A 115,343-nucleotide genomic window follows, 5' to 3' on the forward strand; every position below is an offset into this window, starting at 1 on the left:
GAAGGAAATCAAGAGGAAGTATCCACAGGCAAATATTACTGCCTTGGACTATGACCCCGGGGCTAGTGAAGTAAATCAGTTCAACCGTATCAAGTTGATGCTGGCAGTGGCATTCGCCAACCTGCAAGACTCAGCCAGCCCTACTAAACCATCCGGCATATCCTCTTACCCTTGTCTCAGTGACCACTTCCCCAGTTGACACCATACCCTTATAATAATTTGTCTCTGAGGTTTCAGTTCTGAGTCAGAACTGCAATCTCAGAGACTAATGAATTACAAAAATGAACCCACCAGAGGAACCTTGGTTCCTGGTGGGCATCAAATAAATATATATGAAAAGGAGTTAGGGGGGAATAAAACATACACCAATTATTTATGCAACATTCGTGCCATTATGCAAAGATGAACCGAATGTGTTATAGGAAGCTCACAAATATATTGTAAATGGATCTTGTTGACTGGTTTTTTAATATCTTTGTTACTTTCCATTGCGGTTATTTGACAAATTTCGACTATTGTCAGTTGATATTTGTAGCTGAGGAAGAACACGCTCGTATCATTGTAGATACAATAATGCAAAAAAATGACCCACTAGGGGATGGGTCCTAACTAATATATATAAGGAGTTGGGGGGAATTACATTCACTACCGTCTCTATAGTGCAATTTATATGCCACAATACGATGAAAAGTACAAAAAAATTACCCACCGAAGAAGCGGCGGGCTACAAATATATTGAAGAGGAGTTTAGAAAGGCTAATTAATATTGTAAGATCATGTTAAATGATCTGTCCTAATTTGTCCCCAATCAAAAAAATATATACGGCTGAGTGACGCTTAAAGTAAAGACAACGCCATCCAATATTAAACTAATGCAACATCTGTGCCAATTAAATAATAGCATCAATGGTCCAAAATTGGCAACCCAATTTCGCCGAAACGTTTCTATTTGTTCTAAATTCCGACAAAAGTGTCCATTTGTGTTTCAGCATTTGTACACATACAACTGGCCTTTTCTATCAACCGAACTATACCCCAGGAAGAGACTCTACTCAGGTATATGTCCTCCCTTTGGGATAATCTCATTCTGATTCTGAGCCGCATAGCTGTGGCAGTGAGGCAGTACGTTCATTGGACTCTGCTTCAGGATCTGGCTGGTGGTCAGTCTCCCTCCGCAAGTTCTTCATTTCAAAAAATATCATGGTAGCGGACAGTGTAATTGCCAGGCCATCTGCAATCGGCGCCGACCGCCATACTCCTTCTGCACCCCAAAAGCGAGGCAAAACTAACAGCAACGGGATGAAAAACAGGATCTGCCTGGAGAGGCTTAAAACTGCAGCCTGGCGGGCTTTGCCCACTGCCTGAAAATAGGTGGTGCTGACTATTTGAAAACCCACCAGGGGGATCAAAGCCATGTATATAAGCATGGCATGGGTGGTAAAGGCAATCAATTCGGTGTCACCTTCGCAAAACATACCCACCAGTTGCTCAGGCCAGATATGCAGCGCCAGGTAGCCTATCAGTACTATGCCGGTGCCTGCCAGAACCGCCAACCTCCAGGTTTCACTGACCCTCTTATACAGCCGGGCCCCATAATTATATCCGATCAAGGGCTGGGCACCCTGGGCCACTCCAAGTACCGGCATGAACAATAATGTAGCTATACTCATTACTATGCCAATGGCAGACAGGGCCATATCACCGCCATATGTTTTCAGTGTATTGTTGAGAATTATCTGCTGTACGCTGGCCGCCATCTGCATAGCAAACTGCCCAAAGCCTATAGCCATGATCCCCGAAAGAACCACCCACCTGGGCCGCAGGTTAATTAACCGAATTTTAACCAGACTGCGACCGGTGACAAAATAAGCGATGACCCATAGAGCGGATATCAATTGGGCTAATATAGTGGCAAAGGCAGAGCCTTTCATGCCCCAACCAAAAATAAAGATAAATACGTAATTGAGAATAATATTGAACAGCGCACCTATTAATTGGGTGTACATAGCTACTTGAGGATTGCCTTCGGCACGGATAAAATTATTGGCCCCCATACTTATGGAACCAAACACTGCCCCCAGCATGATTATCTGGGTGAAGTCCATAGCATAAGGCAAAACATCGGGACTGGCTCCACAAAAGACCAGGATCGGTTCGGAAAAAACAAAAAACAGCCCTGCCACCGCTGCTGGCATCAATACCAGCATGGTCATGGCATTACCGGCGATCCGCTCGGCTTCTTCTTTTTTCTGCTCGCCCAGGCGAATGGAGATCAAAGCTGTTGCCCCTACCCCCACCAAGATAGATACCGCCATCAATACCACCATTAACGGAAAGGCGACAGTAACACCCGCAATGCCCAAAGACCCAATTCCCCTACCAATAAAAATGCGATCGATGACATTGTATAGAGAGTTGACCAGCATGCCGATGATGGCCGGCAGCGAGAAGCTCCATAACAGTCGGCCTATGCTTTTCTCCCGCAGTTCCAACGAACGATCCATAATTGCTCCTTCCCTATTTCAATGCTTATAATCTCTTCGTAAAATCCACCACATAACGGAGATTTTCTAAAAATCGATCCATTTCCTGGGGGGGCACATCTTTAAAAAGGTCTCCCAGCAATGCGGCGTAGACTTCCATGGTCTTTTCCATGTGCGCCATGCCCGATTTGCTCAATGACAATATCACCCTGCGGCGATCATCTGGATCAGCCCTGCGCACTATCATATCCATGGCTTCCAACTGGTCTATCATAGTGGTAAGGCTGCCCTTTTCGATATCCAGCCTGCGGCCGATTTCGGTTGCGGTCAATCCATCATAGCGGAATAACAGATTAATGATCTTAAACTGGTTTTTGCTCATCTGCTGACAGCAGGTTTGATTTTTGCGCATTTGGACAAACAGCTTTTCGTGGCAGAAGCCTAAAAAGCCCATCATCAAAGTATGGATCTCCCTGGTGCCCTCGTGATACATGGCTTACTCCTTGAAAAATTGTTAGATATCTTACTGTTAGAAAACTACTATATTTTATTACAAGCCAGCCTACCGGTCAACTTTTATTTAATCACTCTATGCTCAACCCGATTTGAGGACAGTTGCCGTGATATATAGGTACGGCGAAAAAAGAGCCTGATAGGCTCTTTTGTGGTTTAAATATCGCATATGCTGAAGATATGGATCCTAATGCTGTATCAACAACAGGCCGAGCAAACACAGCACTACACCGAATATGTTCTGCAGGGTGAGTTGCTCTTTATAAAAAATAATGCCAATTAACACCAGCAGTGCCGCTACCATCACGTTAGCTACTCCGGCAGCCAGACTGATTTTCCATCCTGCCCGGTAGGCCAGCAGAAAGCCGGCCTCAAGCCCTATTATAGAGAAGCCCAGGGCTATACTGGCCCAATGGATCTGTTTATAAAACGCTATTCCGGAGCCATTTCCCTGGAAGAAGGGCAGAGCTACCAGGCAGGCGATAGCAGCAGTCAGATAAGTTACTACCAGGGTAACCAGGGGACTAATATTGGATGGTATTGCTTTTTGAAAGATATGATACAGAACGTTTGATACAACAGCCAGACCTATTCCCAGGTAATTCATAGTCAACCTCTCATAGCCCGCGCAATTTTGTCTACGGATAGTACAGGCATTATTGCGATTATAAGAGACCCGCGAATTTTCGTCAAATATTGCATTACGATTAATGTTGGTAATACGCCATCGCCTGTATAAGTTGTCTTACTTCAGGGGCCTGGCGTATTTTCCTGACAAACCAGCAGCCATTAATTATAATGACACTAGGGTTGTTCGGACAAGTAATATTGGATAATAGGGATTATTGTTTAAGGCAGGAAAATTAGCTCTGATATGAAAAGTAATGCTATCGTGCTATCCAAGATTAATAAATTCTACGGTGAACAGCAGGTCCTCAAGGACATCGACCTGGAGGTACCTCATGGCCAGATATTTGGCCTGCTGGGGCCTTCCGGCTGCGGCAAGACCACTATGGTAAAAATTATTGCGGGCATTCTGGAGTCCACCTCCGGCCAGACCTATGTACTTGAGCAACGTATGCCCGACTTGAACGCAATGAACCAGATCGGATACATGTCACAGTCGGATGCTTTATATGAAAATCTTACCGCTGCTGAAAACCTTCATTTCTTCGGTTCCATCTATGGGATGAACAAAGCGGAGGTAAATAGTCGGGCGGTGGAAGTGATGGAACTGGTCAGCCTGGGTGATGATCTGCAGAAACCGGTTAACGCTTATTCGGGCGGCATGAAACGGCGGCTTTCCCTGGCTATCGCCTTACTGCACAACCCTCCCCTTCTGGTTCTGGATGAGCCTACCGTGGGTATTGATCCGCTGCTGCGCCAGAGCATTTGGAAGGAACTGAATAACCTGGCCGACCGAGGTGTGAGTATACTCCTGACTACACATGTGATGGACGAAGCCGAAAAGTGCCATCAGCTTGCCATGATGCGGGAGGGCAGGCTTATTGCCACCGGAACCTCACAGGAACTGCAGAGCCGCATCGGTGCCAGCAGCATCGAGTCAGCCTTTATTTATTATGGAGGTCATCAGCATGAGGGTTAGAGCCCTGGTTTGGCGAATATTACACCAACTGCGCCATGACCGCCGTACCCTGGCGTTGATGCTGGGCGCCCCCATCCTGGTCCTCACCCTGTTATATTTCATTTTGGCCGAATCGCAACCGATAGTTAAGGTAGCAATCATAAATGCTCCGGCAGAATACGTTGAGCGACTGGATGATTATAATATCATGGCCTTCCGCTACCCACCCCGTGAGGCCAGGCAATCCTTGGAGCAGGGGGAGGTGGTGGCCGTAATAAATATGGTCAGCAATGTCGCTCAGGTGGAAATTGACGCCAGTAATCCCTCCAAAGCCAATATGGTTTTATCAGCCATAGAACAGGCCAAAATGGTAAAGCCCGATGTTCGACAGGATCTGCAAACCGAAGTGTCCTATGTTTACGGCTTTGAAGACCTGCCCATGTTCGATACCTACGGGGCGGTTTTAATAGGGTTCATGGTATTTTTCTTTGTCTTCCTGGTAGCAGGGATATCATTTCTGCAGGAACGGACTTCAGGAACCCTGGAGAGGCTCTTGTCCACCCCCATCAAACGCTGGGAGATCGTGGCCGGATATGTGATCGGCTTTGGCCTGGTGACAGTCCTGCAATCGTTTATTATCTCCTGGTACTGTGTATACGTCTTGAAGATAGTCATGGTCGGGTCTTTTGCCCTGGTGCTGTTGATCACCCTGCTATCTGCCATGGTAGCCCTGACCTTGGGCATACTTGCTTCCACAGCCGCATCCAGCGAATTTCAGATGATGCAGTTCATCCCCATAGTTATAATTCCTCAGGTGTTTTTTAGCGGCTTATTCGATCTATCGCCAGCCCTGCAGGTGGTAGAGATGTTCATGCCTCTGCACTACATCGCTGACGCATTGCGGCAGGTGATGATAAAAGGACAGGGACTGGCTGCCATTAGTTTCGATCTGGCAGTTATGCTTGGCTGTTCAGTTGTTTTTATGGTACTCAACACCGCTTTATTAAAGAAATATCGGCAAATTTAATAGAAATGAGGGGAATGTGGTGCGACAGAAAACTACACTTATAGCCCTTTTCCTGGCCGTCTTATTGCTCAGCGGATGCTCGGGATCAGACTTGAAGCTGCACGGTATAGTGGAAACCGAGGTTTACTCCCAATACTGCGAGGTGTCAGGTAAGATCTTAGATTTTCCGGCAACATTGGGCCAAAAAGTCAAGCGGGGTGATATTGTAGCGATTATCGATGACAGCAATGAAAGATACCTTTTGGAACAACTGCAGTCCGGCTTGAACAAAAAGAAGGCAGCCCTGGCCGATTTGCAGAGTGCGATCGATCCTGCTGAAATTAAACAGGCTCAAAACAATGTCACCCTGGCTGAACAGGCTTATGAAGGTGCTCGTCTCAGCCTGCAGCTAGCCCAGCAGAAATACAGTGATATTCAAGCTTTATTCGAAGCCGGGGGCATTTCCCAAACATCCTGCGATGATGCCAAATATCAGCTCGATCTGGCCACCATTGCTTTCGCGTCGTCCGGATTGCAGGTCGACAACGCGCGCCAGAGGCTGATCATCCTGCAAAAAGGCCCTGACCGGGAGAAGATCACGGCAGCCCAGGCTGATATCGAGCTGACCGAGAGCCAGATACGTCAGTCACAGGCCAATCTTTCCAAATATAAAATAGTTGCCCTGAGTGACGGAATTGTGATCACAAAGAATTACCTAACCGGTGATATGGTAAACGTGGGTGCCAATCTAGCCGAAATAGCATCTCAGCAGGATAAATACCTGGTGGCTTATGTTCCAGTTGATTCGGCCAACCTTATCGATTATGGTCAGGAATTATCGATATTCAAAGGAAAAAATGAGTATAAAGGCACAGTCAGTTTCATTGACCTGGAGGCCAAATACACCCCCAAAGACATGCAGACCAGCGCTAATAAGAATAAGGACAGCATCAAGATCAAGATCAAGCTAGCCGCCGATAATCCCCTCAAGCCCGGGGAGATGGCAGAACTGGTGATCAGCCGCTGAAGATGTCCAAGAGGCTCCTCGATGCTTGTTTTCACTACCTCAGGACATTGCTGCGATAAGGATTATCCTCACTGATCACCACAGCCAGCAAAGTCCAGGCAGGGATATAAGCGGCCCACACCACATTCTGCATCCAGGGCTGGTATAAGGCAGTATACTGCAGATTAAAATGGACGTAGGCCACGGCCAGGTCGGATACGAGCATCAGAATAGCTGAGATTGCCAACAGCAAGGCGATCTTAATACGGTAATACCTTCTGAAAATGGTGCATATCGAAGTCCATGCCATATAGTTCAGAATCACCCCAAAGCATAATACTCCTACCAGTTTCCAGACGGGGATTTCTGAAAGCGGCAAAGTAGCCAGCACCGCCAGAGAGATACTTACCAACAATATAGCACTTATTACCTCCCCCACTCCGATGCGGTAATTCTTTCGATTGGCTCCTATTAAACACAAATATGCCGCGGCAAAACCCGCTGAACCTGCCACGGTATAATCAAATCCGGTAATAGTGGGCAACAAAACCAAAAATAAATCCGCAATGGCGACGCATAACAGAGCCAGACTCATCAGTTGCTGTTCATTTCCGATTTTATTCACCCATTGTGCTGCCAGATACAGCGTAACAACGGTGATATATTTTACATATTGCACCAGGTCGTATCCGGTGAAAAAATTATCCAGGATAAGGATAAATACGGTCAAAGGCAAATATACTGACAACAAAACCCGCTGTGCGTTGTTCACTTCAAGCTGTCCTCCATTATTTGCAAGCCTCGAACTTCCGTATATTTATACGCTCAGATGGCAAGATTAAGTCTACCAAACCCATTTATATAGCCCATGGCCGTTCAATAAAAGGTCCTTATATTGCCTGATTCTCAGTTTACTACCATTTTTGGTTGAGCATTTGGGCAATCCGTGTTACCATACCCATATAGGGTATATTCATAATGCTTTGAACTTGAAAGGAGGCATCATTTAACATGGAAGTTATAAAGGCAACTCCATCCGCCATTGAGGACTTAAAAGGGATCCTGTCAGCCCAGAAGATCGCAACCAATAACCTGCGTATCATTGCCAACGTTGGGTGAGGGGGCATGGCTTTTAATCTGGTTCTGGATGAACCAGCTGAGGGTGACAAAGTCCAGGAACACCATGGTATCAAATTTACGGTGGAAAACCATATCTATGAAAATTACGGACCTTTCGTGCTGACTTCAGTTAAACACGTGAACAGGTTTTTCTGCAGCTGAGGGGAGAAAAACAGCCTGAGGGAGGCGGGTGTGATTCCTGCACCTCCTGTTAACACAGACTCAAAGATCATAAATGATGTAAAGCCTGCCAGGATTGACCTGGCAGGCTTTTTACTTGTCTTGCAACATGCGAGATGGAAGTAAAGAATAGAATTGTATAATGTGGATAATTGCTGTGTTGATGTCAAATCACATCTGACATACCACTATATACCATACCCCTCCCACCTATAACCTCTATTACAGTATACTTCGCCCATTGCACCATCCTTTCACCTCCATCCAAAACAATATACCCATATTTACCAAAAGGTAGCGGCAGAAAAAAGTCGAATTATCTAGGCGCAGGGTGAAAGAACATTTCCTGGATTATTATCAAAACCGCCTCAGCTATGGCAGTCTTTCCAGGACTAAATGTTTTCACCCAAAGCAACTCATTTTTGGGAAACTTGCACTGATTGGAAAGGAGAACTAGAACAATGAAAAAAAGGATCGCGTTGCTGTTGTTGACAATCTTTATGGTTTCCACCCTGACCTTCCCAGCTCTGGCCGAATATTCGAGTTATAGCAGCCTTAAAGCTCGAAATACCTATGGCAGAGACTACAGGATCGTAACCCGGGACCGCGCTTCGTCTAAAGCGGTCATCGCCATCCATGGCGGGGGTATAGAGTTTCATACCGATGATATTGCCTCTGCCATAGCATCCCGGGGAGGCTACGATTACTATGGTTTTATCGGCTTGAGAAAAGGCTTCGGATTGCATATCACCTCCACCAAATTCAGGGAAGCCCGGGCTGTAAATTTGGTTAGAAAATCGACCCGCACCGTTGCCATCCATGGCTGCGGGGGTACCAGCCGGGCTGTCACCTATGTGGGCGGTCGCGACAAATATCTGGGCAACAAAATCAAAGCTGAATTACGGAAGGCAGGGTTTAATGCCGTCACTGCTCCCGCCCGCCTGGCAGGAAGTTCCAAGGCCAACATCGTCAACCGCAACAGGATAGGCAAGGGTGTACAACTGGAACTCAGCTCTCCCATGAGATCTAAACTTGCCAAGAACCGCACTCTGTTCAACCGCTATGTGAACGCCGTCAACCGGGCTATGTAGGTAAAACGACACCAGGGTGCATTTTCCCGTGTCAATTAAATCGCCGCATATAACGTGGGCACAAGGATTTCTCCGAAAAATCCTTGTGCCCTTTTATTTTCCCGGAGATCAATGATCACTCCGCTTTTCTCCGTTCTCCTCCTTGATATATCCGGTGGTCGGATGGCTTTTTGGCAGGGGTCTATGCATGAGTTGTACCATTTCCGGGAATGAATAGTAGACTGAAGCCGATCCCCTTATATACAATTGTAGGAAAGAGTTCATGAAGGAGCAAAGCATGTATGAACAGATCAACGCCATCGTCGCAAACTGAACAATTGTCACCTTTTATTGTCATGGAGGTCTTGGAGAAAGCCCAGGCCATGATGTCTCAGGGTGAGGACATTATCCATCTGGAGGTGGGCGAACCCGATTTCTCTACGCCTGAGCCCGTCAAGGAAGCACTGCTGCAGGCCATCAAGGACAATGACACCCATTACACTCACAGTATGGGAAAACTGACCTTGAGGGAGGCCATCTGCGAGCATTATTGGAATAAATACCGAGTCGAGATCACCCCTGAACAGGTACTGGTCACTTCCGGAACCTCGCCGGGAATGTTGATCATGTTTTCAGTCCTTTTAGAGAGGGGGGAGGAAATAATACTGCCTGACCCCTATTATGCCTGCTACCCCAACTTCATCAATTATGTGGGTGGTAAAACGGTTTTCCTGCCAGTTTCTGAAGAAGACGGATTCAAATACCGGCCCGATGTCATCAAACAGCACTTGAGCCCGCTTACTCGGGCGGTATTGCTCAACTCCCCAGGCAATCCTACTGGCGTGGTGTTTAGTGCTGCAGACCTAGAATCTCTGGCCCAACTTGATACTATTATTATTGCTGACGAGATTTATAATGGGCTTATATATGAAGGTGAACAACATACTATCCTCGAATACACCGACCAGGCCTTTGTGGTCAATGGTTTTTCCAAGCTCTATGCTATGACCGGATGGCGTCTGGGCTATGTGATTGCGCCTCGCCAGTATATACGAGCCATGCAGATAATGCAGCAGAATTTTTTCATCTGCGCCTCCTCATTTGCCCAGGAGGGAGGCATCGCTGCCCTGCGCCAATGCGAACCCGATGTGCAGAGAATGCTGGAGATATATAATAAGCGCCGCCTCTATCTGTTAAGCCGCCTAAAAGATATGGGAATAGCTACCCGGCATGATCCTCAGGGAGCCTTCTACGCACTTGCCAACGTCAAGCAATATACTGCTGACTCCTACCGGTTCGCTTTTGACATCCTCGAGCAAGCCAAAGTGGCGGTCACTCCCGGCATAGACTTCGGGCCCAATTGTGAGGGCTATATCCGCTTTTCCTATGCCAACTCCCTGGAGAACATTAAAGAAGGGCTGGATCGGCTGGAAGCGTTTCTAATAAGCCTGAAATAGAACGTAATAGCAGCGCTAGTATCGAAAAGGGCCGCAGGCACAAATCTCCTGCGGCCCAACTGCAATCAGCAAATGCCTTCGCTTAAGCTTTTTTCTTAGCCATCATGGTAGTCTGGTATTCAATAACCTGCTGACCACGCTGATTATAAGTCTTGTTCTTATAAATGAAAAGATTCATTTCCGGGTTCTTGGTAGGGCGGAAATCAACCACTTCGGCGTTTGCAGTCAGGGTGTCTCCGAAGAGGACCGGAGTAGTAATTTTAACATTGTCGATTCCAATATAAGCATAGATTTCATATCCGACATCTTCCAGCAAGTAGGCTATGGTATCGGCATGATGCACCAATCCATCAGCCACTGTAAAAATAATCGGACCGGCCAGAGAGCGTTCTTTAAACCAGGTATTTTTTGCGTATTCCGAATTGCTATGTACCGCCATATTGAACCAGGTCAGTTGATGAAGAATGGAAAAATCTCCTACATCAAGGGTACGGCTAACCTTACAAGGAATTTTGGTACCGGGTGCCAGTGTGCCATTACTCATTTAACTTCCCCTCCTTAATTTATACTGCCTATTTTATCCCCCGCAGGGAATTGCAGAACAAGCATGGACTCCGCCTTAATTCACGTACACCCCTCAATCAACGCTTGATTGCGCTTGTATACTGATTAAGGCCATCTGCTCATAACCTGTGCGGAAAGTCTCTAAACCCTTATTTGAGGCCTCGGCCGCATGCAGTGACCTCATCCCCATGAGTTCATTAAAGCCTGCCCGCCATACTAGGTACTCTCCTCATCTCCATCTTAGTTACCAGCTCGGCGCTTAACCACCACCTCCCCGGATCAGACTCTGCCAAGGGCTCTCCAGTTTAAAGCATTGGCCTGTCTCACCGCCTCAGATCAATAAGCCTGGGACAGGAAAAAGAGGACTGTCAAAGCCTTCGATTGGAAGGTTCTGACCCGTGCCGCTCAAATGCTTAAAATACTGTCTAAATGGTTTTATCTATATTAAGCGGAAATCGTTAGAAACGGGTAGTCATCCCACAAGTCTTACATTTCTATACTATACATTAATAGCTATTATTGGTGTGCAGGTCATGGTACATCTCTCTAAATTCCATCGCACTGCCGCTGTCCACCTAAAATATTGGCAGGAATAAGCTGATTATTATGCTATAAAGAGTGTGTCTGGTGGGTTACAAATAGCTTAACATACCCCTGGGCTTTAGTAAATTTTAATAAAATCCAAAAACACAGCTTATTTCTCTACCATCGTCACTGGCCTGAATCCGATCCACAGACTCCATGCCGTCTTTTTCCATTTTTCTTTCAATCCCGATATTCGGAGCGCTACCCAGCTCTGCGGGGCTTCGTGATCCTCCCGAAGTAGTATACCCGGTTAATAAAAGTTTCCTTTCACTCGGCACTTGTGCATTCATTTCGAGGTTGGCATTACTTGTCTAAGTATCCGAGTCCAAAGTGCTTCTTAGAGGTTGATAGCAGAGGAATATGTGCAAGGTTAAGCAAAATACGTAGTATTATATAAAGGCAAAACTTACAGGCAGGTGAAGCAGCATGATTTCCATATTCTTATTGGCAGTTGTGGTTGTGGTCGTATTCCTGGCCCTGGCATTTATATCGGCCGCAGCGGTAAAAAATGAACCTCACGAAGGAGGAGAAACGATGGTCAGAAAAGTCTATGTATACCTGGTACTGTTCGCAACCTTAATGATGATAATCGGTGGGAGCGTTGCCGCCTTTATGGCCGCGACCGACCTGATAGCCCCTGCCCCCTATCACCAGACTTACGCAGAGTTCAGACAGTTTGGCGGCAATGACAAAACCCTTAACCCCAGCTCACAGGATTTAACTGAGGATGAATGGATGGCCAGGTATCAGAACTTAGTAGACGCAGAAAAGCAACGGCAGGCTGACCGGGCAAAGAATAATCTGATCAAAAGCCTGGGCTGGGTTATTATTCCTCTGCCGGTCTTCATATTCTTCCAGCGCCGTTTCCTGGGTCAACCTGAACAACACTGACCAGACCGGTCTCAAGATGATCAGCGCCCTTCCGGTAGACTCTCTTTTTGAGCATTATTTTAAAAAAATCACCACTACCGCTTCTACCGAACAAAAAAGACCCTTATCGGGTCTTAATTAGGGTGCTGATTATTTTGTTTACTGTCCAATATAAAACCGGGCATAATCAAAAAGGCTGAGGGCTTCGCAGTCCTAAAATCATCCTGCGCCTAGCGGCTTGGAGTCCCCGTAAACTCCAGGTTTCTTACAGTTATCACCCTCTTTTTCAGGACAGTCGTTGTCCTGGGTATGTTTGAGCACTTTTTCAATCTTTTTAAGTTCATCTTTACCTGACATATTTTCCCTCCTTTGTGCATTTAGCTTGGATTTACTTTTAGTATTATTGTAATTCTGGTTTTCTATTCTACGTTCGCAACCTTGCACCACATCTCAAAAGCAGCCTATAAGTTTAGGTGATTTCCCCAACCTCAAGCCAGGGCGTATTTTTTGTTATAATCCTGTTAAGGAGGTGATTATATGCCAAAACTGCCAATTTTGGTCGTGTTGTTAGTGCTGTGTTTGGCAGCTGGCTGCAGCTCGGTCGATCCCCAACCCGGCAACAATAACACACCTATTGAAAAAACAGCTGGAAGCCCTTCAAGCAGCTCCGGAAGTGTGAAGCTGGTTGAAGCCTATCCAAACCTCACTTTCAATCAGCCTCTCGATTACCACCCCGCCAATGATGATAAGGGCAGAGTATTTGTTGTCGAAAAGACCGGCACAATACTGGTATTCCATAATGATCCTCAGGTTCAGACCACGCATGTATTTATGGACCTGACCAACCGAGTAGACAGCAGATCCCCGGAAAAAGGCTTGTTGGGTTTTGCTCTGCACCCAGATTATCAACACAATGGCTTTTTCTACGTAAACTATACCGATCAGAATAGCACCGTCATAGCACGCTACCAGGCAGATCCTGGCGACCCTAACCGGGCTTTGCCGTCCAGCGAAAAGATTATTCTCACCTTTCCCCAACCGTATGCCAACCACAATGGAGGGCAACTGGCCTTTGGTCCCGACGGTTATCTCTATATCGGCAGCGGAGATGGCGGAGCGGCAGGCGACCCCCAAAATAATGCTCAAAACCTGGGCAACTTATTGGGTAAAATTTTGCGTATCGACGTTGACCGTTCTGCTGACGGTATGGCCTATGCCATACCGCCGGACAATCCCTTCTTTGCGAATAAACAGGGTTTTAGAGAAGAAATCTATGCTTATGGGTTAAGAAACCCCTGGAGATTCAGCTTCGATCAGGTTCGTGGCTGGCTTTGGGCTGCGGATGTTGGCCAAAACAAGGTAGAAGAGATTGATATTATCCATAAAGGTGCCAATTATGGGTGGAATAGAATGGAAGGCAGTCTTTTCTATCCATCCACAGCTTCATTTGATACTACCGGATTTACCATGCCGGTATGGGAATACCAGCATCCCCAGGGCAATTCCATTACCGGCGGATACGTCTATTACGGCAAATCAGCTCCCAGCTTGAATGGATGGTATGTATTCGGTGATTTTGTCACCGGGATGGTCTGGGCGGTAAGGCTTGATGAAAATATGAAGGCAGAAAGTCGCACCTTGCTTGATACTGATTATAATATTTCATCATTTGGACTTGATCAAAATAACGAACTGTATGTACTTGATTATAATGGCAAAATATATAGACTAGTGGAGTAAAGCCCGGCAAATGTCGGTGCGGTAATGATGATATGTCTTACTGGCTTTTAAAAACCGAACCTGAAGATTACTCATGGGATGACCTTATAAAGGAAAAAGAGACGGTTTGGGAAGGTGTCAAGGCTCCTAAGGCTTTGTCCAATATTCAAAAGATGGAGCCCGGCGACCTGGCCTTCATATATCACACCGGTAAAGAAAGGGCCATAGTGGGGATAGCGGAGATAATCAGTTACCCCTACAGGGATGCTCAGGAATCGGGATTGGTCTTTAAGGTGGTCCCGGTAAAACCGCTGTCCCAAAGGGTGACTCTATCAGAGATAAAGGCCAGCCAGCAGTTTAACGACTGGGACCTGGTTAAGTTGCAGCGCCTGTCTGTGGTGCCGGTAACCCCTGAACAGTGGCATAGTATAATCAATTGGAGGTAGACACTCTGGTTAATCATAATAGCCCAGCGGACAGTGCGTAGAGCATTAACAGAATAACAGGCAGTGACAACCCGTTCGGGGTAATCACTGCCTGATGGTTGATTTGATACTCTAAGATCACTGCATATGCCTGGAAAATTGTTTAATGGTCATCCATATTTCTTCTGGGGTCATGCCTTCGGCACTGACTACCGGTGCGTCGATCCTGATGTCGGTCATACCCAGAAAGTTTCTGTCCATACCCGATAGAATCACCGCATCGACCTTCTGGTTTTGAGCGGCATCGATATCTATGATCCGGCATCCCTGCTCGCTCAGGTAATTTTTCACCGGTGCCAGTCCATCGTCAACTGCAACGACTTTGTTCAACCTGTCACCTCCCAGCCAAATAGTATCTATATTATGTGGTTACAAGACCGCCTTTATGCCTGGTCAGCTGGACTGCTGCCACCGGTTTTGTTGCCGCCGATATCCAAGTTGACATCATAGTTTTAGCATTTTTTTTGCTTTGGCACTTAAGGTCTGCTTGCAGCGGGGATATTCTTCCCATGGATCTATGCCTGATTTCAGCCGCTGGCTGAGGTTGGCAATGGTCCAATGCGCCCCTCCGCTTAACATGGGGAGTTCCTCCCAGGAGCAAGGCAATGATACTCCCAGGCCTGGCCGCGCCCTAGCTGAGAAGGCAGCCACTGTCGTTGCACCGCGGCTGTTGCGAATATAATCCACGAATATTTTGCCTATACGGTTGCGCGGACCGCTCAGGGAAGCGAAGCGATCAGGCAGAACCGCGGCTAGATGTTGCGATACGGCTCTGGCAAAATCCCTGACTGCCTCCCAGTCGTGGCGTGGAGATAACGGCACCACAATGTGCAGCCCTTTGCCGCCGCTAGTCTTTAAAAAACTGCGTAAACCCAATTCTTCCAGCAAGGTGCGGGTAAGTTCAGCAGCTTCTTGCATGGTAGGCCAACCGACTCCCTCTCCGGGATCCAGATCCAAAATCATTCGGTCTGGCTGGTCGATCTTACTGGTAGTGGCGTTCCAGGTATGAAATTCGATGACATTCATCTGTACGGCTCCGAACAGGGCTTTCACCGAGTCTACCTCAATCATGGCCTTATGCCCGGGATCCAGCTCCAGATCCAGGCGCTTCAGTTCGGGGATGTGCATGGTATCGGCATGCTTCTGGAAGAATAACTGCCCTTCCACCCCTGACGGTGCACGCAAGAAGGATACCGGACGATTCTTTAGGTGAGGCAGTATCCATTTTGATACCATTTGATAATACTCCACCAGATCCTGTTTCTTCAGGCCAGTACTGGGGTCTACCACTCGTTCCGGATTAGTAATTTTGTGATCAGCGGTGCTGGAAGAGATTGGTTTAGGTTCAACAGAAGCTCTGCCTGCTTTGCTCCTGGAGCGCGGCAAGGGCCCGGCTGCTTCACGAGTGATCGATTTTGCCGCTATGTCCTGGCGCAATCCGCGGTATACGGCCTGCCGCAGCCTGCCGTCGGGAGTCCATTCAGCGAAAGAAACCTCTGCCACCAGTTCCGGCCTGACCCAATGTCCTTTAACATCTTTCGGTTTCTCATGCAACGCGGTCTGGTCAGTTGCCAGACTGGATAGTTTATCTTTTAGCATACGCATAGTCTTATGGTCGAACCCCGTTCCTGCCTTTCCAGCATAGCGCAGCTTCCCCTCCTCATCATGAACCCCTAGAATCAGCGAGCCAATAGCCCGACCGGGATCCTTGGAGTCGGTATATCCTACCACCACAAACTCCTGGCGGTGATCGCATTTTAGCTTGACCCAGTTCGCTGACCGGGCGGAAACATAAGTGGAATCACGACGTTTGCCAATTATCCCCTCCAAGCCCATCTTACAGGCGCTTTTAAATATCTCGCTGCCGCTGCCTTCAAATGCATCGCTGAATTTTATCAACGGACTAGTGGATAGAGCCAGGACTTTTTTTAACAGCTCACGCCGCTCAGACAGGGCTGATTGGCGGAGGTCAAAGCCGTTATAAAAAGGCAGGTCGAACACAAAATAGCGGATGTCACCGACCCGGGAGGAATCGAAGGCATTTTGCAGAGCGGCAAAGTCAGGGGTGCCGTCTGCCCTAAGCATGACGATCTCACCATCCAGCCACCCCGGTTCGATCTTGAGCCCTCTGAGAGCTGCTGCCAGGCCTGACAACTTTTCAGTCCAATTGTTGCCATTGCGTGTATATAAAGCCACCCTGCCTTCATCAAAGTGGGCCAGAATACGATAGCCATCGAACTTTATCTCATAACTCCAATTATTATCTGATGGGATTTCCTCCACCAGAGTTGCCAATTGCGGCGCAAGAACTGACGGGACTGGGCCGGTTTTAGCCCCGGCGGGTATTAATGGAGCTTCGCTTTGAGTCAGCACACTCCCAGGCAGCCTGTCAACCACATCTTCCCCGGAATTCGGCTCGGCGAAATTGTCCTTTTCCTTTATGAGCAGCCAGCTTTCTTGTTTTACTTCCGTTTTTTCTTTAATGCGCACCAGAGCCCAAGCCCCGTTAAGCTTCTCACCACTCAGGCGGAATTTCAAATTTCCGGCAGCCAAGCTCTTAAACGGATCCCCCACTGGCTCCCATACACCCCTGTCCCAGATTATCATACTCCCGGCACCATACTGTCCGAACGGAATGATGCCTTCAAACTGGGTATAATCCACAGGATGATCCTCAGTCCTCACCGCCAGGCGCTTTTGTGCGGGATCCAGGCTGGGACCTTTGGGAACCGCCCAACTTATTAAAACCCCATTAAGCTCCAGGCGAAAGTCATAGTGGTGACTGCGGGCATCATGTTTTTGGATCACAAAGGACAGCCTGGAATTTTCCCTATCAGCATCACCTTCAGGCTCCGGAGTATTTGCAAAGTTTCTTTTCCGCTTATACGGTGAAAGCGGGTCGACGGATTTTTTCATGAGGTTCCCTCTTTTGCTGCTATTAACTGGTGATCAGGTTTATCTCCAGGCTCGGAAAACCGCGGTTGCTATCCGACCTTATCTTCCTTTGGGTGTTTCTCCCAAATTGCCAGCATCAAATATCACCGCCAAGGTGATTGTATTCATATGCTGTCCGATTTCAAGGGAAACAACGCGATAAAATCCAGTTAACTTATTTTTCACCTGAACGGTAACCCTTGTCATGCACGGCTAATATAATATGATACGGAAATGTCGCTTTCAGGCAGTTTATGGAAGGAGACCAGGTCGAGGATTTGTTGCAGGCGGGTGTGGTTGTGACCGGTTTTCGGAAGATTGGAGCATCAAGATACCTTAACGAGATGGAGGGATTGAAAATGTAGCGAAGGGAGGTGTTAGCATGACTGAATTACAACAGCATTTTCTGTTTTATGTGTTTGTTTATTACCTGATCAAAGGCGGAATCTATATTGCTCTCTATATAGGAACCATTATCGCCGAGCAGGTAGCCCGACAACGGCAGGAAGTCATAAGAAAATACTATCAGAAAAAAAGAGCCGACGAGCGGCAAAAATGGAAAGTGGCATATAGTTTATTTGATGACACCCAAGCTTTGCCAGCACACCAACCGTTAACCTTAGCTCAGCTGGTGAATAACCCCAAGTCTTTCACAGCGTATTCCTTTGTCGACAGCGATGGGCAAAGACCCATAATTTGAACTTCGCATAGTTGTTTTATTGACGGCTGATGGCAAATACTTTTGAGTCGCTATAGTCAAGCCGCTTTATCATTCCCCTCAACGAAGCCTGGCGGAACTGTGCACTGTCGAATGGAAGGAGGGGAAATCCTATGGAATTGTTTGCTTTGAGCGCTGGTCTGGCAGTATCCATCGCTGGCATCGGCGGCGGTATTGGTATGGGTTTGCTGGGTGGCAAATCCTTCGAATCAATAGCCCGGATGCCTAAAATCCGCGAAGAAGTTAGAAAGCTATTATTCGTCTCCTTGGCATTTATCGAAACACTGACCATTTACGGTCTGTTGATAGCGCTGATGCTGGTGGAAAAAATGAATTAATATAAATGGTAGTCTAGTATTTACTTTTCCCTATCAGGCGGGGTCAAGCAACTGGAGACCCGCGCGCCTGACAGGATTCTGCCGAGAGGTCGAGGGAATGGGGACCATCTAACCTCTGGGAGAACAATAGCATAAGGTTTTGACCATAGTAATTGCAGCTATAAATCGTCAGCGATTCCATTGTCCTAATTTGAGTGTTACAGATTTAACAAGCTCAATTGGTCTCTGATATTCTATTCAGGCTGATATAATTTTGTGCACCGATAACTGATATCATAAGTATTTTGTTATAACCCACTCAGGTATTATTAGGTTTTTTACCTCTTTTCGGAGCTGTCGCTCTGGTAACATCACCTCACCCGGCATTGTTATGTTTTTAACAAGCGTACTCGGTCTTCTAATTCCTATAATATGATGTATCAAGCCTTAATGTGCATTCATAGAGGGTTATAAATTTAATACTGACTGTTAAACAGATATGCTCGGAGCTGATTACGCTTAACCCCATCTAATAATCACGATAAATAAGTACCGGGCAGTGCGCATTATGCAGCACTCTGTGGCTTACGCTCCCCAGCACCATCTCTTTAGCCACTGAAAGTCCCCGGCTGCCCATCAGGATGCAATCATACTGATGCGCCTTAGCATACTCCAAAATCTGCACACCCGGGTCGCCGCAGACTACAACTGTATCAACTGCAACGCCCCCCCTTTCCAGACTGGCCTGGGCATTTTCGACCACCATATTGGCTAGCGGTTCTAGCTTGTTGGCATCAGCCACCATGAAATCCATGACCCGCAAAGGCAACGATTGCGCCTGGTCAACACTTATCAAGGTGACAGATGCAGCCATTCCACATTTGGCCAGGTTTTTAGCCAGTTCAATGGCCCCCTGCGAACTCTTGGATCCATCTACTGCTACTAATAATTTGTTAAACAACTGGCTTCATTCCTTTCGATGTTTTATACCCTGTTCACTCTCATACTATGTGGTCTAATGATGAAGCATATCCCGGACTGACATGGTTGCTACTATGTATCTCTGCCTTTAAATTACTATACTTTTGCCCGCCTGAATAGGCCATTTGCTCAATGCCATCGGGCATGGCCACTGCTACGAATGTTATCGGTTTCTGGAGCAGGCAGCACCAGCGGCTTTTACTTCCTGATGTTGAAGAATCGGCCTCCACTGCCGGAGCGGCTTCACTTTGGTAGTCTGCTTTGATGGGGTCTATTTAGTGCAAACGGCTTGGCAATCCCACCTGATATTGATAACACCGCCAAATTATAGCCGTCCCTTCCCTTAAGGTACCATCTGCTAATTCCTCTCATATGATAGCTTAGATAAACGCTAATGGAGGAACTTACTGTGCTCAGTCCATCGATGATCAAAATGGTACGCCGCCATCCCCACAAAATGGACAAAGAACTCCGCAACGCTATGGTCGGTCTCTATCACCCCTTCCGTCGGGTCCCCTGTTTCCTGCATTCCAGTCTGGAAAAGTTATTTAGAAAAACCAAAAAATATGCGGTGATTATTGAATTTCACCATGATCAAGGGGAATTTAAGAGCCAGGTAAAAAATGCGGACACCTTAATTGCTAAACAATTTCGATCCCAGATCAAAAAGCACTTCCCCAGTGTCTACAGTTGTTCTGCAGTACTAACCCCCGCCGCTCTGGAGAAATTGCTGGATAGCACCCCATCTATTAAGAAAATCTATATGGACCGGGAAATTCACACCCTTCTTAACGTTGCCCGTGGGGCGGTCAGAGCAACCGCATCCGCAGTCACTGAATTGACTGGCAAGGGCATCACCATAGCGGTTATCGACACCGGGATCTATGAACACCAAGACTTGGCCGGAAGGATCAAGGCCTTTAAAGATGTGACCAGCAGCAAAACGGCGCCTTATGATGACAATGGCCATGGCACTCATTGTGCCGGAGATGCTGCCGGTAACGGGGCCGCATCCAATGGCAAGTATAAGGGATTAGCCCCGGAAGCCGAGCTGGTTGGAGTGAAAGTGCTCACCAAAACGGGTTCTGGCTCACTTTCTGGAGTTATGGAAGGTGTGCAATGGTGTATCGACAATAAGGATAGATACAATATCAATATTATTACCATGTCGCTAGGCAGCAGTGCAGTCACATCAGCCAGTGACGATCCTATGGTAAAAATCGTGGAAAAGGCTTGGGATCTGGGCATGGTGGTGGTAGTTGCCGCCGGAAATGAAGGACCAGATGAGAAAAGCATTTCCAGTCCCGGTATAAGCCCAAAAGTGATAACCGTTGGGGCTATGGATGACAAAGACACGGTGAGTCGAGTTGATGACCAAATAGCCGCTTTTTCCAGCCGGGGACCTACTGTTGACGGGCTGGTGAAGCCGGATGTGTTGAGCCCGGGGGTGAATATCATCTCCCTGCGCTCACCCAACTCCTTTCTCGACAAACAGAACAAGACCGCCCGAGTCGATAATGACTATTTCAACCTGTCCGGCACTTCCATGGCAACTCCCATCTGCGCTGGCATCGTAGCCCTTATTCTGCAGTCCCACCCCCAACTCAGCCCCGATGAGGTTAAAAAGCACTTGCTGGAGACGGCAGAGAACTGGAATCTGTCGCAGTATGATCAGGGAAAAGGCTACTGCGATGCCGAAAAAGCGGTGAGAAAGCCGTAGCTGGGCCGATAATGATGATTGGCAAATTGCTTATTTCCCTCCGCGGTTTCAACACCAAAACCGATCAGCGCATTTAAGAAACCTTGAAAGCAGATGCCAAAGGGGCCTTGACAGGCCCCTTTATTATTAACAAAACCATTCTCAGGAAGCTCCCTCTTAAACATTACCGTTGTTGATTGGCTCCTACAAACACCATTTAACTTTCATTGTTGCTTGTGACTGCCTGCCTGCTTTATTCTATTGTCAACCCCCTCCGCCTCCAGCAATTACAGCAAGGCCCCGGTGTAATATTTCCAGCATGTCGATGCAGACTTATGTTGAAAGCGGCAATAGCCTAAGATTTAACAACAAATTTACCATGTTCTTATGATTAGACTAGCGAAATTCCTATTACCCATCCCGAAAAAAGTAGAAATTTTGTTTGATGGACCATTTTGGTGCAGGATTTATGGCAACATTGTTGAATAATGTAAATTGATAAGTGAATATACTCCGATCCTTTGAGCCTAAAGTGCCAACCAAGGTTCTCAGGACGATAGGGTAGGTCTGGAAACGGGTCTGCCTCCCGTTGGAAAGGAGTGGGCTGAATCGAAACCGCGATCACAGGGTGCTGTTTTTGTCATTGCACTATTATGATCAGGTTTTGGGATGCTATTAGGTAGACACTAAACCCGGCAGCTCCTGCTGCCGGGTTTTTCCGTGCAGCAGGAGCGCAGTATGAGATTAGTGCACTTGAAATACATGCGTAGACCGAGGAGAAAGAAGGGGGCTGAAACTATGCAGAGGTGGTTGTTAAGCGTAGCCATAGCTTTGCTTGGCGTGTTAATCCTGGGAGTGGGGATGGCATCAGCAGCAGAGGCAGGTGGGAGTGGAAGTGGGGCATCATCCGCATTTGCACTGGTTTCCTCATCGATTCCTGACGGCGCCCATGATGTGCTGCCTGATAGTCAGATACAGCTGAAGTTTTCTAAGAATGTCACCAACATAACTGTTAAAGAAAACAATCAGTCTTGTTTTTCAATGGTTGATAACCTGGGAAACAATATAGCTTTGAATGTCATTATGGCAGATGACCAGTTGGAGAGAGATAAGAGAAACGACATCGTTATTGCACCGGTCAACCCTCTAAGTGAATCCAGGCTGTACACTCTGACCATCAGTGAAAACCTGACCTGCAAGAACGGCCAAACCTTGGAGAAGCCGCAAACTATTACTTTTTCAACCATAGGATATGAATCAAATCAGGCTACAACTCTGCCCGGAACGAGTCAAACCGAGAGCAGTATCGCAAATAAATATCTTTGGCCAGTGACAGGGTTGGTAGTGGTATTGGTTCTGGGTTGGTTCTTACTGAAGAGAAAGCGCTAAGACACGGCATAATCGATGAAAAGCAACAAAATTAGCAAAAAACTATTATTTAGCGCCTGCATATGTATACCTGTGGTGCTGGTCTTTGTCTCCTTATTCATAGGACGATATCCCCTTTCGCTGACCGAGGTGGTGACAATTCTTCAGTCAGGGATAAATTCAACCACCCCGGGGGTTTCTTCCATAAAACATGCTGTAGTATGGGATATGCGTATGCCCAGGGCTCTTATGGCACTGACAGTGGGTGGCGCTTTGGCGGTCAGCGGCGGGGCGCTGCAGGGTGTATTCAGAAACCCCTTAGTGGATTCTGGACTCCTGGGTGTCAGTTCCGGGGCTGGTTTTGGTGCCTGTCTGGCTATCATATTGTTTGACAACATTTTATTTACTTATATTTTGGCCTTTGCTTTCGGCATATTAGCTGTTGTTTTAAGTTATGTCACTGGAAAGATATATAAGACTGCTCCCACCGTTACTCTAGTTCTGGGTGGGGTAATAATTTCGGCAATATTTGCAGCCCTGATATCTTTCACCAAATATGTGGCTGACCCTTATGAACAGCTTCCCGCCATTACCTTCTGGCTGATGGGAAGTCTCTCCCGGGCAAATTACCATGATCTGGCTATAGCCTTAGTTCCAATACTAATAGGTGTAACCGGTATTATGCTGATAAGGTGGCGAATCAATCTGTTATCTATAGGAGAACGGGAGGCAAAAACATTGGGAGTCAATACTGCTCTATGCAGAAATATCATCATTGCCTGCACCTCTTTGGCTACCGCAGGGGCAGTATGCATGAGCGGTATTATTGGCTGGATAGGATTGGTCATTCCTCATATCGGCAGAATGATAGTGGGAAATGACAATCGCATTCTGCTGCCGCTGTGCATAGCCCTGGGCGGGAGCTTCTTATTGATTGTAGACAATATCTGCCGCTCCCTGACTGAAGGCGAGATCCCCCTGGGGGTGCTGACCGCTCTTGTAGGCGGGCCTTTTTACATTTACCTGCTAAAAAAGACCAAGGGGGGTGGAGGATGGTAGCTGCTGTGCTTGAGGTCCAAGACCTGTATTTTGCCTATGATAACAACAGGAAGATATTAGATGGTATCAGTTTTTCCATAGGCCCGGGTGAAATAATGTGTATCTTTGGACCTAACGGCTGTGGAAAAACCACCATGCTTGACTGCATTCTGGGCCTTAACCGAGTGGAAAAAGGACAAATCTTCATTGAAGGCAGAAGCATATCGGATATGAAGATCGAGGAAGTAGCTAAATCCGTGGCCTATGTACCTCAAAAACATGAGCACACTTTCGGCTACACGGTCTTGGAAATGGTATTAATGGGCAGGACTGTTCATACCAATATGTTCGATTCCCCAGGAGAAGATGACATTGTTGTTGCCCTGGACTGCCTCAAGAAAGTCGGTATGTACGGATTTAAAGATAGAGTTTTCAATAACCTCAGCGGCGGAGAGGTACAACTGGTTAAACTGGCTCGAGCGTTGGCTCAGCAGACCAATTTGATTGTCTTCGACGAACCTACCGCCCACCTTGATTTTCGACATGAACTGAATGTGATCAAGTATATGACCAAGCTTATCAAAGATAGCAATAACACGATGTCCATGGTCATGGCAACTCATTTTCCCAACCATGCCTTTTACCTGGAAAGCCAGGGGGTAAAGACCACCGTGGCGATGATGGAAAATGGCCGTTTCGGTGCCATAGGCAGGCCCGGCGAGGTGTTAAATGAAGATAATATGAGCAGGATCTTCAAAATTAGAACCAAGGTCTTTAAGAATCTCGAAAAGGATACTGTGCTTAATTATATGATCCCTTTAGATTTTAGTGACGGAGGACAATGGAATGAATGCTAATAAAATCATTGCCATGCTATTGATCTTGGTTAACCTGGTGTTAGTCTCTGGATGCTCGAGTAGCAAGCCAGTTATGACCACCTCCCCCCAGCATACTTACATAAAAGTCATCGATTGTGTGGGCCGAGAGGTTGAGGTACCCCAAAACCCTGACCGGATAGCCTGTCTTTTTGCGGTATCCGCGCATATGATAGCTATGCTGGGAGACAGCAATAAAATCGTGGCTGTCTCTGAAGGCAACAAAAGGGACTATATGTTTTTAAACATTTATCCGGAGATTGAACAAGCCCGAACTCCCAAGGGCAATGGAAATTTCAACATTGAAGAATTGTTCAAAGACCCTGTCCCGGAAGTAGTCTTCTGTTATACTGATATAGTTCAAGACGCCAAGATGATGGAGAAAATTGAAAAGTTTGGTATCCCGGTCGTGGCTATTAGCTTTAAAACCATGCAAGAGCAGCAATACGCCATTTCGCTTTTGGGGCAGATAATGGGCCGGGAGGAGAAGGCACAGGCTTATAACGATTACTATAATCACATAATCGAACTGGTCTCGCAAAGAGTCCAGGATATACCCGATAGTAGCAAGAAGACCGTTTACCATGCCATCAACGAACTGCTGCGCACCGATACCAAGGATTCTTTGCCCGCCAATTGGCTGCCCTTGACCGGTGTCAAGAACGTTGGGGTAAGCAGCGGTGACGCTGCCCAGAAGAACTTCATATCATTAGAACAGCTATCTTTTTTAGACCCAGAATACATCATCATCAATGGAGTTGATGTAAAAAACTATATTGAGGCTTCGGAAAAACTGCACCATCTAACCGCATATCAAAAAGGGAACATTATTCTGATGCCGTTAGGTGTTTCAAGATGGGGGCATCCGTACTCAATAGAGACACCCTTGGCCATACTGTGGACTGCTAAAACCATATATCCTGACCGGTTTACGGATATAGATATGCTAGAGGAGACAAAGTCCTTTTACAAGCAGTTCTTTAATTACGATTTGAGTGAGGATGAAGTGCAAAGAATCATGGAAGGAAAAGATTTCAAGAAAATTGTAGGAGGAGTAGATGCCAGGAGACACTAAAGCAAAGCTGGCATCTACAGGTGTTAACCCCAAGCACCGCAATGTAGGAACAATAAGGTGCTATCAGGCAAAGGAGATAAAGAAATGACTATTTATATTGCCATAGATGATACTGACAGTGTTGATATTGGGGCCACCGGCCAATCAGCCAATGCCCTGCGTAAAATTATTAAGGATAAGGGCTGGGGGGAGTGCCAGCCAGTAACCCGGCATCAATTGCTATTACACCCAGACATACCATACACCTCTCATAACAGTTCGATGTGCTTTGTTTTGGAGCACAGTCCGGTTGATGTACAAGATCTCATCCGATGTGCAGCGGAATTTTTGGAGAATACCAGCGCACCGGGTTCTGATCCGGGACTTTGTGTAGCTGTGAGTACACAGATTAAGGATGTTGAGCGCTTAATTGCTTTCGGCATTAAGGCCAAAAAAGAAATTGTATCCAAGCAAGAAGCCTATCAGACAGCAGAATATTGTGGTATTCATCTGTCCGAGCATGGGGGCACCGGACTGGGGATAATAGGTGCACTGGCCGGAGTCGCTCTCCGGATGACCGGAAACGATGGCAGATTTCAAGGGAAAATGCAGCTTAAAGAGAGCGGAGAACCCATGGCAATAGGGGAGGTAATTGAGAATACCGAAATTGATGAAGTACAGTCCATAGAGGGGCAGACTTTGAGGCCTGACGATATCATTATTATCGGTGACAAGATAAAAACAGTTTTGCTGGATGGCAAACGCAAGCTGTTGGTGTATCGAAAAAACAATGCTTGGCATACCTGCACCAATAAACACCTGCAGGCGTATTAAAGGCAAGTTTTGGCAGAGCGGAGGTATATGGAAACTTGGAAATATTTGTAGGGATTGATGACTCCCGGCAACTCGACGGCTACAAGGCTGGAGAAACCGCCTCCTTGTTGACCAGGGCTATAGAGGATAAGGGCTGGGGCAAAAGCAAGATACCCAGTCGTCACCGGCTTTATCCCAACCCTGTCATCGGTTATAAAAAGCACAATACCGCCCGTAGCTTTTCAGCTGACATCGATGAGCAATACTTGAATCCTTTTATAACTTATGCCTGCACTATGATAAAATCCAATGTGGCTTCGGGCTGTAATGCCGGACTGGCTGTAGTGGTTCCTGAAAGGATGGTCAACCGCGATGACTTGATCAGCTATGCCTATCGGGTCAAAGAGGAACAGGTCAGCAAGGAAGAGTGTATGCAGTTGGCACAATGCCCGGGTATATATTTATTTGAACTGAGCGGCGACGGGAGGGGCGTAATCGGAGCACTGGCAGCTGCAGGGCTGCGCTTGACCGGCAATGATGGGCAATTTAGAGGCAAACTGAAGCTGGGTCATGAAGAATATTATGTAGCCACAGTTAAGGAGATAATAGATAAAACCTATGTCCAACAGGTCAAGAGCATGGATTTGGTGAGGCTGGAAGACGACGAAACGGTGCGCATGGGAGAAAAGGTAAAGGTGGTTTTGCTCGATAACCTCTATACCCTGATGGTTTTTCCCACTGACCTGGAAAACCCTAAATGGCAGACCAGTACCACCCACATGCTGCGCATGTTTTAAGGGCAATCTTAACATAATGCTACGACTTTTTATGCCTGAACTGGAGATGATTCACTGATGTGGCTGGCAAAAAACAAGGATGAACGTGAGTTTACGGGCGGAAAGACGGACTGGGAGGCGGCTGCCCGCATTGCCGAGCAGTGCTCTGGATTCGAACCGGATGACGAAGACGAACAGACAGCCGATGAGGCGGTGTCCTGTTATAATTGCCGTTATCGGAGATGGACCGTGAAGTCTTTTTCTTGTTTGTTGCCGACGTAGTTATAGGCTCGATGCTTCAGTTAGAGGTACGGCTCTCCCAGCGAATTGCGTCTTGTGATGATTAGAAGCGATTTTTCCGCAGCTTATAGTTGTTAACCCCGACTTCATTTCTCAGCTACCATAATAAGCCGCCAAGATTTTTGCCGGTTATCGGGGGGCCATATCAAACCCTGCATCAGTCTTTGCTGGCACATCTTCAGCATGGCAGCGGAATAATCGCTGCCAAAGACCTTAAAACCCATCTTAATTGGCAGCACCAGGTGCGGCCCGCGCAATACGACCACCTGCTATCCCTAGCTTAGGAGTGAGGCCAGGGGAGGCTGCTTCCGCCTTGGTTATCTGGTTATTACTTGCATTAAAGAAGGTGCGGTTCCAAACTTCAAAACCGCACCTCGAAGAGCGAAATTCTGTCTTGCAGTTTAATAATTAGCGCAAGGCCGCGCCAGCGATGATCATGCGCTGGGCTTCGGAAGTGCCTTCACCGATTTCGGTCAGCTTGACATCGCGGTAGAGGCGCTCCACCTTGGCCCCGGTCATGAAACCATACCCACCCTGGATCTGCACCGCTTTGGAAGTGTGTCGGCCGGCGCATTCTGAACAGAACAGCTTGGCCTTAGAAGCTGCCAGACTAAAGGATTTGCCTTCGTCCTTCAACCAGGCCGCGTACATATATAGGAATCTCGAGGCATCGACATCGGTGGACATATTGGCGATGAACCACTGAATGGCCTGCTGTTTAGCGATAGGCTTGTTGAACTGCACCCGTAGCTTGGAGTATCTCACTGATTCATCCAGACAAGCTTGGGTCATACCAGTGGCCATGGCAGCTATGCCTATACGGCCTACATCCAGCGCGCTCATGGCGATTTTAAAACCTTCGCCCTCTTTGCCCAGGACGCAGGAGGCTGGTACGGCACAATCCTTGAAGCCGACTTCAGAGGTCTGCGAACCTCTGACACCCATCTTGTCAAAATGTTTGCTCACGGTTAGCCCCGGGGTACCCTTAGGAATCAAAAAGGCGGTCATCCCCTTGGCACCGGCAGCACGGTCGGTATAGGCGAAGGCCACGAAAACATCGGCGATTAAGGCATTAGTGATAAAAGTCTTGGTGCCGTTTAGTATGTATTCATCGCCATTTTTTACTGCTGTGGTGGTGGCAGCACTCACATCAGTGCCTGCACCCGGTTCAGTCAGAGCAAAGGCACCAATAACCTTGCCTGCTGCCAGACCGGGCATATACTGCTGCTTCTGTTCTTCGCTGCCAAAAGTGAGGATGGGGTGTCCTACCAGACCATAGCTGTATGAATGGAGGAATCCGGTGCTTCCGCAGGAGCGGGCCAATTCTTCAGTAACCATCATGGTGGTCACAAATTTCTCCCCGCCGCCGCCGTACTCGGTGGGATAAGAAATACCCATCATGCCCAGCTCTCCCAGCTTCTCAAATATCTCTACAGGCTGACGGCAGTTGGCATCAATCTCTGCGGCTGCGGGTTCAACGTACTGCAAGGCGAACTCGCGAATGTTAGATTTGATAAGTTCCTGTTCTTCGGTGAGCTTGAAATCCATAATAACACCTCTTTCATCTTAAATCATACCAATACTTGCCATGACAAAAAGATGCTGAGACCGGCGAAATAAAGATATCTACCTTTCAGTTTATCAGCACTCTTGTCCTATTTCCATATACAAATTCAGCGTCGATGTCCCTGTCAGTAGGGCTGACAGGGTAAATATCCCATTTTTATGGGGACTTGTGAAGATGTCCTCCCCGCCCGCTGGGGGTCATATCTGATAAAAATCGGGACCATTTTAGCTAATGGTATAATTTACCTGCAAAAGGCTATTACTTCGCTTATAAATAATTGGTATAATTGAGTAAGGAAGTGTAGTTTCGATGGCGCAGCAATATCGGCCTTCGAAACTGCTTTTTTATTACTCTATAGGGATTTTGAGAGGTCTGACCTTCGTAAAGGAGGATGCTTAATGTTTAAAGTCAATGATTATGTGGTTTACGGCATGACCGGAGTATGCCAGATTTCCGCTATCGGCAAAGACGAGTATGATAAGGATAATGACACCCAATACTACGTTTTGACTCCGGTTTTCAGCAGCAATATGACAATCCGGGTTCCGGTGAACAGTAAAAAGCTGCATATGCGGCCGGTGATGACCAAAAAGGAAGTGCTGGCCTTGATAGCGTCTATGCCCGAACAGGAGACCCTGTGGACAGATGACGACCGGCAGAGAGCCGCCAGTTTTCAGACAGCACTCCGGTCCGGAAAAAGCGAAGAGTGGATAAAACTCATCAAGACGCTGCACACCGAAAAAGAATACCGCTCATCAATTGGCAAGAAACTCACCAAGACAGATGAGGATCTGATGAATAATGCGGAACGGCAGCTAAACCAAGAATTTGCCATAGCCTTGGGCATTGACCCAGAAGAGGTGCTGGACTTCATCCTGGAACATGTACCGAAAAAAGTAGAGGCTTAAGACAACATAAGGGCAATCCTGATACAACTTATGGCTGCATTTGTAAAAGCCCGCAGTAACGTCAATCATGTCATTTGAGGTTATCGCTGACCCCTATGCTTCTATAGACAAGATCCTCCAATTGTTATTTTTATGCCATCTGAAGGATTTCCGCTGTGATTATTACAGCTATTTAAGAGGCCGGAAGGCCTCTTAAATAATGCCTAACGATTGACTAGACCAGGAGCAGACCATCTAAATTAAGAACTTCGATCTTTCGGTGCGGTTTTTGCCTGATATATCCCGCTTCTTCAAACTCCGTTAATTTGCGGCTGATTGTTTCGGGAGTTGTCCCCAGGAAAGAAGCCAAGTCCCTTTTACGCATCGGCAATACAAACTCCAGCGGTGATTCTTCGCCGTCGAGACACTCAGCTATGAAAAGGGCCAGTCTGGTTTCGACCTTCTGAGTAGAAACCCTGGTGGTTTGTGTCTCCGCTTTTTCCAGCCGACGTGAAAATTCCGCTAGGAACTTCAAAGAGATGGAAGGGAATTTCAAAAGAAATTTCTGTAAATTCGTGCGCGTAATCAGGCATACTTCGGTGTTCTCCACCGCTTCTGCATAAGCTTCATGAACAGACTCACTGAATAAGGCCAGTTCCCCCGTAAAATCCCCGGGACCCAAAAAACGCACTAATTGTTCCTTACCTGTTTCAGATAAACGATAAATCCTTATTTTCCCTCTCCTGACAATATAGAGCGAGTCTGATTGATCTCCAGCCCGATAGATGATCTCGCCCTTTCTGTATGACTCTGACTGAATCGCAGCTGCTATTTCAGCCATTTGCCAATCTTCGAGATGATTAAATATCGGCACCAAATATACACATGACCGGTGTTCTTCAAAATCACACTCATGTTGGCTCATTTCAAATCTCCTGTCCCGCTTTATCCCAATCCGCTTGCTGCACGGTTTTTACTATTGAACCCGATCAATCTCATCGCATTCAGTATCACGATCAAAATACTGGCTTCATGGATAAACATCCCCGATGCCAAATGAACATAGTCCGATAATACCCCAACCAAAAGGACAATGACAATGGCGACTGCAAAAAAGGTGTTCTGCTTCATGTTGCGGACCGTTGCCTTGGCAAGAGCGTAGGCATGAGAGAACTGCATTAGCTTATCCGCCATAAGAACCACATCCGCTGTTTCCATGGACACATCTGTACCGCCTTCACCCATTGCCAGGCCTATATCCGCTGTTGCAATAGCCGGTGCATCATTGATCCCATCACCTGCCATTGCCACTACATGTCCGGCAGCTTTCAACTTTTTCACAAACTCCACTTTATTTTCTGGTAGTAATTCTGCTTGAAATTCATCTAACCCGAGCACATTGGCAACTAATTCAGCCGTGTGCCTATTGTCCCCGGTCAGCATAACCATTTTCTTGATACCATTCTGTCTCAATTCCGTCAAAGCTCTATGAGCATCTTCACGAATCTCATCAGCTATAGAGAAGACCCCGGCAACATGGCCATCTACCGCCGCAAATATTGCTGTGTTGCCTGCTTTTTCACGCTTGAGGGCATAATTTGAGACCTCATCGCTAACTTGGATATTTTCAGCATCCATTAGCTTACGATTACCAATCGCTAGAACATAACCGTCAACTTGAGCCCTAATTCCATTGCCTTTAATAACTTCACCGTTCAATATTTCTCCTTCCAGGCTTAAATTTTTCTTATTGGCTTCCTTGACAATCGTTTGCCCCAGATGATGCTCCGAAATGGTTTCGGCTCTTGCCACCAATTTAAGCAATTCCTCGCTCCCCAGATTATTGAAGGTCTTGATATCTGTTACCTCTGGCTTTCCTTTCGTTAAGGTACCGGTTTTATCAAACACAATCGTATTAACCTTAGATAAACGATCCATCACTTCTCCACCTTTGAGAAGGACACCGTTTTTAGCACCATTTCCGATTCCGGCCACAGTAGATACCGGTGCCCCGATGACTAGGGCACCAGGACAAGCAACAACCAGGAAGGTAATTGACAAATGAAGATTACGGGTAAGAGCAAACACAATTATGGATAAGACAACTACAGCCGGTGTATAGTAATTAGCAAACTTATCCAAGAATTTCTGAGTCTTTGATTTAGATTCTTGGGCTTCTTCGACAAGCTCGATTATTTTGGCAAAAGTAGTGTCATCCCCAACCTTTTCAGCGATAATTTCTATATAGCCGTTATCCACAATTGTGCCGCTATAAACCTTATCATCCGGTCCTTTTGAGGCCGGCACAGATTCACCTGTAATAGCCGCTTCATTTAATGTCGCTTTACCAGAAACGATACTGCCATCTACAGGCACCTTGCCGCCAGAGCGGATAATGATCCGATCACCTTTCACAACTTCATCCACAGGTATGGTAAAATTTCCCCCTTCACGGATGACATCTGCTTCCTGTGGTGCCATATCCACAAGTGCTTTTAATGATGAACGGGTTTTTTCCAGCGTATGCGCTTCCAAGTAAGCGCCAAACAAAAACAAGAAGGTAACAATTGAAGATTCGGTATATTCTTGAATATACAGCGCGCCAAGGACGGCGATGGTCACCAATAATTCTATACTAAAGGCGTTCATGCGCAACGCTTGGAAAGCCCTAATGGCGATAGGTATAATGGCGATTATGGTCGCCGTGAGCAGAGCCGGGTCCTTATAGCTTTCATATCCTACCAAAGGAAAAAGAAAACCAGAGACGATTAGTATCCCGGAAATGGCCATAAGCTGATTTTTTAATTTATTAATATACTTAACCATCTTCATATCTCCTCGTTTAGCTTTTTAAGCTTTACAGTGTGACCCCAGCTTAGAATCAGACCCTCTATATGCTCCGCATTTATCTTGGTCTCATCGAATTCCGCCCGAATCCTGCCCAGCCTCGGAAAAACCTGCACGGCCATGACACCACCCGCTTGTGATAATTTAGCTTCAATCTGTTTAACACAACCGGGACAGTTCAGCGGTGTTATCTGAAACAAGGCTTTGCTCACCTATACTCCTCCCTCTCGTTTCCTCTTGCTGCACTAATCATATTTCAAATCAGAGCATAAGCCATTGATCATAATCAAGATTTCATTATAAAAACTTGACTCGCTGATGTCCCTTCAAGCGCACCAACGAGCCTTGGTTTTTCTATGCCTGTCACTCTTAAAACCCTATACTTATGATAGTATAAAACAAGCCAGGGTCTCATTTTGGACCATGGCGAATAGATAAATCAAGAGCCTTTTGAGGCTATTACTGAATAACCTAAGTTTTCAATGGTAAGTTTCAATTTGTCGGCACTGGTTTGGGTATCATCAAATTCCGTTTTCACCTTACTTGAGTTGAATAATACTTTTACCGTATCGACCCCTTTGGCCTTGGTCAATGTGGATTCGATTTTTTTAACACAGGTCGGACAGGTCAATGGCTCTAATTGAAATTCTGCTTTGGCCATACTGGGTTTTCACTCCTTCCATTTGATTTTCCTCAGATCCAGCGGTGTTCACTAATTGGTCAAAATATTCTATACTTATGACGATCTTCAGTTATTCTTCGCATTCATTACTGTACTGATTCTCATGGCGATATTAGTAACGTTTGAATAGAACACTATTTTCTTTAGCGATATGAAGGAACACATCATCGGCTAACTCATGAAGCTTCTGATAAACCGTCTTAACTGTAGCACACGCATACTCTGGCGGCGTGAAATGGTCGGTTTCCTTGATCATACGCTTAATAATCCTTCCAGCACCATCGTGCTCACCTTCTAATTCGTTAATAAGTGATCGTATGGCTGCTAGATCTTCAGGTGTTTTATCTCCCTTTAGCATTGCCGGGAAAAGTTCCTGCTCCTCTTTTGCAAAATGTTCCTCCAGTTCCAGCTTCAGTTCACTGAAGCTCCGATGCACCTTGAGCATTAAGTCCTTGCCATGCTCATAATGGACCAGCAAAATCAAATTGACGAGCTTATCAAGCTCCTTCCATAAGGCACGTTCTGACAGATGATGAGTATCCAGGATGAGGTCAATCAGTTCCTCATCAGACAATTCAGACACAGGCAGTTCCCGATTTGGTCTCGCTAAATAATCACTGTATGCGTTCTGTACCTCAGTGATGAAATCTGGGGTAAGGCCTGCTTCTATTATAGCTGACTCAAGGGAGCGATCCCCTTGGCAGCAGTAGTCAATTTGCAGTTCATTTAAGCGTGAAGTAATGGCGGGAAAAAAAGTTACAAGTTCGCCCAACTCGGTTTGGCCGTTAATTGTAATGGTTTGCCTCATTATACTCCCTCCTCCGCATCTGTTTTTCGTCTATCGATACTCCTATTCTAATTCATATCACAGAAAAAACCTTGACTATTATCAATTTTCCCAATTAAGGCCTCTCCAGTATTATTAGAGCCTTATTACCTACCCTTAATTACTATGAACCGGTACTAATGTATGATAGCTTGGGAGTAAATCCAGCTTTCTTAAATCATAGTCCAGGGGTATTCGAGTGCTGTATCGGCATTTACGCGTTCTCCGCCGAAACCCGTGATAAAAGAGCGCAGAAAGAAACCGAAATGAGAGGCCTAATCAATTTCGGTAAATAAAGCCCTTGACGCATTCATTAATTTAGGCAGTAAAATGTCTAAAGGTCAGCTATATTGGGCCTGTTTTAAGTTTTATCCGGACTGCGGCTTAGCCATACCTACTGCGAACCTATCAAGTTCTGTGCTCTTATCCAGTAACCGGCAGCCTCGGTGCGGTTAGAGACATTCAGTTTCTTGAATATGCTGCTGACATAGTTGCGCACCGTCTTTTCAGATATGCCCATAACTTCAGCGATCTCACAGTTGGATTTACCCTGACTCAGTATTTCTATTATGGCTTTCTCTTTGCAGCTTAAATTACTTCCTTCGGCGGCAAGTTCACTATCATTGCCGGAAATATTGTTAAAAACACCTTCGGTTACGGTAACATCCAGAACGCAATCGCCTTCATGAACCCGAATAATGTTTTTTATCAGATCAAGGCTGTCGATGTTTTTTAGCAAATAGCCATCCGCACCTGCCCGGATGGTTTCTATGACCATCTGGTTTTGCCTGAACGCCGTTAGAATAACGACTTTGATATTGGGAAAGCGCCGTTTAATAGCCAGACATCCATTAACGCCGTCACCGTCCGGCAGCCTGAAATCAAGCAGTATCACGTCGGGATCCGTGTCTTGCAAAATATCGATTGCTTCCTGAAGGCTGCTGGCCTCTCCGCAAACTGAAATTCGGGAATCTGACTCCAAGATCAGTCTTAACCCGTCTCTGACTATATTGTGGTCATCTATTAAAAACACCTTGATGCTCTGGCTCATGATACTGTTTCCTCCCAGGGTATTCTCAGTTCTATGCGAGTGCCTTTGAGCAGGGATTCAATTTGGAAAAACCCATTCGCCCTTTGAGCTCTTTCTTTCATAGAACGGATGCCGAAATGCTGTTTCAAGTTCAGGTCTTGATGGGAAATGCCTTTCCCATTATCAATGATGGTGACATAAATAAAATCCGGGCTTCCTTCAAGCAATATTTCAGCATGATTCGCTTTAGAATGCTTGATTATATTGGTTACCGCTTCCTGGACAATATAATAGATTTGGGTAGTCTTCTCCGGTAATATATTGCCGCTTAGATAAGGTGAGATCTTCCACTGCAGGGTTATTGTTATTTTCTGACTGTTGTTATATTTGTTAACCAGTTCCTCCAGGCTGTCTTTTAATTTGGTCAATTCGATCTCATCCAAAGCATTGACGGAAATAAACGCTCTGGTCTTGTTAATAGCTGTGGTGAGGTTTGACTTCACCTCTGCCAATACGTTCATTTGCAGAGCCTGATCGGGGCATTTGGATACATACTCAAGTTTTAGGCCAGTGGCATACAATTCCTGAATAATGCTGTCATGTATCTCCAAACCCAATCTACCTCTCTCTTCCGCCGCTATCCTCATTTTTTCCAATTGGTACAGCCTTTCCTCCTGCTCCCAGCTAAAGGTGTCGATTACCTTGATAAGCAGAAGTACAATGATAAATCCAACTATGGCCTTAAAGGCAAGGGTCATATAGGAGAAATATTCTGGCACAAACAGGGTTTTTGAACTGAGCAAACCTTCTACAAAACCATACGCCAGTAAGACCAGGGCCAAATTCTGATACCTTCTCGATATTTCCACAGATTTGGCCTTAATCAAGCGGGCATTGAAATAAAGGGCTGCAGAACCTACAACACATGCGGGGATAGCCAGGAGGTATCGTACAGCAACCGTATTATACAGCTTGTTGGTCATATGAAACTGAGTTCCATAGATAGTTATGAACAAATCGAAAAATAACAGATACAGCAAAAAACCAACCAGAGGCACCCGCAGTAAAATATTTTTGTATTTGTTTCGGACCGGCAGCAACTCCAAGCCAAAATGCAACAAAAAAGCGAAGGATAAGGCCTTTAATATGAGATTAGCGTAATACACCTCAGTATGCAGGTAGGGATGGCACAACTCCAGTTTGATTATCATGGTGACCCATTCACTGATACCGTGAGCTATTCCGAAAAAACCCAGATATTTCAATGACTTGATCAGGGGAACATTCATTATTTTGGCATCTCTTTGTATCAGGGCAAAGATACCCATAATTATCATGGAGAATCCATACACAAGATATAGCATGAATTGAGTTATGGTCATATGATAAATCCATTCCCTTTTTCGATCATATAGAGCATAGTCATCAGTGCAGAGAGGCTGAGAACAGCCATCCCCTCAAGCCTGGTCATTCTGAAACTATAATCGAATATATCCTCGGCGTTTACTTTTTCCACCAACGCTTCAATGCTGTCCAGCTTCTGAAATGACTCAACTAGTGAGGCTACAATAAGCTGTGATATTCCATTGAACTTGGCCTTGATTTTTTGCTGCTTTCCCCCCACCACCGCCCGGGCGTGGTCCAGAAAGCGAGTTTTCATATCCTCCCCGCTGCCTTTCAAGTCCATTACAATGCACATAACAACCTTGAGGTAATCCTGAACCGGAACTTTCAATAGCTTCAAAGGCCATAATAGCTTATCCAGCAAACCCAGAAAAGTCGGCATGGGGGTGGTATAAATATAGAGCATGCTCACATACCAAATGATCAACAACCTAAATAATCTCAGAATTAACTCAGTAGTGTGCTGCTTGCTAACAAAGGCCGGATCATTCGTCAGATAATAAAGCAATAGATTTATTGAAATACCGAAAAGATACGGGATCAATACAATAATGCAATAGGATGCGGCACTGAGCAATAAAGCGCGATATTGGACCCTCAACGCCATGGATATAAACAGCAAATAAACCACAAACAGCCCATAACTGATCTGCTTCTCGACATAAAACGGCAGCGCGGCCACTACTATGGCCAGGAGGAATTTGATAGATCCATCCATTTCAGCGCAGTTACCTAATGCTCTGTTCATAGCTGATCCTTTAGTCCTTTAATATCCTGACAATAGTTCTGCTGGGCATGCAAATAGCCTGTTCACCAGGTTGAGTCAAGGTGCCGGTTTTGACACAAATCTTATCAGGGCAGTCAGCCTCTTTAAATCTTATTGACCCCTTTTCAGCCACAATAGTCACCTCAATGCCGTCATCGAGAGTAATATACTGCGGGGCTTGCACCGTACTGAGGTCCAATTCCGCCACTTTGCTGCCATTGCGGGTAACAACGGCTATAGATCGGTCATCAGGCTCGCCCTGGGCTGTTCCCGAGTTAAAGTAGAAACCGAGTGATGCCAGCACAAGTAATAGTCCCAAGGTAAATACAATAAGGTCGCCCATTTTCAATCTCTTGATTTTGTCCATGTCTAATACCCCGCCTAAATCGGTTATGGCTGATAAACGTATCCGCTGCTCTCCCCGTGAAAATCGAAACTATCCTTTAACCCTTCAGTTACATAGACTTTTTTGTCAACAGTGATAAAAACCGCCTCAACTCCTCCGAATTGCCTGATTAAGTCCCTCCCCTTCTCCAATCCTAAAATATATACAGCGGTGTCTAATGCATCCGCATCTAAAGAGGAATCAGTTATCAGGGTCACGCTCATCAGATCAGATTTGGCCGGATATCCCGTAAACGGGTCCAAAATATGATGATAACGGCGTCCGCTAGCGATGAAATAGCGTTGGTCGTCTCCGGCAGTCACAACTGCCTTGCTGATTACGTTGACGACTCCAATGTCCCTCCCCTTGTCCATCCCCTCAGGACGGGGATCGCGGATCCCCACTTTCCAGGGAGTACCGTCGGGCTTGCCTCCCAGAGTAACCACATTACCACCCAAATTGATAAAGGCTGATTGAATGCCATGCCGTTTGTATATTTCAATCACGGCATCACCGGCAAAACCTTTGGCAATGCCTCCGAGGTCAACCATTTGACCTTGGTTTTTAATCCTGGCGACATTATCATTGATCTCTATGTCCCGGTAATCGATAAGGGGCAGCAATTTATCCAATTCATCAGGTGAGGGAATATGTTCCCGGTCGCTTCCTATTCCCCATGCTTTTACCAGGGGGCCAACGGTGATGTCAAAGGCTCCGCCACTCATGGCGGACACCTGATTGGCTTTGTTTATGATTCGCGTTGTGATCGGGTCAACCTGTATGGCCTTAATTCCGGCATTATTATTAAGCCTGTAAACATCTCCTCGAGAATCATTAAATGTCAGCAATTGGTCCAACCTTTCGATCTCATGGGCAGCTTCACCGGCTGCGGCCTGACCGTTTGCCCCATATACCTTTTGAGAGATTACTGTTCCCATAGCAAAGGAATCGTGCTCAAACGCTTCTGCAGCACCCTGCCTGTCCGAGCCGTAGGCTGTAAATATCAAAACCACGGTGACCATAAACACCATCAATGGTGTTAGCAATGTCAAGGGTTTACGCAACATCACTCCTTCTCCCCCCTGCAAACGGATAGCTGCGCACTTCTTTACATCAGGCAGCTCCATTATTCTGTTATACATTTAATCTGGACTATTATAGTCATATATCTGATGCCATTTTAATCTCCAGCAGCCCGGTATTACAACCGGAAGTAAATGCCGGTATTGGTAAGAGTCAGCTGAATATTACACCATCCTTATTTAATGAACCAGCCTCGGGACAAATGTACCTGAGTTCGGGACATAATTCAGGATTTAAAATATTTCTCAGTAGTGTAAAACTCAATGTATCATATCAAATTTGATGAGGGGGATATTTAATGTCAAAGCTTAAGGTCGTTTCTATGGTGGTTGCCTTAGTGTTGGTTGCAGTTTTAATTACCGGGTTCATCACCCAGCCCAAGGATTTTACCGTTTACAATGGACAAGCACAAACATCGATTTTCCGTGTCGGCCCCGGTAAAGATGCTAACGGCGGACAAATTTACTCAATTAGCACGGTAATGGCTGACGCCACCTTTGACAAAGAAGGCAGAATCATCAGTGTACACTATGACGTATTGGAAGTTCTGTCTCCTAACGACGCCGAACATGAAGGGGTCCCGGTTTTCTCAGGCTGGCCCGGACAGGCTGGATATTTAACTGCTCCTGGCAGTACCAATGAATTAGCCGCTGAAGAAGTCAGTCAGTGGCGGACCAAACTGGAACGTGGCGACGAGGCTTACGGTATGAATATATCTGAACAGTATGCAGTATATGAAGAATTATTTAAGGGCAAAACCGTGGCTGAGGTTGAACAATGGTTCGCCAGAAATACCTCTGATAAGAATGGTCGTCCCTTAAAAGCCGAATCAACCGATCCTGGTGACCAAGCTAAATATGCTCAGCTCACCGATGCTGAAAAAGAGGCTCTGGCCGATGTAACCTCAGGTGCCAGTGTAAGTCTGAAAGACTCCCATGGCGATTTTATAGGTGCACTGAAAAAGGCTTATGACAACCGTATAGAGGTTAAAGTCCCGGCTAAATAAGCAAGTCTCAACACGCATCCACAACTAAAGATTTGAAGAGGGTATCCCCCACAAATGATTGCATTACGGGATACCCTCATTTTCGAGAAGGTTGTTGAGGTTCTTTTAGAAAGCAGGCCCAGTATGAACAAGAATAGAAGATATGCGGTCATCATTATACTGGTTACCAATGCCATATTGATATCTCTGCTGGAAGCTATCATTCCGGTGCCAATACCGGTCCCGGGAGTCAAACTGGGGTTGGCCAATATCATCACCCTTTTGGGGCTGGTATTTCTTCCGGCCGCAGATGTACTGTTGATTGTTGCAATACGTTGTTTCGTGGTGGCGCTTCTCACCAGAGGGGTAATGATGCTGGCCTTCAGTGTGAGCGGGGGAATTCTTAGTGCGTTGATAATGATCCTGCTTTATAAAAGATTCTCGCCATATTTCAGCATCAAAGGGATCAGCATAGCGGGTGCATTGATCCATAACACCACTCAAATCATGGTAGCCTCGTTGTTACTGGGCCAGTTGCTGGTCTTCTACTACCTCCCCATACTGCTGCTGTCAGCGCTCGTGACCGGTTATATCACCGGCAGAATCGGAGAGATTGCCATAGGTGAACTGATCAAAAAAGAAGTTTTCGATACTCTATCTATTCCTGAGGAGAGGAGATTGAAATGGATAAATCAAACCAATTAAACAAAATCAGCCGCCGCAGCTTATTAAAGATGGGCGCTTTGGCTGCCGGAGCGCTGGCTGTGGGTGTTTTACCCGGGCAAATTGCCGGGGCGGATCCCGATTCACCCAAATACCCCGAGCAATTAGGCTTTATGTATGACCAAACCAAATGCATCGGCTGCCGCAAGTGCGCCATTGCCTGTAAGAGTGCCAACAAATGGGAAGAAGGCGCCAAATGGCGTCGTGTCATGAGCGGTGCCCGGCCAGATGTTTATCTGTCCATGTCCTGCAACCATTGCGAGAACCCGGTATGCGTTGCGGTATGTCCGGTCAAAGCATATAAAAAGCGCGATAAAGACGGGATCGTTATACATGACAAGGAGGTATGTGTAGGGTGTAAATATTGCCTCTATGCCTGCCCCTACCATGCTCCTCAGTATAGTGAAGCGACCGGCAGGATTACCAAATGCCATTTCTGCTATGAACGCCAGGCTAAAGGCCAAAAACCAGCCTGTATAGAGGCTTGCCCCACTCAGGCGTTGACTTTCGGTAAACTGGTCGATCTACAGAAGACTCCGGGGGGTGTTGCGCAGATTCAATGGCTGCCGGCTCCTGAGCTGACCAAGCCCTCCCTGGTCATCATTCCGAAACAGTAAGGAGGTACTGAGCAAATGGATATATACTGGCATTGGTTAGTGGTTATATACCTATTTTTGGGGGGCCTGGGGGCAGGTGCTTACCTGACTTCGTTTGCCGCCGAGATGGGCTGGCTTGGGGAGAATTCCAGCCTTAGACGGGTCGGATACTATATTGGCGGACCTATAGTAGGAATCGGCACCTTATTATTGGTTTTCGATCTGGGGCAGGGGTTTTATAAGCCCTGGCTGTTGTGGAGACTGGTAACCAATCTTAATTCGGTCATGACCTGGGGAACCATAATTCTGGCGGTATTTATCGCAGTAGGCATGTTGAAAGGCTTCTTAACCTTTATCAACAGGCCTGTTCCCAGTGTGGTAACGTGGTCTGGAGTGGTACTGGCTATAGCCACCGCCGGTTATACCGGGTTTCTGATTTCAGTGATCGGCGCTATTCCCTTCTGGGATTCAGCTATAATACCAGTGATATTTTTTATCTCGGCGTTATCTACTGGTCTATCGATTACAGTGCTTTTGAGTTCCATTATTGAAAAAGCATCATCAGAAAATAAAGGCCGGGAGGATTTGACCCATATCATCCTGATTGCTGCAGAATTGGTCGCGGTGGTAGCTTTTGTTGGAATCATGGCTTCAGGAGTCAATGGCTTAGTAGCCCAGAAATCTGCAATCTTGCTTATTAACGGAAAATATGCGCTTTATTTCTGGGGCATATTTATCGGGTTGGGGTTAATATTCCCATTGGCAGTATATGCCGTTCAATATCTGCGCCATAGAGCCACAGAAGCAACCGTGGCAGTTGGCGGAAATGCTGATGGCCAAATGGAAGGACCCAGGCAAAAACAGTCGCTGTTGACCATGATCACCGATTTCTCAGTTCTAATGGGTGGCTTTGCCCTGCGTGCGCTTGTCATTTTCGCGGCTTTGCCAATATGGGATGGTATTAAGATTGGTTAACTGAACAACCACGCACATTCAATAAGGGTCGTACAGTATGAGGTTAGAAGCACATCTTTAACCTGTACAAAATGCTACAGGGTCCGGCTTGGATAGGTAAGCTCCACGCCGAACCCTCATTTTTTTTGTGAGACGCTGTTTACAACATTGTACTGCTGGATTTGTGGTCAGACACTAAAAAGGATTTGTACTGAGACTGTCGTATATAGGGTAATACTAGGGAAAAACGGCGCCTTATTGAGTGTTGAGGACTAACCGTCTGCGTTGACCACCGGCACCTGTTTTGGACTATTATTGGCGGAGGTGAACTACTATGGGTTATCGGGACAAACCGTATAAAAATATCATTCTCACCATAAAAGACCAAATTGCCATTATTCAATTTAACCGCCCCCAGGCTCTGAATGCCTTAAACCGCGAATTGAGTGACGAACGCAACGAAATACTTGTTGGTATAGCGGATGATCCCGATGTTAAAGCAGTAATACTGACCGGCGGAGAAAAGGCGTTTTGCGCCGGCGGAGATTTAGCTGCCTTTTCGAAATTTGGAGTCAATGAGGCCAGGGAACATGCCGAAAGAATCATGCGGGGGGAAAGACTGCTGTCCAACCTGCCCCAACCGACTATTGCCGCCGTGGCCGGACCGGCCCTGGGCGGAGGAATGGAAATGGTGCTGATGTGTGATTTGCGAATAGCAGCCGAGAATGCCAAATTCGGCCAGCCAGAGATAAATGTGGGCATCATGCCAGGTGCAGGTGCTACTCAGCGTCTGGTTCAACACACCTCCATATGCAAAGCCAAAGAATTGATATTATTAGGAGAGATCATCGATGCCCCTACGGCTTTGGATCTGGGGATAATTAACAAAATAGTCCCGCTGCCTGAGCTTATGGATGCCGCCCAAAAATGGGCCAAAAAGCTTGCTGCCAAGCCCCCGCTGGCCATGCGCATGGCCAAAACGGCCATCAATGCGGCCTGGAATTGCGATATCGAAACCGGCATGCGGCTGGAGGCAGACGCCTGGGCCATGCTGTATGGAACCCAGGATCAAAAAGAAGGTATGAACGCGTTTCTGGAAAAACGTAAGCCAGAGTTTAATGGTAGGTAAGTCACTTTCCTTTTGCCCATTTATATACTTCCACCAAGATTCTGAGCAACTATGTGCTACCCGAGAGTGGAACAAAAAAGACCCTGAGGGGTCTTTTTTTGTAGCTATATTATTACTAGGAGGCTCTCCATCCGGGGTTTATTACTGTAGGCATCAGACAGCAGGCTTTGCCTGCGTTTGGAGTCTGTGTGTGAACTAGGTTTCAAAAGCCAGAACCGTCCCCGTGTTTAACGGGGTTGACTATTGTCCTTTGCTGCTTCTTGCGGAGATTATCCAGGGGGATGGGAAGGGTTCCATCATCCTCTTGCTGTTTACCCGCGTTACCTCCACGCGAATGGCTTCGGTCCGCTCTAGACCGTTTTCCTTGAACAATGTCGGCAGCGAGGTCAAGACCTCGAAATCCAGGGTATAGATGACAAAATTCATAGCCGGGTTGACAGCCAGCAGACTTTTAATCTCGTCGCCGATCCTGGGTGACCCTACTATAAAGGCGATGTCCGGCACGGGCAGTTCATCCAAAATGTTATTATCCAAAGACTCCACGATGATAACATTATTGAGTCCGAATTTATCCACGTTACACTGCATGGTAGTCCGATCCTTGCGATCATATTCCACTGCAATCACACTGCCCTCGGCGGCCAAGATGGCGGCCTCCACCGCGATGCTCTCCCCGGAGATGATGCATATGTTATCCTGATCCCCCAGGTTGAGCTTGTTCATTATGATAGCCCGCACTTCCCGGCATACATAATGGACTGAGCCCGGAGAAAAACGGCTGTTTTCCATTCCGATGTGAGTATTGGTGGCGGCATGGGGATTTAAAATCAACATAGCCGCAGAATAATTGATGCCGCGATGGATCATGTCTGAGACTCTGTCGTGTTTGATCGGCCCGATTGGTTCGGACCCCTCATTGTACCATACTTCGCAGTCTCCCAGTTCGGCATTCCACATATCGTAGAATATTTCCGGGTGCCCGGCATCTACAAACACCAGGACGGCCCGATTGAACATAATGGTCGGAATCAGGTTTTTGTTCTTCCCGGTCATATCCAGCATCTTTAGTTTTGCCAGGTTGATATCAACGTTTTCCGAGAAATAATGCAGCCAGGACAAGATCATCTCATTGCTAAACATGGTCTCCTCCACAGGCAAAACCTCCTTGTTATCAGGTGCCCTACCTACCTACCGTAATTATACTAGGATTTCCTAATAGATTTAAGCACCACTACGCTCCAAGAGGCGCTCCCATCTCTGATCCACATAGGCTTGAGCAGCTTCAATCATCCACTCATTGCCTTGTTCAAACATATGGCGGAACCGGCCCTGAGGGCGCAGGAAGTCCTCCACCGGCAACTTTCGCTTCGGCATATAGCTCAGATGCCACACCCCTTCCTCAACTTCAAAAAGGGGCCACACGCAGGTATCTACCGCCAACTTTATGATTTCGGCCAGTTTAGCCATGGGGTAATCCCATCCCCTGGGGCAAGGTGATAATACGTTCATGAAGCAAGGCCCTTCGGTATAGATCGCCTTATAGGCCTTGGTGTGCAAATCCTTAAAATTGCCCAAAGGGGCAGTTTGAGCCACATAGGGGATATTGTGCGCCACCATAATATCGGTTAAATCCTTTTTTTCCTGTTTTTTGCCCTGATTCTTTGCTCCTACCGGCGAGGTAGTGGTGCGGGCAAAGCGGGGCGTTGAAGACGAACGCTGAATGCCGGTATTCATGTAGGCTTCGTTGTCGTAACACACATACACCATGTCGTGGCCCCGTTCCATAGCCCCAGAAAGTGATTGAAACCCTATATCATACGTTCCGCCGTCACCGCCGAAAGTTATGAATTTCACGGTCCCCTCCACCTTGCCACGTCGTTTCAAAGCATTGTAGGCCGCTTCCACTCCTGAACAGGTAGCTGCAGAGTTTTCAAAAGCAGAATGAATAAAACTGTCCATATAAGCGGTGTAAGGGTACATAAAGGTGGAAACCTCCAGACAGCCGGTGGCATTGGTCACTACAGCCCGGTCCTCTTTGTTGAGGGCCCGCAGCACCCCGGCCACAACCACTCCGGCCCCGCATCCGGCACAGAGCCGGTGCCCTCCCGTTAGACGGGGCGGTTTTTCTACTTCCTGTTTCAGATTGTATACCCTTTTCATACCATGTCCTCCTTGGAGCGCTGTCCCATATGGGTATATACTGGACCGGTTTCGCCGGTGGCAACGATATCCGCCAGCCGCTTGAACACTTTTTCAATATCCTCTACCTTGGCATCGCGCCCGCCCAAACCATAGACGATGTTTATCACATAGGGGCGGTCTTTTAAGTCATACAAGGCACTGCGGGTCTCGGCAAATAAAGGCCCTCCGTTAGCTGAAAAACCCTCCGACTTGTCCATAACGGCTACAGCTTTAGGCCCCGCCAGGACCTGAGCCAGTTCTTCACACGGGAAGGGTCGGAAAACTCTGATTTTGACCAGCCCGGCTTTTACACCCTGTTCGCGCAGCTTGTCGACAGCCGCTTTGGCAGTTCCGGCAGTTGATCCCATCAAAACCAGGGCCAGTTCAGCATCATCCATCTGATATTCTTCAAATAGACCGTAACTGCGGCCGGAGATCTTTTCAAACTCGGCGGCTACTTCCAATATGCGCGCCTTGGCCGCTTTCATAGCCTCAGCCTCTTGAACCTTGTGTTCCATGTAATAGGCGCTGATATCGTACGGACCTACCGCCAGGGGATTTTCTTTTTTGAGCAGGTAGTTTTCGGGATCATAAGTCCCCACGAAGGTGCGTACCGTTTCGGTTTCCAGAAGCTCTATGTTCTCTACCGCATGACTGGTTATAAAGCCGTCCATACAGGTCATCACCGGAAGACGCACGGCAGGGGTCTCGCCGATGGGCATGGCCATTATAAAATTATCATAGGCCTCCTGGTTATTTTCGGCATAAATCTGAATCCAGCCGCTGTCCCTTGCTCCCATGGAATCAGAGTAGTCGTGGTTGATATTGATCGGGCCGGACAAAGCCCGGTTCACACAGGCTAAAGTGATGGGCAGACGGCATGATGCCGCCACATACAAAAGCTCATACATCAAAGCCAGGCCGCAGGACGAAGTGGCGCAGACAGCCCTGGCCCCGGCGGCCTGGGCCGCGATGCAGACCGACATAGAACTGTGCTCCGATTCGACGGCCACATACTCGGTATTGACCTCGCCGTTGGCTACATAAGCGGCAAAGTATTCAGGTATCTCAGTGGACGGCGTGATGGGGAAAGCTCCCATAACATCGGGATTGATCTGTTTCATGGCATAAGCCACAGCCTCATTGCCGGATAAGCGGTCGCTCAACTGGGTACACCTCCGCTCACCATTGTGATCGCCCCCGGGAAAGGACAGACTTCCGCGCAGATTCCGCAGCCCTTGCAGTGCATATAATCGAAATCGAGACGCTTGCCACCCTTGACCGGAATAGCGCTGTCAGGGCAGAACGGTACACAAAGCATACAATGTTTACAAGCTTCCACAACAAATACCGGTGTATCGGTGCGCCAGGTACCGGTATTGAATTCCCTGGCCGTCCCCGGTTCGTAAATCTCCCCGCCAGGGGTCAAATCCTGCCAGGGGGTTTGTTCATTTATATACTTGGCCCGAATCACCCTATCTGCACCTCCTCCATGGATTTCTTCAATGTCGCCATGTTGCCGTCTATTATCCCGGGTTTGGCGGCAAATTTATGTTGGAAGGATTCTTTCATATTGGCTAAAAAACGTTCCATTTCCAGAATTCCGCTCACTTTGACGGTAGCAGCCAGCATTGGGGTGTTGGGGAAATTGGCGCCCAGGTATTCTTCTGAAATGCGGCGCGCATCAATGGTGCATACTTTACCATCCCAGCCCCTGAGCCTACGGCGCATCTCCTCAGGCGAACTGGGGGTGTTGATTATCACGGCGCCGTTGCTTTTCAGACCCCCGGTAACATCGACGTTGTCCAAAAGGGTCTCATCTACCACCACCACATAGTCCGGGTAGTAGATATTGGAATGTATGGAGCAGCGTTGTTCACTTATGCGGTTATATGCAGTAATCGGAGCCCCCATGCGCTCCGGACCATATTCCGGAAAGCCCTGTACGAATTTTCCCTCCTGCGCCGCCACATCCGCCAAGAGCAGGCAGGCCATTTTGGCTCCCTGTCCGCCCCGGCCGTGCCAGCGTATTTCCACCATATTATTACTTACCATAGCTGTTCCCTCCTGTTGCTAAGATAGCTTGAGACGAAACCGAACCGGTTACATCATTTCCTTATAGGAAAGCGCGCTGTCAGTCCCTTCATGGACGGTTTAAAGCTTTGCCCAAGCAATTGACAAGTGTTCGCCAGTGCAGATACGCTTTGGCGACACCGGCTTACATGCCATTTTGAATCTATCAATTGAACCAACTTTCAAAACTAAAAAGGCTTTCGTCCCGTAAAGGGACGAAAGCCTGAAAAGACATTCGCTATACCACCCATTAGTACGACATACCATCATATGCGTTCCCGCTTACGGGGGAAAACCGTCGGAGCCTACTGGATTTCTCGTTCGGTCCGCAGCTCAGGAGTGATCTTCGGGTTCAGACTACTGGTACCGGGCTTGCACCGTCCCCGGCTCGCTTCGACGTTCAACTGCAACCTACTCTCTCCGTCAATGCCTTTGAAGATTTGAATTACAATTAATATACTAAGGCGAGCCCGGTTTTGTCAATTGGTGTTCAGGAATTGCAAGTAAATGTCAGCAAAGCCGACCTCCACTTTGCTTGTTTTCATTGGCGTTTTCCTTAACAATGTATGTAGACCAAGTCGGGCTGTAATCAATATTAGCCTGATCGCCCCAAAGTGACCAACCAGGCCTTTTACCTCTTGCAAACAGTTCCAGGTAGGGGCCTGGACTACACGCCTCGATGATTGAGAATACTGCTTCAGGTTTACGCGAATGTTCCCTTTTACGTGACCGAATTAAATTGACTTGACTTCTGCCGGGCGCATAAGTCCTGGCGTTTTTACCCTTAATACCGAAGAGCAATATCTCGGTAACATTACGGAAGTAGAACCCTACGCCGCGACCGTCAGGTCCGCCATCTTTGCGAACTTTTTCCCAGATTAAATTGGTTTTGTAGTTGAATCCCCATGCACGCATAACCGTAAGACCATCAGGCAAAAGGGCGTTTGGCACCCACAAGTATAGATGACATATTGGAGCGGCAAGTTGACTAACCGGTAACTCGATAATGCTTTGAAGCGGCATAGTTCTATACCTGTTCAGTCTTTTATGCTCTGGTGCCACTTTACCGGTACGGTTTTGGAATTGCCAAGGTGGATCAACTAAGATGGTACCAAATCCTGTGATATCAAGGTCCTTGAACAGGACGGGAGTTTGCTGTAACACCATTTCCTCCCTCCATCCATTGAAAAATACATACTTGAGATAATTCCTGATTAAACGATAACATCGAACACATGTTCTGTCAATATTTAACTTTTGTATGCTGAAGGGTGGAGAGAACTGAAATAGTGAATTCGGAATAGGTAATTCACCTAAACCGTGGTGCACTGCGATAGCTATATATTGGCATATGTAGACCAGGTGGGATGATAGTCAATATTGGCTTGGTTGCCCCATACTGCCCAGCCATCTCGTTTACCACGTGCGAATAGCTCTAAGTATGGGCCATTACTGCAGGCTTCTATTAAATCATAGAATTCATCAGGTTTTCTAGAATGCTCCCGTTTTTGAGTCCTAATCAGATTAACCTGTGTTCTCCCCGGTTGAAGCGTTCTGGCATTTTTTCCTCTGATTCCGAACAATAATAGCTCGGTCACATTCCGAAAATAAAAGCCTACCCCTCTACCATCAGGCTGCCCGTCTTTGCGGACCTTCTCCCACACCAAATTGGTTTTGTAACAGAACCCCCACGCTTTCATAACTTCTAAGCCCTCCGCCAGAAGGGCATTGGGAACCCATAAGTATAAATGACTTACCTCATCGGCAACAGACTCTACCGGAAGTTCCATTATGGACCTTAAAGACATGGTTTCATACCTGTTTAGCCTTTTATGTTCCGGTGCCATCTTGCCGGTTCTATTCTTGAACTGCCAGGGGGGGTCTGCTAGAATGGTTCTGAATTTATCTCCATTACAGAACTCCAATAAAGCGAAGGCCTCTGGTGAGATTTGCTCGTTATTTTTCATACCCCGTCACTCTCCTGCTCTGACCAGTCTATTACCAACTTCTTCTTAATGCCCAACGCTAATACCGGGCATCCTCCATTACGTCTTGATTCAAGTCGAGGCACTAATTTCCCCATCCATGTTGTACTAGCGCCATATTTGTGCATTACCCCCAGGCTGCGAAATATATCATTGAGTTCTTCACAGCGAGTCACCAGAACACCAGCGCTAATTATTCCACAATCATGGAATGCCCGAAACGCATATAAATCCCGGTCAAACGTCTGGTCCTTGCTATTCCACTCTAAGTCAAATGCCACTCTGTTTTTTACATAGTCGATTTTATGACCATCTATGAAATTGCTGATTCGTTTTTCTGTTACTTTACTTTGGCGCTTGCCAGAAGCACTCAGCTTGACTACCAAATCACCCTGAATTCGGGTTTCCAGCCAATTCAGTGGGCGCAGCAACTCAGAGAACTTCTTGGGTATTTTTGATTCATTGCCACCCGGGGCTGTAATTTCAGCAGTAGTTATTGAAAACTCAGTTAAAACGCCCATGAGTTCAATAAAATCGTTGCGGCATCCTTGTGATAATACCTCCGCAGCATGGTTATAATTGTATACCTCGTAAAGGTTACGCACTGGCTGTGGTATCAAATCTAACCAATTCACACAAGAGCCTCCTTTGATAGCTATGCCTTACCACATTATATCAAGTATATAAACCAGGGTGGGAAGATAATCAGGAAATGCTCTCTTTGCGAACAGCTATTTAACCCTACCATTTACCCCTACACATCACCTGTCTGCAGTGAAACATCAGCGTCACCTGCCTCGGTAATAAGTACGACACCACCAAGGATTGATATTAGCCTCAATAACGCCAATGGAAAATTATTTACGCTTCATAGATATGACGCAATTTGTGATTTAAAAACTCCATCAGGGGTATCTTGCTTGATGAAGGTGCCCCATTCATGCTACTTATATATTGCACCTCCCATGCCTACCGCCTGCCCGCTTGCCAGGCTGCAGGATAACCTTACCAATAAGTACTCACTTATGCCTGCGTTGATTTATTTGCCCATATTTACCAAAAGGTAGTAAATAATTTTAGGCGAATGTTATACATGGGGCTCAAGCCTTAATGGTCTAGTGTTTCACATGAAACTGCGACCGAAAATTACTGTAGTCTTGTTGTACTGAATAAAGAAAGGAGATTCTATGCTGACACTACGCTGCAAGAAATTGGCTCTTTGGTCTTTGCTGGCTTTATTCATTTTCACTCTAATACCTTTGCCAGCGCAAGCCAGTGATTACGGAAACACAGACTTGTTACTAGGCAGTCAGGGTACTGCCGTCATCGAATTGCAACGCGATCTTAACACCTTGGGCTTCTACACGCATAGTATAGATGGATCGTTTGGACCAAGGACTGAAGATGCGGTGATTAAATTCCAAAAGTCGAAGGGCCTTAAGACGGATGGTATTGTTGGTCGTATCACCAAGGCTGCTCTCAATGATGCCATGAAAACAGTCGGATCAGGTGATTACGGCACACGAGATCTTATACTGGGTAGCCAGGGCCATGCTGTTGCCCAATTACAGAAGGATCTAAGCAAATTAGGCTTCTACACCAATGCTGTAGATGGGGAATTTGGACCTAAAACTCAAGATGCTGTAAGGAGTTTTCAAAACTCCCAGGGGCTAAAAACCGATGGGGTGGTCGGCTCGATAACCAAAAAAGCCTTGAATGAAGCCTTAAAGTGGATTGTGGTGCCTAAGTTGGCATCCTCGGCCAAGCTGCCCTCTGCAGCAAGTATAAGCCATTACAATAGCCATGAAAAACCGGTGGTTGACGCCTTCCGGGCCAAATATAACGGCAGCCCCGCACAGGCTCTGGTAGGCCGGGCTATATGGTACATGGAATACGGCTACATGAAGTATGGCCATACCAAATATGCTAGCAGCGGTTACATCGACTGCTCAAATTTTGTTTCGCTGGTATATAAAGATTTCGGCTATACCATCACTTCGGCAGCCAAAAACTATGGCTCGGTGGGGACTAAAGTGGCGGGTGTTTATGCACAAAAAATACCCGGAAAGTCGACATACACTCTGGTTGGCACCGAAAAACTGAAGCCCGGTGACATCTTCACCTTCTGGAATTCTGATGCTCCAGCCAGGACACACATCGGTCACGTAGCCATTTATATGGGCGAAATCAACGGCAAACCGTGCATTATAAATACCTGTTCAGGGAACCCCACCGCGATTGGAATCGTCAACAATTTTTCCTACTGGTATGGGGAAAGCCTTATCGAGGTGCGCCGGGTTTTACCGTCCAGCGCGTACGTAGCAGGCAATAAATTCACTGACCAAGGACCGGTAATTCCATCTGTATATCAGATCAAGCCTGATAAACCGATTATATTGCCTAAGGGTCTTGGCACCGGCTTCTAAAGAGTCCGCTTAGACCTCAGAGAAAACCCCGCTTAAACGCAAGATACAGCGGGGTTTTTTATGTGCACTTCAGTTATGACATAGGACATAGGAAGCGGTTCTGTCCACCTTACGCTGACATCATACCATCCTCATGTTTGCCTAAGCTTTACAGACCTTTACCGCAGCTATCCTTTTTTCTTCCACTTCTTCAACTCTAAAAACCAGTTCGTTAAACTCTATGGTAGGATGCTCCCTCTTACCGGGTATTCGGCCTAATTGCCCGATTAAAAAGCCGCTTAAGGTGTCGTATTCATCGGTGGGGAGTTTTACTTTAAGATAATCCTCAACCTCATGCAGGCTGGTGGTCCCTTTGATAATAATAGTGTTATCATCAAGTCTCTTGAAAGCTTCATCATCTTCATCATATTCGTCCGAAATATTGCCTACTATCTCTTCGATCAAATCTTCTATGGTAACAATTCCTGCCGTTCCCCCGTATTCGTCAATCACGACCGCAAAATGAATATTCTGTTTCTGCATTTCTTTAAACAACTCATCATTTCTCTTGGACTCAGGGACAATATACGGCTTGCGGATCAAGCCTTTCAAATCAAAACTATTTCGGTCGCCTTCATCAGAGAGTAAATAAACCAGGTCCTTGGCGTATAAAATTCCAATGATGTTATCGATGGTATCTTCATAAACCGGTATACGCGAATATTGCTCTGTTTTTAAAAACTCCGTGACACGGCTCAGACTTGCCGTGACAGGCAAAGCTCCAATATCAGTCCGATGAGTCATAATGTTGGCTACCGTCTTATTGTTGAATTCAAAAACATTGTTTATCATCAGTTTTTCAAATTCATCAATGGCCCCCCTCTCTTCACCCACATCTACAAGCAAACGAATCTCTTCTTCGGTGACCATCTCATCCTCTTCATGCGGATCAATACCCAGTAATTTTACAAAATAGTTGGTGGACAGGGTGAGCAACTTAACAAATGGTGCAGTTATTACGGATAGAACATTTAGAGGGCCAACCGCTAACATCGAGATTTGCTCAGCTTTTTTCATTGCCAGCCTTTTAGGCACTAATTCACCTAAAACCAGGGTAAAATAGGCGAGGATTATGGTAATCAGTATTACGGAAATGGTCTTTAGCCAGGTCTCAGGAAGTGTTATCCCGGCAAGCTTTATTAAATTCACAAGTTTATCAGCAAAGGTATCTGATGCAAAAGCACTCGCCAAGAATCCTGCCAGGGTGATGCCTATTTGAATGGTGGCCAAAAAGCGGCTTGGTTCATCTAAAAGAGTTTTTATCGATTGGGCTTTTTTGTGGCCTTCCTCAGCCATTACCCTTATTTTGTTATCATTCAGGGAAATAAAAGCGATTTCAGAAGCGGCAAAAAAAGCATTCAGAATTATAAGAATTACTAAAAATAAAATTGCCGAAAACATCTTTTTCCTCCATATGTGGGACATTGACAACAAAAAGGCATAAAGCCCCGATATCTCAGGTAATCATAGCCTTTTTAATAACCGGGGCTTAACTGCTTGCCTATTATTAAGAAATTAAAGCTGGCCAGGGCCGAATATTTCGCAACCTATACCACTTATTATTCACCTTATTGCCTTAATCAATAATATTATCATAATACATCTAAAAAAATGCCGAAATGCGTTTAAGTAGGCAAACTCAGCCTGCCGCCACACCTGGAAAAGAGATGTTTGATATCCAACCATTATGGCAGAGATAATCCTCCTTCACCATGCCTTACTGGCGGCCAGATCGGTCGAGCTGGCTGATAGTGTTTCTGCTATTTTCCAACCAATGCCGGCAGCAGCCAACTCAAAGGGGAGTTAATATGCTTGGAGATAACGGTAATAAATCAATGTATCCTATACTATCCTGAAGAGCCCACGGGCGACCATGACATACCATACTGCTATTAACAATACAGATACTATCGAGAAAATGAGGCCTATCGTTGGCAAATAGAAGGCAAGCCCCGTAATGCCTACCAGAATGCCCATCCAACCAGTTACTTTACCGAATACAACGCTCCGCAACATGACCGCACCGATTATTATCTTGGCAACGTATCCAAGGATATAGCCCACATGGAAAGCAGTGCCGTAGTAGGAAGCGAGCGCTGCCTCTCCTGCCGCCAGGAACATGGCTCTTTGTGCTTCTGTCACTGCGGCTGTATAACCCTGGCTGAGAAAAAGCATTTCAAAGGCTGTGTTCGATGTTAGGTGAAGCACTGTCCCGATCAAGGCTATAGCGGTAGCAATCACCATAGCAGAATGACCTGACTGTCTTAGGGCAAAGTAAAGGGCGAGATAAAGCGGAATACCCAGCACAAGGCTGATAACGATTAAGAGATCCAGGCCGAGGAGCCCCAGCAGCCAGCTGGCCTGAAATCGGGTGAACCACTCTATGGCGGCGCCAGGTGCCCAACCGGGCGGCGTCCAGACCATGTGGGCAATGATAGCCATTATGATCAAGGCGACTGTGATCAAAGCGGCCGTTCCGCCAACTTTATTGAGACACCTCCATTGGTCAGTTGCGGTACCTAACTCGGACTCAGGCTTGTATTGATTCGTTTCTGAAGGATGATTCATGATAACTCCTTTCGAATCGTGCGTTCTTTTCCCGCTTCCCCAACGACAGAAACTATATCAGCCTTTGACTGCGTAGCGATATTCACCAGATACTGGCTGATTCCTTAATATTGGCACGGCTCTCAAGCCAAATCGCACCCTCCTTGCAAGTGGTGCGACAAATACCACAACCGTAACATTGACGCGGATCAATGTCTACCTTTTTATCAAGTGCACTGTCAACTATTGCTCCGAATGGGCAAATACGCATGCCGGCGCGGCAGCCGCTGCATAGGGCAGAATCCACCCTGCCGACATACTCCGCCCTGAACAAGGCCGATGTATTGTGCTGTCTCGTGGCGCGCATGGCTTGCTTGTCTTGTACTCTGTCCATCGGTCGTGTAATGCGCTATGGTTTATCTATATATCTTTCCCGCCACTGTTTCTCAATTTTACCATGCTCATCCTATATTTGCTCTGATAAGGAGTTTGTTCCGTTCAAAATGTCTTGCATCAGCAATCCAATTGCCTTATCAGGCTGTTCAAACAACGGACTATGTGCTGAATTTTCAAAAGTATAGAATCCTTTTAACGGGGCTTGAATCTGTACGTAATATTCTTTTTGCAAAGAATATAAACAAGTATAGTCATGCGCTCCCGCAAAGAAATAGGTAGGTATATCAAGCGACGGCACATGCTCAAAAGCGTTGAAATGCTTGATTTCTTTAACAACGGCGGTGCTGCTGGCAAACGCTTTACCACGCCAAATATTGATCCGTTCCATCGGCGTATACACAGTACAACCTAAGGTTGGCAAGAAAATGCCTGTGATTACTGACCGCATATCGCGTGCAGTACCAACACCCAGATCATGCATGGCGGTATCTCGAAATGAGGAGGTAAAGTATCTTTCATATGCTTGATCCGACGTGAAAATTGGATAGTCTTCAAATTTTTTGACCATCTTTTCGTTTCCTGCGGCACGGTACTGATCGCGCATATAGCTGTATGCCATTTTTTCTGACTGGACTTGATTTACAATTTGTGCGAGAGAAATATACGCATGATAAAGTTCAGGGTTTTGTGCAGCCGTCTGAATACCGATGTAAGTTCCAAAAGAATGAGCCATTAGATAAATTTTATCCTGTCCAAAACGCTCACGCAGGTAGTCTGTAACTCCGATAACATCGGAAATGTATTGCTCTGTGGTCATAGTATCAGCTGATGTATTTGAATTGTAGGATATGGAAGTGCCCCTGTACTCCAAAAAACAAACAACAAACTCGTTTGCAAGGCCGGTAGGATATTTTTGTTCCAGAAAAAATCCCGGTATGCCTGGCCCTCCGCTTAGAAACAGGATGACCGGTTTGTTTTCATCCTTCGCCATAATAAACATGCCAAGTGGATCCCCGTTGATGTCTATGAAAATCTTCTCAGAAATACTGCCAGACAAAACATTGCCACTGTCATCAAGAAACGGTTTTGTTTTTCCAAAACTTGGAGGCAGAGTTAAACATGATACCATCACAATACAGAATATAACTGATGCAATAATCCACAACCTTCTGTTCCTCTTTTTCAATGATTTATTTTTCATTGGCGAAGCCTTTTGCCCCCGACATCAGAACACCTTCCCCTAGCGGATTTAAGTGTTGAGCTAATACAATTATATCTTTCGTTCCGATGCTTTCACACTGTCAGGTAATAGATATCAAATGCGGCTAGAACCTTCCCAATTACGGCCGGATTTGAAATCCGTGAATAATGCCAAAACCATTGTAAATCCTAAACAATAGATTTGTTAAAGGAGGTAGGTTTTTCATGAATCAACTTTCGACCAGGGAACTCCTGTATCTGGAAGATACCAGCAAGATGTTCGAATCAATCCAAAAGACATGCCAGCATGCCATGGGCGAATGCACTGATCCCCAGGTTAAAAGCCTCATCCAGGGCATGACAGGGCAGCATCAGCAGTGGATAATGAGTTCAGCTTCACTGGTTTCCGGCAGCAGAACAATGCAGTAAGGAGGAAGTTACTATGTCAAAAGATATGGAATGGATGGGTATTCTCCTATATGAACACAAGCTGGCTGCCAGTATGCTGACCAGCGGAGTTCTCGAAAGTGCAGACCCCAAGGTAAGGCAGCACTTCAGCAGCCTTCTCAATCAGACTTTGGACCATCAGAAACAGATATTTGATTTAATGAATCAAAAAGGCTGGTACAAGGTGGAGCCAGCTCCTCAGGAAGAACTCAGCCGCATCAAACAAAGTTTCTCAACCATGCAGCAGCAGCAACAGCAGATGTAGAGAGAATATCATCGGGCTAGACCCAAAGGCCGACACCTCAATGTAGCAAAAAACCCGCCAGAAATGGCGGGTTTAGACTTTCGCGTTATACGGCATCCCCATGTAAGCGTCACCGTTTCGTAGTTCATCAAGCATTTGCGCGAGTCTCTTTTGCCTGGTTTGCTCGCGTTTGCCTCGCGTAATCCATCCGATATAGTCGTTTTGCTGATATGGCGGGCGGGCCCGGTAACGCTCCCACATACTGCTGTGGTCCAGCGCTTCGACCACAAAATCGGGAATATCATATACTTGGCGAGTCATTCTGGAATTATCCAAATCGTTCTTCATTTGTGCTTCTCCTCTACCTGCTGCACTCGCCAGCGGGTGATGTCGGCGATCAACTCATAGTCAATCGGTTTACCGAGCGGGAGTTGTATCGTTCCTTTGGAGGTCTTATAATCCTTCAAGCGCTCAGAGAATACACCCACCGCCTCGCCACCGGGGTAAATGCCGATATGCTTTTTGGCCGCTGCGAAGTGGATTAGGTTCTCGCCCTGCCAGAAGGTAGGCATCTGCCAGGAGATCTTCTCTTTGGCATTTGGCGCAGCAGCTCGAATGGTTTCACGAATTTGCCGCAACAGTGGCTGAACGTCCTCATCTTGAGCAGAGATGTAATCATCAATAGTAACCATCTTACCGCAATAATGGGCTTGATCGGTGTTTTTGAAACTGCGTCCGCATTTCGGGCATTTCCACATTTTGGTTCTCCTTCTTGGTTTAGTATCTCCCAGTTTTTATTGTAAATCTGTTCTCAACCTTTTAAAACTAATCAGGCGTAAACGATTGAACTATGGACTTACGCCACAAGTAAGTCCCGCCTTTTTTCGCACTTGGCGTCTACATACCCTCATGGCAATGAAGAGGCTTTTATCATTATTCCCGGGCACCACACCAAGGCAACCCATAATTGCCTACCAGCTGTTGGTACAGCAATCTGCGTATGGTTTCAACAATAGATGTCAATGGCCGTTTTTCGGCAAAGACGCGAACAGCCAGCGGCATCGACTCGGTTGTACAAACGCCTAGCCAGACTTGGATTCTTACGGTTTAAAATGCACCTAAAGGATTTCTACATATCCTTCTGTCCCGTTCACCCGAATCCGCTGTCTGTCTTTAATCAGCCTGGTGGCATTTTCCACTCCGACAACGGCCGGCAGGCCGTATTCTCTGGCAATTACCGCACCGTGGGTCATCATCCCGCCTACTTCCGTCACCAGGCCCTTTATGGATATAAAAACCGGTGTCCAACTCGGGTCGGTAAAAGTGGTGACCAAAATATCACCTTCCTCTATGTCGGCATTTTCCATTCTTAAGATGACCCGAGCCCGGCCTTCAATAGCGCCGGATGAAACCGGTATACCCGCCAAAGCCCCAGACGGAATTTTCGTGTTGTCGTATTCCCCTTGTACAACCTCCCCCTCGGAGGTCATAACCCGAGGTGGCGTTAGCTTCTCATAAAACTGGTGTTCCTCTTTTCGCCGGCTTATGATGCTGTAATCCAGCTGGTTGGTCCTAACCACCTCGCGGAGTTCTTTAAAAGACAGATAGTAGATATCCCCCTTCTCCCGGATAACTCCCTTCTGCACCAGCTTGTCGGCTTCTTTCAAGAGGGCTTGTTTGATAACCCAGAAACGTCCGATCATTAAATACTTGGGGTATTCCCGGTAGCCCGTGAAATTGCGCAGAAGGCTGATCATCCGCTTTGTCTTTTTGGCCTTTTGTTTGCCACCGGGCAGCTGTTTTAAACGGTTTATCAAATCCTCTTCCTTCTGCCTGGCTTCCAAGAGCCCCTGCTCGAATATGGTTTTATGGGCACCTGGCTCAAAGTTCCTGATATTGCTGAGAATCATGGGGACGAGCATAGTGGGCTGTTCGCTCCAGCGAGGCCTGGTGACATCGATCTCACCGGGACAGCGCATACCGTATTTCTCCAGATAATCTCGTATGGATTGGCTGACCGCAGTGCCGCCTTCCAATTTAGCCAGATCCTCAAAAAAAGTCTCGTTATGGGCCTGTTTAAAATACTCCATTACCGCCGGATACTGCCTGACCACGTCGGCTACATCCAACAGGGCCAGCCCCATTTCAGAGGTGACGTTGTGGGCTACCGACTGGGAAAGTGAATCTGCTGCACTCTTTTCGCCCAGCCACTTTTCCATGTACTTATTGATCCAACTCACCGCATATACTCCTACATAAATCGCTGCCATGCCCTGCGCATCATACATGTCTGCTTTTAGTTGCTTATAAGCCTCTATAATAAAGTCAAACAGTTCCTCCCCGGACGACAGGTTGACAATCCTCTGCCGCAGGTTTCTAGTAGACTCCTCATTACGGGATATCAGAGATTCAACGATGGCTGCGTCGTTGCTGCGGTATATCTTGATAAACTGAACCGGCAAGGCCCAGGAGAAATACCCTGATCCCATTCTGAGGGCCCTTTCGCCGCGTGCTAAGGAGTTCATAAAGTCTTTGCGCTTCATTATGGTCTTGACGGCGTTAAGCGTGAGAGGGTCCATTTGGTTAGCCGCCATAAGTACCATTTTTCTTCCCAGGGGAGAAGCCATATCATGAGCCAGGTCGATGAATAACCTTCCTCCGGCTTGAATTAGGGGAAAATCATCAAACCCTACCTGGAAAAATGATATCCCCAAGGGTTTCATTGCATCGGTCATCATTTGCTGATGGCTGAAACACACATACACATGGTTTTTTCCATCCTGCACATCTGGTATAGGGTACAAGGTGGTAATAGGCCGGCTCTGCAAGATAAAAAAGCTACCATGAAGGTATGGGGACACACCTCCCGCGGAGGAATGTCCATTAAGGTGTGGGGACACACCTCCCGCGGAGGAATGTCCGCTAAGGTATGGGGACACACCTCCCGCGGAGGAATGTCCGCTAAGGAATGGGGACACACCTCCCGCGGAGGAATGTCCGCTAAGGAATGGGGACACACCTCCCGCGGAGGAATGTCCCCGTATAAGGCACCACTCGATGTCCTGGGGATAGCCGAAATGAGCCTCAATCTTTCGGCCCAGGCCTTCCAGCTGTAAAATCTGTTCGTAGCTCAGGGTCTGCATTTTCTGCCGGTCGGCCTCAATCTTCCACTCCTCCGTTCCTCCGCCATTTGAGGCAGAAACAGCCAGCTTCTTGGTCGAAATCTTCTTATCAATGATTCTGCCCTCACGGACCTTATAGATGTCCGGGTTTACCAGACCGGAGACCAGGGCCTCACCGAGCCCGAAACTGGCATCGATGGATAATACTTTCCGGTTAGAGGTGATGGGGTCGGCAGTGAACATGATCCCCGCTGCCTCTGGAAAAACCATCTTCTGGATGACCACGGACAGGTGGACCTTGCGGTGATCGAAGCCGTTTTGGATGCGGTAGACTACAGCCCGGTCAGTAAACAGCGATGCCCAGCACTTGCTGATGTGTTTTAGTATGGAACCTTTTCCAATAACGTTTAGATAGGTATCCTGCTGACCGGCAAAGGAAGCCGTCGGCAAATCCTCCGCAGTTGCGCTGGATCGTACCGCATAGGCATTATTTTCGCCGAGTTGGGCCAGATGATGAGAAACCTCCTTATCAATCCCTGGCGGAATCTCGGTGCTCTCGATGACCTGACGGATTATTGCGCTGATTTCGCCAATCCCTTCCCGGTTATCTGCTTTTAGCAGGGACAACTGATCCATCAGCGCGTTATACTCCTGGTTATTGCCAATAAGTTCCTTATACGCCAGGGTGGTAACGCAAAAGCCCTCTGGGACTTGAACTCCCTCAATTCTTGATAGCTCCCCCAGGTTGGCGCCTTTCCCCCCTACCAGGGCCAGCTTGGTCCTGTCGATGTCCTGAAAGCCGAGTACATATGAATTCATACATATTCTCCTTCCATTTTGCCGGTATCAAGATCATATATATTCTTCTTTGTAGAAGTTATTTTTAAGCAAATCCAAACACTCGTTCATTTCTTTGGATAAGGCATTATAATCGATTTCGCCCTCACCTGATAATTTAGTGCTATATCCCTCACCAATCCAGGTAAGCATCTTAACCAGCTTTATATCAATATTGTCCTTGAACTTGGAGGTATCCATGCCATCAAAGGCAATTTTATTTCTAAAATCCTCGAGTCGAGAAAAGCGTATACCAAAAGATCAGTCGAATACAGATGAGCTGAGGTATTGAACAGTCAATCTGAGATGAAAAGAGGGTATTTGGACAAATTTAATTATATGGTGAAGGTAGCAAAGGAGCGGTGCTTCCATCCAATTGCCGGTATATCGTTTCCGTGCCAAAGGAGACTAACAATGCCATAAATACTAGATTGTTCGCTGCGATTCATAAAAACCTCTGCAGCGATTGATATATAATAGGAGTGGAACATAATCAAAAAAGTTACAAAAATCGGATAATTTAAGACATTTATGTATTAGTGATATAAACGACCTATTAAGTAAAAAGAGGTGGATAATATTTGAAAGGAATAATTCTTGCCGGAGGCAATGGTACGCGCCTGTACCCAATAACACAATGCATATCCAAGCAATTATTACCGATATATGATAAACCGATGATATATTATCCGCTTTCGGTGCTTATGCTGGCAGGTATAAGGGATATTCTAATTATTTCGAAACCTGATGAGATCCCCCGATTTAAGCAGTTATTAGGTGATGGAAACAGAATAGGAATATCATTTACATATGCTGAACAACATTCCCCCGAGGGGCTAGCCCAGGCATTCATTATCGGAGAACAGTTTATTGGGAATGAACCGGTAGCTATGATTCTAGGCGATAACATATTCTATGGGCAAGCATTCACTCCTATGTTAAGGCGTGCTGTTAAACGAGAAAAGGGTGCAACAGTTTTCGCATATAGGGTAAAGGACCCTCATCATTTTGGCGTGATAGAATTCGATGAAAAGAAGCGAGCGATATCCCTGGAGGAAAAACCCGCCGAACCCAAATCAGATTATGCCGTTACCGGCTTATATTTTTATGATAATAATGTAGTGCAAATCGCCAAAGAGCTGAAGCCTTCAGCCCGGGGCGAGCTTGAAATAACCGATGTAAACCGTGTATATCTGCAAAATGATCTGCTCAATGTGGAAGTTCTGGGCAGAGGATTTGCCTGGTTGGATACCGGTACTTTTGATTCATTGATTCAGGCAAGCCTATTTGTAGAAACCATACAAAATCGCCAAGGATTTAAAATAGCCTGTCTCGAAGAAATAGCCTATTATATGGGTTATATAAATAAGGGTGAGCTATTATTACTTGGAGAATCGATGAAGAAAAATGATTATGGCCAATACCTTATAACCATAGCAAATAGTGGAATACGCCCTTTCTGGGGCGAAAAGATGCGCGAAAGTAGGCAATGGTAAAATAATGCACCAAAGACTTATTTACATACTTGTAACCGGAGGAGCCGGTTTTATCGGCTCAAACTTCATACCGTATTTTTTAGGGAAATATCCCAACTATTATATCATTAACCTGGATAAATTAACCTACGCTGCTAATCTTGATAATCCAGAGAAGGCAGATAACCGTTATCAACTGGTAAAAGGTGATATCTGCAACCGGGAGTTGCTGGAATACCTTTTTATGCAATATGACATCCGGGGCGTGATTCACTTTGCTGCCGAGTCACATGTAGACAATTCTATTACTGATCCTGGTGTATTTATTAAAACCAATGTAGAAGGCACCTTTACCGTACTGGATGTAGCTCGCAATTATTGGATGGAATCTCCTGGTAAATATAAAGCCGACTATGAAGGATCACGTTTTCATCATATTTCAACCGATGAAGTCTATGGGAGTCTGGGAGAAATCGGTTTGTTTACAGAGCAAACTGCTTACGCACCGAATAGCCCTTATAGTGCCAGTAAAGCCGCATCAGATTTAATTGTACGAAGCTATTTTCAAACCTATGGGCTTAATACAGTGATAAGTAATAGTTCCAATAATTACGGCCCCCGCCAGCATAACGAAAAACTTATCCCCACTATAATTCGCAAAGCCCTTGCGGGAGAGATTATTCCTGTATACGGAAACGGCATGAACATTCGCGATTGGCTCTATGTTTTGGACCACTGTAAAGCCATCGACAGAGTATATCATCTAGGGCGTGCCGGTGAATCGTACAATATCGGTTGCAGAAATGAACATAGTAACTTGCATGTTGTGCAAACCATCTGCGGTCTGCTCGATCAGGTTAAATCCGATAGATTGAAGACCATCGGCATCAAAAGCTTTGCAGAGCTGATCAGATTTGTCACTGATCGCCCCGGACACGACCATCGATATGCGATAGATGCTTGTAAAATAGAGACCGAACTGGATTGGAAGGCTGAGGAAAGCTTTACCAGCGGCCTCAAAAAGACAATTGACTGGTATCTGAACAGGGAGACCGAGGCAATTAACTAATCATGTTGCACTGGAATCATCGGAGCAAAAATCAGGGGATTTTTATGAATCTATATTCAGGAAAGAATGCTCTAAGGCATATAAACCGCCGAGGTAAGTTGTCTATTCTAGGGATCAAATTGTTGCTGAAACAGCTAACTAAGGATATATTCAGCCAGGATACCAGTCTGGGAGAAAAGCTGTGGGCCTATAAACGTGGTTTCTTAAGCATGCGGGTCAAGACTTATGGCATAACCGAAGCCAATTACCGTGACCATATTCCGGATTTCGATTACTATAGACTGCATCCTTTAAACGGTCAATACACCACATGGATCGATGACAAACTGATAATAAAATATCTCCTGGCCCCCTTTGACCAGTATCTTCCCAGGTATTATTTCCTGCTAAATCGTAATGAATTGGCGAGGATGATGGACTGCCCGGATGATATTGCCCCTGATGTTGACGGTGTTATTGAGTTGCTCAAAAGAGAAGGTAATCTGGCCGTCAAATTGATTGCAGGATCTTTAGGGAAGGGCTTTTTCCGTCTGACCTATGAGGATAGTGCTTTTTATGTGAATATGAACCTGGTCACCTTGCCTGAGCTAAGAGATTTAGTGGGCAGGTTAGAAGGATATTTGATTACCGAGTATGTGTTGGCCCACCCAACCCTTAAGGCCATTTATGGTGCCACCCCGAATACAGTGCGAGTCCAATTGATAAGGAATTCCGGAAATGAACCAGCAACAATAATGGGCAGCTTAATACGATTTGGGACAAAACAAAGCGGTGTATTGGAGACTCCGTCTGCTGGCGGGATTTTTGCAGGAGTCAATCATGAAAACGGGAACATTTACAGACCTTACTATATATCTAACAATCGCCTTATAAGCATTAAATTTCATCCTGATACCAATGAGGACTTGGAGATAAACCTGCCGGGATGGCATCATTTGATAAAAACCCTTCAAGACATCTCGGATTATTTACCGCAAATCAGTTATGTCGGTTTCGACATAATAATGACCGATAATTCTTTTAAGATAATTGAACTTAATTCATTGACTTCACCAACTGTATTATCATATTATTATCCATTCTTACTTGAGGAGAATGCGGCCAGGTATTTCTTTGGTAAGTTTAAAGCCGCGCCAAAGCTTTTCAAGAGAATATTAAAAGATGCCAAGAATAGATGAAGGTAGCCTAAATGAAAAGAATACTGTTATTAGGTGGCTCAAACCAACAGCTAGCGGTTATTAAGCATGTCAGATCACAAGGTTATCACACGGTATTATGTGATTATCTGCCAGACAATCCCGGGCAGTATTATGCAGACAGGTTTTATTGTGTAAGCACTACAAATCAAGAAGCCGTACTCGAAGTTGCTCAAAAGGAACATATAGATGGCGTAGTTGCTTACGCTTCAGATCCGGCTGCACTTACTGCCGCTTATGTCTCAGAACAAATGGGCTTACCAGCTCATCCTTATAAGTCTATCGAAATACTCACCAATAAGGAGAAATTCAGGGCCTTTTTGAGGGAGCATGACTTTTGTTCACCAATAGCTAAAGGATACCAAACCATTGAAGATGCCAAAGCCGATTTGGCTAATTATCGATTTCCCGTGATCATCAAACCGGTCGACTCGTCGGGGAGCAAAGGCGTAAGCCTGCTTAACGATACCAAGGATTTGGAATCGACAGTCAATTCCGCGCTTTCCTTTTCCAGGTCGAAGCGCTTTATTATCGAGGAATACGTTGAAAAGACGGGTTATCAAGTGGCTGGCGATGGTTTTTCCATTGAAGGGCAGCTGGTATTTCGCTGTTTTGCCAATGACCATTTCAATGGCGGCCTGGTTCCAATGGCAGCTAGCATTCCCTGCCAACATCCCCGGCACATTCAAGACAAAATCCACCGGGAAATCCAGCGACTGTTAACTTTGCTGGATATGAAAACCGGTGCCTACAATTTTGATATCCGTGTCGGCCAAGATGAAAAGGTATATCTAATGGAGATCGGGCCCAGGAATGGTGGTAATTATATCCCCCAGGTGACCAAGTATGCAACTGGTATCGATATGGTTGAATATACCGTAAAAGCCGCTTTAGGAGAAGACTGCACCACTGTCAAAATGGCTGAACCTGACGGATGCTGGAGCTATTATGCAATCCACAGCAACAAAAGCGGCATCCTGAAAGACATATGGATAAAAGAAGAAATTAAAAAGGATCACATCGTCGAAGCTTATATACATAGCAAAATCGGCGATCACGTCCCCGCTTTTACAGATTCCAGAGCAGCCATCGGAATTTTGATTATGAGATTTGCAGCGGTTGACCAAATGTTAGATATGTTGGACCACCCGGACGATTGGATCCGGGTAACCATTGAGGATGATCGCACGTGAGGGAAATTGGGGGTTATTTAGGATTAGAAGCCATCCATGGCAGCGAATACTATGGCGATCTGATCGCCCTTAATACAGGCAGAAATGCTCTTTTGTATTTACTGCGGGCTAAACAGATCAAAAAGCTATACTTACCGTTTTATCTATGTAACTCGGTAAGCCAATTATGTATAAACCATAATTATGAAATCGAATATTACGGTATTGATGATCATTTTATGCCTAGATTTAATAAGCTCCTTACAGATAACGAATACCTGTACGTAGTGAACTATTTCGGGCAATTGACGGCGGAGAGGATTCTTGGTCTAAAAGAGCAGTTTATTAGAATCATTGTGGATAATTCCCAGGCCTTTTTTCAAAGGCCCTTGCCAGGAATCGATACTATATATTCCTGCCGGAAGTTTTTCGGGGTGCCAGACGGTGCGTACCTGGCAACTGAGGTTTCGTTATCAGATAACCTGGAAGTTGATGTCTCCTATAAAAGGATGTCGCATATTTTAGGGCGTTATGAAGGGGCGGCGGCAGACTTCTACGAGCAGTTTCGGCAGAATGAAGAGTCTTTAAAGACGGAGCCTTTGAGAATCATGTCCAAATTGACTCGCAATCTGTTAAGGGCGATTGATTATGAACAGGTGTGTCGCATCCGCAATGAAAACTATGCCTTTTTGGACAGTAAGTTGCGGCGACTAAATAAGCTGAAACCGATTTACCCGGAGGGACCCTTTGCGTATCCGTTTTATGTTAAGAATGGTTCTGCAATCAGAAAAGGACTGGCCGATAAAAAGATTTATATCCCTTTGCTTTGGCCCAGTGTGCTCACCAACATACCAGTCGGAAGCATTGAATATGACTTTACCACTAATATCCTGCCCCTCCCTTGTGATCAAAGGTATAATCTTGAGGATATGAAACATATGTTGACCTGCATTGAAAAAGCTGTCCCAGGAAAGGGAGATAGGGATTGGATTTAAGAGGCAAAAAACTACTGGTACTGGGGGGAACCAGGCTATCGGGTGAGATAATCAAACAAGCCAGGCAGCAAGGAGTCTGTGTTCTAGTGACTGATTATCTGGAGGATTCCCCCGGGAAAAAGATCGCCGATAAAAGTTTTATGGTTAGTACTACCGATGTTGGGGCAGTGGTAAAACTGCTGAAAGAAGAGCAGATCGATGGTATGATAACCGGATTCATTGATTCGATGTTACCATACTATCAGGAGATTTGCGAAAAGGCTGGGATCCCCTGTTATGGCACCAAAAAGCAATTTGAGTTGGCAACTAACAAAATCCAATTTAAAGAACTGTGTCAAGCCTTTGACATACCGACCGTTAAGGGCTATCGACTTCCATACCCGTTTGATTTGCACAGCCTGACCCAGTTAAGTTATCCGGTCTTGACCAAGCCTGCCGATAATAGCGGAGGAAGAGGTATATATATTTGCAAAGACGCGGATGAGCTGCTAATAAACCTGGAAAAATCCTTGTTATTCTCGCCTCGCAAAAAAGTACTGGTTGAAGAATATATGGACTGTAAAGAAGCAACCGCTTTTTATATCATTCAAGATGGTGTAGTCTGTCTCAGTTCAATGGCAGACAGACATGTTAAAAAAGTGCAAGAGGATACTATCCCCTTGCCGGTTGCCTATACTTTTCCCTCTAAACATCTGAAGCGGTATCAAGAAACACTCGACCCGATAGTGGTTAAGATGTTTGAGTCGATTGGAATGCGCAATGGAGTAGTTTTTATACAGATGTTTGTGGGGGATGACAAATTTACCTTTTATGAAATGGGATATCGCCTGACTGGATCTTTGGAATATAAAATTATCTCCGCATTGAATGGCATTGATCCTCTGCAGATGATGATACATTTCGCTTTAACCGGATCAATGCATGATAAACCTATCAAACCCTTACTGAACCCGAACTATAAAGAATGGGGATGTAATCTCACCTTTTTATCGAAGCCGGGGACAATTGGAAAGATAATCGGTATAAACAGAATAAAAGCCTTAAAAGCAGTAATAGATGTGGTGCCGGCTTATGACGAAGGGGATACCATCCCGCTGTCAGCCCGGGGCACACTGAAGCAGGTGATCCTCAGAGTGTTTGCATCAGCGGAAAACCGGGAAAAGCTGGTTGATATCATGGATGAAATAAATCGATCTTTCCAGGTATTTTCGGAAGACGGGGAAAATATGCTTCTGGATGGGTTTGATACCAAGGAATTTTTAAATATATCTTAAGGTCGGTATTTATACACTATGCGCAAAGAAATTAGCAAGTCTGTTTTGATCACTGGTGCCGGGGGGTTCCTGGGTGGAGCTTTAATAGAGCAAATGTGCCGGCAAACCAATTATTCTATAATGGCCTTAACTTCAAAGCAAGAGAAACTTGTATCGCTTTATGGCAACAGAGTGCAATGCTTTGATTGGGGTGATTTTAGAAACCAAAAACTGCCTTGGCACAAGTTTGATACTATCATCCATTGTGCATTTGCACGAAAAAACAGATCAGATCAGGATATAGCCCAAAGCCTCGACTATACCAATGAGTTGTTCGTCAATGCTGCAAAAAATAAGGTGCCAAACATAATAAATATTTCGTCTCAAGGAGTATATGGCCAGGCCTGCAAACCATTGTGGAAAGAAGATACGCCTGTTGCTCCCAGGAATACCTATAGCCTGGCTAAATATTCAACTGAGATTTTATTGAGAAATGCCAAACACCTTAGTGGTGGCACAACAAATATTACCAATCTGCGTTTAGCCAGTATAACCGGGGGAAAAGCCAACCTCCGGCCGGAACTGGTGTCTATACTGGTAGTTAAGGCATTAATGGCTGAAGATATCATTATCATGGGCGGGAAACAGGTGGTCTCCTATATTGATATTAATGACGCAGTCGACGGAATTCTGGCCTTATTGTGGTCTGATCCGGCAAGGTGGAAGCAGGTATATAACCTGGGAAGCAATCAGCAAAACAGTATCGTGCAAATAGCCAGCATTGTATTAGATACAGCAAAAGACTACGTAGATAAACCAATCAAATTAATAATACAGCCTGCCGATACCGAGTTAATGGTGGGAATGGATTCAAGTTTATTTTTTGAAGATACCGGATGGACACCCCGATATAACATAAGGGATACCATAGCGTCCCTATTCAGCTACTTTACTAGGGAATCCAATATAAGAGAATGGAAAATGAGTTGACATGCGCGTGTGTTCGAAGGGTTTAGGATCGAGGATAATCCGTAATATGATCGGCTTCTAGTAAAATACGAAAGGCAAACCAATGCATAAATATCAGCATGCTTGTATTCCAGTGACAAAAACTGCCCTCCCCCCGATCCAGAAATATATACATTATATCGAGGGTATCTGGGAGCGGGGACAATTGACCAACAACGGCCCCCTGGTCAGGGAACTGGAGGGCGAGCTTCAATCATACCTGGGGGTCAGGCATTGCCTTTTGGTGGGCAGCGGGACTCAAGCCTTGCAGATTGCCATCAAAGCATTGCAGTTAAAAGGAGAGATCATAACCACTCCTTTCTCTTTTGTAGCTACCAGCTCGGCAATTGCGTGGGAAGGATGCCAGCCGATATTCGCGGACATCGACCCCCGCAGCCTATGCATAAATCCGGCTAAAATTGAGGCATTGATAACACCTTCCACCAGTGCTATCCTGGCGACTCATATTTATGGCATCCCTTGTGAGGTGCAGCAAATACAGGAAATAGCCGATAAACATCGATTAAAAGTGATCTACGATGGCGCTCATGCCTTTGGGGTCAGCTATAAAAAGCGACCTCTCCTGATTGCTGGAGATGTTTCGACCCTCAGCTTTCACGCCACTAAACTCTTCTATACTGGAGAAGGCGGAGCGGTTATCTGTAATGACGATGAGTTGGCGGCAAAGATGAAAAGGATGCGTGACTTTGGCATAAATGGACCGGAAGCATTTTTTGATGAAGTAGGCATAAACGCTAAGATGTCAGAATTCCATGCTGCACTCGGTTTATGTGTACTGCCAACTGTGGGCCAGGCCATTGCCAGGAGACAATACATATGCTCTCAATACGACCATCACCTGGCGAATTGTGGTTTGACTCGCCCTCTGATACCTCCGGAAACAAATTATAATTATGCCTATTACCCGGTGTTGTTTAACAATGAAGCCAGCCTGAAAAAGGCCCAAAAGGCGCTCAATAATAACAACATATTTCCGCGTCGTTACTTTTATCCTCTGTTAAACAGGCTCCCTTATGTGAATTCATCCGAGCTGCCGGTGGCAGAAGACGTGGCGGGCAGAGTATTATGCCTTCCCCTATATGCGGAACTTGAAAGCAATGATGTAGAGTACATATCGGATTTGATCAAACAATCAATTGCGTCTAAATAACAAGAGTACCAGTCCTTAAATGCGGAGGGTTTTAATTGGCCATTCTTGTCAGCATTACTTGCGTTACGTATAACCATGAAAAATATATTGCTGAAGCACTAGAGGGTTTTTTGATGCAGAAGACGGATTTTCAATATGAAATACTGATCTATGATGATGCCTCAACCGATAATACCGCAAATATCATCAGATCATATAAAAGCCGATTTCCTGATATTATCAAGCCAATATACCAAACCGAAAACCAGTATGCCAAGAAGCTTAAGAATAACACCACTTTTAATCTGCCCCGTGCGCAGGGTAAGTATATAGCTTTATGCGAAGGGGATGATTATTGGACTGATCCTTTGAAACTGCAGAAGCAAGCTGACTACATGGAAGAGCATCCTGATTGCAGTATGTGCTTTCATGCAGTCCAGGTTGTTAAACATGATGGCAAGCCAACCGGCAGAATAATAGCGCCATATAAAAACAACTGCATTGTGCCGATCGAAGACCTGATCACTGGAGGTGGCTTTCTTGGCACCAACTCACTCTTTTTCCCTAAAAAATGTATGCAATCACCTCCTGAATTCTATTGGCGTGCCCCTGTTGGAGATGTTCCCTTGACACTCTATCTGGCCAGTCAAGGGTCGGTTTATTATCTTAACGATGTAATGTCATCTTACCGTACTGGTGTTGAAGGATCATGGACAAGCCGAATTTCAGCTTCGAACCAGAAAAAAAGGGAATTCAGACTGGCAATGATGGAAATGATAAATGAATTTGATAGATATACCAATTATCGCTATACCGAAAGTGTAAAAACACGCCAGGCCGAAAACGAATTATTGCTTCTGCTTACCGAAGGAAATATTGCCAGGCTGAAGGAACCTAAATACCGGAAGTATTATGAGCAACTTGGGCTATATGTGGTGGCTTTGATTCTTTTATATAAATACTTTCCAGGGCTCTACGAAAAGTTGCGTATATTCAGAAAGCACATAGTATCAAAAATGGCAGTTAAGTAATATATCGCGAGAGGGCAAGCCGCCAGTACAGGGCGGATACCAAGTGGCAAGACTTGTGGCGTTAGAGAACATAGCAAGTTTGTAGGGTGAGGGAGAACAATGAATCATGCTTTAGACAAAATCGAGACCGATTTCGATACTGCTCGTCAAAACGCTCCCAGGACGAAACCGGCCATCGGGACCAACCGGCCCTGGCTTAAGACTCTGGCTGTGTTTGGCATGTTAATAACAGATATAGCAACCCTGCTCCTGATATTTTGGATCAGCCTGCAGATAAGACTGTACATACTGCCAAGGTTTGCTGATATCTTCCCCGCGCAGATCCCCCCGGATCTATCCGCCAAGGTTTGGTGGGTGATACTGATAACAATAATATGCATTGCCTATGAGAAGCTGTATACCCGAAGACTTACCTTCTGGAGGGAAACAAAAAGGCTGATAGCGGCAGTTTCGCTGGCATTTCTGTTGATGCTGGCGGCGGTTTCGTTGACCAAGATGGGTGGAGAAGTTTCCCGAACAGTAGTGGTTACTGCGTATGGGCTCAGTTTGATAATATTGCCTATAAGCAGATACGCTGCAAAAACGTTGTTAGCGCGGCTTAAGATATGGCATGAACCGGTAATTATCATAGGTTCAGATCCAGTTGGCCGAGAAGTGGCCCAGGCTTTGATCAAGGACCGGTATGTGGGTTATGCCCTGGTGGGATTTGTCGATAACAACGGTCAACATGCTCCGGTGATGGTTAACGGGCGGGAAATACCACTATTGGGACAGGTGCAGGATATAGCGCAAATACTACACCAAACCAGGGTTAAAACCGCCATAATTGCTATACCCCACTTGCCAGGAGGCGAACTTGTCAAACTGAATAACAGTTTGCAGCCCTATTTGCGTTCGATCCTAATTGTCCCCGACCTTTTGGGCATCCCGGTAATAGGCGGAGAAGTTGATTATTTCTTTGATGAACAGATCCTGGCGTTTCGCACCCGCAATAACCTGGCCAGCCGCATCAATATTATCGCCAAACGTTTATTTGACATATCCGTGGGCTCCATAATGCTCCTAGTCATGCTGCCGTTAATAATCGGTCTGGCTCTGGCAGTGCGGCTGGATTCAAAGGGAACCGCACTGTATATGGGACGACGGATCGGCAGACATGGACGAGAATTCAGGTGCTATAAATTCAGAACCATGTTTATGAATAATGATGAGATATTAGAGGAATTCTTGCATGACAATCCTGAAGCGTTGGAGGAGTGGCAAGTATATGCCAAAATCAAAGGGGATGATCCCCGGGTAACCAGAGTCGGCAAATGGTTGCGGAAGTTCAGTCTGGACGAACTTCCGCAACTAATAAATGTGCTCAAGGGTGAAATGAGTCTGGTCGGCGCTCGTCCCTATTTGCCCCGCGAAAAGGAAAACATGGGCGTGTATGTTGATACTATTCTGCTGGCGAATCCGGGCATTACCGGTTTATGGCAGGTAAGCGGCCGAAATGAAATTGATTTTGCCGGCAGACTAAAAATGGAAGCGTGGTATGTCCGCAATTGGTCGATGTGGCTGGATATTTCCTTGTTATTTCGAACCGTAGGCGTGGTCTTAAGCAGAAAAGGGGCCTACTAGCAAGGAGCAGTCTTTATGTGCAGTGCTATAAAAGGTATGTTGAAAATTCCGGGCCGCTATGAAATACAGATTACCGATATTGAGTATAGTGGGCGTATTGATATGTGGTTTGAATACGGACATATTCAGGTTTTAGGGGTCATTGACAACATTGGCTCTGGGGTTTTAAGACAAGGCCAACTGGGAGTTAATATGCCTGGGAATAACGGAAATATAAAATGAGCAAGGCCATAAAGAATACCATCCTCATATCTGCTGGCACCACCTTAAGCAAAATCTTGGGCTTCATTCGCGAAATGGCCATAGCAGCTTTTTTTGGTGCTTCTTACCTGGTAGACGCCTATCTGGTGGCACTTATAATTCCCCAGGTGTTGTTTTCTGTGATCAACAATGCCTTAACCACTACGGTCATACCTTTAGTTACCGAGTACAAACATAAAGAAGGACTGAAGTCGGTATTAAGCTTCCTGAACACGGTTACGGCGGTAATGGTGATATCCTTGGCACTGCTTATCGTAGCCGGGGAATTCCTGGCTGAACATATTGTCGGGTTGCTGGCTCCCGGGTTTAGCGGTGATGCATTTCAATTAACGGCAGCTTTAAGCCGGATCATGTTTCCCGCTATGTTGTTTATGGGCCTGGCCGGTTTAAGTGTGGGGATTCTGCAAAGCCAGAAGCGGTTCTTATACCCATCTATTATTGGCATCCCCAATAATCTGATTATCATTGCCTCGGTGTTTGCCCTGGGGGGTATATGGGGAATTAAAGGTTTGGCAGCAGGAACGCTGATAGGTGTTGTAGGTCAATGGCTGTTTCAAGTACCCGATCTGCGCAAGGCCGGGTTCAAGTTTAAGCTGCAAATGGATTTTTCACACCCCGGTTTTCGAAAAATGGGGCTTCTTATCATTCCGGTGATCATCGGCTCCGGAGCGAGTCAGCTGAATTTGGTGGTAGATCGCCTGTTAGCTTCCGGTCTGGTGGAAGGCAGTATCTCGGCATTGCATTTTGCTCACAAGTTAAATACCCTGGTATTCGGGATCATAGCGGTAGCGGCCGCCAATGCCATGTATCCGGAATTTGCCGAAGCAGTTGCCCGGCAGGACTACAAGGGTCTCATCAATTTGATCAAGCGGTCTCTCACCGGACTACTGCTAGTCATCCTTCCTTTCACGGTGGGGATGATCCTTCTTAGGGAACCTATTGTGCGCTTAGCTTTTGAACGGGGGGCATTCAATACGGAGGCAACTGCTCTGACCGTTACGGCATTATTGTTCTATGGTTTGGGGCTGCCGGCCCTTTCTTTAGGCCAAATCCTGCTGCGGACTTTTTACTCTCTGCAGGACACGATGACTCCCATGATTATCGGAATATTTTCAGTCGGGCTGAACATTGTTTTGAATCTGATCCTGGTCAGATACATGGCTCATGGAGGCCTGGCTTTGGCGAGTTCGATATCCACCACAGCAAGCTGTATATTGTTGTTATGGTATCTGCGCAAGAAAATTGGTCGTCTGGGCGGACAGGAATTATTGCTAAGTGGAGCTAAAATGACCCTGGCTACCGGTATAATGGGCATTTTGGTTCTTTGCTTTTATAATTTTCTATCTTCACGCCTTTCCGCAGGAATGATCGCCGATCTGATAGTCTTGGGCTGCTGTGCTTGTGTCGGTGCAGGGGTGTATTTCAGTATTGTTAGAGTACTACGAATCAAAGAGTTTGATTGGCTCTGCGACAAGATCAAAATGAAATATCATTCCTAAAGCCAAAAATAAACCAGGTGATACCCGGCAATCAGTTAGGAAGCATGGAATAAAAAACAGTTTAGTCTCATGGTATAATATGGTAGTAGCAAACACAGCCCCAACCCGAGCCGCTATGGCATAGCAGACACCTTTTTGGTGGCATGCTTTTTCTTACCCTGCACCATTTCATGTATCAGCCACAATACGCCTCCCGCGTTGTCACGTCTATTCTATTACCTCAGTGACCTATGCCCTTGCGGTCGTGGCATCAACGAATACCTCCACAACGATATAGACCATAATGGAACCAAAGGCTCCTGCCACCACCTGCGCCATGGTGTTTTCGCTCACATTGCTGACCACCAGACCGGCACTGTCCAAGGCGGCTAGCAGCGCGGAATTTGCAGTTGGAGAAAAATAGTTTTCTGAGTATATCAAAGTAGTATTAAAATCTTTTAAATCTCTTCCAGCGCTACTTGTCGGATAAATGTAATGCCCCCCATTGTCAAGACACGGAAAATGGATTTCTAAGTTAATCTCCTTTCTTGTTTTGATATAATCAGGCAGCTTGGGCAAACTGGCCATGATAAACCTGAGCCGGGCACAAGTCTCCGATTGAGGAATGAGGCCGGTATGTATTGTACTCGTGAATATAGCTGTTAATCGCTTTTCTTAGCTCTCTGGGACTCTCAAATTCATTTATGTAGATCAGATCGTATTTTAGAGTTCTAAAGAATCGTTCGGTTCTGACATTGTCTAAAGCCTGGCCTTTGCCATCCATTGATATTTTGACCTCGGCTGCTTCCATAAGTTTGATGTAGTCAGAGTTAGTAAAATGGCTTCCTTGGTCGCTATTGATTATCTCGGGTTTATGCTTGCTCAGTGCGCGCTTTAAGCATTCCATGACAAATGACTTTTCTAGGGTGTTTGAGAGTTCGAAATCAACGATGTATCTGCTGTGCCAATCAATTATGATAAATAAATACATGAACCCTTTTTGCATTCGGATATAGGTGATATCAACCCCCCAGACCTGATCCGGACGCACAATACTAAGATTTCTAAGAAGATAGGGGCGGATATATTGAGCATGATAGCGTTTACTAAGATTAGGCTTGGGATATATGGTGTAAATGCCCATGACCCTCATCATTCTGCGGATCTTCTTGCGGTTAACTAAGATTTCATCGTCGCGCCGGATTATCTTCGTGATTGTTCTATAGCCCCAGGTGGGGTGAGCAGTGTGTATTTCATCGATTCTGCGCATGATGAGCAAGTCGATGTCAGAAATGGCCTTCTCTTTTGGAGGATCACGATAAATACTGCTGCGGTTAATGCCCAAAAGTTCGGCCTGTCGGCTGATGGTAAGGGCTGAATCACTGAAATCAACGCATTTTTTTCTTCCAGTCAGGTCCGAGGATTTGTGTAGATTTTTTTTTCAACCAGTCTACCTCATAGGTAAGCTGGCCTACTTTACGCTCAAGTTCAGCGATATGCCCTTTGCTTTGTTCGAGTTCTTTTTCGGCTTCAGAAGGCCCTTTCTTAAATAACTCAGAAGCTCGTTCGAGGAACTCTTTCTTCCAGCGGGAGATAACCACCGGACTGATCTCGTACTTGGCGGCGATTTGATTGACTGTCTCTGCCTCTGAGAGAATCTCCAAGACAACCTTGGCTTTGAATTCTGGCGTGTAGTTGTTTCTTGCTTTCATGATGATAGTATAACTTAGATTTGAGATTTGTTGTCTCACCCTATGGGAGCATTATAGTTACCGCTTCAAACAAGCCCTCGCCAAACAGGCTTCTTCCTCTATTTTGCAAAAGTCAGGAAAAACAATGATATCCAGACGTTGATTCAAAAATACTTCTTGCAATGGTTGATGGCTCAGCGGAATGTGTCGCCGGAAACAATCAAATCCTATAGGGACACGTTTCGCATTTATTTCAGATATAATGAAACGTGTTGTGGCGTAACCCCATCCGAAATGTCTATCGCCCAATTTGACGTGGATCACATTTTGGGGTTCTTATCTTACCTGGACAAGGAACGGGGTAACAGCCCCAAGACTGTCAACAGCCGACTCGCAGCTCTGCATAGTTTCGTCAAGTACATGATCTTCCAATTGCCTGAGTACAGCGGACTGCTCAACAGGAGCCTGATGGTGCCGTTCCGAAAGACCGTGAAGCGGCAGATGGAGTTTCTGACGGAGGAAAGGTCAACACTTTTTCGGACAATTATCTAAGCAACACTTTGTAGATCCCGGTTTTGCAATGATTTCAGGTATTCAATTGGACTGAGGTACCCCAGTCGCTTCTGGACCCGCTGTCGGTTATAAAACACCTTAATGTATTCAAAGACGGCCTGGCGGGCCTGTTCCCTGGTCGGGTAAAAACGCCAATGAATAATTTCTTTTTTCAAGATCGAGAAGAAACTTTCGCTCCAGGCGTTGTCTCCTGGTTTGCCTACTCGGGAGAAACTTTGCTGCCATCCGTAACCAGCCACCTGAGCCATTGTTTTATCGGCCGTGTATTGACTACCACGATCACTATGAAATATGGTTCCAGCAGGTAAATGCCAGTAATCCTGAACTGCTTTTAGTGTACGCTGAACCAGCTCTGCTTTCATGGTTTCTGACTGGCATGAAGCTAGTACCGTATTGGTTTTGACGTCCCGAATCTGGCACAGATAGTCGAAACCCTCGCCAGTACGTATGTAGCTGATATCACTTGAAATAACCTGAAAAGGTTTGTTAATTTCCAGACCGATAGTCAAGTTTTTATACACATCGCTACGTGCCTTCCGGCTATCGGTCAACGATCGCTGCCTGCGCCTGCAGTGACAGGATTTAAGTCTTTTTTCCTCCGTGATTTGTTTTACTACCTGATATGATGCAGTTTGTCCATCGCGGCGAAGGATGCCGCATATACGCTCAACTCCATAGGTCCCCTTCCCGGACTCGAAGATCGAAATGACCTTCTGGGTTAGAGAATCTTTCTTCTGTTGGCGGCTTTCTCGTTCCTGCACCCAAGTATAATAACCAGAGGTTGAAACGCCTATAATTCTGGCCCACTTCACTTTGGCGTATTTATTCTGATTCTCAATAAACTGATAATATTCAGTCGTGCTTACTTTTGATTTTTTGCGAAGAAGGCCGTGGCTTTTTTTAATATGTAATTTTCCTCCTCAAGCTCCGCTATCCGGCTGCGTAATTCGCTCATTTCGTCTTGTTGCTGGGCTATTTGTGTTTTGTCACCGGCTGGTGTGTATTTCTGACGCCAGCGATATATCATATTCTTAGTAATGCCTAGACTATCAGCTACTTCAGTGACGGTTCGCTCGCTGGTATAGCTCATACGTACTGCCCGTTTCTTGAATTCTTCATCGTATTTCCTGCGTTTTGTTGACATTTTGATAAGCTCCTTTTCTGTTAACTGTATCTTATCAAACTGTCCGAAATTATATCACCCACCCGTATGACCTTAAGGCAAATCAGGAAACGTTAATCTCCGGTGGCAGTTTACAGGAATCCAGCCCGGCGATATACGGTGACAATATCGTTTGGGAGGACCGAAATAATGGCTCACTGGATGCCGATATTGTTCTGTACGATTTAAACAAAAAGGAAAAGAAATGGATTACCAGAGATAAATATTCGCAGAGAAATCCCCGAATATTTGACCATTATCTGGTCTGGATGGATGAAAGAAGAGGGTCATCTTCGACTGATGTATTTGAAAACGGAAAAGCCCCCAACTCAGATATTTTTATGTATGATTTGAGTACAGGAATGGAGACTCTGATGACAGGAAATGAACCGCAAATATTACCCGATATATCGTCAGACTGGCTTGCGTTTGTCACTTCCAGCGAGATTAATCCTGTTATAGAGTTTATTTGTTACTGCCACCCCATAATGTCCGGTGATAGACGGTGTAATTTGGCCAAAAGTTGACGGATGTGCTGACCGTTTGGGCAGCCCCTTAAGGGGCAGGGAGAACTAACTCAATTCTCCCTGAACAACTAGCTTAACCATATGATCATCAATAATGTTACGTTTGTTCTGAGCTCCATAAAGCAGACAATGAGTGCAGACCTTGTTAACCATTCGCGCTGCTCCACTTGAAAACTTGAATATCTCATCAACAGCGTTATCAGAGAAAATATCATGTTCGGCACCGGCATAAGCCAGGTGTCTTTTTACATATTCGCCAACCTGAGAGCGATCCAGGTGAGGCAGCTTGCATTGTATGTCGATGCGTTGCCTGATGGCCGAATAGGACTGAAGCTTAAGCCTATCCCAGAGTTCATTCTGGCCTACCAGAATCAAAGCCATCGGGCTTTTGGCGTCCATTTTGAAATTCAACAGGAACCTGACTTCTTCCAACATCTCTTTGTCCAATAGATGGGCTTCATCCACGATAACCACGGGCTGCAGGTGGTGGATACCCTGCATCAGTTCGATCTCTTTATGTAGTTGCCGTTTAGCGTCTCCCCGGTAGAATTTAGCCTCACAGCCCAATTGCTCTAATAGGCCTTTGTAGAAATGCCGAGGTGTTAACTTGGAATCAGCCAAGTACATCACCATATACCGAGATGTGTCCAGGATTTCTTTAAAGCACCTTATGGTAGTGGTCTTACCGGTTCCACAGTCTCCGGTTAATACTGCAAACATCTGCCGCTGGGCGGTGTACTCAAGCCTCCCCAGGGTTTCTTCCAGCAGGTGTGACTGATACAACTGATCAGTGGGTATATCCCTGGAAAAAGGTGTCTTTTGGAGACCATAGAAACTTTCAAACATGCCCTTCGCCCTCCTTGCTTACTGAACGATAGGAAACGGCGGGGGTATAGTTGTCTTTGCGCTCCTGGTGCTTAATAGCTGCTGCTTGGAGCAGCCTTGATGAATCAGTGGGTTCTTTCTGCATGAATTCGGGTAAGGGCGGTCTCTTACCCGCCCGTTCTCCAATCACCAGTTGCCGGGCTTTAAAGGGCTGGTGTCCTTCATATTCGATGGTAAGTTCACTAATATCTGCCGGATCGAAGATGACATCGACTTTGCAGCCGATAAAAGTCAGACCTACTTCGTATTTTCTGCTTTCAAAGCTGATACAGCCTGATTTATCTACCTTTCTTTCCTCACAGTGCATAAATGCACTGGCTAGTATTTCCGGATCAAGGTATTTCAAGGTCTTACGGTCACTCTGGTATGCCACTGCCGGACTAAGCTCACCCTCTATTCCGGAATGAGGCTTGTGCTGGTAGCATTCCTCCAGCCAGACTGTGAACAACTGATTTAATCTGTCTAAGGTTTGTGGTTCCTCTAATCTGGCCTCTGCTAAAAATGAGTCAACCACCCGGTTAAAACGTTCAACTTTGCCAGTGGCTTCGGGGGAATAGGGTTTTGCAAACAGTAGCCTGATTCCCATCTTGGCACAGGCTCGATTCATCCATTTGTTGCGGTACTGACCGCCGTTATCAAAGTATACTTTTTCCGGAACGCCGTATTTTAGGATGGCTTTCTTGAAACAGTCTTCAACAATTATTTGGTCTAATACCGGGTAGAACTCACCATGCAGAATGAAGCGAGTAGCGTCATCCACAAATGTAACCAGGTAGACTTGCTTCTTTTTACCTTCCTTGCCGATGGGCAGGTAGGGCCCGTATTTTATGTCAGAATGCCAGAGCTGGTTACGGTATTTCTGCTGATAACGTCTGGCAGCTACACCGGTACCGGTATACATGCGCATTTGCCGACTACTGTAACCTCTCTGGGCTAACTTTTCCTGCAGGGTGCTACGCTTGATCTGTCCTGGCTGAACTAAGCCCTCCCACTCCATGATCTGAATGATTTGGGATATGCTGCGACTGGGTACTTGGCGGCGCAGCAATATGGCCTGCTCCAGGACGTTAATGGGAACTGCTTCTTCGCTACACCGTTTGCCTCTGCCTTTGGGCTTTAGTCCGTTAAATCCTTCTTTCCTGTACAGGTCTAGATACCTGCGTAAGGTGCGCTCGGATATCCCGGTCTGTTCACATATCCGGGTTTTGATTACCTTAGCCTGTCCGGCATCCAGGCCTTCAGCAAGGAGTGGGGCCAGCATATGCACCCGCTGGGCCGCTATCTCTTCTGCCTTCTTGTCATTTCTCAATGCTCAAGCCTCCTTTTTAAGCTTTAACATTGAGTTTACCTTTACACTTTTATGGACAAAACGCTGAACGGGTATGTGACCATAAATTTAAATTGGCTATGGGTTTGACAACTCTGGCCAGCCAACCGGGTGCATCTCCTACATGCTGCCAGATCCTGTGGAGCTTGGACGGGGGAAGGCTGGATAAACCTCCCACAGATTCCTTTAGATCATACCTTAGGATTATTGATGTCAGGCAACTCTGGAAGTAGTCAGCTCTTTCAAAAAACCAGTTCTGCCACCGCTTAAGGGTAGACTCATCTGCAATTACACTCATCTGTCTTTCCTCGGTAATTGTAGTTTCTATACTCTCCCGCACATGGTGTTTGTAAGGAACTAATATATCCGGAAGTTCATGATGAATCCTTTTGCAGTCAACACATCTCAGTCTACGAATACTCAAAACTATCTTGTTTCCATGGGTATTGATACAGCTTCTTTTGCGGCTGCCTATCACCTTTAATCCCCCGCTGCAGCAGGGACAAGGAATCTGCTCCAAGCTCCTAACAGAAAACACCCTTGGAAGGGTTCTCTATCAGCTCATATTTTGATACAATAACCATACTTGGTGTGGACGTCTCTGGTGCTTCTGTTGGTCGCATTAGCACATTTATACAGAGGCGTCTTTCCTTTCTGTATAATATGGTCATTATATCCAGCTATTTTTGGTCAGGCAACTCCGTCAGCTTTTGGACGGGTTAGGTTGGCTTTAACATTTATTAACTATAAATAAGATCATTTGTCGCCGAAAGCCATAGTCTAGGAGTTCTCTGACATTGCTCCAAATACTTTGTTTCACGAGGGCTTTATAGTTAATTGATCTTTGAAAGGGGAAAGACAAGTCTTGAAACGATTGGGGATTGGAACAGGAATCTTTTGCGTAATCAGTATAGTCGGGCTAATTGCTGATGATGTGCAGTTAATTATTAATTTAGCTAGTGGAGCAGCTTTGGTGCTCCTAGCGTTGGCTGTTGTTTTTTCAGGCAGTCTCGGAAGTGGAGATAGGATTAGAGCGAACTATGGGCATGAAGACAATCAGGAACGTCAACGTAGAAACCAGTGGACATCGTCTTTGTTACTCATGGCTATACCCAATATATTGGGGGCTATGATATTGTTCTCCTGCTCATAATTAGCTTTAAAAGGTTTTGGACGAGCTACCCATTATCCAGCTGTGAGGCATTGCCCAGTTCAAGCAAACAGCATATTAGGCTAATAACACGAAGCCCGGATATAAGTTATGAAATACTAATTAGTTAATATTAAGTACGCACAGATTGTTAATGATACGTAGCTTTTTAATAACTTATTTATCGTCAGTGTTTTTTGGTTGAAGTAATAGTATTAAGCTATCCAACTTATTAAGTAACTGCGTTCTGTAGCCGTTTTGCTTCTGAAGATACCAAAATATTAGTACCACAATAGCAATCGGTATCAATATGTTTAGTAGTGACCAAAAGAAAACAAAGTAATTTGGGAAGTCAGGGGGGCTACCCACAGGCTGGACAATAGAAGTATTCATTCCAATAACCTCCGGAGTTAACTTATTTAAATAACTATAACTTATTTTACCACAATCACTAATGTGAGACTTTTGCATAATAGCAAAAATCACGTTCTTTGAAACTACAATATGGTATTAGAGCATAAAAACCAGTTGAATTTTGGTTAATTATGCCTTTAGTATCAACAAGGTTACTGGATTTATCTTAAAATGAACAGATTGACCCCTTTCCTTTAAAAACCTTAATATCTGCTTACTTTATGCAGCTATATCTTCAGATGATTTGGCTTTGTTTACCGCAACAACCGAAGCAATCATGGTAATAACACTCAGGTATGCATGGGTTTTAACCTTTTTAATACCTCGTACATTAAGTCCGGTTTCAAGTCCCAGATGCTCCTTTAAGCGCCCAAAACATCGCTCTACGCTGGTTCTCTTGTTGTATAGCAGCTTCCAGTTTGAAGTGCCTCGATGAGGCACTGTGAATAACCTGGAATCTTGTCTAGCTCTGGTTTTAACAACCATCCCATAATTGCTATCTGAGCACCAGGAGGAACCAAAAGGACAGTCACATTTGCCCATAACATGAGGGCATCGGAATTTGTTAACCCCATTGCTGCCGCCCCAATAAGCCATGCGGTATCCCGCTGAACATATGGGGGTTGCATCCCAATCCAGACCTTCTGGGGGCTCCTTTGCTCCTCGGTGATTTAGTGGTATTATTGCCTGTGCCTTGTAATCCTTGCGGATTAGTTCGTATATTGACTTTTGATCATAACCGGCATCCATGAGATAATACTGGGGTTTACTGTTTAAGTTGTTACTGCATTCTTCAAGGATGCTTTCGGCCATTATTCCATCGTTGGTACTGGCTGGGGTTATGCTCAATGCTACGGGTAATTCAGATTTAACGTCAGTAGCAATATGCAGCTTGTAACCAAACCAGGTTATCTGGTTACCATTGGTATCTAGCTTGCTGCCCCAGTTAGCTGATTGACCATCGTCTTTAATATTTTTACGTGGAACTGACTTCTCATTGGCATCTACTTTAGAAGCATCTATGGCAATGGAACTGGTATCAATCAAACCCATGGATTCAGCCGTTGTTACTTGTTTCTTAAACAGTTCACGAAGTACTTCTGACTGAGTCAATCGCTCATAGAAACGGCTAAAGGTAGCAATGCTGGGCACTTTACCAAAAACATCAAAGCCACAGTTATACCTGAGTACTGGATCATGGGTAAGACGTTCCACTAATTCAGTAAATGTAGCCATATTGTAAACACGCATTGCAATTAATGCATTGAGCTTGCTCTCAAACGGGTAACCAGTTGGCCCTCTATGTTGTTTGTTCTCTTTGTCAAGAACCGTAATAACGTCATCAAAATCGAGGGTGGCTAGAACTATCTCTAATCTTGACCGGGGCTGCAAATTTATTGCATCCTCAAAGGAAAATACGTATCCTTGCCGAATATTCATAGGTGACTTCCCCTTTCGTGTTTGTTTGGGTTTTGGTTTTGTCACCTTATAAATTCGGCAAATACGGGGGTGAAGTCCTTTTATTGTCCTCAAAAAATCCCAATATATCTGGGCTAATTAATATGCAAAATCCTCATGTACTAATTTATTTTATTTCAGAGTAATCCCGTTTTCTTATATTCTTAATAAGGTTAATTGTTGGAAAATTTATTTATCTACTTTTATTTCAGTTATGCAATTTATTTTTGGGTATATATTAATTACAAGTTTTTATAAAGAAAACAGCGATTAAGCGGAACTTCGCGTTATCCATTAAAATGGGGATTGAATTGTTGATAGATTAAAGGGGTTGATTATAGTGGAAATATCTTCGAGGGTTTTATTACGAATAGGATTGCAGATCGTTGGGGTGGTAACAATTATTACTGGCATTTGTCATACCATAGCAACCTGGGGAAATCTCCCTTCCAATCAGGGAATGATGCCCATGGGCATAATGGTGGTAAGTATTTTAATCCCTCTAGTTACCCTTGCAGCAGGAGTATTCCTAGTTTTTGGCACAAAATCGTTAACAGAAAAGCTTTACCCAGAAGAAGAAGAAAAAATGGATTCATCCCAGAATATTTTCAGCTTGGCCATGAAAATAACGGGTGTGGTCTTACTGGTCACAGCTTTACCTGATGCGGTACAGATATTGTCCTATGCAATATACATAAAAGCCTCCAGCCCGGTAATAAACAATTCAGTACAGTTCCAATTCATCTATACAAAACTTGTCTCAACATTATTATATTTTGTCTTTGGTTGGTATTTACTCCAAGGCGGGCAGTTGTTTGTACGGTTGGCATTTCATCATGCCCAGGATAAAAAAGCTTAGTACGTAATGGCGTGTGAATTAGTTTCCGGATGCATTGCATGGAATTTGCGGAACTCAACTAATTGGTCAAGAAAAGAAACCATGCGGCGTTTAGTGGATCAACAAAAAATAAAGGGAGGACATACATATGTTCAACAAAAGATTTGTTATTACCCCAGCAGTTATAGTTTTTATCGGTTTACTCACGCTTTTTATTTGCATGCCTGTAGCTAATGCCTATCAGGAGGTAGGACTGCAATTAGAGGGAAGTATCATTGAAACTGATCCCGCTCCATTTATTAATAGCAACCGGGTTATGGTTCCTGTTCGGGAAATTGCTAATGCTCTGGGGGCTGACGTAAGCTGGAATGAGGAGAAACAGGCAGTAGTGGTTGCTCAGGGAGAATATCAAATGACCATGTTTATCGGGGAACGCCATGCTGCGGTTAATGGGAAAGACGTTCAGCTGGATGTTGCTCCTGTTATTGTTGAAAATCGGGCTATGGTTGCAGTTAGAGTTCTGGCGGATGCACTACAGGTACCAATATCCTGGGATAGCGAAACTCAGGTAGTGAGTCTGGGTAAATTAGCACTGGTTGCAGGAAGTTCACTCGATTTTCCTCCATTTGAATTCAAAGAGGATAGTGAGCTGCGTGGTTTTGATATTGATTTAATTAAGGCTATTGAGGAAGTGTCAGGAGAAAATATTATCGTCAAAGACATTAGCTTTGACAGACTTATCCCATCTTTGCTGTCTGGACAGGTTGATTTAATCATTTCGGGGCTGACGATAATCGAGCCACGTCAGAAGATAATGGATTTTACTATGCCATATTTTGATTACGGCGATATCATCCTGAGTACTAAAGGCAGGCCAAGTGACATAACACTTGAGGATTTGGCCGGAAAAAAAATTGCGTTCCAGCTTGGAACTACTGGTCAGGAAATCGTCAGTTCGTTAGCGCAAAAACACCCCACTACACAGCCCGTGGTTTATGAGTCATTAGAGGAAGTTTGGGCTGCTGTAGAAGCGGGTCAAGCTGAGGCAGCCGTAGTTTCGTATCCTCTGACTGCATACTATTTAACTAATCATGGGGAGAGCAACCTGCAGATGGTTGGACCGGTGTAAACGGTAAAATAAAAGGGAGAAAAATTGGCCACTAAAAACGGAGAATATTTACCTTAATGTTCCAAACCAGCTAAAATTGTAGGGTAAAAGACTACAATTATGCGAGGAGAGGAACCAGGTGAAGGGGTGGCCGATGTATCAAGAATTACAGCAGCTAAAGGAGATGGGGCTTAATAAATCACAAGTTCAACGGCAGTTGGGCATAGATTGGAAAACAGTTGATCGTTATTGGGAGGTGACGCCAGACGAATATGACGAAATAAGAAAAAACACAAAAAGAACCAGAAAGCTTGAAAAATACGAAGAACAAATTGTGAGGTGGTTACAGGAACATCCCGACATGTCATCAGCACAAATACAAGATTGGCTTAAACAGCATTATTTAGATTATCAGGGAAAGGAGAGAACGCTTAGACGATTTATCAGGAGTTTACGGATTCAGTATAACATTAAGAAGCCTATTATCCAGCGTCAATACCAAGCAGTGGAAGAACTGCCCATGGGTTATCAGGCACAAGTAGATTTAGGTTTTACCACCCTGGTAAATACCCAGGGGCAGCGGGTAAAGCTCACAGGATTTGGGCTGGTTCTCTCACACAGCCGTTATAAATATGTTGAATGGGACGATAAGCCACTTACAGCAGCCAGATTCATACAGGTGCATTATCGGGCCTTTGAATACATAGGAGGGGTGCCAGAAGAAATTGTGTACGATCAGGACAGGCTCCTGGCTATAAACGAAAACTTTGGGGATATCATATACACAGCAGAATTCGAGAGATTCCGGCAGCAGATGGGTTTTAAGATATATCTTTGCCGCAAAAGTGATCCGGAGACCAAGGGCAAAATTGAGGCAGTTATCAAATATGCCAAAGGCAACTACGCCAGGCACCGGATATTTGACAACATTCAAGCATTTAATCAGGGGTGTATAGAATGGCTGAACAGAACAGCAAACGCCAATATACATGGCACAACAAAAAAGGTACCGGCAGAAGTGTTTAAAGAAGAACAAAAACACTTAAAACCGATACCGACCATAATTAATCAACCTGAAGAAATTATAACAAGACAGGTACGCAAAGACAATATCATTTGGTACAACAGCAACCGATATACTTTGCCCCTGGGCACTTACCATCCTGAAAGAGAAGTGAAGATTAAAGCAGACCAGGGCATACTAATCGTTTTTGACCTTGAAACCGATGAAGAGCTGGCCCGTCATGAAATATCTCTGGATAAAGGCCGATTGATCAGGAATAACAATCATAAACGCGACCATTCTGCCCGGATAGCCGAATTATATCAAGATACCCTGGCCAATATGGGAGGAAGTGAAATAGCAGCTGTTTTCCTCGATGGTATTCGTAAAGAAAAACCCAGATATGTTCGTGACCAGTATAATCTCATTATCCAAACGATTAAAAATTACTCTTTGGAAACAATATCCCAGGCATTAGATTATTGTGTGGAAAGGAGTATTTTTAGCGCAGTTGAATTCAAGACCGCCCTGGAGTATTTTGCCCAGCAAAACAACAGCCCGGCGGAAACTATACTTGATACGTCTGCCATACCTCTTGCCTATCGGATTAAAACCGAGATCAGAAATATTAGCGAATACGCCGCTATTTATGGAGGTATGAGTATTGAACAAGGCCGAAGAAACCAGGACTTATTTAAGAAGCCTTAACCTTTCCTGGTGCAGAGACAACCTGGATCAAACCCTGCAGACAGCAAGCAGTACCGACATATCCTATCTGGATTTTCTTAACCGGCTGCTGCAGGGAGAGATAAACTACCGTGAAAAAAGATCTGAAGAGCGCCGGATGAAGATGGCGGGGTTTCCCTTTGTTAAAAGCATAGATGAATTCGATTTTGCATTTCAGCGTTCTATTACCCGTAAACAGGTTAATCAATTGCTGGATATGCAATGGATTGAGAAGTTCTACAATCTGATTTTCCTTGGGCCTCCGGGAGTGGGGAAAACTCATTTGGCTGTAGCTATCGGGCTTGAGGCTGTGAAAAAAGGTTACAAGGTAAGCTTCGTAAATATGGATGATTTAATCAAGCATCTTAAGCTGGAAACTACCTCAACCCGGAGCCGCCAGAGGATGAAACGGATCATGGCTTCAGATTTAGTGGTAATTGATGAGATAGGTTTTGTCCCCATTACCAGGCAGGAAGCTAATTTGTTTTTTCAATTGATATCATCACTTTATGAACAGACGGCCTTAATAATAACTTCAAACAAGGGTTTTGAAGACTGGGCCGAATTGATGGGAGACCCGGTTATAACTACCGCTATCCTGGATCGAATCGCTCATCATAGTGAGATATTCAATCTGACCGGCGACAGTTACCGCCTTAAACATCGAGATTCTATACTAAGACTGTAGTCCTATGGAAAATTATTGGCCAAAATTTCTCCAAAATACTTGACCGCTTACAGAAGAAGGATATGGGCGATTTTCTAAGTGCTTTAGACTGCTTGTTTGCATTGGGGAAAATTGAACTAATCGATGAAGGGAGGGTACTACGCTATGTTGACAGAAATTCGATGTGATAAATTTGCACCTAAGCATCAAAACATCCAATTTAATTATGGACTTAATACGGTTTTAGGTAGTTCTGGCGGCAGTAATGCCATTGGCAAATCAACATTTCTGTGGATTATCGACTATGTGTTCGGCGGTGAAGGCTACTACACCCTTTCTGGTGACATTAAAAAAGAGATCGGCCCTCATACCATTTATTTCACTTTTCAATTTGAAGGACAGCCACATTACTTTTACCGGAGAACCGATGAACCTAAAAATGTATATCGCTGTGATAAAGAAGGCCATTTCATTACAAAGTTGTCGCTTGATGAATTTCGGAGCTTTCTCTTTCAGGAATACAAGGTTGGACTTCCAGCCCTTACATTTTCGGAGATTACAGAGCGGTATTTTCGTATTTATGGCCGGGAAAATACACTGGAGAAGTACCCCCTGCTCGTAAAGCCTCGTGAACAGGATGAAAAAGCAGTTGATTTTCTGATGAAACTATTTGGTCACTACAATATTCTTTCTGCCATTAAGAACATGGAGGAAGAACTTGGTGTCAAATACTCGCAGCTTAAATCGCGTAAGCGTCAGCAGGTTGACACCGCAAAAATTGAAATGAATCAGAAGACTATAGAGTCACTGAAGAAAAGGCTCCAGAAGCTAATGAAAAACAGTGAAGAGGCCCAGTTAGCGCTGTTTGGGTTTGATACACAGACATTTGAACGGATAAAAGCGGCTCAAAAAGAGTTGAACAAATTCATCCGCAAACGCAATCGTCTGCAATCTCAGCTTAATGCAATTTCGAGTAACATCGCTGACACTAATCCTGAAACCGCTAGTGAATTTGATTCTCTGGTGCATTTTTTCCCAAATACTGATATAAAGGCCTTCGAGGAAATTGAGCACTTTCATAAGAGAATAAGAGAAATTCTGGGCGAAGAAATGGCTCAGGAAATAGCACGTTTGCAACCGCTCATTGATCATTGCGATAAAGAAATCAAACGTTTACATCAAAGGATAGAGGAATCCGGCTTGGCAAAAGAGATGTCGGAACGAGTGCTCTCCCAATGTATCAACGTGTCAAAAAGCATTGATAGACTAGAAGAGGAAACAGCCGAGTTGATTCACCAGAAAGAATTGCAGGAAATCCGCGCCGAAGCAGAGCACAAGCTAGAAAGACTATTGCTACAACAAACCGAGAAGCTGGAAGAAATACAGGACAACATCAACCTACGTATGGCAACGATAAATGGTGTAGTGACTGAACACCAAGAAATAGCACCCATTCTGCAGATTACTCCCCAAAAGGAAATTACCTTTGAGACTCCTGGAAACACCAGTGAGGGTACTGCGTTTAAGAGCCTGGTGGTTTACGATTTAAGTGTGCTTGAGTTACGACCAATCCCTGTACTCATTCATGATTCTAATATTCTCAAACGCATTGAGGACATACACCTAGAACACATATTGGAACGTTATCAGGCCAGTGGACGACAGATCTTTATTGCGTTTGACAAGGCTGATTCTACAACCACAAAGGCACACAAGATTTTAGAAGCTACAACGATTTTGCGGTTGTCGGATGGAAATGAGCTTTTTGGCCGTTCGTGGAGTAAGAACGAAACGAATGATATTAATGGGGGGATCTAAAATATGGCTGCAATCAACGATTTAATAAGGCAAATCCCTGATACGTCTTTACGTATTCGCTTGGAACAGGAAGTTGCTCGCCTATCTAAGAATAAAAAATTTGGATTAGTTTTCGAAGAACACATCCCTGAATGTACTCCGCTTTATGATGTTGCTGTCAAACTTGGCTCGACCGTTGCACGAAAAACAGGACACATCAATGATTTTTATACAGTGGTGAAATTAAATGGCGATACTGCCCTTTGCCGTAAAAAGATAACAGGCGATGCTGTGGCCATCCCACTTACGGAACTTGTTTCGGTTGCCCAATTTGGCGAGCCGATATTTCCTATGCTTCAACCGATTGAATCTGTAGAAAATGCGCCTGATAGTAATCTATGGCACACACTCATTGAAGCAGACAACTACCACGCTCTACAATTGCTGGAATATCTATACCCCAAACAGGTAGATTGCATCTACATCGACCCGCCATACAACACAGGGGCAAAAGATTGGAAATACAACAATGACTATGTGGATTCCTCTGATAGCTGGCGTCATAGCAAGTGGCTGTCAATGATGCAGAAGCGGTTGAGGATTGCAAAACGAATATTATCAGATGATGGCGTGCTCATTACGACAATTGACGATAATGAATATGCACACTTGTGGGTGTTACTAAATGAAATTTTCCCAGAGTTCACACATACCTGTGTTACTATTCAGCATAATCCAGGCGGTACGCAGGGTAAAAAGTTTTCCGTAACTCATGAATATGCTATTTATTCATACTTACCGGGAAGCACCATTTTTCGAAAACAACACACTGGCGGTGATGTTTACAATCTTCGAAGGTGGGGTAGCACCTCTGGTCGATATGAAGGTGCGACATGTTTTTACCCAATTATACTTGACAAAGAATACCGCATTATCGGATTTGGTGATTTGCTGGATAGGGAATTACACCCGACGTCTGAAGTTGAACACAACGAGGACGGCACAATTTTCGTGTGGCCGATTGATAAAAACGGCATTGAGAAGAAGTGGCGTTATGCACGCGACACAGTTGAAACGGTCAGAAATAGGATGTTCATTGAAAAAAGAGGAAACCGCATAGAAGTCCTTTTACGCCGAGAAAGTGAACCACCTAAGACAGTATGGACTGATGCACTTTTCAATGCTGAGGCACACGGCACGGATATGATAAAGTCCATTATTGGAGGAGGTTTTTCATATCCAAAATCACTTTACGCTGTACGTGAAGCATTGGGGTTTGCTGTTTTAGGCAAGTTGGATGCACTCATAGTAGACTTTTTTGCAGGTAGCGGTACGACGCTTCATGCAGTCAATCTGCTGAACGCCGAGGATGGCGGCCACAGAAGATGCATATTGGTTACTAATAATGAGGTTTCAGTTGACGAGGCACGGGACTTGCAAAGAAACGGCTACCAACCAGGTGACCTCGAATGGGAAAAACATGGAATTTGCCGCGCGGTAACTTGGCCGAGGACAAAATATAGCATTCTTGGCAAACGTGACGATGGCACAGTTCTAACAGGAGAGTACTTTACGAACCAGACCGTAACAAAGGAAGTTGATCGTTCATTCTATCAGCTCGGCTTTGTAGAGAACCCCACAGAACTAACAACCAGCGCTAAAAAGCAGCTTGTTTCCTTGCTTCGTGGCAAGGATGGAAAGGCACAACTGCCGCAAACGTTGGTAAAAGCGGGCAGTAAATTTATTGTTTCGGATAAACATTCAGCGTCGGTTTTATTTGATATAAACGCTGTTGATGAATGGCTTGAAGCGTTGGAAGATCAAGACCACATCACCGACTTTTACATATTGGTCAAAGAGCCCGCGAAATTCAAAGCTATTAAAGCACTGGTTACTGATTTGCTTGGTCCCATTAGCGAGACAACGCAAGTGAAACGCCCCATGAGTGATGGCTTCCCTGCCAATGTCGAATATTTTAAACTTGGTTTTTTGGATAAAAACAGCGTGTCGTTGGGACAGCAGTTTCATGAAATACTACCACTGCTGTGGCTGAAATCTGGTGCACTTGGTAAGCGACCTGAACTGAGCAGCGATGAAGAACCAAAAATGTTAATTCTTCCACAGAACGGCTTTGCTGTTCTGGTTGATGAAACAAAGTTTGCTGAGTTTGCCGAAAAGCTCTCGGAAGAAGATAGAATCAAGGTGGTCTATTTCGTAACAAACTCCGAGGACGCATTCCGTGAAATGACCGCTGGCATAAAAGTAAATAAAACATACCAGCTATACCGCGATTACATCGACAACTTTGTGTTGGGGAGCAGGAGGGATTCATAAATGAGAGATACATTATTTCCGTTTCAGGAAACAGCTCTTGCTGAATTGCATGAAAAGATCAATAAAGCACACTTGATGTGGAGCGAACGTGACCCACAAGTAATTTCCTTTTCCGCACCTACAGGTTCGGGAAAAACAATCATCATGACCACACTCTTTGAAGAAATTCTATTTGGGAGTGCAGATAACATTGGCGAGCCGGAGTCAGTGTTTGTTTGGCTTTCCGATTCACCGGAACTTAATGAGCAAACGCGGCTAAAAATTGAAAGCAAGTCTGATAAAATCCGTGTGCGGGATTTAGTTACTATTGATGCAACCTTTAGCGCCGAGTATCTTGAAGGTGGCCGCATCTATTTTCTGAACACACAAAAACTAGGTTCTGACAAACTATTGACGGCAAAATCCGATACACGGCAATATTCAATTTGGGAAACACTTACTAACACTACTAAACGTAATCCAAAGCAGTTTTATGTGGTGATTGATGAAGCGCATAGAGGCACCTATACCTCCGTTCAAGCGGAGAACAAAGCGCAGTCCATCATGCAGAAATTCATTAAAGGCAGCAAGGATGACGGGCTCTGTATTATGCCTCTTGTCATCGGTGTAACTGCAACCCCTCAGAGATTTGATAATTTAATTGCTGGAACTACATCGACAGTTCAGAAAGTCATCGTTCCTCCTGAGCATGTGCGTGATTCCGGACTTTTAAAGGACAGAATCATCATTCATTTCCCGGATATTCAACTAAGTGCCGAAATGACCATGTTCAAGGGTGCAGTAGAAAATTGGCTTAAAAAGTGCTCTCACTGGAAAGCTTACTGTGAACGCGAAAACGAGAAAATGGTAAATCCTATTCTCGTTGTTCAAGTCGAAGATGGCAGCGAACGCGAAGTAACCCATACTGATATTGGGGCTTGTATTGATTTACTTGAGGAATCACTGGGGCGCAAATTACTGCCTGGTGAAGTGGTACATACCTTTAATGACCGTGGCACGATTAAAGTACGTGACGTCGAAATTCAGCAAATCGAGGCCTCTCGAATTGAAGACGAAGAAAATGTGAAGGTAGTATTCTTCAAAATGAACCTTTCCACAGGCTGGGACTGTCCGCGTGCTGAAACGATGATGTCGTTCCGCAGCGCACAAGACTATACTTATATTGCGCAGCTTTTAGGTCGTATGATTCGCACTCCTTTAGCGAGAAGAATTGCCTCCGATGCTGAACTTAATAGCGTGAGCCTTTTTCTTCCGTACTTTGACGAAGATACAGTGAAAAATGTGGTTAATGCTCTACGCGATAGTGAGTCGGCTATGCCCGCCGAAACAGGTACTAACAAAGAACTTGTTACACTTGGTCGCAATCTTGCCTATGCCGATGTGTTTGATGCAATGGATAACCTCGTCACTTACCGGGTAGATTCATCTCGCAAACAGGCACCTCTTAAGCTACTAATACAGCTTTCCCGAGCACTGACGATGGACGGCATTGATTTAGGAGCGCAGAAAACAGTTAAACATGCAGTTCTATCAAAAATGGATGAGGAAATTGCGCGGATAAAAGAAAGCGGAGAATTTAACAGCCGAGCTGCTGCGATCACCGGATTTGCTCTGGGTACACTGATATTTGAGTACGGAGACAATGCCTATTCCTTTGACGAAGCAACACAGACCATGACAGTTTCGGATTTCGATATTTCACGACATTTTGAACAGGCCGGAAAGCTGTTGGGCGAAGGCCTGCACAAAGAATATTGGATTCGGCACAGTAGCCGTGACCATATCGATATAAAAAAGGAGATCATCGTTCTTACAAACGACACGGACGCAATGGAACGAATAGAAGCCTTTGCAGAGGAAAAATTCATTAATCTCTACGAAGGTAATAAGCGCTCCATTGCAAAATTAAACGAGGCACGAAAAAATTTTTATGAAAGGTTAATCAATGCTTCTGTACAACCGATAGCTGTGCCATGGGTATTACCCGATTCAATCGATTTCTCTGTGCCGGAGGATAGCATTAAGTTTGAACAGCACCTATATTGTTCCGAGGACAGTACATTCCGAACATCACTAAACCAATGGGAGAGCGGAGTTATTAAAGAAGAACTTAAAAACGGTGCCGTCTGCTGGTTACGTAATCTCGACCGTAAAAAGTGGTCACTTGAAATACCGTATGAAGTTAGCGGTATTACCACTTCTATGTTCCCGGATTTGGTGGTTGTTAGAGCAGATGCACAGGGTTACGTTTTCGATATTCTGGAACCACATGACCCCAGTCGTAAGGATAATTACCCCAAGGCTGTAGGCTTGGCGAAATTTGCCGAGAAACATTGGGATAAATTTGGCAGAATTCAGCTCATTCGTCTAAAAAAAGGTGTAGATGGTCATGAACATTTCTATCGATTGGATATGGGAAAAACAACAGTCAGGAATAAGGTTCGCGGTATAACGTCAAACGAGGAGCTTGATAGAATTTTTGACGCAGATGCTATACGTGAAGACTAGATCTCTATCGGTTTTAGACTTAGCAATACGGTGCTGGAAGGAGATTATATGAAAATAACCTATGTACGGGTTTCTAATTATAGGAATATTGATGGTATCACCGTCAACTTCCATTCGGAACATAATTACATTATCGGAGAAAACAACCTTGGGAAAAGCAACTTTCTATCTCTCCTCAGTACTGTGTGTAGTGGTAAAGGCTTTGATGATAAGGACTTCTATGATTCTGAAAAGCCCATCGAGGTTGAAATGGAAGTCAAGTTATCGCCAAACGAACAAGGCTTCTTCGGCGACAACTTCTCCCCTGATGATGCCTCATTATTGAAAATACGGTATCGTCAGACGATAAAAGAGGCATACCCGACTATTGTCAGTGCCGATTCCAACGAGAGTATTCAGATAAAGCAATTAAGAAAAATTAACTTCTTGAAATATGAAACAACATCCATTCCAAGTAGAGAGTTGCGCCTGGACACGCAGAAAGGCGCAGGCTTGCTGATTAATGGCATCATCGAGAGATTCATAACGAGCGATGAGGAAACCCCTACCTTTCTGAATAATGAGCAGGTAGACAAATTGACGGAATTTATAAACGAACATCTGGGCAAAATTCGCAGCTTTAGGGATTACGCTATAAAAGCGACTGTTGCCCCTAACCCTACTGAGATGTTGACCAGCCTGTATTACCTATCAGATGGCGACAGGAAAATTGACACAACGGGTAGCGGTGTTCAGTATATGGCTATGGCTTCGATTAACATCTTATGCCAGATTATGGAGCTCTATAAAAGCAAATCTGCACCATTTAATGAACAGCTTTTCAGAGACAATGATGGAAAAATGCTTTTACCGATTGTTCTATCAATTGATGAGCCAGAAGTTCATCTACACCCTTATCTCCAGCGTTCGCTCATTGGCTATTACAAACGAATTCTGCAAAATGAGGATGCTGAATTTGCCGAGTTGCTGAAGCTGTGCTTCGGAATTGACGGCATTGATGGTCAGCTTATTGTTGTCACACACTCAACAGACGCTTTGGTTGGGGACTACCGCAACCTCATCCGCTTTTATAAGGAAGAGAACAAAACAGCAGTAGTTAGTGGTGCCACACTTAGATTCACCTCAGCAAACGAGAAACATATGATTATGCGTTTCCCCGAAATAAAGGAGGCGTTTTACGCCCATTGTGCCGTGTTGATTGAGGGTGAAACCGAATATGGTTGCATTCATAGTTTTGCCGAAAAACTTGGCGTATCGCTAGATGATTACGGCATCTGCGTTATAAATGCAAGAGGCGAAGAGTCAATCAAACCACTTCGCCAATTACTGGAAAAATTTAAAATCCCAAGCATAGCTATCTATGACGGTGATGTTAGGACTGGACATACCCCAGCTAATAACGAGTTTTTCACACAAGAACTCTGCTTTGAAATTGAAATTGTTAAGAAACTATTTTTAAATGGTCAAACTGCCCTGGTAAGGAAAATTGCTAAGGATTTATCCAGCAATGCAGAGTCTGTCGAAATGGATGCCGATTTCGTGCGGAAGCACTTCAAAAAGATGGGTATTGATATGACAGGCTATGTACCTAAGAAGCTATCAGATGTCAATGATGATGATGAGATTGAGTTCTGCCAAATGTACTCCGCTTGGTTTATGGCAAAGAAGGATGTTCTCCTGGGACGGATTATCGGCGAATTGCTACCAGCTGACCTCATACCTGCTTGTTATGCCGATGCAATTATCAAGGCGCGGGAGGTGGCGAGCATTGCCTAATGCCATTCTTGCAGAACTAAAGGCAAAAATTTCAAAGCAACATGAGGGCGATGAAAAACAACTTGAAGTTATCTTTTCAGACAGTCCACGCTTGATAGTGGAAGCACCTGCCGGGTATGGTAAGACGACCACTATGATTAGCCGCATTGCTTACCTGTACGCTTCAGGTGGCATACCAAACCCCAAGCGTATACTAGGACTAACCTTTAGCGTGAATGCCGCACTGAAAGTCAAAAGGGAAGTCGCAGAGAAATTGCCCGTACTCCTTGGCGAACAAAACAGTCCGGTTGCCATAGGCGAGAAAGTAACTGTCACGAACTACCACGGGTTTTGCAAGGGGGTTTTGAAAAAGTACGGCTATCTCATCTCTGACGTATTGCGAAAAGATGTCAATCTATTCAAGGCGATCAGCGACAGTGAAATTAGCAGACGCCAAGATCTGAATACTACTTTATCTGCATCAGAAACCCAGCGGCTTGAAGGTATAGAAACCTCGATTAAGGCTTCCAGTGCTCCTGATGCACAGACTATACACGAATACAATGACATCGTTATTAGGAAACTCCTGCCTTTGGAATACATTACACACAACGCTGTCATTCTGTTTGTGCTGGAGATTTTCGCCCGCTTCCCTGAGGTAAGGAAGTTCTATCAGAGCTACTACCCGCTACTCGTTGTCGACGAGTTTCAAGACACAAACTGCATTGCTTGGTCGTTACTGGAGTCAATGATCTCCGACCATACCCAATTGGTTTTTCTTGGAGATCCTTTGCAGCGTATTTACGGTTTCATTGGGGCGTTGCCTGATATTATGTCCACGGCAGCAACGAAATATGGTATGACCCAAATAGCACTTGCCAGGAACTACCGCTTCCGCAATAATCCGGAGATGCTTAAGCTTGACGCAAATATTAGGGCGAACGCAGCGACTTGCTTCGACCCGGAGATTACTGATTCTGATACTGCAAAACTACCAGCATTTTGGGGAAGCACTCAGAAAGAGGAGGCGTGCAAGGTTGTTGCGAAAGTACAGAGCCTTCTACAAGACGATATGGGTAAAATAGCTATACTCTTTCGCGGACGTGGAAAAAACGCCGAAATTGTCGAAGCGGAACTTTCAAATAACAGTATCCCGTATTTCTACGGTATGTTTACAGACGAAGACTTGGAATATGTAGAATTCCACAACAGATGCCAGGAAATGTTCATCAAGAAATTTGGCAAATCTAAGAACATAAATAAGAAAGCTCTAATCGCGTTTGCTGAAAGCATTAAGACTGCTTATTCACAATCAAACATGAAAACTATTGATTCCTTGCTTTACTTGCTTGACGCTCTAGTAGAGAAAGTATCGGTTGATTATTCTGATTTGTTATCTGAGGACAAATACACGTTGTTATTGGATATCTTTGAGAACAGACAACTGAAACAGGCAATGGAGTATGTAGATTCTCGGGTGATACTCTCGACTATCCATGGAGCGAAAGGGCTTGAATGGGATTATGTTATTCTATCTGATGTTGAACAGTGGGTTTTTACTTTCTTGTGCAGAGATTGTCCAAGCCTAAAAAATACATCAAGCAGTGCAGTATGCAAACTGCCGAAAACGTTACCTGAACAAATGAAGAACCCAATATTGGACGATCTTTGCGTGTTTTATGTTGGCTTGACAAGAGCTAGAAAACAAGCATATCTTTCAGCAAGTGGTGAACGGTTTAATGCACGAGGTCAGCAGTTCACAAACGGAAAAATCTGCTGTTTAGCTTTGGTAGATGGTGTTAAGCTGGTGGAAGCCGATTAGTTACGATTAAGGATACATTTCAACGATTACCCCTAATCTTTCAACGATTACCCGTTGGCTATGCACACCCCATGCTAACTATTAACGATTATCCCTGCCAACTCCGCCTAAAAATAACAGGGGTTTTGTTTATTAGTATAAAAATAACCCACCAGAAATCGAGAAAGCCGCTCCGCTAAAACCGCAGGAACGGCTTAAATACCAGTTTTTCAAGCAATATAAAAGCCACCCACTGATAAAATACTTTTTATCAATAGATGGTAGATAATCTGGTGGAGGCGGGGGGAGTCGAACCCCCGTCCGAAAGAAAGACCAGAAGAGTTTCTCCGAGCGCAGTCTGTGTTTTGAGCTTCGCCATCCGGACGCCCACGGACAGGCTTCCATTGCGCTATCCCCGATTAGTTTCCCCTTAAAGCCCCTCGAGGAAGAAGGCTTCAGGGTACCCTAACTAAGTGACGCCCTGCACCAGACCGTTAGGAAATCTGGCCGGACGAGCCGCTTAAGCGGCTAGTGCAAAATTATCTTCTGCAGTTATTGTTTCTCGCCTTTTTATCGAGCTGGCGACAACTCGGCTCGCTACTCAACCCATCTATTCCCCCGTCGAAACCAGTACGCCCCCTTGTAAATAATATGCTCATCGCACATGCAATATTAAACCCTGGAAGGCTCTTTGTCAACCCCGCCTGACTGTCTAAACATCGGCAAAACAGGGTGGATAACGCACTGTGCCGGTGATGTTGTCGAGGGCATTGGGCATAAGTTCCAAAACCATATAGACTTCATCGGGCACTGAAAAGGGTGATAGTATCCCTTTATCGGACGCTTTGACAAAGCCAAAGCGCGGGTAATACTCGGAATGCCCCAGGACTACTATCGCCGGGAACTGTGAATTCTCGGCGCGCTTGACTGCGCATTCAATCATCCGGGTGCCGATGCCTCTTCCCTGGTATTCAGGGATTACTGACATCGGGGCCAGGGTCAGGATGGGCATAGCGTCATTGCTATTTATCAGCATTGCGGCGCTCAACAAGATGTGCCCCACTATGTTGCCATCATCCACTGCTACCATAGACAGTCCGGGTACAAAGAACCGTGACCCCCTGATTAGATCAACTAATTTTCCTTCCACATCACGTCCAAATGCGAGCAGGTTGACCTGACGAATAGCGTCTTCATCTCCGGGCAATTCAGGTCTTACTGTGATCATTAAGCTTCATCCCCTATCTCCGATTAAGTGTGCATTTAGGTGTGTATTTTTGATTTGATCACCTGTTCGATATTGCGCCGAGCGTCACGCTCCGCGATGTCCTCGCGTTTGTCATAAAGTTTTTTGCCTACTCCTACGGCCAGGTCCATTTTGGCCAGGCCATCTCTAAAAAATATCTTCAAAGGAATCAAGGCATAGCCTTTCTCCCGTTGAAATCCCTGCAGTCTGTCGATCTCGCGGCGGTGCAATAACAGTTTTTTGGGCCGCAGCGGATCGTGATTGAAACGATTGGCTTTATCATAAGGACTTATATGGAAATTTTGAACCCACACCTCCCCATCTTTTACCGTGGCATAGGCATCCTGAAGATTGCCCCTGCCCATGCGCAGCGACTTTACCTCAGTGCCTGCCAGAACCAGTCCGCATTCAAAGGTTTCTTTAATATGATAATTGAAACGTGCTTTACGATTATCCACCACCGGCTTGATTCCGCCGTGCTTTTTTGCCATGATCCATCCCTCTATATTACTACAGTATCCCAGTTCGACAAATATGCCCCAACCTCGGCAGTAGATTCCAAGGCCAGGGCTCTCTAACCAAGTTTATATCTCTTATATCATAACTCACCTTCCATTTTCAAGCAATGATGGTCCATAATGTTACTTTAATGCCATAATAAACCGCATACAGCCCCCCGGGATACGGGGGGCTGAGAATATTATCTCCAATCAAAACTATGTTATTGATCGAACTTATTTTACCGCGTTCAGAATAACAGTCACTGCCTCTGCCCTGGTGCTGCCCTTTTGCGGCTGGTAGGTGTTGTCTTCGTAGCCGCTGATGAGCTGGTTGGTATAAGCGGTGTTGACATACTCCAATGCCCAGGCCGAGATCTGGTTCTGGTCGGCAAAAGTAGCGGCGGTTTCAGCAGGCTCCAGTTGAGCTGCTTTCACCACCATGACCGCCATCTGCTCCCGGGTGATACCGTCATCAGGGCCGAAGCTGTCGGCGCTGTAACCTTCAACTATGCCCAGCGCATTAGCAGTGGCGATCTCATTTTTGGCCCAATGACCGGCAGTGTCAGCAAATACCTTATCTGAGGCTGCTTCCAGTTTGAAAGCCTTTACCAGCACGGTGACGAATTCAGCCCGAGTTATGCTTTTATCCGGCGCAAAGGTACCATCTCCATAGCCGCTTATCGCACCCACAGTCACCAATTGCTTGATATTGTCCTCAGCCCAGTGTCCCTGTGTATCCTTGAATTCTACTTGCGCCGGGGGCTCAACCGGATCGGCTGGCGGTTCAACCGGCTCTACCGGAGGCTGAACTGGATCTTCTATGGGCTCTTCTTCCACTATGGTCACTGTGATACGGGCATCCTTATAAGCTGTAGCTTTGACCAGTATGTCATAATCTCCAGCCGCGGTGAATATTTCCGCAGGGATGGTGATTTTGTCGTCGACTATATCAAATTCTCCTTTATGGGATACATCGTTCACCTTGACATTGGTGATTTTGGCGGCCCAGTCAGCACTGCTGGCAAAAGTGATCTCGACCGCCTCACCTAGTATATACTGATCCGCATTCAGTTCAGGGGGCTGTAACGTTTCGCCCATCTGGTAAACAAAGCTCTCTACTGCCACACCATCCGCAGATTTGATCTGCAGGGCGGCATCATCGCTCTTGTTGTAGGTAATGGCAATGATTTGATCAGCAGTAGCCTTGGACTTTAATACCAGTTTGATTTTGGTTGGGGTATTGGTCAATTCTACTCCGCTCACCTCAACCGGAGCTCCGTTGATGACCACTTCAAACTGACCTTGAGTTCCGGCCGGGTCGGTCATGGTCTGGTCAAAGGTCAGAGCCAGGTCGCCTTTATTGCTCACTTCTGCCGCAGCCAGCTGCGGAGCGGTTGCTTCCTCACCTAATACTGGTGCCGATGTTGCCATCGTGGAAATGGCAAAGAATATGGCCACCAGAATAGCTATGGCCGCATTATGCCTTGTTCTCACATTAATCATTTTAATTCCTCCTAATATTTTTGTTTTGCACTTTTTACAGCGATGCCGTACCGTATCACCTCCATAGGCATTTATTTTCCTTTGCAAGTGGGAGACAGTCCTTCCCCGTTTGCGATCATTTGGTTTTGGGGGCCCGCATACCTGTGCCTTGCAGCATTTTTGCCACAGTGTCCTGATCGAGCTGCCAGTCGAAGAACTCATTGTAAAAATCCTGGGTGGCTTGGACCATGTCCCAGTCCTTGAATAGTTCAGGGTAAGCTAATTTGGCAGTCCACAGAATCACCAAAGGGGTCTCCAGGGAATTGGGGTGCCCCCAGCGGGAAACCCCGATGGGTAATGGCAAGACCCGGTTATTTTTAACCGCCTGCAATGGCCTCCAATGTTCGTGGCCCATTATATATCCCACCAGATTGGGATCATTGACCAGAATGTAGTCGGGATTCCACAACAGTATCTGTTCCAGGCCGGCATAATGGTTGCCATCACTGAATTTCAAGTTCTGGTCGACTGATACGTTCTTTACCCCAGCCGCATTGGTCCAGTCTGCAGCCAGCGTGTTGGCCGTATCGGTGCGGGTAACTTCGGCGGTGGAATGATAGATCGTGGCCCTGTCCTGGTCGGGAATATCTGCCACCCGCTTTTGTACCTCAGCCACGGTTTGTTGATAATACTCGGTATAACGCTGGCCCTCTGCCTCGGTACCCAGTATTTTAGCAATCATCTGCATGGCGTACTGCTGCTCAGCCATGCTGTTAAATTGCAGAGCGATTGCCGGTATGTTAACCTTGCGCAGTTTTTCCATCTCCGCCTCGTTGCTGGTGGTATCACCTTTGATTATGACCAATTCCGCTTTAGTGCTGAGAAGGGTTTCAATGTTGATGACCTCATCGCTTTTAGGCACCGGCAAACCTTTGATGCGCGGAAACATCTCTACCAGCAAGAGGTCTCGCTGCATTCCGCCTGAGGTGGCCACGATAGTGTCAGCCTTGCCATACATGGCAATGGCATATCCCGCTTCGGGGCACAGACAAGCGATTCGCTCAGGATTTATAGGTATTTCAACCTGTCGGCCGATGGTGTCAGTGATTACATGGGTAGGCTTGGCTGTGGACGGGGTGTTTACTGCAGTATTCTGGCAACCCGATACCACCGAAAAAGACAGTAACAACATGATCAGACCTGCTGTGGTCCAGCGTTTGATGCGCATTTTGGCTCGATATGTATTCAATTTCCCTGCCTCCTCAACTTGATCGATGATCGATAGTGCTGATGGGCACTACCTGTTTCAATAGCGCCTCACCATCCAGCTGGCAGTCGATGATACGGGTTTTTATGTGGTACAACTGCCCCAGATTTTGTTCCGATAACACCTCTGACGGTTTGCCCAATGCCATGATTTGCTTATTCTTCACCAGAGCGGCCTGGGTCCTTATACCCTGATTCTCAAAATAATATCCGTGGTTGGGCACATGGGTAGCCATCAACACTGCCAGCCCGGTCTGTTTGACCAACTCTACCACCGTCTCCAAGATCATGAGTTCATGCCGATAGTCCAAATGCGCAGTCGGCTCATCCATGACTACTAACGGGCTGTTTTGCGCCAGAGCCCGGGCTACCATCACCAGCTGCCCCTCGCCACCGCTCAACTGTGTATAGGGACGGTCTTTTAATCTGTAGATGCCCACCATATCCAAAGCTTTCTCGGCAATGGCCCAGTCTTCTGCAGAGGGAGTGTCAAACGGGCCTATGAACGACGCCCGCCCCATGATCACAATATCCCTCACCAGATAGGGAAAAGTCTTTTCATGGATCTGAGGTACATATGCTACTTGCCTGGCAATTTGAGGTGCGGACATGTCTTGTATAGGACAGCCGTTAAATAAAATCTGACCGGAATAAGGCTTCAACCATCCCAAAATACAATCCAACAAAGTGGTTTTACCGCAGCCATTAGGGCCTAACAGGCAAAACACCTCCCCCGGTTCGATATGGAAGCTTATATTTTCGAGAATGGTGGCTTGAGGATATTTAAAATAGACCTCCTTAACCTCCAGCAAAGCCATCTACCAGCCGCCCCCTTTGGTCTTCTTCAAGAGATAAACGAAGAAAGGCCCCCCAATTATGGCGGTCAATATACCCAAGGGTATTTCCGATCCGGTCAGGATACGGCCAAAATCGTCCACGATGACCAGGAAGGCAGCCCCTAGTGAGAAACTGGCCGGTATGAGGATGCGATTGTCATTACCCACCAGCATGCGTCCTATATGGGGGATGACCAAACCCACCCAGCCGATGATGCCGCTCACGCAGACCGCTCCGGCTGTGGCCAGAGTCGCACAGCCTATCACTATGGCTTTGTTTAGAGAGGTGTTTATCCCCAGAGAATGGGCTTCTCGGTCGCCCATCGACAATACATTGATTCTCCACCTGATCAGCATAAGTCCGCTTACTCCTATAAGCATCGGTATTCCGGCTATGTAAATATCGCTGTAGCGGGCTGACGCCAGGCTTCCCATCAACCAGAAGACGATAGCCGGCAGTTCATTCAATGGATCGGCCAGGTATTTGGCCAGGGACAGTAAAGCGGAAAATACCGAAGAGACTATGACTCCTCCCAAGACCAGCATGATTGTAGGCGTACCGTTATATACCCGGCTGATTATATAACTGAGGACAACCGCCAGGATGCCGAATACAAAAGCCAGAGTATAGATCGCGGCCACCCGGTGAAAGAGTATGATTGCTAAAGCCGCCCCGAATCCAGCTCCGGAACTGACCCCCAGAATCCCTGAACTGACCAGAGGGTTGCGGAATAGTCCCTGGAAAGCGGCCCCGCTAATAGCCAGGCAGCCACCCACCATAGCCCCCAGAATGGCTCGGGGCAGGCGGATGTCCCATACCACCGTCTGGTAAATGTCCTCTATATTGCAGGACTGCATAGTTATGCGGCAAAAGACTACGTTTACCACTGTGCCAATATCCACCGGATATCGGCCAATAAGCAATGATACCAGGATCACCGCCAAAGGTGCAGCGATAAAGAGCATCAATATCCAAAACTTTTTCGTCACAACTCACCCCAACAAACTGGTCAGTGGCATTGATAAAATACCGACAGCAGGCCTTTCGTATATGATTTTGATTACAGGCCGCGGCGTTTGCGATAAGCCCACAATGCTCCCAGCCCAGCCAGTACCACAATGGTCAAGTCGATGAAGATCCGTTTGTAACGGTAATCCTCTTGGGCAGCTACATCTGCAGTGGAATCTGCTGCTGCCTGCTGCGCGGAGGTGTTGTCAGTAACTACCGCGTCTGTTGGTGCTGGAGGATTGTTATCCGCAATGGCATCCGCCGCTTCCGCCGCCCCCTGCGGTAGTTCGCTATTCTGGCTGGCAGCCGGATCAGCTGCCGCTGCTTTTTCAGGTGGTACTCCCTGTTTTTCCGGTGGCACAGCATCATCTGCAGTAGCTGCTGGCTGATTGGCAACAGTGGTAAAGGTAATGGTAGCCTTCTTGCCTAAAGTGACCCCGCTTTTGGACTCCATATTAGGGGCAATCTCAATTCTGTATTCAGTCCCAGCTTTAAGCTGCTGCAGGGGTTTAATAATGGCATCATTGCGTTTGTCCCGCTCCACTTGATCATCGGCCATTATAACCTCAATAGGGATGCGAGTATTGCCCGCCCACATGGAAAAGCAGTTGCGGTTATTCTCACGCACCGTCATGTAACACACATTCTTGTTAAAGGTAATTTTGATTTCCGGGTCGAGGGATATACCAGTTGCACCGTCAGCAGGGACAACCTTTTCGACCACCAGCGGTTGCTGCTGACCTCCTCCTGAACCATCGCCAGCACCATCGCCGTTCGCCGCCGCTGCAAAAGCGGGCCAGAGCAGGCAAAACATCAGAGTGATACATAATGGCCCCAATATTCTGTAGTTTATTTTCATATTTCCAACCCCCATAAAATAAAATGTCAGTTGCGAAAACAACTGACTAAGCACCACGAACAGGACCTGTGCGTAGTGGTACCGTCTAGTTTCCTTTCCGCGTCGGGAGGCATAGCCGTTTCCCGCTACACCCTATCGGTCAGCTGCCCGTGGCGATCTTTAGGTACAGTGACTCGAAAACCGGACAAATGGTTATATAATTCAATCCTTAAATAATATTCGACATAATTGAGCTCATCCCTTTTGGAAAATGCAACAAAAATAACGAAGCATGGCAGCACTGCTCAAAAGGCAGCAGCCCAGCCATGCCCTGGTTAGATCCTATATCCTCAAACCCCGATTTTGGGTGTACTGCCCTGTTTGCGGCGGCCCAAGCGGCCGCTTTTGTCAGTCTGGGCCTTTCTGCGGCCCCTGTTCCTTTTCTCTCCGCTGTCGGCGGCCGTCATTTCCACTAGCTCGAAATCAATCTTGGCTTCGTTCACTTCCACCCGCACCAGTTTTACTTGGACCTCATCTCCGATAGCGAAAGTCCTGCCAGTATGGATACCGCGCAGAGTAAAGCTGCGGTCATTAAACTCATAGTAATCATCGGTAATACTGGAGATGTGTACCAGTCCTTCTATAGTGTTCTCCAGAGCTACGAAAATGCCAAAGGGATTGACCGAAGACACCCGGGCCTCGAATTCTTCACCCAAAAATTTCTGCATAAACTGGGCCTTCTTGATATTTACCAGGTCGCGTTCAGCCTCTTCCGCCTTGATCTCCTGGAAAGTGGAATGCTCCCCGTAAAAATTCATTTTGCTTTCCAATGCAGCCCGGCGGCGTTCGTTCATACTGCCATCCAGGACATGGCTTAATACCCGGTGCACGATCAAATCCGGATAGCGGCGTATAGGACTGGTGAAGTGGCAGTAGAAACGCGATGCCAGGCCAAAATGCCCCAAGGGCTGGGGCAGGTAACGGGCGTGTTTCATGGAGCGCAAGACCATCAGGGAGATCATCTGTTCTTCAGGTCGGCCTTGGATGTCCGTCAAGATCCGCTGAAATGTCATAGGTTCCAGTTTGTCGCCCTGTACTTTGTGTCCGAAAACCCCCAAAACCTTATTGAGTTTGATGAGAGCGTCTTCATCAGGCTTCTCATGCACCCGGTATAACAGTGGCATATGCATGCGGTTGAGATGCTCGGCTACGGTCTCGTTGGCCTTGATCATAAAGTCTTCGATGAGCATCTCCCCGGGTCCGTGTTCGCGGATTTTGATATCGATGGGAACCCCTTTTTCATCTGTAATTATCTTGGCTTCAGGAAAATCGAAGTCCAGGACCCCGCGCTTGAGACGAGCACTGCGGACAATATCAGACAGTTCCTTCATCATGTGGAAATCTTCCACCAGGTCACGGTAGCGCTCTTTCAAATCAGGATCATCCTGAGTCAGTATGCGGTTTACGGCGGTGTAGGTCATGCGTTCATTGACTCGGATCACCGATTTGAACAGTTCATAATGAACTACTTCACCGTTGAAGTTAATGTCCATTATACAACTCATCGCTAGGCGGTCTGCCCCCGCGTTTAGACTGCAGATGTCGTTGGATAATTCTCGCGGCAGCATGGGTAGGACTTTATCAACCAGGTAGACGCTGGTGCCTCGTGCACAGGCTTCTTTGTCCAGTTTGCTGTCTTCTCTGACATAATGGGAGACATCAGCGATATGCACCCCAAGTCGGTAGCCGTTAGCGATTCGGCTGATGGAAACCGCGTCATCCAGATCTTTGGCGTCCTCCCCGTCAATGGTAACCATCCTTAAGTCGCGCAGATCGCGCCGTTTGCTGATTTCCTCCGCGCTGACCGGCCGGGCTGCGGCCTGAGCCTCTTTGACCACACCAGGGGCGAAATCCACCCGCAGATTGTGCTTGCGGATCACTACCTCCACATCCAGCCCGGGCTCACCAGGATTACCTAAGACTTCTACGATGCGTCCTTCCGGTAATTTGTTCTTATCCGGCCAACTGGTAATGGCCACCACTACCCGGTCGCCGTTTTGCACCTTGAGCTTGCGGGGTCGGTTCACATAAATCGGATAAATCTGGCGGGGATCATCGGGTATGACTTGAATGGCATGCTTGCCCTTGTCGTAAGTGCCCACCAGGGTCTTGTTGACCCGTTCGATAGCTCTGACGACTTCTCCTTCGGGACGCTCTCCTCCATGACTGGTCTGGCACAGGCGCACCATGACGCGATCATTGTGCATAGCGCCATTGAGGTTCTTGCCGTAAACAAAAATCTCAGCACCTCCCGGATCATCAGGGACCAGAATTCCATAGCCGCGTTGGGAAAGGCGCATCACACCCTTAATCAGCTTCATCATTTCCGGCAAGCCGTACCTATTTTTGCGCGTCCTTAAAATTTCACCTTCTTTTTCCAGGCGCCCTAAAAGCTTGCTGAACTTTATCTCTTCATCATTGTCGATTTCCAAAACCATCAGCAGCTCCCGATAACTGAGGGGGCGGTAAGTATCCTGGCGCATATAGGCCAGAAGGGTCTCTTTGTTGACCATGTAATCCTCCTTCAAATGGGTCTTATTTCTTATTTATATAGTATCTCCGGTTTGCTCGCGCTTTTTTCTCAGAGTCCGATATCAGCGGCGATATTTTTCATATTTTCTAAGGCCACCTGCAGAAAGCTGTCCAAATCCATGCCCAGTTCGGAACAGGTAGCCATTTGCTCGCGGTTGGCGCCGCGGGCAAAAGATTTTTCTTTAAAGCGCTTTTTGAGCGATTTCAATTCAACTGCAGCCAAGGCTTTGTCCGGTCTTATCAAGGCAGCAGCGGTTATAAAGCCGCTGGTGGGGTCGGCGGCGTAGAGGGCCTGATCCATCACCGACCGTCGCGGCAGCCCATGGGCTTCGTTATGCACCCTGACAGCGTAGCAGATGTCCTCCGGCAGGCCCATCTCCTCCAGCATGGCAGCCCCTATTACGGAATGCCTTTGGGGATCGTCGGCAGTTTGGTCGTAATCTATGTCGTGCAACAGTCCTGCCAGGGCGAATTTTTCCTCATCTTCACCCAGATGCCGAGCCAGGCCGCGCATAATGGCTTCAACCGCCAGCGAGTGGTTATACAAGTTCTCCGATTGCAGGTGTTGTTTTAGCAGTGCTATAGCTTCTGTTCTATCCATTTACAGCTCTCCTTTTAGTTCTATAGTGTCACTGATAAACTGCGTGATATGGTTGGCAATCGTCTGCTTTTCCTCCCCCATGGTGGCCACATGGCTGGAGTTTTTTAATTCCCGGTAGCGCACCCTGGTGCGTTTCAAACGGTTGACCAGGTGTTTTCCGCTATTGGCGTTGACAACTTCATCCTGCAGGCTCTGCATCACCAGAGCCGGGCATTTTACTGAAGATAGGCTTCCCAAAACCAGCTTGCGAAGATGGAGCATGCTGCGGAATGATTTCAAAGGATAACAGTGATAAGCCTGACGGCCCTGTTTTTCGTATTCCTCGTATTCTTCGATCTCCTCCTTGGGATAGTATGGCTTGACCAGGCCTAATAGCGGGGTAAGAGCCGATACAAACCAGGAAGTGTTAATGGGATTTCTGGAAAAAACCGGAGCGTTGATACTTATTACTCCCTTGACATCCTCCCTTTGGGTGGCGGCGTAGAAAGCCAGCAATCCACCCATAGAAAGGCCTCCCACAAATAGGTTTTCATAATTGACCGCCAGGCGGGTCAATTCTTCATCCACGGCTCCCGTCCAATCACGCCAGGTGGTATTATCCAGGTCTTCTGGGGTGGTGCAATGGCCCGGCAAGGCGATACCGCTGACCGTGAACCCGCTCTTGCGATGAACCAATTCAGCCGTCGGGTAGACTTCTGATGGCGAGCCGGTAAAACCGTGCAAAAAAAGCAAGGCGGTGTTGTTGCTGCCCTGCAATTCAAATGGCTGTGCTGCGATTGCTTTTTTCATAGACAATCCTTCCCTTTCAGTCAGGACCATATGACTACATCTGCTGTGATGTTCATTATATACCAAAAGCAGGCACCTGTGGGCGCCTGCTTTGTAAGCTCTTTGATTTGGACTGCCCTAACTGACCAAGGCCAGCACCAGGGTTACTACCATGAAGGCCACTGCCAACCAGGCAGTGATACGGCTTAAGAGTTCATCCAGGCCCTTCTTTTTGCCCCCGAATATGGCCTGGCTGCCGCCGGCGATGCTGCCTGACAGACCCGCACTTTTGCCTGACTGCAGGATTATGGTGGAGATGAGAGCCAGCGATATAATCACCTCAACGATGATCAATACGGTTTTTAACAAATTTTCACCTCCATTTCAAATCATTGCATCAGAACAAATTTCATTTTAGCACACCCTATGACGAATTGACAAGCAAGCTGCAGATTAATTGCGATGTGCAGCGAAAACCTTGATTCCGCGATAATCGGCAAACTCATCCAGCTCCTCTTCGATCCTTAAGAGCTGATTGTATTTGGCTACCCGGTCGGTCCTGGCCGGGGCGCCGGTCTTTATTTGTCCTGATCCGGTGGCGACGGCGATATCAGCGATGGTCGAATCCTCGGTTTCACCGGAACGATGGGAGATAACCGTGGTGTATCCGGCCCGCATAGCCATCTTTACAGCATCCAGGGTTTCGGTCAGGGTGCCGATCTGGTTCACTTTGATGAGGATGCTGTTGCCTACTCCGCGTCTGATACCCATGGCTAAACGTTCAGTGTTGGTCACAAAGATATCGTCGCCCACTAGCTGTATCTTGTCTCCTATCCGTTTGGTCAACATTTCCCATCCCGTCCAGTCGTCTTCGGCCAGTCCGTCTTCAATCGATACTATCGGGTATTTGCTTACCAGGTCGGCATAGAAATCCACCATTTCTTCCGAAGTCAAGACCAATCCGTTGCTTGCCAGGTGGTATTTGCCGTCTTTGTATAATTCACTGGCAGCTACGTCCAAAGCCAGATAAACATCCCGCCCGGCCTCATAACCGGCCTCTTTGACTGCATCCAAGATAACCTCAATGGCTGCCTCGTTGGAAGGTAGGTTGGGAGCGAAGCCGCCCTCGTCACCTACTGAGGTAGCCAGTCCCCGTGATTGCAGGACTTTTTTCAGGGTGTGATATATTTCCACCGCCATGCGCAGACCTTCACGGAATGTTGCAGCCCCCACCGGGACCACCATGAACTCCTGAATATCCACATTGTTGTCGGCATGCTGGCCGCCATTTAATATGTTCATCATCGGCACTGGCAATTCACGAGCATTGACCCCGCCGATATACTGGTACAGGGGCAGATCGAGATGATTGGCGGCAGCCCGGGCCACGGCCAGGGATACTCCCAAAATAGCATTGGCTCCTAGCTTACTCTTGTTGGGGGTGCCGTCCAGATCGATCAAAAGGGTGTCGATATCTACCTGACGGCGCGCTTCCATACCGATGATCTCAGGGGCGATGATGTCATTGACATTGTCCACCGCTTTTAAAACCCCTTTGCCCAGGTAACGCTGCTTGTCGCCGTCACGCAATTCCACCGCCTCATGAACCCCGGTGGAGGCACCGGATGGCACTATGGCTCTACCCATGGTACCGTCTTCCAGGATGACTTCCACTTCCACGGTCGGGTTGCCCCTTGAATCCAACACTTCCCGTGCGAATACATCGATAATTGTGCTCATGCTTTGTCTCCCTCCAGAATTTGTGAAATAACGTCAGTCTTTGATTATAAGTGATCTACCCGTCATTTCTTCGGGCACATCAATATTCAGCAGTTCCAGCATGGTGGGGGCGATATCGCACAGGGCGCCGTCTCCCCGCAAGCGGGCTTGCTGATGATAGTTCGATATCAGAATAAAAGGAACTTTGTTACAGGTGTGAGCGGTAAACGGCCCTCCAGTAATTGGACATTGCATGGTCTCACAATTGCCGTGATCAGCGGTCATCAGTACAATGCCATTCTGGGCTAATACCGCCTCGGTTACCCGGGCCACGCATTGATCCACCGCATGAACGGCCTCCATGGCAGCCTCTAGTATGCCCGTATGGCCAACCATGTCAGGGTTGGCATAATTCATTATTATAACGTCGTAAATCCCCCGGTCTATGGACTGCAGGACCTGCCTGGTAACTTCCGGGGCGCTCATCTCCGGTTTCATGTTATATGTCTTTACGGTGGGAGAAGGCACCAGTATACGGTCTTCATTGGGATTGGGGGCTTCCACTCCTCCGTTGAAGAAAAAGGTCACGTGTGCATACTTTTCTGTTTCGGCGATGCGCAGCTGGCGCAAGCCATTATTGGCCAGGACTTCTCCCAGGGTATTTTTCAGGTTCTGGGGTTCGAAGGCCACCGGCGCATTTATGGTAGCGTCGTATTGGGTCATCATCACATAATGGACCTTTGGCCAGATTTTACGTTCAAAATGGTCGAATTCAACGTCAACAAAGGCCCTGGTAATCTGCCGAGCCCGATCAGCCCGGAAATTGAAAAAGATAACACTGTCGTTGTCCTGCACCATGGCAATTGGTGCACCCTGTGGATCAACCAGCACTACCGGTTCCACAAACTCATCGGTGACCCGGGCTTCATAGCTGTTTTCTATGGCTGCCGCCCAGTTGGGGGCGGGATTTCCCTGACCATATACCAGTGCTGCGTAGGCTCTCTCCACCCTCTCCCAGCGGTTGTCCCGGTCCATGGCGTAGAATCTGCCTCCTATAGTGGCAAATTGCCCCAGGCCTAAAGCTCTCATATGCTCGTCCAGTTCATGCAGGTACTGCGGCGCGGTCTTGGGCCCTACATCGCGACCGTCAAGGTAGGCATGTATATAGACCTTCCCAATCTGTTCCCGCTTGCACATGTCCAAGAGGGCCAGGATGTGTTCCATGTGGCTGTGCACGCCTCCGTCTGAGACCAGTCCCATAAAGTGTACCGCAGCCCCTTTGTCCCGGGCTGAATGAACTGCCTCAAGCAGAACCGGATTCTGAAAAAAAGAACCATCCTCAATGGCATTGCTGATGCGGGATATCTCCTGATACACTATCCGCCCTGCGCCCATATTCAAATGTCCCACTTCGGAATTACCCATCTGCCCGGCAGGCAATCCCACCGCTTTGCCGCTGCATTTTAATTCCGTAGCCGGATACTTTTGATACAGCCGGTAGAAGTTCACCGGATCAGCATTAGTAATGGCATTTCCGGCGCAATCGGAACCGGTCCCCCAACCATCCAAAATCATTAATACCATCGGTTTATTTGACATGTTCACCTACTCCAACCATTGCCGCCAGCGACGCTGGTTCTAAACTGGCGCCCCCTATCAGGGCGCCGTCGATATCCGGCTGTTGCAGAAATTTATCGATATTATCGGCTTTGACACTTCCGCCGTACAGTATTCTGATCTTGCTGGCGGCTTCTTCACTACTCAAAGCTGCCAGTCCCCGGCGGATGAACAGGGCCATCTCCTGCGCATCATGATAGGAAGCATTTATGCCGGTGCCGATAGCCCAGACCGGCTCATAAGCGATCACCACATCTTCGGGCTCGAAATCAAGGCCGGCCAGGGCATGCTGCAGTTGTTCCTGCACCACCTGCATGGCCAGATTGTTCTCGCGCTCCTGCAAGGTCTCACCTACGCACAGAATCGGCTTGAGCCCGTTTTCGAGAGCAGCCGCCAATTTTTTATGGACCATGAAATTGTTTTCCCCCAGGATGTGACGACGCTCGGAGTGCCCGATGATTACATAGCGGCACCCGGCATCGATCAGCATGGCCGCCGAAACCTCACCGGTAAAAGCCCCCTGCGCTTCCCAGTACATATTTTGTGCTCCGAGCATCACCCTGCTTCCTGCCAGAGCTGAGTTCATGACACTCAGACCAGTAAAAGCAGGGCAGATGACCATATCCACTTTTTCCACCGCAGCTACCCGGGGCAGAAATTCTACCGCAAATTGCTGGGCCTCGGCCTTCACTTTATGCATTTTCCAGTTGGCTGCAATAAGCAGTCTTCTCATCCGCTTCAACTCCTCACTACCATTCACGCAGTGGCTTTGGCCTCACAAACCGCCACTCCAGGGAGTTCCCGGCCTTCCAGGAATTCCAGGCTGGCCCCGCCGCCGGTCGATATATGGGTAATGCCCTTCTCGACTCCCAGATCATGAACGGCTGCTGCCGAATCCCCGCCGCCGATCACGCTCAATGCCGACGACCTGGCCACAGCCCGGGCCACCTCACGGGTGCCGTGGGAGAAAGGTTCGTATTCATATACCCCCAGAGGACCATTCCATACGATGGTTCTGGCGTCCATGATGGCTTCACGGAACCGCGCCACGGTCTGGGGGCCGATATCGAGTATCATCATATCGGAGGGTATATCCTTCACATCGACGGTCTTAATAATAGCCTCTGAAGAGATTTCTGAAGCTATGACCACATCGTTCGGCAGCAATAGAGCTACCGCTTTTTCTTGCGCCTTTTTGATCAGGCGGCGGGCTTCTTCCAGCAGATCATTCTCAGCCAGTGATGTGCCCACTTCAAAACCTTGTGCTTTGAGGAAAGTATTGGCCATACCGCCGCCGATCACAATCACATCCATCTTGTCGATGAGGTTGTCGATAAGCCCCAATTTGTCAGCGATCTTAGCCCCTCCCATGATGGCCATACGCGGCTGTTGGCCTTCTTCTAAGACCTGCTTTAGCATCCTGACTTCCTTCTCCATCAATAAACCGGCATAAGCAGGCAGATAATAGGCCACTCCGGTAGTAGATGAATGCGCCCGGTGGGCGCTGCCAAACGCGTCATTGACGAACAAGTCGCCTAGTTCAGCCAGCGCTTTGGAAAACTCGGTGTCGTTCTTCTCTTCCCCGGGATAGAAACGCACATTTTCCAACAGCACAATATCGCCATTTTGCATCCGTTCGACCAGGGATTGAACTTCCGGGCCGATACTGGCCGGGGCCATGGCCACCGGCTGGTGGATCAGATGGCTAAGGCGAGTGGCTACTTTTTTCAGGCTGTACTTCTCTTCGAAAGCCCCCTTGGGGCGGCCGAGATGGCTCATCAGTATCAGGCAGGCGCCCTGTTCGACTAGGTACTCAATGGTGGGAAGAGCTTCACGAATCTTGGTATCATCAATGATATTGTTGTCTTTGTCTGTGGGCACATTGAAATCGACGCGCATCAACACTCGTTTTCCTTTGACCTCAGCATCCCTAACACTACGCAATTGCTGCACCTCCATTGTAAGTTCCCTTTATAAGCCTTTAGCGGCTATATACTGGGCCATATCCACACACCTCATTGAATAAGCCCATTCATTATCGTACCAGGCTACCACTTTAGCGGTCCTATCACCCATGGTCATAGTCAGCAGCCCATCCACTATAGCGGAATGGCTGTCCCCGCGGTAATCCGCCGAAACCAGAGGTAATTCCGTGTATTTCAAAACACCCTGCATGCGTCCCTGACTGGCCTGTAAAAATGCCTGGTTGATGGCATCCTTGCTGGCTGGTTTCTCCAATTCCACCGTCAGGTCCAGCAATGAAACCACCGGCGTGGGGACTCTTATAGCCAACCCATCCAGCTTACCTTCTAATTCAGGTATGACCAGGCCCAGCGCACTAGCAGCCCCGGTAGTGGTAGGTATCATAGACTGGCCGGCCGCCCGTGCGCGGCGAAGATCTTTATGTGCCAGATCCAGGATGCGTTGATCATTGGTATAGGCATGGACTGTAGTCATCAGTCCCTTAATAATTCCAAACTCATCCAGTAGCACTTTGGCCACCGGTGCAAGGCAGTTGGTAGTGCAGGAAGCGTTGCTGAGGAGTTGATAAGCAGGCA

115 protein-coding genes, 1 other RNA gene and 2 riboswitches (2 of these 118 only partly in view) are annotated in these 115,343 nt (G+C 46.2%); of the genes, 54 read left to right on the plus strand and 62 right to left on the minus strand.

Annotation, left to right across the window (positions count from 1 at the left end):
- Positions 1-199: the final stretch of an acyl-CoA dehydratase activase-related protein gene (locus AC15IQ_RS01445; protein ID WP_483177722.1), read on the plus strand. The gene continues 4,091 nt to the left of window position 1, outside the view; 199 of the gene's 4,290 nt are visible here — the last part of the coding sequence; the start codon falls outside the window, past its left edge; its stop codon occupies positions 197-199.
- A gap of 883 nt (positions 200-1,082) precedes the next feature.
- Here the strand turns inward: AC15IQ_RS01445 and AC15IQ_RS01450 are convergent.
- The 3 genes from AC15IQ_RS01450 to AC15IQ_RS01460 all read right to left on the minus strand — a co-directional run bounded on the left by AC15IQ_RS01450 (position 1,083) and on the right by AC15IQ_RS01460 (position 3,603).
- Complete coding sequence (locus AC15IQ_RS01450; RefSeq protein ID WP_483176848.1) at positions 1,083-2,504, minus strand: MATE family efflux transporter; 1,422 nt, start codon at positions 2,502-2,504, stop codon at positions 1,083-1,085.
- A gap of 25 nt (positions 2,505-2,529) precedes the next feature.
- Complete coding sequence (locus AC15IQ_RS01455; RefSeq protein WP_483176849.1) at positions 2,530-2,976, minus strand: MarR family winged helix-turn-helix transcriptional regulator; 447 nt, start codon at positions 2,974-2,976, stop codon at positions 2,530-2,532.
- A gap of 207 nt (positions 2,977-3,183) precedes the next feature.
- Positions 3,184-3,603, minus strand: a complete 420-nt coding sequence (locus AC15IQ_RS01460) for an EamA family transporter (RefSeq protein ID WP_483176850.1) — start codon at positions 3,601-3,603, stop codon at positions 3,184-3,186.
- A gap of 267 nt (positions 3,604-3,870) precedes the next feature.
- On the opposite strand from AC15IQ_RS01460, the gene AC15IQ_RS01465 reads away from it, so the two are divergent.
- The 3 genes from AC15IQ_RS01465 to AC15IQ_RS01475 are packed head-to-tail and all read left to right on the plus strand — an operon-like array spanning position 3,871 to position 6,614.
- Entirely contained in the window at positions 3,871-4,602 is a 732-nt protein-coding gene (locus AC15IQ_RS01465) for an ABC transporter ATP-binding protein (protein ID WP_483176852.1), read from the plus strand.
- On the plus strand, positions 4,592-5,608 hold the full coding sequence (locus AC15IQ_RS01470; RefSeq protein ID WP_483176853.1) for an ABC transporter permease: 1,017 nt from the start codon (positions 4,592-4,594) through the stop codon (positions 5,606-5,608). The genes AC15IQ_RS01465 and AC15IQ_RS01470 overlap by 11 nt, the downstream gene beginning before the upstream one ends.
- Positions 5,609-5,627: 19 nt before the next feature.
- Positions 5,628-6,614 carry an HlyD family secretion protein gene (locus AC15IQ_RS01475; protein ID WP_483176854.1) on the plus strand — a complete coding sequence of 329 codons (987 nt, stop codon included), beginning with the start codon at positions 5,628-5,630 and terminating at the stop codon, positions 6,612-6,614.
- 34 nt (positions 6,615-6,648) lie between these two features.
- On the opposite strand, the gene AC15IQ_RS01480 is transcribed toward AC15IQ_RS01475, so the two are convergent.
- Complete coding sequence (locus AC15IQ_RS01480) at positions 6,649-7,365, minus strand: lysoplasmalogenase family protein (RefSeq protein ID WP_483176855.1); 717 nt, start codon at positions 7,363-7,365, stop codon at positions 6,649-6,651.
- A 353-nt stretch (positions 7,366-7,718) separates the two neighbouring features.
- Between AC15IQ_RS01480 and AC15IQ_RS01485 the strand changes: the two genes are divergently transcribed.
- From AC15IQ_RS01485 to AC15IQ_RS01495, 3 genes are all read left to right on the plus strand, one after another.
- Entirely contained in the window at positions 7,719-7,874 is a 156-nt protein-coding gene (locus tag AC15IQ_RS01485) for an iron-sulfur cluster assembly accessory protein (RefSeq protein ID WP_483176856.1), read from the plus strand.
- A gap of 479 nt (positions 7,875-8,353) precedes the next feature.
- Positions 8,354-8,983: a poly-gamma-glutamate hydrolase family protein gene (locus AC15IQ_RS01490; RefSeq protein ID WP_483176857.1), complete on the plus strand. Its 630-nt coding sequence runs from the start codon at positions 8,354-8,356 to the stop codon at positions 8,981-8,983.
- A gap of 281 nt (positions 8,984-9,264) precedes the next feature.
- Complete coding sequence (locus tag AC15IQ_RS01495; RefSeq protein ID WP_483176859.1) at positions 9,265-10,419, plus strand: pyridoxal phosphate-dependent aminotransferase; 1,155 nt, start codon at positions 9,265-9,267, stop codon at positions 10,417-10,419.
- A gap of 82 nt (positions 10,420-10,501) precedes the next feature.
- On the opposite strand, the gene AC15IQ_RS01500 is transcribed toward AC15IQ_RS01495, so the two are convergent.
- A complete protein-coding gene (locus AC15IQ_RS01500; RefSeq protein ID WP_483176860.1) occupies positions 10,502-10,963 on the minus strand; it encodes a hotdog family protein in 462 nt (153 codons plus the stop codon).
- A 1,031-nt stretch (positions 10,964-11,994) separates the two neighbouring features.
- Here AC15IQ_RS01500 and AC15IQ_RS01505 point away from each other — a divergent pair.
- Positions 11,995-12,459 carry a hypothetical protein gene (locus AC15IQ_RS01505; protein ID WP_483176862.1) on the plus strand — a complete coding sequence of 155 codons (465 nt, stop codon included), beginning with the start codon at positions 11,995-11,997 and terminating at the stop codon, positions 12,457-12,459.
- Positions 12,460-12,657: 198 nt separating this feature from the next.
- Here the strand turns inward: AC15IQ_RS01505 and AC15IQ_RS01510 are convergent, their stop codons facing one another.
- Positions 12,658-12,795, minus strand: a complete 138-nt coding sequence (locus AC15IQ_RS01510) for a hypothetical protein (RefSeq protein WP_483176863.1) — start codon at positions 12,793-12,795, stop codon at positions 12,658-12,660.
- A 180-nt stretch (positions 12,796-12,975) separates the two neighbouring features.
- On the opposite strand from AC15IQ_RS01510, the gene AC15IQ_RS01515 reads away from it, so the two are divergent.
- Both AC15IQ_RS01515 and AC15IQ_RS01520 read left to right on the plus strand, forming a co-directional pair.
- Entirely contained in the window at positions 12,976-14,178 is a 1,203-nt protein-coding gene (locus tag AC15IQ_RS01515) for a PQQ-dependent sugar dehydrogenase (RefSeq protein ID WP_483176864.1), read from the plus strand.
- Between the two features lie 32 nt (positions 14,179-14,210).
- A complete protein-coding gene (locus tag AC15IQ_RS01520; RefSeq protein WP_483176865.1) occupies positions 14,211-14,603 on the plus strand; it encodes an EVE domain-containing protein in 393 nt (130 codons plus the stop codon).
- 117 nt (positions 14,604-14,720) lie between these two features.
- On the opposite strand, the gene AC15IQ_RS01525 is transcribed toward AC15IQ_RS01520, so the two are convergent.
- Entirely contained in the window at positions 14,721-14,972 is a 252-nt protein-coding gene (locus AC15IQ_RS01525) for a YkuS family protein (RefSeq protein ID WP_483176866.1), read from the minus strand.
- 114 nt (positions 14,973-15,086) lie between these two features.
- A complete protein-coding gene (ligD, locus tag AC15IQ_RS01530) occupies positions 15,087-17,558 on the minus strand; it encodes a DNA ligase D (protein ID WP_483176867.1) in 2,472 nt (823 codons plus the stop codon).
- A 400-nt stretch (positions 17,559-17,958) separates the two neighbouring features.
- Here ligD and AC15IQ_RS01535 point away from each other — a divergent pair, with 400 nt between their 5' ends.
- Both AC15IQ_RS01535 and atpE read left to right on the plus strand, forming a co-directional pair.
- Complete coding sequence (locus AC15IQ_RS01535; RefSeq protein ID WP_483176868.1) at positions 17,959-18,276, plus strand: hypothetical protein; 318 nt, start codon at positions 17,959-17,961, stop codon at positions 18,274-18,276.
- A gap of 131 nt (positions 18,277-18,407) precedes the next feature.
- A complete protein-coding gene (gene atpE / locus AC15IQ_RS01540) occupies positions 18,408-18,632 on the plus strand; it encodes an ATP synthase F0 subunit C (protein ID WP_483176870.1) in 225 nt (74 codons plus the stop codon).
- 508 nt (positions 18,633-19,140) lie between these two features.
- Here atpE and AC15IQ_RS01545 read toward each other — a convergent pair.
- Entirely contained in the window at positions 19,141-19,572 is a 432-nt protein-coding gene (locus tag AC15IQ_RS01545; protein WP_483176872.1) for a universal stress protein, read from the minus strand.
- Positions 19,573-20,001: 429 nt separating this feature from the next.
- Between AC15IQ_RS01545 and AC15IQ_RS01550 the strand changes: the two genes are divergently transcribed.
- The 8 genes from AC15IQ_RS01550 (at position 20,002) to AC15IQ_RS01585 (ending at position 27,497) form a co-directional block, all read left to right on the plus strand.
- Positions 20,002-21,312: a S8 family peptidase gene (locus AC15IQ_RS01550; protein ID WP_483176873.1), complete on the plus strand. Its 1,311-nt coding sequence runs from the start codon at positions 20,002-20,004 to the stop codon at positions 21,310-21,312.
- 478 nt (positions 21,313-21,790) lie between these two features.
- A riboswitch (molybdenum cofactor riboswitch) is annotated at positions 21,791-21,907 on the plus strand.
- A gap of 182 nt (positions 21,908-22,089) precedes the next feature.
- Complete coding sequence (locus AC15IQ_RS01555; protein ID WP_483176874.1) at positions 22,090-22,680, plus strand: Ig-like domain-containing domain; 591 nt, start codon at positions 22,090-22,092, stop codon at positions 22,678-22,680.
- A gap of 15 nt (positions 22,681-22,695) precedes the next feature.
- Positions 22,696-23,718 carry a FecCD family ABC transporter permease gene (locus AC15IQ_RS01560; protein WP_483176875.1) on the plus strand — a complete coding sequence of 341 codons (1,023 nt, stop codon included), beginning with the start codon at positions 22,696-22,698 and terminating at the stop codon, positions 23,716-23,718.
- Positions 23,712-24,554, plus strand: a complete 843-nt coding sequence (locus AC15IQ_RS01565) for an ABC transporter ATP-binding protein (protein ID WP_483176876.1) — start codon at positions 23,712-23,714, stop codon at positions 24,552-24,554. Before AC15IQ_RS01560 ends, AC15IQ_RS01565 begins: the two co-directional genes overlap by 7 nt.
- On the plus strand, positions 24,544-25,647 hold the full coding sequence (locus AC15IQ_RS01570; protein ID WP_483176877.1) for an ABC transporter substrate-binding protein: 1,104 nt from the start codon (positions 24,544-24,546) through the stop codon (positions 25,645-25,647). The genes AC15IQ_RS01565 and AC15IQ_RS01570 overlap by 11 nt, the downstream gene beginning before the upstream one ends.
- An 84-nt stretch (positions 25,648-25,731) precedes the next feature.
- Complete coding sequence (locus tag AC15IQ_RS01575) at positions 25,732-26,460, plus strand: hypothetical protein (RefSeq protein WP_483176878.1); 729 nt, start codon at positions 25,732-25,734, stop codon at positions 26,458-26,460.
- A 35-nt stretch (positions 26,461-26,495) separates the two neighbouring features.
- A complete protein-coding gene (locus AC15IQ_RS01580) occupies positions 26,496-27,236 on the plus strand; it encodes a hypothetical protein (protein WP_483176880.1) in 741 nt (246 codons plus the stop codon).
- Positions 27,237-27,293: 57 nt separating this feature from the next.
- Positions 27,294-27,497 (plus strand): hypothetical protein, encoded by a 204-nt coding sequence (locus AC15IQ_RS01585; RefSeq protein ID WP_483176881.1) that lies wholly within the window; start codon positions 27,294-27,296, stop codon positions 27,495-27,497.
- A gap of 104 nt (positions 27,498-27,601) precedes the next feature.
- On the opposite strand, the gene AC15IQ_RS01590 is transcribed toward AC15IQ_RS01585, so the two are convergent.
- Both AC15IQ_RS01590 and AC15IQ_RS01595 read right to left on the minus strand, forming a co-directional pair.
- The gene (locus AC15IQ_RS01590; protein WP_483176882.1) at positions 27,602-27,772 is read right to left on the minus strand and encodes a hypothetical protein; all 171 of its coding nucleotides are present in this window, start codon (positions 27,770-27,772) and stop codon (positions 27,602-27,604) included.
- A gap of 151 nt (positions 27,773-27,923) precedes the next feature.
- A complete protein-coding gene (locus AC15IQ_RS01595) occupies positions 27,924-29,063 on the minus strand; it encodes an acyl-CoA dehydrogenase family protein (protein ID WP_483176883.1) in 1,140 nt (379 codons plus the stop codon).
- A 417-nt stretch (positions 29,064-29,480) separates the two neighbouring features.
- On the opposite strand from AC15IQ_RS01595, the gene AC15IQ_RS01600 reads away from it, so the two are divergent.
- Entirely contained in the window at positions 29,481-29,990 is a 510-nt protein-coding gene (locus AC15IQ_RS01600; RefSeq protein WP_483176884.1) for a CarD family transcriptional regulator, read from the plus strand.
- Positions 29,991-30,204: 214 nt separating this feature from the next.
- On the opposite strand, the gene AC15IQ_RS01605 is transcribed toward AC15IQ_RS01600, so the two are convergent.
- From AC15IQ_RS01605 to AC15IQ_RS01650, 10 genes are all read right to left on the minus strand, one after another.
- Positions 30,205-30,894, minus strand: coding sequence for a Crp/Fnr family transcriptional regulator (locus tag AC15IQ_RS01605; RefSeq protein ID WP_483176885.1), 690 nt, complete (start codon positions 30,892-30,894; stop codon positions 30,205-30,207).
- Between the two features lie 20 nt (positions 30,895-30,914).
- On the minus strand, positions 30,915-32,795 hold the full coding sequence (locus AC15IQ_RS01610) for a heavy metal translocating P-type ATPase (protein ID WP_483176887.1): 1,881 nt from the start codon (positions 32,793-32,795) through the stop codon (positions 30,915-30,917).
- Positions 32,796-32,797: 2 nt separating this feature from the next.
- Positions 32,798-33,028: a heavy-metal-associated domain-containing protein gene (locus AC15IQ_RS01615; protein WP_483176888.1), complete on the minus strand. Its 231-nt coding sequence runs from the start codon at positions 33,026-33,028 to the stop codon at positions 32,798-32,800.
- A gap of 227 nt (positions 33,029-33,255) precedes the next feature.
- A complete protein-coding gene (locus AC15IQ_RS01620; protein ID WP_483176889.1) occupies positions 33,256-33,477 on the minus strand; it encodes a heavy-metal-associated domain-containing protein in 222 nt (73 codons plus the stop codon).
- 133 nt (positions 33,478-33,610) lie between these two features.
- On the minus strand, positions 33,611-34,306 hold the full coding sequence (locus AC15IQ_RS01625; protein ID WP_483176891.1) for a DUF542 domain-containing protein: 696 nt from the start codon (positions 34,304-34,306) through the stop codon (positions 33,611-33,613).
- A gap of 412 nt (positions 34,307-34,718) precedes the next feature.
- Entirely contained in the window at positions 34,719-35,375 is a 657-nt protein-coding gene (locus tag AC15IQ_RS01630) for a response regulator (protein WP_483176892.1), read from the minus strand.
- Complete coding sequence (locus tag AC15IQ_RS01635) at positions 35,372-36,718, minus strand: sensor histidine kinase (protein ID WP_483176893.1); 1,347 nt, start codon at positions 36,716-36,718, stop codon at positions 35,372-35,374. Before AC15IQ_RS01635 ends, AC15IQ_RS01630 begins: the two co-directional genes overlap by 4 nt.
- A gap of 14 nt (positions 36,719-36,732) precedes the next feature.
- Positions 36,733-37,506 (minus strand): energy-coupling factor transporter transmembrane protein EcfT, encoded by a 774-nt coding sequence (locus AC15IQ_RS01640; RefSeq protein WP_483176894.1) that lies wholly within the window; start codon positions 37,504-37,506, stop codon positions 36,733-36,735.
- A gap of 10 nt (positions 37,507-37,516) precedes the next feature.
- Entirely contained in the window at positions 37,517-37,891 is a 375-nt protein-coding gene (locus AC15IQ_RS01645; RefSeq protein ID WP_483176896.1) for a NusG domain II-containing protein, read from the minus strand.
- 23 nt (positions 37,892-37,914) lie between these two features.
- A complete protein-coding gene (locus AC15IQ_RS01650) occupies positions 37,915-38,976 on the minus strand; it encodes an FAD:protein FMN transferase (RefSeq protein ID WP_483177724.1) in 1,062 nt (353 codons plus the stop codon).
- A gap of 314 nt (positions 38,977-39,290) precedes the next feature.
- On the opposite strand from AC15IQ_RS01650, the gene AC15IQ_RS01655 reads away from it, so the two are divergent.
- The 5 genes from AC15IQ_RS01655 to AC15IQ_RS01675 all read left to right on the plus strand — a co-directional run bounded on the left by AC15IQ_RS01655 (position 39,291) and on the right by AC15IQ_RS01675 (position 43,379).
- A complete protein-coding gene (locus tag AC15IQ_RS01655; RefSeq protein WP_483176897.1) occupies positions 39,291-39,998 on the plus strand; it encodes an FMN-binding protein in 708 nt (235 codons plus the stop codon).
- Between the two features lie 123 nt (positions 39,999-40,121).
- A complete protein-coding gene (locus tag AC15IQ_RS01660; RefSeq protein WP_483176899.1) occupies positions 40,122-40,682 on the plus strand; it encodes a Gx transporter family protein in 561 nt (186 codons plus the stop codon).
- On the plus strand, positions 40,661-41,317 hold the full coding sequence (locus AC15IQ_RS01665; protein ID WP_483176900.1) for a 4Fe-4S dicluster domain-containing protein: 657 nt from the start codon (positions 40,661-40,663) through the stop codon (positions 41,315-41,317). The genes AC15IQ_RS01660 and AC15IQ_RS01665 overlap by 22 nt, the downstream gene beginning before the upstream one ends.
- Positions 41,318-41,332: 15 nt before the next feature.
- Positions 41,333-42,271 (plus strand): NrfD/PsrC family molybdoenzyme membrane anchor subunit, encoded by a 939-nt coding sequence (nrfD, locus tag AC15IQ_RS01670; RefSeq protein ID WP_483176901.1) that lies wholly within the window; start codon positions 41,333-41,335, stop codon positions 42,269-42,271.
- A 313-nt stretch (positions 42,272-42,584) separates the two neighbouring features.
- Positions 42,585-43,379 carry an enoyl-CoA hydratase/isomerase family protein gene (locus AC15IQ_RS01675; RefSeq protein ID WP_483176902.1) on the plus strand — a complete coding sequence of 265 codons (795 nt, stop codon included), beginning with the start codon at positions 42,585-42,587 and terminating at the stop codon, positions 43,377-43,379.
- A 240-nt stretch (positions 43,380-43,619) separates the two neighbouring features.
- Here AC15IQ_RS01675 and AC15IQ_RS01680 read toward each other — a convergent pair whose 3' ends face one another.
- The 8 genes from AC15IQ_RS01680 to AC15IQ_RS01715 all read right to left on the minus strand — a co-directional run bounded on the left by AC15IQ_RS01680 (position 43,620) and on the right by AC15IQ_RS01715 (position 50,253).
- Positions 43,620-44,531 carry a bifunctional cobalt-precorrin-7 (C(5))-methyltransferase/cobalt-precorrin-6B (C(15))-methyltransferase gene (locus AC15IQ_RS01680; RefSeq protein WP_483176903.1) on the minus strand — a complete coding sequence of 304 codons (912 nt, stop codon included), beginning with the start codon at positions 44,529-44,531 and terminating at the stop codon, positions 43,620-43,622.
- 69 nt (positions 44,532-44,600) lie between these two features.
- Positions 44,601-45,539, minus strand: coding sequence for a thiamine pyrophosphate-dependent enzyme (locus AC15IQ_RS01685; protein ID WP_483176904.1), 939 nt, complete (start codon positions 45,537-45,539; stop codon positions 44,601-44,603).
- Positions 45,536-46,684: a pyruvate ferredoxin oxidoreductase gene (gene porA / locus AC15IQ_RS01690; RefSeq protein WP_483177726.1), complete on the minus strand. Its 1,149-nt coding sequence runs from the start codon at positions 46,682-46,684 to the stop codon at positions 45,536-45,538. The genes AC15IQ_RS01685 and porA overlap by 4 nt, the downstream gene beginning before the upstream one ends.
- 38 nt (positions 46,685-46,722) lie before the next feature.
- Complete coding sequence (locus tag AC15IQ_RS01695) at positions 46,723-47,034, minus strand: 4Fe-4S binding protein (RefSeq protein WP_483176905.1); 312 nt, start codon at positions 47,032-47,034, stop codon at positions 46,723-46,725.
- Positions 47,031-47,615: a 2-oxoacid:acceptor oxidoreductase family protein gene (locus tag AC15IQ_RS01700; RefSeq protein ID WP_483176906.1), complete on the minus strand. Its 585-nt coding sequence runs from the start codon at positions 47,613-47,615 to the stop codon at positions 47,031-47,033. The genes AC15IQ_RS01695 and AC15IQ_RS01700 overlap by 4 nt, the downstream gene beginning before the upstream one ends.
- Positions 47,616-48,143: 528 nt before the next feature.
- Positions 48,144-48,800, minus strand: a complete 657-nt coding sequence (locus AC15IQ_RS01705; RefSeq protein ID WP_483176907.1) for an MT-A70 family methyltransferase — start codon at positions 48,798-48,800, stop codon at positions 48,144-48,146.
- 170 nt (positions 48,801-48,970) lie between these two features.
- Positions 48,971-49,600 (minus strand): MT-A70 family methyltransferase, encoded by a 630-nt coding sequence (locus AC15IQ_RS01710; protein ID WP_483176908.1) that lies wholly within the window; start codon positions 49,598-49,600, stop codon positions 48,971-48,973.
- Complete coding sequence (locus AC15IQ_RS01715) at positions 49,597-50,253, minus strand: BglII/BstYI family type II restriction endonuclease (RefSeq protein ID WP_483176909.1); 657 nt, start codon at positions 50,251-50,253, stop codon at positions 49,597-49,599. Before AC15IQ_RS01715 ends, AC15IQ_RS01710 begins: the two co-directional genes overlap by 4 nt.
- 552 nt (positions 50,254-50,805) lie before the next feature.
- Between AC15IQ_RS01715 and AC15IQ_RS01720 the strand changes: the two genes are divergently transcribed.
- On the plus strand, positions 50,806-52,044 hold the full coding sequence (locus AC15IQ_RS01720) for a C40 family peptidase (RefSeq protein WP_483176910.1): 1,239 nt from the start codon (positions 50,806-50,808) through the stop codon (positions 52,042-52,044).
- Positions 52,045-52,185: 141 nt separating this feature from the next.
- Here AC15IQ_RS01720 and AC15IQ_RS01725 read toward each other — a convergent pair whose 3' ends face one another.
- From AC15IQ_RS01725 to AC15IQ_RS01740, 4 genes are all read right to left on the minus strand, one after another.
- Entirely contained in the window at positions 52,186-53,484 is a 1,299-nt protein-coding gene (locus tag AC15IQ_RS01725; RefSeq protein ID WP_483176911.1) for a hemolysin family protein, read from the minus strand.
- A gap of 441 nt (positions 53,485-53,925) precedes the next feature.
- The gene (locus AC15IQ_RS01730) at positions 53,926-54,651 is read right to left on the minus strand and encodes a hypothetical protein (RefSeq protein ID WP_483176912.1); all 726 of its coding nucleotides are present in this window, start codon (positions 54,649-54,651) and stop codon (positions 53,926-53,928) included.
- 82 nt (positions 54,652-54,733) lie between these two features.
- Complete coding sequence (locus tag AC15IQ_RS01735; RefSeq protein WP_483176913.1) at positions 54,734-55,024, minus strand: 4Fe-4S dicluster domain-containing protein; 291 nt, start codon at positions 55,022-55,024, stop codon at positions 54,734-54,736.
- A 72-nt stretch (positions 55,025-55,096) separates the two neighbouring features.
- The gene (locus tag AC15IQ_RS01740; RefSeq protein ID WP_483176914.1) at positions 55,097-56,227 is read right to left on the minus strand and encodes an alpha/beta fold hydrolase; all 1,131 of its coding nucleotides are present in this window, start codon (positions 56,225-56,227) and stop codon (positions 55,097-55,099) included.
- Positions 56,228-56,451: 224 nt separating this feature from the next.
- Between AC15IQ_RS01740 and AC15IQ_RS01745 the strand changes: the two genes are divergently transcribed.
- Both AC15IQ_RS01745 and AC15IQ_RS01750 read left to right on the plus strand, forming a co-directional pair.
- The gene (locus tag AC15IQ_RS01745; RefSeq protein ID WP_483176915.1) at positions 56,452-56,655 is read left to right on the plus strand and encodes a hypothetical protein; all 204 of its coding nucleotides are present in this window, start codon (positions 56,452-56,454) and stop codon (positions 56,653-56,655) included.
- Between the two features lie 13 nt (positions 56,656-56,668).
- A complete protein-coding gene (locus AC15IQ_RS01750; protein WP_483176916.1) occupies positions 56,669-56,938 on the plus strand; it encodes a spore coat protein in 270 nt (89 codons plus the stop codon).
- Between the two features lie 72 nt (positions 56,939-57,010).
- Here AC15IQ_RS01750 and AC15IQ_RS01755 read toward each other — a convergent pair whose 3' ends face one another.
- The 4 genes from AC15IQ_RS01755 to AC15IQ_RS01770 form a co-directional block, all read right to left on the minus strand.
- A complete protein-coding gene (locus tag AC15IQ_RS01755; RefSeq protein WP_483176917.1) occupies positions 57,011-57,265 on the minus strand; it encodes a YdeI/OmpD-associated family protein in 255 nt (84 codons plus the stop codon).
- Positions 57,262-57,675 carry an iron chaperone gene (locus AC15IQ_RS01760; protein ID WP_483176918.1) on the minus strand — a complete coding sequence of 138 codons (414 nt, stop codon included), beginning with the start codon at positions 57,673-57,675 and terminating at the stop codon, positions 57,262-57,264. Before AC15IQ_RS01760 ends, AC15IQ_RS01755 begins: the two co-directional genes overlap by 4 nt.
- Positions 57,676-58,035: 360 nt before the next feature.
- The gene (locus AC15IQ_RS01765) at positions 58,036-60,858 is read right to left on the minus strand and encodes a phosphoenolpyruvate synthase (protein ID WP_483176920.1); all 2,823 of its coding nucleotides are present in this window, start codon (positions 60,856-60,858) and stop codon (positions 58,036-58,038) included.
- Between the two features lie 33 nt (positions 60,859-60,891).
- Complete coding sequence (locus AC15IQ_RS01770) at positions 60,892-61,077, minus strand: hypothetical protein (protein ID WP_483176922.1); 186 nt, start codon at positions 61,075-61,077, stop codon at positions 60,892-60,894.
- A 380-nt stretch (positions 61,078-61,457) separates the two neighbouring features.
- Between AC15IQ_RS01770 and rfbA the strand changes: the two genes are divergently transcribed.
- From rfbA to murJ, 12 genes are all read left to right on the plus strand, one after another.
- Positions 61,458-62,372, plus strand: coding sequence for a glucose-1-phosphate thymidylyltransferase RfbA (gene rfbA, locus AC15IQ_RS01775; RefSeq protein ID WP_483176923.1), 915 nt, complete (start codon positions 61,458-61,460; stop codon positions 62,370-62,372).
- 4 nt (positions 62,373-62,376) lie between these two features.
- Complete coding sequence (gene rfbB / locus AC15IQ_RS01780) at positions 62,377-63,420, plus strand: dTDP-glucose 4,6-dehydratase (RefSeq protein WP_483176924.1); 1,044 nt, start codon at positions 62,377-62,379, stop codon at positions 63,418-63,420.
- Positions 63,421-63,542: 122 nt separating this feature from the next.
- Complete coding sequence (locus AC15IQ_RS01785; RefSeq protein ID WP_483176925.1) at positions 63,543-64,598, plus strand: sugar-transfer associated ATP-grasp domain-containing protein; 1,056 nt, start codon at positions 63,543-63,545, stop codon at positions 64,596-64,598.
- 11 nt (positions 64,599-64,609) lie between these two features.
- A complete protein-coding gene (locus AC15IQ_RS01790; protein WP_483176926.1) occupies positions 64,610-65,809 on the plus strand; it encodes an ATP-grasp domain-containing protein in 1,200 nt (399 codons plus the stop codon).
- Complete coding sequence (locus AC15IQ_RS01795; RefSeq protein ID WP_483176927.1) at positions 65,806-66,783, plus strand: hypothetical protein; 978 nt, start codon at positions 65,806-65,808, stop codon at positions 66,781-66,783. The genes AC15IQ_RS01790 and AC15IQ_RS01795 overlap by 4 nt, the downstream gene beginning before the upstream one ends.
- Positions 66,774-68,057, plus strand: coding sequence for an ATP-binding protein (locus AC15IQ_RS01800; RefSeq protein ID WP_483176929.1), 1,284 nt, complete (start codon positions 66,774-66,776; stop codon positions 68,055-68,057). Before AC15IQ_RS01795 ends, AC15IQ_RS01800 begins: the two co-directional genes overlap by 10 nt.
- Before the next feature lie 18 nt (positions 68,058-68,075).
- Positions 68,076-69,026, plus strand: coding sequence for an NAD-dependent epimerase/dehydratase family protein (locus AC15IQ_RS01805; RefSeq protein ID WP_483176930.1), 951 nt, complete (start codon positions 68,076-68,078; stop codon positions 69,024-69,026).
- A gap of 82 nt (positions 69,027-69,108) precedes the next feature.
- Positions 69,109-70,215, plus strand: coding sequence for a DegT/DnrJ/EryC1/StrS family aminotransferase (locus tag AC15IQ_RS01810; RefSeq protein ID WP_483176932.1), 1,107 nt, complete (start codon positions 69,109-69,111; stop codon positions 70,213-70,215).
- Between the two features lie 35 nt (positions 70,216-70,250).
- Positions 70,251-71,225 (plus strand): glycosyltransferase, encoded by a 975-nt coding sequence (locus AC15IQ_RS01815; RefSeq protein WP_483176933.1) that lies wholly within the window; start codon positions 70,251-70,253, stop codon positions 71,223-71,225.
- A 99-nt stretch (positions 71,226-71,324) separates the two neighbouring features.
- Positions 71,325-72,848, plus strand: a complete 1,524-nt coding sequence (gene wbaP, locus AC15IQ_RS01820; protein WP_483176934.1) for an undecaprenyl-phosphate galactose phosphotransferase WbaP — start codon at positions 71,325-71,327, stop codon at positions 72,846-72,848.
- 15 nt (positions 72,849-72,863) lie between these two features.
- On the plus strand, positions 72,864-73,070 hold the full coding sequence (locus tag AC15IQ_RS01825; protein WP_483176935.1) for a hypothetical protein: 207 nt from the start codon (positions 72,864-72,866) through the stop codon (positions 73,068-73,070).
- Positions 73,067-74,608 carry a murein biosynthesis integral membrane protein MurJ gene (gene murJ / locus AC15IQ_RS01830; protein ID WP_483176937.1) on the plus strand — a complete coding sequence of 514 codons (1,542 nt, stop codon included), beginning with the start codon at positions 73,067-73,069 and terminating at the stop codon, positions 74,606-74,608. The genes AC15IQ_RS01825 and murJ overlap by 4 nt, the downstream gene beginning before the upstream one ends.
- A 228-nt stretch (positions 74,609-74,836) precedes the next feature.
- Here the strand turns inward: murJ and AC15IQ_RS01835 are convergent, their stop codons facing one another.
- Positions 74,837-75,028, minus strand: coding sequence for a hypothetical protein (locus tag AC15IQ_RS01835; RefSeq protein ID WP_483176938.1), 192 nt, complete (start codon positions 75,026-75,028; stop codon positions 74,837-74,839).
- A 121-nt stretch (positions 75,029-75,149) separates the two neighbouring features.
- Positions 75,150-76,299 (minus strand): IS3 family transposase gene (locus tag AC15IQ_RS01840; RefSeq protein WP_483176939.1). Its coding sequence is split into 2 segments (ribosomal slippage): positions 75,150-76,019 and positions 76,021-76,299, totalling 1,149 coding nucleotides; the frame shifts between segments, so codons are not numbered across the junction.
- Positions 76,300-76,464: 165 nt separating this feature from the next.
- Between AC15IQ_RS01840 and AC15IQ_RS01845 the strand changes: the two genes are divergently transcribed.
- Positions 76,465-76,830 carry a phage integrase N-terminal SAM-like domain-containing protein gene (locus AC15IQ_RS01845; protein WP_483177728.1) on the plus strand — a complete coding sequence of 122 codons (366 nt, stop codon included), beginning with the start codon at positions 76,465-76,467 and terminating at the stop codon, positions 76,828-76,830.
- Here AC15IQ_RS01845 and AC15IQ_RS01850 read toward each other — a convergent pair.
- Both AC15IQ_RS01850 and AC15IQ_RS01855 read right to left on the minus strand, forming a co-directional pair.
- Positions 76,827-77,756: an IS3 family transposase gene (locus tag AC15IQ_RS01850; protein WP_483177729.1), complete on the minus strand. Its 930-nt coding sequence runs from the start codon at positions 77,754-77,756 to the stop codon at positions 76,827-76,829. The genes AC15IQ_RS01845 and AC15IQ_RS01850 overlap by 4 nt on opposite strands.
- Positions 77,714-77,995 carry a transposase gene (locus AC15IQ_RS01855; RefSeq protein ID WP_483176940.1) on the minus strand — a complete coding sequence of 94 codons (282 nt, stop codon included), beginning with the start codon at positions 77,993-77,995 and terminating at the stop codon, positions 77,714-77,716. The genes AC15IQ_RS01850 and AC15IQ_RS01855 overlap by 43 nt, the downstream gene beginning before the upstream one ends.
- A gap of 95 nt (positions 77,996-78,090) precedes the next feature.
- Between AC15IQ_RS01855 and AC15IQ_RS01860 the strand changes: the two genes are divergently transcribed.
- Positions 78,091-78,540, plus strand: a complete 450-nt coding sequence (locus tag AC15IQ_RS01860) for a hypothetical protein (protein WP_483177730.1) — start codon at positions 78,091-78,093, stop codon at positions 78,538-78,540.
- Between the two features lie 45 nt (positions 78,541-78,585).
- Here the strand turns inward: AC15IQ_RS01860 and AC15IQ_RS01865 are convergent, their stop codons facing one another.
- Genes AC15IQ_RS01865 through AC15IQ_RS01875 form a run of 3 tightly spaced genes read right to left on the minus strand, consistent with a single transcriptional unit; the run spans position 78,586 to position 81,290 of the window.
- Complete coding sequence (locus AC15IQ_RS01865; protein WP_483176941.1) at positions 78,586-79,386, minus strand: ExeA family protein; 801 nt, start codon at positions 79,384-79,386, stop codon at positions 78,586-78,588.
- The gene (locus AC15IQ_RS01870; protein ID WP_483176942.1) at positions 79,379-80,734 is read right to left on the minus strand and encodes a DDE-type integrase/transposase/recombinase; all 1,356 of its coding nucleotides are present in this window, start codon (positions 80,732-80,734) and stop codon (positions 79,379-79,381) included. Before AC15IQ_RS01870 ends, AC15IQ_RS01865 begins: the two co-directional genes overlap by 8 nt.
- 49 nt (positions 80,735-80,783) lie before the next feature.
- A complete protein-coding gene (locus tag AC15IQ_RS01875) occupies positions 80,784-81,290 on the minus strand; it encodes a DUF6431 domain-containing protein (protein ID WP_483176943.1) in 507 nt (168 codons plus the stop codon).
- Positions 81,291-81,686: 396 nt separating this feature from the next.
- Between AC15IQ_RS01875 and AC15IQ_RS01880 the strand changes: the two genes are divergently transcribed.
- Positions 81,687-81,905, plus strand: a complete 219-nt coding sequence (locus AC15IQ_RS01880) for a DUF5316 domain-containing protein (RefSeq protein WP_483177732.1) — start codon at positions 81,687-81,689, stop codon at positions 81,903-81,905.
- A 630-nt stretch (positions 81,906-82,535) separates the two neighbouring features.
- Here the strand turns inward: AC15IQ_RS01880 and AC15IQ_RS01885 are convergent.
- Entirely contained in the window at positions 82,536-83,756 is a 1,221-nt protein-coding gene (locus AC15IQ_RS01885) for a transposase (protein WP_483176944.1), read from the minus strand.
- Between the two features lie 349 nt (positions 83,757-84,105).
- Between AC15IQ_RS01885 and AC15IQ_RS01890 the strand changes: the two genes are divergently transcribed.
- The 10 genes from AC15IQ_RS01890 (at position 84,106) to AC15IQ_RS01935 (ending at position 98,332) form a co-directional block, all read left to right on the plus strand.
- The gene (locus tag AC15IQ_RS01890; protein WP_483176945.1) at positions 84,106-84,633 is read left to right on the plus strand and encodes a hypothetical protein; all 528 of its coding nucleotides are present in this window, start codon (positions 84,106-84,108) and stop codon (positions 84,631-84,633) included.
- Positions 84,634-84,760: 127 nt separating this feature from the next.
- The gene (locus AC15IQ_RS01895; RefSeq protein ID WP_483176947.1) at positions 84,761-85,741 is read left to right on the plus strand and encodes a stalk domain-containing protein; all 981 of its coding nucleotides are present in this window, start codon (positions 84,761-84,763) and stop codon (positions 85,739-85,741) included.
- Between the two features lie 133 nt (positions 85,742-85,874).
- Positions 85,875-87,431 carry an IS21 family transposase gene (gene istA, locus AC15IQ_RS01900; RefSeq protein WP_483176949.1) on the plus strand — a complete coding sequence of 519 codons (1,557 nt, stop codon included), beginning with the start codon at positions 85,875-85,877 and terminating at the stop codon, positions 87,429-87,431.
- On the plus strand, positions 87,388-88,137 hold the full coding sequence (gene istB, locus AC15IQ_RS01905) for an IS21-like element helper ATPase IstB (RefSeq protein WP_483176950.1): 750 nt from the start codon (positions 87,388-87,390) through the stop codon (positions 88,135-88,137). The genes istA and istB overlap by 44 nt, the downstream gene beginning before the upstream one ends.
- Positions 88,138-88,199: 62 nt before the next feature.
- Positions 88,200-88,304, plus strand: coding sequence for an ABC-three component system middle component 7 (locus tag AC15IQ_RS01910; protein ID WP_483176951.1), 105 nt, complete (start codon positions 88,200-88,202; stop codon positions 88,302-88,304).
- The gene (locus tag AC15IQ_RS01915; RefSeq protein ID WP_483176952.1) at positions 88,282-89,934 is read left to right on the plus strand and encodes a DUF2326 domain-containing protein; all 1,653 of its coding nucleotides are present in this window, start codon (positions 88,282-88,284) and stop codon (positions 89,932-89,934) included. The genes AC15IQ_RS01910 and AC15IQ_RS01915 overlap by 23 nt, the downstream gene beginning before the upstream one ends.
- A gap of 3 nt (positions 89,935-89,937) precedes the next feature.
- The gene (locus AC15IQ_RS01920; RefSeq protein WP_483176953.1) at positions 89,938-92,247 is read left to right on the plus strand and encodes a site-specific DNA-methyltransferase; all 2,310 of its coding nucleotides are present in this window, start codon (positions 89,938-89,940) and stop codon (positions 92,245-92,247) included.
- Positions 92,248-94,755 carry a DEAD/DEAH box helicase family protein gene (locus AC15IQ_RS01925; RefSeq protein WP_483176954.1) on the plus strand — a complete coding sequence of 836 codons (2,508 nt, stop codon included), beginning with the start codon at positions 92,248-92,250 and terminating at the stop codon, positions 94,753-94,755.
- A gap of 48 nt (positions 94,756-94,803) precedes the next feature.
- Positions 94,804-96,531, plus strand: a complete 1,728-nt coding sequence (locus tag AC15IQ_RS01930) for an ATP-dependent nuclease (protein ID WP_483176955.1) — start codon at positions 94,804-94,806, stop codon at positions 96,529-96,531.
- Complete coding sequence (locus tag AC15IQ_RS01935; protein WP_483176956.1) at positions 96,524-98,332, plus strand: UvrD-helicase domain-containing protein; 1,809 nt, start codon at positions 96,524-96,526, stop codon at positions 98,330-98,332. Before AC15IQ_RS01930 ends, AC15IQ_RS01935 begins: the two co-directional genes overlap by 8 nt.
- 270 nt (positions 98,333-98,602) lie before the next feature.
- On the opposite strand, the gene ssrA is transcribed toward AC15IQ_RS01935, so the two are convergent.
- The 17 genes from ssrA to gap form a co-directional block, all read right to left on the minus strand.
- Positions 98,603-98,951, minus strand: a transfer-messenger RNA (tmRNA) gene (gene ssrA, locus AC15IQ_RS01940).
- 72 nt (positions 98,952-99,023) lie between these two features.
- Complete coding sequence (locus tag AC15IQ_RS01945; protein ID WP_483176957.1) at positions 99,024-99,539, minus strand: GNAT family N-acetyltransferase; 516 nt, start codon at positions 99,537-99,539, stop codon at positions 99,024-99,026.
- 35 nt (positions 99,540-99,574) lie between these two features.
- Positions 99,575-100,048 (minus strand): SsrA-binding protein SmpB, encoded by a 474-nt coding sequence (gene smpB, locus AC15IQ_RS01950; RefSeq protein ID WP_483176958.1) that lies wholly within the window; start codon positions 100,046-100,048, stop codon positions 99,575-99,577.
- Positions 100,049-100,291: 243 nt separating this feature from the next.
- Positions 100,292-101,560: an S-layer homology domain-containing protein gene (locus tag AC15IQ_RS01955; protein WP_483176960.1), complete on the minus strand. Its 1,269-nt coding sequence runs from the start codon at positions 101,558-101,560 to the stop codon at positions 100,292-100,294.
- A 115-nt stretch (positions 101,561-101,675) separates the two neighbouring features.
- Entirely contained in the window at positions 101,676-102,788 is a 1,113-nt protein-coding gene (locus AC15IQ_RS01960) for an ABC transporter substrate-binding protein (protein WP_483176961.1), read from the minus strand.
- A 13-nt stretch (positions 102,789-102,801) separates the two neighbouring features.
- The gene (locus AC15IQ_RS01965; protein WP_483176962.1) at positions 102,802-103,623 is read right to left on the minus strand and encodes an ABC transporter ATP-binding protein; all 822 of its coding nucleotides are present in this window, start codon (positions 103,621-103,623) and stop codon (positions 102,802-102,804) included.
- Entirely contained in the window at positions 103,624-104,631 is a 1,008-nt protein-coding gene (locus AC15IQ_RS01970) for a FecCD family ABC transporter permease (protein WP_483176963.1), read from the minus strand.
- A 71-nt stretch (positions 104,632-104,702) separates the two neighbouring features.
- A complete protein-coding gene (locus tag AC15IQ_RS01975; protein ID WP_483176964.1) occupies positions 104,703-105,509 on the minus strand; it encodes an Ig-like domain-containing domain in 807 nt (268 codons plus the stop codon).
- A 74-nt stretch (positions 105,510-105,583) separates the two neighbouring features.
- Positions 105,584-105,700, minus strand: a riboswitch (molybdenum cofactor riboswitch).
- A 138-nt stretch (positions 105,701-105,838) separates the two neighbouring features.
- Positions 105,839-108,061 (minus strand): ribonuclease R, encoded by a 2,223-nt coding sequence (rnr, locus tag AC15IQ_RS01980; protein WP_483176966.1) that lies wholly within the window; start codon positions 108,059-108,061, stop codon positions 105,839-105,841.
- 68 nt (positions 108,062-108,129) lie between these two features.
- A complete protein-coding gene (locus AC15IQ_RS01985; protein ID WP_483176967.1) occupies positions 108,130-108,681 on the minus strand; it encodes an HD domain-containing protein in 552 nt (183 codons plus the stop codon).
- Positions 108,682-109,470, minus strand: coding sequence for an alpha/beta hydrolase (locus tag AC15IQ_RS01990; protein ID WP_483176968.1), 789 nt, complete (start codon positions 109,468-109,470; stop codon positions 108,682-108,684). It lies immediately after the preceding gene.
- Positions 109,471-109,587: 117 nt separating this feature from the next.
- The gene (gene secG, locus AC15IQ_RS01995; RefSeq protein WP_483176969.1) at positions 109,588-109,818 is read right to left on the minus strand and encodes a preprotein translocase subunit SecG; all 231 of its coding nucleotides are present in this window, start codon (positions 109,816-109,818) and stop codon (positions 109,588-109,590) included.
- 84 nt (positions 109,819-109,902) lie between these two features.
- Positions 109,903-111,189: a phosphopyruvate hydratase gene (gene eno / locus AC15IQ_RS02000; RefSeq protein WP_483176971.1), complete on the minus strand. Its 1,287-nt coding sequence runs from the start codon at positions 111,187-111,189 to the stop codon at positions 109,903-109,905.
- Between the two features lie 33 nt (positions 111,190-111,222).
- On the minus strand, positions 111,223-112,767 hold the full coding sequence (gpmI, locus tag AC15IQ_RS02005; RefSeq protein ID WP_483176972.1) for a 2,3-bisphosphoglycerate-independent phosphoglycerate mutase: 1,545 nt from the start codon (positions 112,765-112,767) through the stop codon (positions 111,223-111,225).
- Complete coding sequence (tpiA, locus tag AC15IQ_RS02010; protein ID WP_483176973.1) at positions 112,757-113,518, minus strand: triose-phosphate isomerase; 762 nt, start codon at positions 113,516-113,518, stop codon at positions 112,757-112,759. The genes gpmI and tpiA overlap by 11 nt, the downstream gene beginning before the upstream one ends.
- 23 nt (positions 113,519-113,541) lie before the next feature.
- Positions 113,542-114,744: a phosphoglycerate kinase gene (locus AC15IQ_RS02015; protein WP_483176974.1), complete on the minus strand. Its 1,203-nt coding sequence runs from the start codon at positions 114,742-114,744 to the stop codon at positions 113,542-113,544.
- 12 nt (positions 114,745-114,756) lie between these two features.
- Positions 114,757-115,343, minus strand: the 3' portion of a protein-coding gene (gene gap, locus AC15IQ_RS02020) for a type I glyceraldehyde-3-phosphate dehydrogenase (RefSeq protein ID WP_483176975.1). 418 nt of this gene lie beyond the right edge of the window; the window shows 587 of its 1,005 coding nt (coding positions 419-1,005); its start codon lies beyond the right edge, outside the window; it ends in the stop codon at positions 114,757-114,759.

This window comes from Syntrophomonas sp. DTU019, assembly GCA_913757435.1.
GTDB lineage: Bacteria > Bacillota > Syntrophomonadia > Syntrophomonadales > Syntrophomonadaceae > DTU019.

Bases quoted from the DNA above. Each gene is read 5' to 3' on its own strand.
- rfbB (WP_483176924.1), top strand. From the start codon at position 62,377: ATGCACCAAAGACTTATTTACATACTTGTAACCGGAGGAGCCGGTTTT.
- AC15IQ_RS01920 (WP_483176953.1), top strand. From the start codon at position 89,938: ATGGCTGCAATCAACGATTTAATAAGGCAAATCCCTGATACGTCTTTA.
- rnr (WP_483176966.1), bottom strand. From the start codon at position 108,061: ATGGTCAACAAAGAGACCCTTCTGGCCTATATGCGCCAGGATACTTAC.
- AC15IQ_RS01725 (WP_483176911.1), bottom strand. From the start codon at position 53,484: ATGTTTTCGGCAATTTTATTTTTAGTAATTCTTATAATTCTGAATGCT.
- AC15IQ_RS01650 (WP_483177724.1), bottom strand. From the start codon at position 38,976: ATGTTGCGTAAACCCTTGACATTGCTAACACCATTGATGGTGTTTATG.
- AC15IQ_RS01930 (WP_483176955.1), top strand. From the start codon at position 94,804: ATGAAAATAACCTATGTACGGGTTTCTAATTATAGGAATATTGATGGT.
- AC15IQ_RS01965 (WP_483176962.1), bottom strand. From the start codon at position 103,623: ATGGCTTTGCTGGAGGTTAAGGAGGTCTATTTTAAATATCCTCAAGCC.
- AC15IQ_RS01570 (WP_483176877.1), top strand. From the start codon at position 24,544: ATGAATGCTAATAAAATCATTGCCATGCTATTGATCTTGGTTAACCTG.
- nrfD (WP_483176901.1), top strand. From the start codon at position 41,333: ATGGATATATACTGGCATTGGTTAGTGGTTATATACCTATTTTTGGGG.
- AC15IQ_RS01465 (WP_483176852.1), top strand. From the start codon at position 3,871: ATGAAAAGTAATGCTATCGTGCTATCCAAGATTAATAAATTCTACGGT.
- AC15IQ_RS01660 (WP_483176899.1), top strand. From the start codon at position 40,122: ATGAACAAGAATAGAAGATATGCGGTCATCATTATACTGGTTACCAAT.
- AC15IQ_RS01520 (WP_483176865.1), top strand. From the start codon at position 14,211: ATGTCTTACTGGCTTTTAAAAACCGAACCTGAAGATTACTCATGGGAT.
- AC15IQ_RS01575 (WP_483176878.1), top strand. From the start codon at position 25,732: ATGACTATTTATATTGCCATAGATGATACTGACAGTGTTGATATTGGG.
- AC15IQ_RS01585 (WP_483176881.1), top strand. From the start codon at position 27,294: ATGTGGCTGGCAAAAAACAAGGATGAACGTGAGTTTACGGGCGGAAAG.
- AC15IQ_RS01455 (WP_483176849.1), bottom strand. From the start codon at position 2,976: ATGTATCACGAGGGCACCAGGGAGATCCATACTTTGATGATGGGCTTT.
- AC15IQ_RS01790 (WP_483176926.1), top strand. From the start codon at position 64,610: ATGAAAAGAATACTGTTATTAGGTGGCTCAAACCAACAGCTAGCGGTT.
- AC15IQ_RS01620 (WP_483176889.1), bottom strand. From the start codon at position 33,477: ATGGCCAAAGCAGAATTTCAATTAGAGCCATTGACCTGTCCGACCTGT.
- AC15IQ_RS01910 (WP_483176951.1), top strand. From the start codon at position 88,200: ATGGGCGATTTTCTAAGTGCTTTAGACTGCTTGTTTGCATTGGGGAAA.
- AC15IQ_RS01740 (WP_483176914.1), bottom strand. From the start codon at position 56,227: ATGAAAAATAAATCATTGAAAAAGAGGAACAGAAGGTTGTGGATTATT.
- AC15IQ_RS01710 (WP_483176908.1), bottom strand. From the start codon at position 49,600: ATGAAAAATAACGAGCAAATCTCACCAGAGGCCTTCGCTTTATTGGAG.
- AC15IQ_RS01810 (WP_483176932.1), top strand. From the start codon at position 69,109: ATGCATAAATATCAGCATGCTTGTATTCCAGTGACAAAAACTGCCCTC.
- AC15IQ_RS01685 (WP_483176904.1), bottom strand. From the start codon at position 45,539: ATGAAAAGGGTATACAATCTGAAACAGGAAGTAGAAAAACCGCCCCGT.
- AC15IQ_RS01625 (WP_483176891.1), bottom strand. From the start codon at position 34,306: ATGAGGCAAACCATTACAATTAACGGCCAAACCGAGTTGGGCGAACTT.
- AC15IQ_RS01755 (WP_483176917.1), bottom strand. From the start codon at position 57,265: ATGAAGAACGATTTGGATAATTCCAGAATGACTCGCCAAGTATATGAT.
- AC15IQ_RS01605 (WP_483176885.1), bottom strand. From the start codon at position 30,894: ATGAGCCAACATGAGTGTGATTTTGAAGAACACCGGTCATGTGTATAT.
- AC15IQ_RS01555 (WP_483176874.1), top strand. From the start codon at position 22,090: ATGCAGAGGTGGTTGTTAAGCGTAGCCATAGCTTTGCTTGGCGTGTTA.
- AC15IQ_RS01730 (WP_483176912.1), bottom strand. From the start codon at position 54,651: ATGAATCATCCTTCAGAAACGAATCAATACAAGCCTGAGTCCGAGTTA.
- AC15IQ_RS01495 (WP_483176859.1), top strand. From the start codon at position 9,265: ATGAACAGATCAACGCCATCGTCGCAAACTGAACAATTGTCACCTTTT.
- AC15IQ_RS01675 (WP_483176902.1), top strand. From the start codon at position 42,585: ATGGGTTATCGGGACAAACCGTATAAAAATATCATTCTCACCATAAAA.
- AC15IQ_RS01955 (WP_483176960.1), bottom strand. From the start codon at position 101,560: ATGATTAATGTGAGAACAAGGCATAATGCGGCCATAGCTATTCTGGTG.
- AC15IQ_RS01490 (WP_483176857.1), top strand. From the start codon at position 8,354: ATGAAAAAAAGGATCGCGTTGCTGTTGTTGACAATCTTTATGGTTTCC.
- AC15IQ_RS01825 (WP_483176935.1), top strand. From the start codon at position 72,864: ATGTGCAGTGCTATAAAAGGTATGTTGAAAATTCCGGGCCGCTATGAA.
- AC15IQ_RS01700 (WP_483176906.1), bottom strand. From the start codon at position 47,615: ATGGTAAGTAATAATATGGTGGAAATACGCTGGCACGGCCGGGGCGGA.
- AC15IQ_RS01750 (WP_483176916.1), top strand. From the start codon at position 56,669: ATGTCAAAAGATATGGAATGGATGGGTATTCTCCTATATGAACACAAG.
- AC15IQ_RS01765 (WP_483176920.1), bottom strand. From the start codon at position 60,858: ATGAATTCATATGTACTCGGCTTTCAGGACATCGACAGGACCAAGCTG.
- AC15IQ_RS01885 (WP_483176944.1), bottom strand. From the start codon at position 83,756: ATGAATATTCGGCAAGGATACGTATTTTCCTTTGAGGATGCAATAAAT.
- wbaP (WP_483176934.1), top strand. From the start codon at position 71,325: ATGAATCATGCTTTAGACAAAATCGAGACCGATTTCGATACTGCTCGT.
- tpiA (WP_483176973.1), bottom strand. From the start codon at position 113,518: ATGAGAAGACTGCTTATTGCAGCCAACTGGAAAATGCATAAAGTGAAG.
- AC15IQ_RS01735 (WP_483176913.1), bottom strand. From the start codon at position 55,024: ATGGACAGAGTACAAGACAAGCAAGCCATGCGCGCCACGAGACAGCAC.
- AC15IQ_RS01665 (WP_483176900.1), top strand. From the start codon at position 40,661: ATGGATAAATCAAACCAATTAAACAAAATCAGCCGCCGCAGCTTATTA.
- smpB (WP_483176958.1), bottom strand. From the start codon at position 100,048: ATGGCAAAAAAGCACGGCGGAATCAAGCCGGTGGTGGATAATCGTAAA.
- AC15IQ_RS01600 (WP_483176884.1), top strand. From the start codon at position 29,481: ATGTTTAAAGTCAATGATTATGTGGTTTACGGCATGACCGGAGTATGC.
- AC15IQ_RS01645 (WP_483176896.1), bottom strand. From the start codon at position 37,891: ATGGACAAAATCAAGAGATTGAAAATGGGCGACCTTATTGTATTTACC.
- AC15IQ_RS01450 (WP_483176848.1), bottom strand. From the start codon at position 2,504: ATGGATCGTTCGTTGGAACTGCGGGAGAAAAGCATAGGCCGACTGTTA.
- AC15IQ_RS01975 (WP_483176964.1), bottom strand. From the start codon at position 105,509: ATGAAAATAAACTACAGAATATTGGGGCCATTATGTATCACTCTGATG.
- AC15IQ_RS01510 (WP_483176863.1), bottom strand. From the start codon at position 12,795: ATGTCAGGTAAAGATGAACTTAAAAAGATTGAAAAAGTGCTCAAACAT.
- AC15IQ_RS01470 (WP_483176853.1), top strand. From the start codon at position 4,592: ATGAGGGTTAGAGCCCTGGTTTGGCGAATATTACACCAACTGCGCCAT.
- AC15IQ_RS01985 (WP_483176967.1), bottom strand. From the start codon at position 108,681: ATGGATAGAACAGAAGCTATAGCACTGCTAAAACAACACCTGCAATCG.
- AC15IQ_RS01720 (WP_483176910.1), top strand. From the start codon at position 50,806: ATGCTGACACTACGCTGCAAGAAATTGGCTCTTTGGTCTTTGCTGGCT.
- AC15IQ_RS01595 (WP_483176883.1), bottom strand. From the start codon at position 29,063: ATGGATTTCAAGCTCACCGAAGAACAGGAACTTATCAAATCTAACATT.
- AC15IQ_RS01640 (WP_483176894.1), bottom strand. From the start codon at position 37,506: ATGAACAGAGCATTAGGTAACTGCGCTGAAATGGATGGATCTATCAAA.
- AC15IQ_RS01505 (WP_483176862.1), top strand. From the start codon at position 11,995: ATGATTTCCATATTCTTATTGGCAGTTGTGGTTGTGGTCGTATTCCTG.
- gpmI (WP_483176972.1), bottom strand. From the start codon at position 112,767: ATGTCAAATAAACCGATGGTATTAATGATTTTGGATGGTTGGGGGACC.
- AC15IQ_RS01990 (WP_483176968.1), bottom strand. From the start codon at position 109,470: ATGAAAAAAGCAATCGCAGCACAGCCATTTGAATTGCAGGGCAGCAAC.
- AC15IQ_RS01865 (WP_483176941.1), bottom strand. From the start codon at position 79,386: ATGTTTGAAAGTTTCTATGGTCTCCAAAAGACACCTTTTTCCAGGGAT.
- AC15IQ_RS01895 (WP_483176947.1), top strand. From the start codon at position 84,761: ATGTTCAACAAAAGATTTGTTATTACCCCAGCAGTTATAGTTTTTATC.
- AC15IQ_RS01925 (WP_483176954.1), top strand. From the start codon at position 92,248: ATGAGAGATACATTATTTCCGTTTCAGGAAACAGCTCTTGCTGAATTG.
- eno (WP_483176971.1), bottom strand. From the start codon at position 111,189: ATGAGCACAATTATCGATGTATTCGCACGGGAAGTGTTGGATTCAAGG.
- AC15IQ_RS01560 (WP_483176875.1), top strand. From the start codon at position 22,696: ATGAAAAGCAACAAAATTAGCAAAAAACTATTATTTAGCGCCTGCATA.
- AC15IQ_RS01460 (WP_483176850.1), bottom strand. From the start codon at position 3,603: ATGAATTACCTGGGAATAGGTCTGGCTGTTGTATCAAACGTTCTGTAT.
- istA (WP_483176949.1), top strand. From the start codon at position 85,875: ATGTATCAAGAATTACAGCAGCTAAAGGAGATGGGGCTTAATAAATCA.
- AC15IQ_RS01655 (WP_483176897.1), top strand. From the start codon at position 39,291: ATGTCAAAGCTTAAGGTCGTTTCTATGGTGGTTGCCTTAGTGTTGGTT.
- AC15IQ_RS01705 (WP_483176907.1), bottom strand. From the start codon at position 48,800: ATGGTGTTACAGCAAACTCCCGTCCTGTTCAAGGACCTTGATATCACA.
- AC15IQ_RS01745 (WP_483176915.1), top strand. From the start codon at position 56,452: ATGAATCAACTTTCGACCAGGGAACTCCTGTATCTGGAAGATACCAGC.
- AC15IQ_RS01630 (WP_483176892.1), bottom strand. From the start codon at position 35,375: ATGAGCCAGAGCATCAAGGTGTTTTTAATAGATGACCACAATATAGTC.
- ligD (WP_483176867.1), bottom strand. From the start codon at position 17,558: ATGAAAAAATCCGTCGACCCGCTTTCACCGTATAAGCGGAAAAGAAAC.
- AC15IQ_RS01500 (WP_483176860.1), bottom strand. From the start codon at position 10,963: ATGAGTAATGGCACACTGGCACCCGGTACCAAAATTCCTTGTAAGGTT.
- AC15IQ_RS01565 (WP_483176876.1), top strand. From the start codon at position 23,712: ATGGTAGCTGCTGTGCTTGAGGTCCAAGACCTGTATTTTGCCTATGAT.
- porA (WP_483177726.1), bottom strand. From the start codon at position 46,684: ATGAAACAGATCAATCCCGATGTTATGGGAGCTTTCCCCATCACGCCG.
- AC15IQ_RS01770 (WP_483176922.1), bottom strand. From the start codon at position 61,077: ATGGATACCTCCAAGTTCAAGGACAATATTGATATAAAGCTGGTTAAG.
- AC15IQ_RS01635 (WP_483176893.1), bottom strand. From the start codon at position 36,718: ATGCTATATCTTGTGTATGGATTCTCCATGATAATTATGGGTATCTTT.
- AC15IQ_RS01485 (WP_483176856.1), top strand. From the start codon at position 7,719: ATGGCTTTTAATCTGGTTCTGGATGAACCAGCTGAGGGTGACAAAGTC.
- murJ (WP_483176937.1), top strand. From the start codon at position 73,067: ATGAGCAAGGCCATAAAGAATACCATCCTCATATCTGCTGGCACCACC.
- AC15IQ_RS01535 (WP_483176868.1), top strand. From the start codon at position 17,959: ATGACTGAATTACAACAGCATTTTCTGTTTTATGTGTTTGTTTATTAC.
- AC15IQ_RS01515 (WP_483176864.1), top strand. From the start codon at position 12,976: ATGCCAAAACTGCCAATTTTGGTCGTGTTGTTAGTGCTGTGTTTGGCA.
- AC15IQ_RS01805 (WP_483176930.1), top strand. From the start codon at position 68,076: ATGCGCAAAGAAATTAGCAAGTCTGTTTTGATCACTGGTGCCGGGGGG.
- atpE (WP_483176870.1), top strand. From the start codon at position 18,408: ATGGAATTGTTTGCTTTGAGCGCTGGTCTGGCAGTATCCATCGCTGGC.
- AC15IQ_RS01610 (WP_483176887.1), bottom strand. From the start codon at position 32,795: ATGGTTAAGTATATTAATAAATTAAAAAATCAGCTTATGGCCATTTCC.
- AC15IQ_RS01945 (WP_483176957.1), bottom strand. From the start codon at position 99,539: ATGATCACAGTAAGACCTGAATTGCCCGGAGATGAAGACGCTATTCGT.
- AC15IQ_RS01915 (WP_483176952.1), top strand. From the start codon at position 88,282: ATGTTGACAGAAATTCGATGTGATAAATTTGCACCTAAGCATCAAAAC.
- AC15IQ_RS01760 (WP_483176918.1), bottom strand. From the start codon at position 57,675: ATGTGGAAATGCCCGAAATGCGGACGCAGTTTCAAAAACACCGATCAA.
- AC15IQ_RS01855 (WP_483176940.1), bottom strand. From the start codon at position 77,995: ATGTCAACAAAACGCAGGAAATACGATGAAGAATTCAAGAAACGGGCA.
- AC15IQ_RS02015 (WP_483176974.1), bottom strand. From the start codon at position 114,744: ATGGAGGTGCAGCAATTGCGTAGTGTTAGGGATGCTGAGGTCAAAGGA.